This is a genomic window from Mycolicibacterium aromaticivorans JS19b1 = JCM 16368 (assembly GCF_000559085.1).
GTDB lineage: Bacteria > Actinomycetota > Actinomycetes > Mycobacteriales > Mycobacteriaceae > Mycobacterium > Mycobacterium aromaticivorans.
Window position 1 is genome coordinate 1891950 of record NZ_JALN02000001.1, and the last position, 111941, is coordinate 2003890.

The 111941-nt window shown below is 66.6% G+C and carries 119 protein-coding genes, 4 tRNA genes and 2 pseudogenes (2 of these 125 cut by a window edge); 66 read left to right on the forward strand and 59 right to left on the reverse strand.

The window, feature by feature from the left end; genetic code table 11:
• A protein-coding gene (locus tag Y900_RS09125) for an SDR family NAD(P)-dependent oxidoreductase (protein ID WP_036341473.1) crosses the window boundary here: on the reverse strand, positions 1–505 show its 5' portion. It extends 293 nt beyond the left edge of the window; the window shows 505 of its 798 coding nt (coding positions 1–505); the start codon lies at positions 503–505; its stop codon lies beyond the left edge, outside the window.
• 12 nt (positions 506–517) lie between these two features.
• Positions 518–1279, reverse strand: a complete 762-nt coding sequence (locus Y900_RS09130) for a crotonase/enoyl-CoA hydratase family protein (protein WP_036346272.1) — start codon at positions 1277–1279, stop codon at positions 518–520.
• 162 nt (positions 1280–1441) lie between these two features.
• Between Y900_RS09130 and Y900_RS09135 the strand changes: the two genes are divergently transcribed.
• Positions 1442–2179, forward strand: a complete 738-nt coding sequence (locus tag Y900_RS09135) for a TetR/AcrR family transcriptional regulator (RefSeq protein WP_036341476.1) — start codon at positions 1442–1444, stop codon at positions 2177–2179.
• Positions 2180–2247: 68 nt separating this feature from the next.
• On the opposite strand, the gene Y900_RS09140 is transcribed toward Y900_RS09135, so the two are convergent.
• The 3 genes from Y900_RS09140 to Y900_RS09150 form a co-directional block, all read right to left on the reverse strand.
• Entirely contained in the window at positions 2248–3423 is a 1176-nt protein-coding gene (locus tag Y900_RS09140) for a thiolase family protein (protein WP_036341480.1), read from the reverse strand.
• A 72-nt stretch (positions 3424–3495) separates the two neighbouring features.
• A complete protein-coding gene (locus tag Y900_RS09145; RefSeq protein WP_036341483.1) occupies positions 3496–4365 on the reverse strand; it encodes an enoyl-CoA hydratase/isomerase family protein in 870 nt (289 codons plus the stop codon).
• Positions 4366–4375: 10 nt separating this feature from the next.
• A complete protein-coding gene (locus tag Y900_RS09150) occupies positions 4376–5149 on the reverse strand; it encodes a FadR/GntR family transcriptional regulator (RefSeq protein WP_036341485.1) in 774 nt (257 codons plus the stop codon).
• 90 nt (positions 5150–5239) lie between these two features.
• Here Y900_RS09150 and Y900_RS09155 point away from each other — a divergent pair, with 90 nt between their 5' ends.
• From Y900_RS09155 to Y900_RS09180, 6 genes are read left to right on the forward strand one after another with little or no spacing between them, the layout of a single operon-like run.
• Entirely contained in the window at positions 5240–6052 is an 813-nt protein-coding gene (locus Y900_RS09155; RefSeq protein ID WP_036341487.1) for an enoyl-CoA hydratase/isomerase family protein, read from the forward strand.
• A gap of 32 nt (positions 6053–6084) precedes the next feature.
• Entirely contained in the window at positions 6085–6897 is an 813-nt protein-coding gene (locus Y900_RS09160; RefSeq protein ID WP_036341489.1) for an enoyl-CoA hydratase/isomerase family protein, read from the forward strand.
• A complete protein-coding gene (locus Y900_RS09165) occupies positions 6888–7685 on the forward strand; it encodes an enoyl-CoA hydratase/isomerase family protein (protein ID WP_036341491.1) in 798 nt (265 codons plus the stop codon). Before Y900_RS09160 ends, Y900_RS09165 begins: the two co-directional genes overlap by 10 nt.
• 7 nt (positions 7686–7692) lie before the next feature.
• The gene (locus Y900_RS09170) at positions 7693–9168 is read left to right on the forward strand and encodes a class I adenylate-forming enzyme family protein (protein ID WP_036341495.1); all 1476 of its coding nucleotides are present in this window, start codon (positions 7693–7695) and stop codon (positions 9166–9168) included.
• On the forward strand, positions 9158–10627 hold the full coding sequence (locus Y900_RS09175) for a class I adenylate-forming enzyme family protein (RefSeq protein WP_051659973.1): 1470 nt from the start codon (positions 9158–9160) through the stop codon (positions 10625–10627). Before Y900_RS09170 ends, Y900_RS09175 begins: the two co-directional genes overlap by 11 nt.
• Positions 10628–10638: 11 nt before the next feature.
• On the forward strand, positions 10639–11247 hold the full coding sequence (locus Y900_RS09180) for a maleylpyruvate isomerase family mycothiol-dependent enzyme (RefSeq protein WP_051659974.1): 609 nt from the start codon (positions 10639–10641) through the stop codon (positions 11245–11247).
• Here Y900_RS09180 and Y900_RS09185 read toward each other — a convergent pair.
• The 4 genes from Y900_RS09185 to fabG are packed head-to-tail and all read right to left on the reverse strand — an operon-like array spanning position 11232 to position 15067.
• Positions 11232–11915, reverse strand: coding sequence for a GntR family transcriptional regulator (locus Y900_RS09185; RefSeq protein WP_036341498.1), 684 nt, complete (start codon positions 11913–11915; stop codon positions 11232–11234). The two genes, Y900_RS09180 and Y900_RS09185, sit on opposite strands and share 16 nt — an antisense overlap.
• A gap of 1 nt (position 11916) precedes the next feature.
• Positions 11917–13110 (reverse strand): acyl-CoA dehydrogenase family protein, encoded by a 1194-nt coding sequence (locus tag Y900_RS09190; RefSeq protein ID WP_036341501.1) that lies wholly within the window; start codon positions 13108–13110, stop codon positions 11917–11919.
• Positions 13107–14327 carry an acetyl-CoA C-acetyltransferase gene (locus Y900_RS09195; protein ID WP_036341503.1) on the reverse strand — a complete coding sequence of 407 codons (1221 nt, stop codon included), beginning with the start codon at positions 14325–14327 and terminating at the stop codon, positions 13107–13109. Before Y900_RS09195 ends, Y900_RS09190 begins: the two co-directional genes overlap by 4 nt.
• The gene (fabG, locus tag Y900_RS09200; protein WP_036341506.1) at positions 14327–15067 is read right to left on the reverse strand and encodes a 3-oxoacyl-ACP reductase FabG; all 741 of its coding nucleotides are present in this window, start codon (positions 15065–15067) and stop codon (positions 14327–14329) included. The genes Y900_RS09195 and fabG overlap by 1 nt, the downstream gene beginning before the upstream one ends.
• Positions 15068–15162: 95 nt before the next feature.
• Between fabG and Y900_RS09205 the strand changes: the two genes are divergently transcribed.
• Both Y900_RS09205 and Y900_RS09210 read left to right on the forward strand, forming a co-directional pair.
• Complete coding sequence (locus tag Y900_RS09205; RefSeq protein ID WP_036341509.1) at positions 15163–16338, forward strand: acyl-CoA dehydrogenase family protein; 1176 nt, start codon at positions 15163–15165, stop codon at positions 16336–16338.
• Positions 16335–17156: a mycofactocin-coupled SDR family oxidoreductase gene (locus tag Y900_RS09210; RefSeq protein WP_036341510.1), complete on the forward strand. Its 822-nt coding sequence runs from the start codon at positions 16335–16337 to the stop codon at positions 17154–17156. Before Y900_RS09205 ends, Y900_RS09210 begins: the two co-directional genes overlap by 4 nt.
• On the opposite strand, the gene Y900_RS09215 is transcribed toward Y900_RS09210, so the two are convergent.
• From Y900_RS09215 to Y900_RS09240, 6 genes are all read right to left on the reverse strand, one after another.
• Positions 17110–18051: an alpha/beta hydrolase gene (locus Y900_RS09215; protein ID WP_036341513.1), complete on the reverse strand. Its 942-nt coding sequence runs from the start codon at positions 18049–18051 to the stop codon at positions 17110–17112. The two genes, Y900_RS09210 and Y900_RS09215, sit on opposite strands and share 47 nt — an antisense overlap.
• Positions 18048–19382, reverse strand: a complete 1335-nt coding sequence (locus Y900_RS09220) for a flavin-containing monooxygenase (protein ID WP_420329803.1) — start codon at positions 19380–19382, stop codon at positions 18048–18050. The genes Y900_RS09215 and Y900_RS09220 overlap by 4 nt, the downstream gene beginning before the upstream one ends.
• 21 nt (positions 19383–19403) lie before the next feature.
• Complete coding sequence (locus Y900_RS09225; protein ID WP_036341519.1) at positions 19404–20477, reverse strand: phosphotransferase family protein; 1074 nt, start codon at positions 20475–20477, stop codon at positions 19404–19406.
• The gene (locus Y900_RS09230; protein ID WP_036341522.1) at positions 20474–21298 is read right to left on the reverse strand and encodes an SDR family NAD(P)-dependent oxidoreductase; all 825 of its coding nucleotides are present in this window, start codon (positions 21296–21298) and stop codon (positions 20474–20476) included. The genes Y900_RS09225 and Y900_RS09230 overlap by 4 nt, the downstream gene beginning before the upstream one ends.
• On the reverse strand, positions 21295–22065 hold the full coding sequence (locus tag Y900_RS09235) for an SDR family NAD(P)-dependent oxidoreductase (protein WP_036341526.1): 771 nt from the start codon (positions 22063–22065) through the stop codon (positions 21295–21297). Before Y900_RS09235 ends, Y900_RS09230 begins: the two co-directional genes overlap by 4 nt.
• Before the next feature lie 232 nt (positions 22066–22297).
• A complete protein-coding gene (locus tag Y900_RS09240) occupies positions 22298–23314 on the reverse strand; it encodes a GlxA family transcriptional regulator (protein WP_051659975.1) in 1017 nt (338 codons plus the stop codon).
• Positions 23315–23542: 228 nt separating this feature from the next.
• On the opposite strand from Y900_RS09240, the gene Y900_RS09245 reads away from it, so the two are divergent.
• Genes Y900_RS09245 through Y900_RS09255 form a run of 3 tightly spaced genes read left to right on the forward strand, consistent with a single transcriptional unit; the run spans position 23543 to position 25356 of the window.
• Positions 23543–24277 (forward strand): SDR family NAD(P)-dependent oxidoreductase, encoded by a 735-nt coding sequence (locus Y900_RS09245; protein ID WP_036341529.1) that lies wholly within the window; start codon positions 23543–23545, stop codon positions 24275–24277.
• Between the two features lie 3 nt (positions 24278–24280).
• Positions 24281–24763 (forward strand): nitroreductase family deazaflavin-dependent oxidoreductase, encoded by a 483-nt coding sequence (locus Y900_RS09250; protein WP_051659976.1) that lies wholly within the window; start codon positions 24281–24283, stop codon positions 24761–24763.
• Positions 24763–25356, forward strand: coding sequence for a TetR/AcrR family transcriptional regulator (locus Y900_RS09255; protein WP_202807777.1), 594 nt, complete (start codon positions 24763–24765; stop codon positions 25354–25356). Before Y900_RS09250 ends, Y900_RS09255 begins: the two co-directional genes overlap by 1 nt.
• Positions 25357–25969: 613 nt before the next feature.
• Here Y900_RS09255 and Y900_RS09260 read toward each other — a convergent pair.
• From Y900_RS09260 to Y900_RS09270, 3 genes are all read right to left on the reverse strand, one after another.
• Positions 25970–26043 (reverse strand) — tRNA-Phe (locus Y900_RS09260).
• A 38-nt stretch (positions 26044–26081) separates the two neighbouring features.
• A tRNA-Asp gene (locus Y900_RS09265) sits at positions 26082–26158 on the reverse strand.
• 41 nt (positions 26159–26199) lie between these two features.
• A tRNA-Glu gene (locus Y900_RS09270) sits at positions 26200–26272 on the reverse strand.
• 122 nt (positions 26273–26394) lie between these two features.
• On the opposite strand from Y900_RS09270, the gene Y900_RS09275 reads away from it, so the two are divergent.
• The 4 genes from Y900_RS09275 to Y900_RS32705 all read left to right on the forward strand — a co-directional run bounded on the left by Y900_RS09275 (position 26395) and on the right by Y900_RS32705 (position 29074).
• Positions 26395–26467, forward strand: a tRNA-Lys gene (locus tag Y900_RS09275).
• An 84-nt stretch (positions 26468–26551) separates the two neighbouring features.
• Positions 26552–27217, forward strand: a complete 666-nt coding sequence (locus Y900_RS09280; protein ID WP_131536126.1) for a GAF domain-containing protein — start codon at positions 26552–26554, stop codon at positions 27215–27217.
• 98 nt (positions 27218–27315) lie between these two features.
• On the forward strand, positions 27316–28800 hold the full coding sequence (locus tag Y900_RS09285; RefSeq protein ID WP_036341531.1) for a sugar transferase: 1485 nt from the start codon (positions 27316–27318) through the stop codon (positions 28798–28800).
• 115 nt (positions 28801–28915) lie between these two features.
• On the forward strand, positions 28916–29074 hold the full coding sequence (locus Y900_RS32705) for a hypothetical protein (RefSeq protein ID WP_165760831.1): 159 nt from the start codon (positions 28916–28918) through the stop codon (positions 29072–29074).
• A 228-nt stretch (positions 29075–29302) separates the two neighbouring features.
• Here Y900_RS32705 and Y900_RS09290 read toward each other — a convergent pair whose 3' ends face one another.
• Positions 29303–30334 carry an oxygenase MpaB family protein gene (locus tag Y900_RS09290; protein WP_036341534.1) on the reverse strand — a complete coding sequence of 344 codons (1032 nt, stop codon included), beginning with the start codon at positions 30332–30334 and terminating at the stop codon, positions 29303–29305.
• Between the two features lie 68 nt (positions 30335–30402).
• On the opposite strand from Y900_RS09290, the gene Y900_RS09295 reads away from it, so the two are divergent.
• Entirely contained in the window at positions 30403–30999 is a 597-nt protein-coding gene (locus tag Y900_RS09295) for a TetR/AcrR family transcriptional regulator (protein WP_036341536.1), read from the forward strand.
• On the opposite strand, the gene Y900_RS09300 is transcribed toward Y900_RS09295, so the two are convergent.
• Positions 30981–31451, reverse strand: coding sequence for a hypothetical protein (locus Y900_RS09300; protein ID WP_036346290.1), 471 nt, complete (start codon positions 31449–31451; stop codon positions 30981–30983). The two genes, Y900_RS09295 and Y900_RS09300, sit on opposite strands and share 19 nt — an antisense overlap.
• A gap of 211 nt (positions 31452–31662) precedes the next feature.
• Between Y900_RS09300 and Y900_RS09305 the strand changes: the two genes are divergently transcribed.
• From Y900_RS09305 to phoU, 4 genes are all read left to right on the forward strand, one after another.
• A complete protein-coding gene (locus Y900_RS09305) occupies positions 31663–32658 on the forward strand; it encodes an acyl-ACP desaturase (protein WP_036341539.1) in 996 nt (331 codons plus the stop codon).
• A gap of 26 nt (positions 32659–32684) precedes the next feature.
• The gene (gene dusB / locus Y900_RS09310; protein ID WP_036346292.1) at positions 32685–33818 is read left to right on the forward strand and encodes a tRNA dihydrouridine synthase DusB; all 1134 of its coding nucleotides are present in this window, start codon (positions 32685–32687) and stop codon (positions 33816–33818) included.
• 234 nt (positions 33819–34052) lie between these two features.
• On the forward strand, positions 34053–36041 hold the full coding sequence (locus Y900_RS09315; RefSeq protein WP_036341544.1) for an LCP family protein: 1989 nt from the start codon (positions 34053–34055) through the stop codon (positions 36039–36041).
• A 90-nt stretch (positions 36042–36131) separates the two neighbouring features.
• Positions 36132–36797, forward strand: coding sequence for a phosphate signaling complex protein PhoU (phoU, locus tag Y900_RS09320; protein ID WP_036341547.1), 666 nt, complete (start codon positions 36132–36134; stop codon positions 36795–36797).
• 19 nt (positions 36798–36816) lie between these two features.
• Here the strand turns inward: phoU and Y900_RS09325 are convergent, their stop codons facing one another.
• The 7 genes from Y900_RS09325 to Y900_RS09355 form a co-directional block, all read right to left on the reverse strand.
• On the reverse strand, positions 36817–37536 hold the full coding sequence (locus Y900_RS09325; protein ID WP_036341549.1) for a winged helix-turn-helix transcriptional regulator: 720 nt from the start codon (positions 37534–37536) through the stop codon (positions 36817–36819).
• An 84-nt stretch (positions 37537–37620) separates the two neighbouring features.
• Positions 37621–38397 (reverse strand): phosphate ABC transporter ATP-binding protein PstB, encoded by a 777-nt coding sequence (gene pstB, locus Y900_RS09330; RefSeq protein ID WP_036341553.1) that lies wholly within the window; start codon positions 38395–38397, stop codon positions 37621–37623.
• A 24-nt stretch (positions 38398–38421) separates the two neighbouring features.
• Positions 38422–39321: a phosphate ABC transporter permease PstA gene (pstA, locus tag Y900_RS09335; protein WP_109751192.1), complete on the reverse strand. Its 900-nt coding sequence runs from the start codon at positions 39319–39321 to the stop codon at positions 38422–38424.
• Positions 39321–40292: a phosphate ABC transporter permease subunit PstC gene (gene pstC, locus Y900_RS09340; RefSeq protein WP_036341559.1), complete on the reverse strand. Its 972-nt coding sequence runs from the start codon at positions 40290–40292 to the stop codon at positions 39321–39323. The genes pstA and pstC overlap by 1 nt, the downstream gene beginning before the upstream one ends.
• A 108-nt stretch (positions 40293–40400) precedes the next feature.
• Positions 40401–41534 carry a phosphate ABC transporter substrate-binding protein PstS gene (gene pstS, locus Y900_RS09345; protein ID WP_036341561.1) on the reverse strand — a complete coding sequence of 378 codons (1134 nt, stop codon included), beginning with the start codon at positions 41532–41534 and terminating at the stop codon, positions 40401–40403.
• Positions 41535–41703: 169 nt separating this feature from the next.
• Complete coding sequence (gene mshD / locus Y900_RS09350; protein ID WP_036341563.1) at positions 41704–42627, reverse strand: mycothiol synthase; 924 nt, start codon at positions 42625–42627, stop codon at positions 41704–41706.
• Positions 42624–43424, reverse strand: coding sequence for a winged helix-turn-helix transcriptional regulator (locus tag Y900_RS09355; protein ID WP_036346294.1), 801 nt, complete (start codon positions 43422–43424; stop codon positions 42624–42626). The genes mshD and Y900_RS09355 overlap by 4 nt, the downstream gene beginning before the upstream one ends.
• A 207-nt stretch (positions 43425–43631) precedes the next feature.
• On the opposite strand from Y900_RS09355, the gene lmeA reads away from it, so the two are divergent.
• The 9 genes from lmeA to Y900_RS09400 all read left to right on the forward strand — a co-directional run bounded on the left by lmeA (position 43632) and on the right by Y900_RS09400 (position 48160).
• Positions 43632–44429: a mannan chain length control protein LmeA gene (gene lmeA / locus Y900_RS09360; RefSeq protein WP_036346296.1), complete on the forward strand. Its 798-nt coding sequence runs from the start codon at positions 43632–43634 to the stop codon at positions 44427–44429.
• Positions 44426–44845, forward strand: a complete 420-nt coding sequence (locus tag Y900_RS09365) for a TlpA family protein disulfide reductase (RefSeq protein WP_036341566.1) — start codon at positions 44426–44428, stop codon at positions 44843–44845. The genes lmeA and Y900_RS09365 overlap by 4 nt, the downstream gene beginning before the upstream one ends.
• Positions 44846–44865: 20 nt before the next feature.
• Entirely contained in the window at positions 44866–44967 is a 102-nt protein-coding gene (locus tag Y900_RS33700) for an Ms5788A family Cys-rich leader peptide (protein WP_353616982.1), read from the forward strand.
• 90 nt (positions 44968–45057) lie between these two features.
• On the forward strand, positions 45058–45528 hold the full coding sequence (locus Y900_RS09370; RefSeq protein ID WP_036341569.1) for a DUF4395 domain-containing protein: 471 nt from the start codon (positions 45058–45060) through the stop codon (positions 45526–45528).
• 35 nt (positions 45529–45563) lie between these two features.
• Positions 45564–46397, forward strand: a complete 834-nt coding sequence (locus Y900_RS09375) for a sulfurtransferase (protein WP_036341572.1) — start codon at positions 45564–45566, stop codon at positions 46395–46397.
• Positions 46398–46399: 2 nt separating this feature from the next.
• On the forward strand, positions 46400–46702 hold the full coding sequence (locus tag Y900_RS09380) for a DUF1416 domain-containing protein (RefSeq protein WP_036341575.1): 303 nt from the start codon (positions 46400–46402) through the stop codon (positions 46700–46702).
• A gap of 153 nt (positions 46703–46855) precedes the next feature.
• The gene (locus Y900_RS09390; protein ID WP_036341581.1) at positions 46856–47500 is read left to right on the forward strand and encodes a heme-binding beta-barrel domain-containing protein; all 645 of its coding nucleotides are present in this window, start codon (positions 46856–46858) and stop codon (positions 47498–47500) included.
• A complete protein-coding gene (locus Y900_RS09395) occupies positions 47500–47817 on the forward strand; it encodes a hypothetical protein (RefSeq protein ID WP_036341583.1) in 318 nt (105 codons plus the stop codon). Before Y900_RS09390 ends, Y900_RS09395 begins: the two co-directional genes overlap by 1 nt.
• 22 nt (positions 47818–47839) lie before the next feature.
• Positions 47840–48160 (forward strand): hypothetical protein, encoded by a 321-nt coding sequence (locus Y900_RS09400; RefSeq protein ID WP_051659980.1) that lies wholly within the window; start codon positions 47840–47842, stop codon positions 48158–48160.
• A gap of 280 nt (positions 48161–48440) precedes the next feature.
• On the opposite strand, the gene Y900_RS09405 is transcribed toward Y900_RS09400, so the two are convergent.
• Positions 48441–49301: an aminodeoxychorismate lyase gene (locus Y900_RS09405; RefSeq protein WP_109751195.1), complete on the reverse strand. Its 861-nt coding sequence runs from the start codon at positions 49299–49301 to the stop codon at positions 48441–48443.
• 65 nt (positions 49302–49366) lie between these two features.
• Between Y900_RS09405 and ygfZ the strand changes: the two genes are divergently transcribed.
• A complete protein-coding gene (ygfZ, locus tag Y900_RS09410; RefSeq protein WP_036341588.1) occupies positions 49367–50458 on the forward strand; it encodes a CAF17-like 4Fe-4S cluster assembly/insertion protein YgfZ in 1092 nt (363 codons plus the stop codon).
• A 137-nt stretch (positions 50459–50595) separates the two neighbouring features.
• Positions 50596–50787 (forward strand): DUF3073 domain-containing protein, encoded by a 192-nt coding sequence (locus Y900_RS09415; protein ID WP_036341591.1) that lies wholly within the window; start codon positions 50596–50598, stop codon positions 50785–50787.
• Between the two features lie 38 nt (positions 50788–50825).
• On the opposite strand, the gene purM is transcribed toward Y900_RS09415, so the two are convergent.
• Both purM and Y900_RS09425 read right to left on the reverse strand, forming a co-directional pair.
• A complete protein-coding gene (gene purM / locus Y900_RS09420) occupies positions 50826–51896 on the reverse strand; it encodes a phosphoribosylformylglycinamidine cyclo-ligase (RefSeq protein ID WP_036341594.1) in 1071 nt (356 codons plus the stop codon).
• Positions 51897–51944: 48 nt separating this feature from the next.
• Positions 51945–52562 carry a DUF2461 domain-containing protein gene (locus Y900_RS09425; protein WP_036341597.1) on the reverse strand — a complete coding sequence of 206 codons (618 nt, stop codon included), beginning with the start codon at positions 52560–52562 and terminating at the stop codon, positions 51945–51947.
• 29 nt (positions 52563–52591) lie between these two features.
• Here Y900_RS09425 and Y900_RS09430 point away from each other — a divergent pair, with 29 nt between their 5' ends.
• A complete protein-coding gene (locus tag Y900_RS09430) occupies positions 52592–53026 on the forward strand; it encodes a cupin domain-containing protein (protein ID WP_036341600.1) in 435 nt (144 codons plus the stop codon).
• A 56-nt stretch (positions 53027–53082) separates the two neighbouring features.
• Entirely contained in the window at positions 53083–54405 is a 1323-nt protein-coding gene (locus Y900_RS09435; protein ID WP_036346300.1) for a DUF2867 domain-containing protein, read from the forward strand.
• A 3-nt stretch (positions 54406–54408) separates the two neighbouring features.
• Here Y900_RS09435 and purF read toward each other — a convergent pair whose 3' ends face one another.
• Positions 54409–55941: an amidophosphoribosyltransferase gene (purF, locus tag Y900_RS09440; RefSeq protein WP_036346302.1), complete on the reverse strand. Its 1533-nt coding sequence runs from the start codon at positions 55939–55941 to the stop codon at positions 54409–54411.
• Positions 55942–56030: 89 nt separating this feature from the next.
• Positions 56031–56423, reverse strand: coding sequence for a sterol carrier family protein (locus Y900_RS09445; protein ID WP_036341602.1), 393 nt, complete (start codon positions 56421–56423; stop codon positions 56031–56033).
• Positions 56424–56477: 54 nt separating this feature from the next.
• Here Y900_RS09445 and Y900_RS09450 point away from each other — a divergent pair, with 54 nt between their 5' ends.
• Entirely contained in the window at positions 56478–56888 is a 411-nt protein-coding gene (locus Y900_RS09450) for a PPOX class F420-dependent oxidoreductase (protein ID WP_036341604.1), read from the forward strand.
• Here the strand turns inward: Y900_RS09450 and Y900_RS09455 are convergent.
• The 3 genes from Y900_RS09455 to purL are packed head-to-tail and all read right to left on the reverse strand — an operon-like array spanning position 56885 to position 61505.
• Positions 56885–57433 (reverse strand): Rv0804 family intramembrane glutamic endopeptidase, encoded by a 549-nt coding sequence (locus Y900_RS09455; RefSeq protein ID WP_051659981.1) that lies wholly within the window; start codon positions 57431–57433, stop codon positions 56885–56887. The two genes, Y900_RS09450 and Y900_RS09455, sit on opposite strands and share 4 nt — an antisense overlap.
• A complete protein-coding gene (locus Y900_RS09460) occupies positions 57430–59214 on the reverse strand; it encodes an alpha/beta hydrolase (RefSeq protein WP_036341607.1) in 1785 nt (594 codons plus the stop codon). The genes Y900_RS09455 and Y900_RS09460 overlap by 4 nt, the downstream gene beginning before the upstream one ends.
• Entirely contained in the window at positions 59211–61505 is a 2295-nt protein-coding gene (gene purL / locus Y900_RS09465) for a phosphoribosylformylglycinamidine synthase subunit PurL (RefSeq protein ID WP_036341610.1), read from the reverse strand. Before purL ends, Y900_RS09460 begins: the two co-directional genes overlap by 4 nt.
• Positions 61506–61746: 241 nt before the next feature.
• Here purL and Y900_RS09470 point away from each other — a divergent pair, with 241 nt between their 5' ends.
• Positions 61747–62592 carry a DUF4436 domain-containing protein gene (locus tag Y900_RS09470; RefSeq protein WP_036341613.1) on the forward strand — a complete coding sequence of 282 codons (846 nt, stop codon included), beginning with the start codon at positions 61747–61749 and terminating at the stop codon, positions 62590–62592.
• Positions 62593–62595: 3 nt separating this feature from the next.
• Here the strand turns inward: Y900_RS09470 and Y900_RS09475 are convergent, their stop codons facing one another.
• Entirely contained in the window at positions 62596–63891 is a 1296-nt protein-coding gene (locus tag Y900_RS09475) for a M18 family aminopeptidase (RefSeq protein WP_081845048.1), read from the reverse strand.
• An 18-nt stretch (positions 63892–63909) separates the two neighbouring features.
• On the opposite strand from Y900_RS09475, the gene Y900_RS09480 reads away from it, so the two are divergent.
• Entirely contained in the window at positions 63910–64932 is a 1023-nt protein-coding gene (locus Y900_RS09480) for a Dyp-type peroxidase (protein ID WP_036341616.1), read from the forward strand.
• A complete protein-coding gene (locus Y900_RS09485) occupies positions 64932–65729 on the forward strand; it encodes a family 1 encapsulin nanocompartment shell protein (RefSeq protein ID WP_036341619.1) in 798 nt (265 codons plus the stop codon). Before Y900_RS09480 ends, Y900_RS09485 begins: the two co-directional genes overlap by 1 nt.
• 137 nt (positions 65730–65866) lie before the next feature.
• Here Y900_RS09485 and purQ read toward each other — a convergent pair whose 3' ends face one another.
• The 3 genes from purQ to Y900_RS09500 are packed head-to-tail and all read right to left on the reverse strand — an operon-like array spanning position 65867 to position 67512.
• Complete coding sequence (gene purQ / locus Y900_RS09490; protein WP_036341621.1) at positions 65867–66544, reverse strand: phosphoribosylformylglycinamidine synthase subunit PurQ; 678 nt, start codon at positions 66542–66544, stop codon at positions 65867–65869.
• Positions 66541–66780: a phosphoribosylformylglycinamidine synthase subunit PurS gene (purS, locus tag Y900_RS09495; RefSeq protein WP_036341623.1), complete on the reverse strand. Its 240-nt coding sequence runs from the start codon at positions 66778–66780 to the stop codon at positions 66541–66543. The genes purQ and purS overlap by 4 nt, the downstream gene beginning before the upstream one ends.
• 54 nt (positions 66781–66834) lie before the next feature.
• A complete protein-coding gene (locus tag Y900_RS09500) occupies positions 66835–67512 on the reverse strand; it encodes an ATPase (protein WP_237752534.1) in 678 nt (225 codons plus the stop codon).
• 10 nt (positions 67513–67522) lie between these two features.
• Here Y900_RS09500 and Y900_RS09505 point away from each other — a divergent pair, with 10 nt between their 5' ends.
• Positions 67523–68161: an MBL fold metallo-hydrolase gene (locus tag Y900_RS09505; RefSeq protein ID WP_036341624.1), complete on the forward strand. Its 639-nt coding sequence runs from the start codon at positions 67523–67525 to the stop codon at positions 68159–68161.
• Between the two features lie 27 nt (positions 68162–68188).
• The gene (locus tag Y900_RS09510; protein WP_036341625.1) at positions 68189–68995 is read left to right on the forward strand and encodes an SDR family oxidoreductase; all 807 of its coding nucleotides are present in this window, start codon (positions 68189–68191) and stop codon (positions 68993–68995) included.
• Here Y900_RS09510 and Y900_RS09515 read toward each other — a convergent pair whose 3' ends face one another.
• The 4 genes from Y900_RS09515 to Y900_RS09530 all read right to left on the reverse strand — a co-directional run bounded on the left by Y900_RS09515 (position 68996) and on the right by Y900_RS09530 (position 73270).
• Positions 68996–69700, reverse strand: a complete 705-nt coding sequence (locus Y900_RS09515) for a DUF2334 domain-containing protein (RefSeq protein WP_036341626.1) — start codon at positions 69698–69700, stop codon at positions 68996–68998.
• A 68-nt stretch (positions 69701–69768) separates the two neighbouring features.
• On the reverse strand, positions 69769–70257 hold the full coding sequence (locus Y900_RS09520) for a glutathione peroxidase (protein ID WP_036341628.1): 489 nt from the start codon (positions 70255–70257) through the stop codon (positions 69769–69771).
• On the reverse strand, positions 70254–72365 hold the full coding sequence (locus tag Y900_RS09525; RefSeq protein ID WP_036341630.1) for a S9 family peptidase: 2112 nt from the start codon (positions 72363–72365) through the stop codon (positions 70254–70256). The genes Y900_RS09520 and Y900_RS09525 overlap by 4 nt, the downstream gene beginning before the upstream one ends.
• Positions 72362–73270 (reverse strand): phosphoribosylaminoimidazolesuccinocarboxamide synthase, encoded by a 909-nt coding sequence (locus Y900_RS09530; RefSeq protein WP_036341632.1) that lies wholly within the window; start codon positions 73268–73270, stop codon positions 72362–72364. Before Y900_RS09530 ends, Y900_RS09525 begins: the two co-directional genes overlap by 4 nt.
• Positions 73271–73321: 51 nt before the next feature.
• Here Y900_RS09530 and Y900_RS09535 point away from each other — a divergent pair, with 51 nt between their 5' ends.
• From Y900_RS09535 to Y900_RS32985, 8 genes and pseudogenes are all read left to right on the forward strand, one after another.
• Positions 73322–73960, forward strand: coding sequence for a hypothetical protein (locus Y900_RS09535; RefSeq protein WP_036341634.1), 639 nt, complete (start codon positions 73322–73324; stop codon positions 73958–73960).
• 96 nt (positions 73961–74056) lie between these two features.
• On the forward strand, positions 74057–75412 hold the full coding sequence (locus Y900_RS09540; RefSeq protein ID WP_036341636.1) for an aromatic ring-hydroxylating oxygenase subunit alpha: 1356 nt from the start codon (positions 74057–74059) through the stop codon (positions 75410–75412).
• Positions 75409–75936 carry a hypothetical protein gene (locus Y900_RS09545; protein WP_036341638.1) on the forward strand — a complete coding sequence of 176 codons (528 nt, stop codon included), beginning with the start codon at positions 75409–75411 and terminating at the stop codon, positions 75934–75936. The genes Y900_RS09540 and Y900_RS09545 overlap by 4 nt, the downstream gene beginning before the upstream one ends.
• Positions 75936–76361 (forward strand): hypothetical protein, encoded by a 426-nt coding sequence (locus tag Y900_RS09550; RefSeq protein WP_036341640.1) that lies wholly within the window; start codon positions 75936–75938, stop codon positions 76359–76361. Before Y900_RS09545 ends, Y900_RS09550 begins: the two co-directional genes overlap by 1 nt.
• Before the next feature lie 14 nt (positions 76362–76375).
• On the forward strand, positions 76376–76567 hold the full coding sequence (locus Y900_RS09555; protein ID WP_036341642.1) for a ferredoxin: 192 nt from the start codon (positions 76376–76378) through the stop codon (positions 76565–76567).
• Positions 76567–78129, forward strand: coding sequence for a GMC family oxidoreductase (locus tag Y900_RS09560; protein WP_036341643.1), 1563 nt, complete (start codon positions 76567–76569; stop codon positions 78127–78129). The genes Y900_RS09555 and Y900_RS09560 overlap by 1 nt, the downstream gene beginning before the upstream one ends.
• Positions 78126–78263, forward strand: a pseudogene (locus tag Y900_RS32980) (amidohydrolase family protein); the annotation flags it as partial. The gene Y900_RS09560 and the pseudogene Y900_RS32980, both read left to right, overlap by 4 nt.
• Positions 78264–78265: 2 nt before the next feature.
• A complete protein-coding gene (locus Y900_RS32985) occupies positions 78266–78430 on the forward strand; it encodes a hypothetical protein (RefSeq protein WP_237752535.1) in 165 nt (54 codons plus the stop codon).
• On the opposite strand, the gene Y900_RS09565 is transcribed toward Y900_RS32985, so the two are convergent.
• Positions 78418–79071 carry a TetR/AcrR family transcriptional regulator gene (locus tag Y900_RS09565; RefSeq protein ID WP_036341644.1) on the reverse strand — a complete coding sequence of 218 codons (654 nt, stop codon included), beginning with the start codon at positions 79069–79071 and terminating at the stop codon, positions 78418–78420. The two genes, Y900_RS32985 and Y900_RS09565, sit on opposite strands and share 13 nt — an antisense overlap.
• Before the next feature lie 51 nt (positions 79072–79122).
• Between Y900_RS09565 and Y900_RS09570 the strand changes: the two genes are divergently transcribed.
• Positions 79123–79944, forward strand: coding sequence for a mycofactocin-coupled SDR family oxidoreductase (locus Y900_RS09570; RefSeq protein ID WP_036341645.1), 822 nt, complete (start codon positions 79123–79125; stop codon positions 79942–79944).
• Here the strand turns inward: Y900_RS09570 and Y900_RS09575 are convergent.
• Genes Y900_RS09575 through purB form a run of 3 tightly spaced genes read right to left on the reverse strand, consistent with a single transcriptional unit; the run spans position 79912 to position 83504 of the window.
• Positions 79912–80853, reverse strand: coding sequence for a tellurite resistance/C4-dicarboxylate transporter family protein (locus Y900_RS09575; protein WP_036341646.1), 942 nt, complete (start codon positions 80851–80853; stop codon positions 79912–79914). The genes Y900_RS09570 and Y900_RS09575 overlap by 33 nt on opposite strands.
• A gap of 1 nt (position 80854) precedes the next feature.
• Positions 80855–82081: a cytochrome P450 gene (locus tag Y900_RS09580; RefSeq protein WP_036341647.1), complete on the reverse strand. Its 1227-nt coding sequence runs from the start codon at positions 82079–82081 to the stop codon at positions 80855–80857.
• 4 nt (positions 82082–82085) lie between these two features.
• On the reverse strand, positions 82086–83504 hold the full coding sequence (gene purB, locus Y900_RS09585) for an adenylosuccinate lyase (protein WP_036341648.1): 1419 nt from the start codon (positions 83502–83504) through the stop codon (positions 82086–82088).
• A 40-nt stretch (positions 83505–83544) separates the two neighbouring features.
• On the opposite strand from purB, the pseudogene Y900_RS33705 reads away from it, so the two are divergent.
• The 3 genes and pseudogenes from Y900_RS33705 to relZ all read left to right on the forward strand — a co-directional run.
• A pseudogene (locus tag Y900_RS33705) lies at positions 83545–83640 on the forward strand (DUF429 domain-containing protein); the annotation flags it as partial.
• Between the two features lie 42 nt (positions 83641–83682).
• On the forward strand, positions 83683–84744 hold the full coding sequence (locus Y900_RS09590) for an IS630 family transposase (RefSeq protein ID WP_036346308.1): 1062 nt from the start codon (positions 83683–83685) through the stop codon (positions 84742–84744).
• Entirely contained in the window at positions 84647–86368 is a 1722-nt protein-coding gene (relZ, locus tag Y900_RS09595; protein WP_081845049.1) for a bifunctional ribonuclease/(p)ppGpp synthase, read from the forward strand. The genes Y900_RS09590 and relZ overlap by 98 nt, the downstream gene beginning before the upstream one ends.
• Positions 86369–86388: 20 nt before the next feature.
• Here relZ and Y900_RS09600 read toward each other — a convergent pair whose 3' ends face one another.
• Both Y900_RS09600 and Y900_RS09605 read right to left on the reverse strand, forming a co-directional pair.
• Positions 86389–87387 (reverse strand): SDR family NAD(P)-dependent oxidoreductase, encoded by a 999-nt coding sequence (locus Y900_RS09600; protein WP_051659983.1) that lies wholly within the window; start codon positions 87385–87387, stop codon positions 86389–86391.
• An 18-nt stretch (positions 87388–87405) separates the two neighbouring features.
• Positions 87406–88035, reverse strand: coding sequence for a TetR/AcrR family transcriptional regulator (locus Y900_RS09605; RefSeq protein WP_036346315.1), 630 nt, complete (start codon positions 88033–88035; stop codon positions 87406–87408).
• 103 nt (positions 88036–88138) lie between these two features.
• On the opposite strand from Y900_RS09605, the gene Y900_RS09610 reads away from it, so the two are divergent.
• Both Y900_RS09610 and Y900_RS09615 read left to right on the forward strand, forming a co-directional pair.
• Positions 88139–89050 (forward strand): alpha/beta hydrolase, encoded by a 912-nt coding sequence (locus Y900_RS09610; protein ID WP_036341649.1) that lies wholly within the window; start codon positions 88139–88141, stop codon positions 89048–89050.
• A 153-nt stretch (positions 89051–89203) separates the two neighbouring features.
• On the forward strand, positions 89204–90475 hold the full coding sequence (locus tag Y900_RS09615; protein ID WP_036341650.1) for a cytochrome P450: 1272 nt from the start codon (positions 89204–89206) through the stop codon (positions 90473–90475).
• Here Y900_RS09615 and purD read toward each other — a convergent pair.
• Together purD and Y900_RS09625 are read right to left on the reverse strand one after the other, a co-directional pair.
• Positions 90462–91733 (reverse strand): phosphoribosylamine--glycine ligase, encoded by a 1272-nt coding sequence (purD, locus tag Y900_RS09620; protein WP_036341651.1) that lies wholly within the window; start codon positions 91731–91733, stop codon positions 90462–90464. The two genes, Y900_RS09615 and purD, sit on opposite strands and share 14 nt — an antisense overlap.
• A gap of 27 nt (positions 91734–91760) precedes the next feature.
• Complete coding sequence (locus Y900_RS09625; protein WP_036341652.1) at positions 91761–93299, reverse strand: acyl-CoA carboxylase subunit beta; 1539 nt, start codon at positions 93297–93299, stop codon at positions 91761–91763.
• Positions 93300–93386: 87 nt separating this feature from the next.
• Here Y900_RS09625 and Y900_RS09630 point away from each other — a divergent pair, with 87 nt between their 5' ends.
• The gene (locus tag Y900_RS09630) at positions 93387–94670 is read left to right on the forward strand and encodes a cytochrome P450 (protein ID WP_036341653.1); all 1284 of its coding nucleotides are present in this window, start codon (positions 93387–93389) and stop codon (positions 94668–94670) included.
• A gap of 61 nt (positions 94671–94731) precedes the next feature.
• The gene (locus tag Y900_RS09635) at positions 94732–95364 is read left to right on the forward strand and encodes a TetR/AcrR family transcriptional regulator (protein WP_036341654.1); all 633 of its coding nucleotides are present in this window, start codon (positions 94732–94734) and stop codon (positions 95362–95364) included.
• Here Y900_RS09635 and Y900_RS09640 read toward each other — a convergent pair.
• The 3 genes from Y900_RS09640 to Y900_RS09650 form a co-directional block, all read right to left on the reverse strand.
• The gene (locus Y900_RS09640) at positions 95327–95599 is read right to left on the reverse strand and encodes a hypothetical protein (protein ID WP_036341655.1); all 273 of its coding nucleotides are present in this window, start codon (positions 95597–95599) and stop codon (positions 95327–95329) included. The genes Y900_RS09635 and Y900_RS09640 overlap by 38 nt on opposite strands.
• 160 nt (positions 95600–95759) lie before the next feature.
• Positions 95760–96980 (reverse strand): RNA polymerase sigma factor, encoded by a 1221-nt coding sequence (locus tag Y900_RS09645; RefSeq protein ID WP_036341656.1) that lies wholly within the window; start codon positions 96978–96980, stop codon positions 95760–95762.
• On the reverse strand, positions 96981–97679 hold the full coding sequence (locus Y900_RS09650; RefSeq protein ID WP_036341657.1) for a YciI family protein: 699 nt from the start codon (positions 97677–97679) through the stop codon (positions 96981–96983).
• Positions 97680–97788: 109 nt separating this feature from the next.
• Here Y900_RS09650 and Y900_RS09655 point away from each other — a divergent pair, with 109 nt between their 5' ends.
• Together Y900_RS09655 and Y900_RS09660 are read left to right on the forward strand one after the other, a co-directional pair.
• Positions 97789–98667 carry a helix-turn-helix domain-containing protein gene (locus Y900_RS09655; protein WP_051659984.1) on the forward strand — a complete coding sequence of 293 codons (879 nt, stop codon included), beginning with the start codon at positions 97789–97791 and terminating at the stop codon, positions 98665–98667.
• Positions 98651–99472 carry an SAM-dependent methyltransferase gene (locus tag Y900_RS09660; protein ID WP_036341658.1) on the forward strand — a complete coding sequence of 274 codons (822 nt, stop codon included), beginning with the start codon at positions 98651–98653 and terminating at the stop codon, positions 99470–99472. Before Y900_RS09655 ends, Y900_RS09660 begins: the two co-directional genes overlap by 17 nt.
• A gap of 22 nt (positions 99473–99494) precedes the next feature.
• On the opposite strand, the gene Y900_RS09665 is transcribed toward Y900_RS09660, so the two are convergent.
• From Y900_RS09665 to Y900_RS09685, 5 genes are all read right to left on the reverse strand, one after another.
• On the reverse strand, positions 99495–100856 hold the full coding sequence (locus tag Y900_RS09665; RefSeq protein ID WP_036341659.1) for an HNH endonuclease signature motif containing protein: 1362 nt from the start codon (positions 100854–100856) through the stop codon (positions 99495–99497).
• Between the two features lie 335 nt (positions 100857–101191).
• Entirely contained in the window at positions 101192–101629 is a 438-nt protein-coding gene (locus Y900_RS09670) for a carboxymuconolactone decarboxylase family protein (RefSeq protein ID WP_036341660.1), read from the reverse strand.
• A 2-nt stretch (positions 101630–101631) separates the two neighbouring features.
• Positions 101632–102480, reverse strand: coding sequence for an NAD(P)-dependent oxidoreductase (locus tag Y900_RS09675; RefSeq protein WP_036341661.1), 849 nt, complete (start codon positions 102478–102480; stop codon positions 101632–101634).
• Complete coding sequence (locus Y900_RS09680) at positions 102477–103229, reverse strand: SDR family oxidoreductase (protein ID WP_036341662.1); 753 nt, start codon at positions 103227–103229, stop codon at positions 102477–102479. The genes Y900_RS09675 and Y900_RS09680 overlap by 4 nt, the downstream gene beginning before the upstream one ends.
• A gap of 28 nt (positions 103230–103257) precedes the next feature.
• Entirely contained in the window at positions 103258–104724 is a 1467-nt protein-coding gene (locus Y900_RS09685; protein WP_036341663.1) for an aldehyde dehydrogenase, read from the reverse strand.
• A gap of 174 nt (positions 104725–104898) precedes the next feature.
• Between Y900_RS09685 and Y900_RS09690 the strand changes: the two genes are divergently transcribed.
• The 8 genes from Y900_RS09690 to Y900_RS09725 form a co-directional block, all read left to right on the forward strand.
• On the forward strand, positions 104899–105492 hold the full coding sequence (locus Y900_RS09690; RefSeq protein ID WP_036341664.1) for a TetR family transcriptional regulator: 594 nt from the start codon (positions 104899–104901) through the stop codon (positions 105490–105492).
• Positions 105489–106703: a cytochrome P450 gene (locus Y900_RS09695; protein ID WP_036341665.1), complete on the forward strand. Its 1215-nt coding sequence runs from the start codon at positions 105489–105491 to the stop codon at positions 106701–106703. Before Y900_RS09690 ends, Y900_RS09695 begins: the two co-directional genes overlap by 4 nt.
• 23 nt (positions 106704–106726) lie before the next feature.
• Entirely contained in the window at positions 106727–107551 is an 825-nt protein-coding gene (locus Y900_RS09700; protein WP_036341666.1) for an SDR family oxidoreductase, read from the forward strand.
• Positions 107548–108906 (forward strand): lanosterol 14-alpha demethylase, encoded by a 1359-nt coding sequence (locus tag Y900_RS09705; RefSeq protein ID WP_036341667.1) that lies wholly within the window; start codon positions 107548–107550, stop codon positions 108904–108906. The genes Y900_RS09700 and Y900_RS09705 overlap by 4 nt, the downstream gene beginning before the upstream one ends.
• Positions 108907–108910: 4 nt before the next feature.
• Positions 108911–109114 carry a ferredoxin Fdx gene (locus Y900_RS09710; RefSeq protein WP_036341668.1) on the forward strand — a complete coding sequence of 68 codons (204 nt, stop codon included), beginning with the start codon at positions 108911–108913 and terminating at the stop codon, positions 109112–109114.
• Between the two features lie 11 nt (positions 109115–109125).
• A complete protein-coding gene (locus Y900_RS09715; protein WP_036341669.1) occupies positions 109126–109674 on the forward strand; it encodes a nuclear transport factor 2 family protein in 549 nt (182 codons plus the stop codon).
• 171 nt (positions 109675–109845) lie between these two features.
• Positions 109846–110979 (forward strand): NDMA-dependent alcohol dehydrogenase, encoded by a 1134-nt coding sequence (locus Y900_RS09720; protein ID WP_036341670.1) that lies wholly within the window; start codon positions 109846–109848, stop codon positions 110977–110979.
• A 94-nt stretch (positions 110980–111073) separates the two neighbouring features.
• Positions 111074–111941 carry the 5' end (the start) of an oxidoreductase gene (locus Y900_RS09725; protein ID WP_036341671.1) on the forward strand. The gene runs 1085 nt beyond the window's last position, so the window shows 868 of its 1953 coding nt (coding positions 1–868); its start codon is at positions 111074–111076; its stop codon lies beyond the right edge, outside the window.

A 111941-nucleotide genomic window follows, 5' to 3' on the forward strand; every position in this document is an offset into this window, starting at 1 on the left:
AGACGCTGGTGACCATCGCCTTGGCCGCGGTGTACGCCGCCAAACGAGGGCTCTGTCGTTGGGTGGACTGGGCGGCGAAGTTGACGATGCGCGCCCAGTCCGCGGCCCGCAGCAGCGGCAACGCGGCGCGCACGCAGCGCACCATGCCCAGTGCGCCCTCGTCGATCGCGGTACGCCACTGCTCGTCGGTCAGATCGTCGAAAGTGCCTTGCACACTTGGCCCTACAGCGTTGATGAGGATGTTGAGCCCGCCACCCCACCGCCGGCCGATCTGATCGAACGCTCGCTGAACCTGCGCGTCGTCGCCGGTATCGGCCACCAGACCGACGGCGTCCGGGCTGCCCCGCCCGCTCAGCTCGTCGGCCGCGGCGTCGAGCACCGCCGCGGTGCGGCCGATCAGCGCGATCCGCGCGCCGTCGTCGGCCAGACACCGTGCGGCGGCCAAGCCCATCCCACGGCCGCCACCGACCACGACGGCGGTGGCGTCAGCGAGCCCGAGATCCACGGCCCGCCGGCTTTACGTCCCGGTCCAATTCGGCACGCGCTTTTCGGCGAACGCGACCGCACCTTCTCGGGCGTCGTTGGAGGAGAACACCGGAATGATCAGCTCCATCTGCTTCTTCCACATTTCCGCCCGGCTCCAGTCGGCGGATTGCAGAAGCACGTCCTTGGTCGCGGCGACGGCCAGCGGCCCGTTGGCGCTGATCTTCCCGGCCAGCTCGATCGCCCCGGCCAGCGCCTCGCCGGGTTCGGTGAGGACGTTGACGAAGCCCCATGCCTCGCCCTGCTCGGCGGTGAACGTCTCGCCGGTCAGCGCGAGCTCGAACGCCTTCTGATACGGGATGCGATGCGGCAGCCGCAGCAGTCCGCCACCGGCGGCCACCAGGCCGCGCTTGACCTCGGGGATGCCAAACCTGGCTGTCGTGGACGCGACCACCAGGTCGGTGCCCAGAACCACCTCGGTCCCGCCGGCCACCGCGTAACCCTCGACGGCGGCGATCAGCGGCTTGCGCGGCGGACGCTCGGTGAAGCCGATCCCACGGCCGGGGATGGCCACGGCTTCACCGGCCGCGAACGCCTTGAGGTCCATCCCGGAGCAGAAGTTGCCGCCCGCGCCGGTGACCACCCCGACCGTCAGGTCGGGGTCGGCGTCGAGCTCATCGACCGCGTCGGCAAGTCCTTGGCTCACAGCGAGATTCACCGCATTGCGGGCCTCGGGGCGGTTGATCGTGATGACCAGTATGCGGCCTTGGCGTTCCCGCAGAACTGCGTTCGACACCCGCGGCTCCTCCATGTTGGTTCGCTGGTATCGGTAAAACCTACTATAGGCTTTACAGTAACGGGTGGGTACCGACGGATCCGCAGCGGGGACGAGGCTTCACACACCAATTTCGGGGTAAGGTTTCCACCCGCTGATTCTCGAACGGAAGGTGGACCTGCAGTGGCCAAGCCAGCGACCGCCGCCAAGCGGCCCCGGCGCGAGCGTGGGTCGATCAATCCCGATGACATCATCGCGGGCGCCTTCGAACTCGCCGAGCAGGTGTCGATCGACAACCTGAGCATGCCCTTGCTGGGCAAGCACCTCGGCGTCGGAGTCACCAGTATCTACTGGTACTTCCGCAAGAAGGACGACCTGCTCAACGCGATGACCGACCGCGCACTGGGCCAGTACGTGTTCGCCACGCCGTATGTCGAGGCCGCCGACTGGCGCGAGAGCCTGGCCACCCATGCCCGGGCGATGCGAAAGACGTTCATGGGCAACCCGATCCTCTGCGATCTGATCCTGATCCGCTCTGCGCTGAGCCCGCGTGCGGTCCGGGCCGGCGAGCAGGAGGTCGAGAAGGCGATCACCAGTCTGGTCGAGGCGGGCCTGTCCGCGGAGGACGCGTTCGACACATATTCCGCGGTCTCGGTGCACGTTCGCGGTTCGGTTGTGCTGCACCGGCTCTACGAGAAGAACCGTGCCGCCGGCGAGGGTGCCCACCAGCTCGAGGACGCGATCATCGGAACCGCGGAGAGCACCCCGCTGCTCGCCAAGGTGAGCGCCGAGGGGCACCGCATCGGCGGCGCCGACGAGCGTAACTTCGAGTTCGGCCTCGGGTGCATCCTCGACCACGCGGCCGCGCTCATCGAGGCGGGCACGAAGTCCGCCGCGCCGAAGTCTCGGCGAAAGGGCTAGCCGTGCGCCGAGCGTGACGCCAGAGTCACCGTCGACGCCGAGCGTGACTCTGGTGTGACGCTCGGGTATCAGACCTCGACGATGACGGCGCCGCCCTGGCCGCCGCCCGCGCACATCGCCGCGACGCCGATGCCGCCGCCGCGACGGCGCAGCTCATAGATCAGCGTGGTGATCATCCGGGCGCCGGACGCCGCGATCGGGTGGCCGAGGCTGCAGCCGCTGCCGGAGAAATTCACCAGCTCCTCGTCGATGCCGTACTCCTTGCAGGCCGCGATCGGCACCGAGGCGAAGGCCTCGTTGATCTCCCACAGGGCGATGTCCGACGGCGTAAGACCGGCCCGGTCGAGCACCTTGCCGATCGCCGCGACCGCGCCGAGGCCGGTGTCGCGCGCGGGCACCCCCGCAGCGCCCCACGCCTTCACGGTGGCCATGACGTCGAGCCCGTTGGCGCTCGCGTAGTCCCGATCGGTCAGGGTGACGGCGGCGGCCGCATCGTTGGTGCCGCTGCTGTTGCCCGCGGTGATCGAGAAGCCCTCGATCTCCGGGTGCAGCACCTTCAGGCCGGCCAGCTTCTCGACGGTGGTGTCACGGCGCGGGTGCTCGTCGACGGAGAACTCGGTGACCGAGCCGTCGAATTGCTCCACCTTCAGCGGGATGATCTCGTCGTCGAACTTGCCGGCGTCCTGGGCGGCGACGGCGCGCTGGTGGCTGCGCGCGGCCCATTCGTCGAGCTGCTCGCGGCTGATGCCATAGGACTGCGCGGTGTTCCAGCCGACCGTGATCGACATGTCGCGGGCCGGGGCATCCGGGGTCTCGACGTGGATCGGGGGCAGCCAGCGCTCCTCGAACTTCAGTTCCGGGCCGGGGATCCGCTGATTCATCAGGGGTGTCATCGACAGCGACTGCACGCCGCCGGCCACGAGCACCTTCTCCATGCCGGAGCCGATCTGTGCCGAGGCGTTGCCGATGGCGGTCAGGCTACCCGCACAGTGCCGGTTGACGGCCTGGCCCGGTGCATTCTCGAAGCCTGCGACCAGAGCACAGTAGCGGGCGAGATCGCCACCGCCGTAATGTGATTCGGCGATGATGATGTCATCGATGGCGTTCGGGTCGACGCCTGCGCGGCGGACCACCTCGGGGAGCACCGCTCCGAGCAAAACGTCCGGCGGGGTGTTGACCAGGGTCCCCTTGAACGAGCGACCGATCGCGGTCCGGACGGCACCGACAATGACTGGTTCGGGCATGACGACCTCACTTCGAGTCTGAGACGTTACAAAAGTAGCAGAATATGTAGCGCCGACGGTAAGTGGTCCGCATCACTGCGGCTCCGGCACGTGGAAGTGTTCGTCACGCAGCCGGAACGCCTCTTTGGTGCCGACCTGCGCGCGGGTCTTGACGAAGTTGAACTCTCCCGGCGCGAACTGCAGGTTCGTTCCGTATGCGTGGAACAGATAGCTGGCCACTTCCTCGCCCTGATAGGCCTGGCTCTGCTCGACCAGGCGGAAGGCTTCCTTGGCGATGACCACACCGTCGGCGGGCATCTTGGCCGCCTTCTCGGCCCAGTACCGGGCCCGCGCCGTCACGGCGCCGACGTCGCAGGTCTCGGTGAAGACCCCGAGATGCTCGACGTCGCCGGCGGTGATCGTGTCACCGGTCAGCAACAGCCGCCGGGCCAGCACCGGACCGAGTCGGTGAAAGAACATGTGCAGGCTGCCGAGCGCGGGTCCGAGGAACCGGGTGGCAGGCATCCCGATCTTGGTGTCACGAGCGATGACCGAGATGTCGGTCATCAACGCCATCTCGAAACCACCGCCGAGCGCGTAGCCGCTGATCTCGCCGACCGTCACCTTCGGAAAGCCCATGAGGTTGTGGTAGAAGCCGAATGACTTGCGGTCCACGGTGAGTCGGCGACGCTGACTGGGCCGGCGGTTGGCCTGCGCCTCGGACGCATCGCCATACCAGCCGTAGGCATTGTTCATGTTCGCACCCGTGGAGAACACCCCTTCGGCACCGCGCAACAGCACGACGGTGATGTCGTCGTCCTCGGCGACGACATCCAGGTAGCGCCCGACCGTCTCGCGCATCGCCGCGTCGTAGGAGTTGCGCTGGGCAGGGTTGTTCAGCGTGATGGTTGCGATGCGCGTGTCGCGGTCCGCGTCGAACAGCACACGGTCGTCGTCGGTCATGATCGGTTCCTCACCTGGGGTCCGGATTCGAAATGAGCTTGGCCTCAATGGTTCTGTCCCGGCCGAAGGCCAGAGTGTTGCGGCGGGCGGCGGCCAGATGATCCTGGGCCAGCCGGACCGCCCGGTCGGCGTTGCCGTCGTGGATGGCGGCCAGCATCTTGTGATGGTCGCTCAGCGCGGCCCGCATGGTCTTGTGCCGCATCGGGTCCGGTTCGTCACTCCACACCGACGACTCGTGGGCCGACCAGATCAGCTCGAGCGACCCGATCAGCAGAATCATCGGCTCGTTGCCGCATCGGGACACCAGTGCCTCGTGAAAACGGCGGGCGTTGGGAACGTATTGCGAGGTGTCGTCGAATTGCTCTTCCTGACGGTCGATCTCGGCCTGCAGATACGGCACGACCTCACTCATGCGGTCTTCCCGTGCCGCGCACATCCCCGCACAGATCGGCTCCAGATGCATCAGCGCCCCGCTGACATCGGCCGGGGTGGACGACCGTGACTGCAGCACCATGCTGATCATGTGCGCGGTGCGGCCGGCCGACGGCAGATGCACGACGGCACCGCCCACGTTGCCGCGCCGCACCGACACCAAACCGTCGACCTCGAGGATGTGGATCGCCTCGCGCAGAGCGGGTGGGCTGACGCCGAACTCGGTGAACAGGCTTTCCTGGGACGGCAGGACGTCACCTTCCCGCAGCCGGCCGGAGAGAATGTCGTCACGCAGCCGCGACGCGACGATCTCGGCGACGCGGGGCTGGCGGATACGCGGAACGGCTGCCATCGACTCCCCTCGCCACGCCATCCTTGCTATCTTGTACAAGATAGCACTACTGTTGGACTATCCGTAAAGTCGCGAAGGGCGGAGTTTTCGGTGGGTGACGAGGCCCGATCGGCCGACGGAGTAGTGACGACATCACGCGATGGCGCGGTGCTGCACATCCTGCTTGACCGACCTGGTCGCCGAAATTCCTTGAGCCCCAGCATGATCGACTCCATCAACAATGCGCTGGTCGCCGCTGCCAGCGACGACGAGCTGCGCGCGGTGCATCTGAGCGGGGCCGGGCCGGACTTCTGTGCCGGAGTGGACTGGGTCGGCTCCAACAGCGGCGGGCAGCGCCCCCGCACCGGCGATCTGGTCCGCCGCATCCCGCATACCGCGCACCGCGCCATCGAACTCATCCACACACTGCATCTGCCTGTCGTGTGCACTGTCCGCGGCTGGGCCGCAGGCATGGGCTGCAACCTGGCGCTGGCAGCCGACTTCGCAGTGGCGAGCGCCGGTGCCGTGTTCTGGGAACCGTTCGTTTCCCGCGGCTTCAGCCCGGACTCCGGCGCGACGTGGCTGTTACCGCGACTGGTGGGTGTCGCCCGCGCCAAGGAAATGCTGCTGCTCGGCGAGAGGGTCGAGGCCGAGACGGCCGCCGAGTGGGGCCTGATCCACGGCAGCGTCGACGAGTCCGACCTCGACGCGACCGTGGCCGCCCTGCTGGACCGGCTGGCATCCGGTCCGACGGTCGCGATCGGTCTGGCCAAGCAGGCCATCAACCACAGCCAGCACGCCACCCTTAACCAGGCCATGACCCAGGAATTGTTCAACCTCGAACTGTCCTGCCGGACTTCGGACTTCAAAGAGGGTCTGGCGGCATTTCGGGACAAGCGCGCCCCCGGCTTCACCGGGCGATGAGAGATCGGGCGATGAGAGATAAGGACGCACTGATGTCGGCACAGTCGTACGCCACCATCGGCTACGAGGTCACCGGCCACACGGCAACGATCACGTTGAACCGGCCCGAGGCGCTCAACGCGCTGAGCCCGCACATGATCACCGAACTGCGCAGTGCCTACGACCGGGCTGAGAACGACGACAACATCTGGTTGCTGATCGTCACCGGCACAGGGCGCGCGTTCTGTACCGGAGCCGACGTCAAGGAGATCCCCGAAGACGGCAAGGTGATCGACGAGCGACCCTATCTGTCCACCTACGACCAGTGGGAAGCACCACAGGAAGGCACCCCGCCGTTCCGGCGGATGGCCAAGCCGGTGATCGTGGCGATCAACGGAATCTGTTGTGGCGCAGGCCTGGACTGGGTGACGACCGGTGACATCGTGATTGCCTCGGACCGGGCGACGTTCTTCGACCCGCACGTGTCGATCGGTCTGGTGGCGGGACGCGAGATGGTTCGTCTGGCCAGGGTGTTGCCCCGCTCGGTGGCGTTACGGATGGCGATGATGGGTAAGCACGAGCGCGTGGACGCTGCTCGTGCCTATGAGCTCGGACTGATCACCGAGATCGTCGAACATGACCGGCTTGTCGAGCGGGCCCACGAGATCGCCGAGATCGTGACACGTAATGCGCCGCTGGCGGTTCGCGGGACCCGGCTGGCGATCATCAAGGGACGGGAGATCCCGATGCACGAGGCCGAGATGCTCGCCGAGGCCTTCCGGGAGCGCAATCTGCACACCGAAGACTCACTCGAAGGACCCAAGGCCTTCGTCGAGAAGCGCGCACCCGAATGGCAATGCCGATGACCGCCGCGTTCGAGACCATCCTGCTCGACTTCGACCGGACCGATCACGTCGCCACCATCACCCTGAACCGACCTGACCAGCTCAACGCGTTCAACCGCACCATGTGTGAAGAAGTGGCCGCCGCATGGCGAATCGTGAAGAACGACAACGCGATCAACGCGGTGGTCCTGCGCGCCGCCGGCGAGCGCGCCTTCAGCGCGGGATTGGACATCAAGACTCCGTACGGCCAGCCGCAGAATGTGTGGAATCACGAGGATCCGGGCGAGCTGCTCAGCCCGAAGTGGCAGAAGATGTGGAAGCCCGTCATCTGTGCGGTGCACGGCATGTGCACCGCGGGGGCGTTCTACTTCGTCAACGAGTCCGACGTGGTGATCTGCTCCTCCGACGCCACATTCTTCGACTCCCATGTCAGTGCCGGCCTGGTCTGTGCGCTCGAGCCGATCGGCCTGATGCGCAAGATCGGACTCGGTGAGTCGCTTCGAATCGCGCTGATGGGCAACGACGAACGGGTCAGCGCCGACACCGCACTGCGCATCGGTCTGGTGTCGGAGGTCGTCGAGCCGGACGATCTCTGGTCGCGGGCCCACGAGATCGCCGCCACTATCGCTGCCAAGCCACCGTCGGCGACCCAGGGGACGGTCAAGGCGATCTGGGAGTCCCTGGACAAGCCCTATCGGGTGGCCATGGAGCAGAACCTGATCTACACCCGGCTGGGCAATCCACTGGGTCAGGCCGAGCTGGCCGAGCAGGAGCGGGACGCGACCCGGGTCGCCCCGAAGGTTCGGTGATGAGCGCTTGCGCGAAGAACAGACCGCGGTAGTGCACCCCCTGAGCCGCCGGATCAGCGATGTCCTGGAGCTTGACCCCGAGGCTCACGCGATCGAATACGACGGTCACTGGTACACCTGGCGGCAGCTCGCGGACGCGAGTGGGCGAATCTCCTCGGCCGTGCAACCCGGCACCGACGTGGGAATCCTGCTGCGCAACAGCCCCGCTCACGTGGCCGCACTGCTGGGGGTACTGGCTGCCGGTGGTTGCGTCGTCGTCATCAACCCGTCGCGCGGCGACGAGCGGATCAGGGCCGACATCGCCGCGTTGACCCTGCCGGTCATCGTCGGCACCGACGACGACATCACCCTGCTGGCGCACCCGGCCGACGCCACCACCGTGGTGTCGATCGGCGGTCTCGATACCGCTCCGCGGATCCGGCCAGGGGTGCCCACCGATCCCGGCCCGGTGCGGGTGGCCGTCCGAATGCTGACCAGCGGCACCACCGGACCGCCCAAACGCGTGGACCTCGCCTACGACATGCTGGCGGTCTCGGTGATAGGCACCGACTTCACGACCGCACCCGCACCGACCGCGGTTTCCGGCAGCGTCGCAATCGTCAACGCGCCACTGGTGCACATCGGCGGGGTGTATCGGATTCTGCAATGTATCTGCCAGGCAAGGCCGTTCGTTCTCCTGCCCCGATTCGAACTGGCCTCCTGGGCTGCTGCGGTGCGCCGCTACTCCCCCAAAGCGGTGTCGCTGGTGCCCGCGGCGCTGCGGATGGTGCTGCAGTCCGACCTCGGTCCCGATGACCTCGCCGGGGTCCGTGCGGTCACGTCCGGGACGGCACCCTTGTCGGCCGAGGACGCCGACGCTTTCTTCGACAAGTTCGGGATCCCGGTGCTGACATCCTATGCGGCAACCGAATTCGGCGGCGGGGTCGCCGGCTGGACGCTGGCCGATCACCGGAGGTACTGGGACGCCAAGCGAGGCAGCGTGGGCCGCCCCAGCCTGGGTGCCGAGCTGCGGGTGGTGTCCGATGACGGGGTGCCGCTGGACTCGGACCAGGTCGGACTGTTGGAGGTCAAGCCCGGGCAATTCGGGCGCGACGCCCCGTGGGTGCGCACCACCGATCTGGCACGCATCGACGCCGACGGGTTCCTGTGGATCCTGGGCCGGGCCGATCAGGCCATCATCCGAGGCGGCTTCAAGGTGCTGCCCGACGATGTCCGCGCTGCATTGGAGACCCACCCCGGCGTGCTCGGCGCGTCGGTGGTGGGCAAGGCAGACGAACGCCTCGGCGAGACACCGGTCGCCGTGGTCGAACTGCGCCACGGCGAGTCGGTCACCGATGTGGAGCTGGTCGAGTACCTGCGGTCCCGGCTGGCGCCCTACGAAATCCCCTCGGAGATCGCGATAGTCGGGGCGATACCGCGCACACCGTCGGGTAAGGCGGATCTGACTGCAGTTCGGCAACACTTCACCGCCCGTGAACGCTGACACCGTCGGAGGGCTACTGCGCCACCAAGCCGCCGCCCGCGGCGACCAGCCGCTGCTGGTCTGCGATGCCGAGCGGCTCACCTACCGCGCGGCCGAGAAGCGCTCCGCCCGGCTGGCCAGCGGACTGATCGCACTGGGCGCAGGCAAGGGCACCCACGTCGGCGTGCTGCATCCCAACGGCGCGCAATTCGTTCTCGCGATGCTCGCCGCCGCGCGGATCGGTTGCGTCGTCGTGCCGTTCTCCACCTTCTCGACCGCTGCCGAACTGGAAACCCAACTGGTTCACAGCGACACCGAGATCCTGCTCACCGCAAGCTCTTTCCGCGGCCACGACTACGTCGCCCGGCTCCGGGACGTGACCGCGCCGCGGCTGCGACATATCGTGTTCGACAACGACATCGCCGCGGTGGCCGAGCCGACAGCCGTCGACGGAGACGTCGACGGCCGCGACCCGCTGGTGATCGTCTACACGTCGGGATCCACCGGAGCCGCGAAGGGCGTGGTGCACACCCACCAGGCGCTGCTGGGACATCAGCGCAACCTCAACGAGATTCGCGGCCTCACCGCGCAGGACACCCTGTTCTGCAACTCACCGTTCTTCTGGATCGGCGGTTTCGGCTTCGGCCTGCTGGCGACGATGGTCGCGGGTGCGACGCTGGTGTGTTCCAACGCCACCGATGCCGGCGACGTTCTCGATCTGCTCGAGGACGTACGGCCCACGATCACCAACGGATTCGCCGCCGGCATCGCGCATCTGGCGCGTCATGAGAGCTTTGCGCGACGCGATCTGTCGTCGATGCGGCGCGGCAACCTTTATCCGATCATGGCTCCCGATGTCCGGCCCCGCGATCCGGAACTGCGGCACAACATGCTGGGTCTGACCGAGGCCGGCGGTGTGCTGTTGCTCAGCGCAGACGAGACCGACCAGCCCGAACACCGCCGCGGGTCGTTCGGTAAACCCGCGCCCGGTTTCGACACCAGGATCGTCGACGGCGAGCTGTGGATCCGCGGCCGGTACGTGATGCAGGGCTACTACAAGCGCAGCCACGAGGAGTGCTTCGACGCCGATGGATGGTTTCACACCGGCGATCTGGTGCGCACCGACGCCGACGGCTTCTTCTACTTCCTCGGCAGGCGTGGGTCGATGATCAAAACAGCCGGCGCCAATGTCTTTCCGGCCGAGGTGGAGAAGGCGATCACTCGCGTGACCGGGGGGCTGGTCGCTCACGTGATCGGGGTCGCCGATCCGGAACGCGGTCAGATCGTCGTCGCGGCGGTCGTCACCGCGGATGCCGGGGGGTTCGATGCCGATGCGCTGCGAGACAGGCTCAAGGCCGAGCTGTCGGCGTACAAGATCCCGCGACGCGTGGTGGCAGTGACTCCCGACCAGCTGCCGCTGATGTCCAGCGGCAAGATCGATGTGCACCGCCTGCGTGAGCTGCTGAGCGGACAGGCGTAACTTCTAGGCCCATGACGCTGCAGGCGCATGCCGAGACGTTCCGCCGGGCCGGTGACCACGCCGTGTCGGTGGCCGAGCAGATAAGGCCCGATCAATGGGATTCGCCCGCGCTCGGGACGTGGTCGGTACGCACGCTCGTCGGCCACATCGGCCGATCGTTCACCACCGTCATCGACTATTCGTCGCGGCCTGCCGACCAGCTGGAGGTCACCGACTCCGCTCAGTACTACCTGGTGATCGCCCCGATGCTCACCGACTCCACCCAGATCGATGCGCGCGCCGTGCAGGCCGGGCTGGCGTTGGGTGAGCGTCCGCTGGACACCCTGCGCGAACTGCGGGATCGCGCAGTCGCTGTGCTGAACAGTGAGGATCGAGCCATCCAGACCATCGCCGGAGGTATGCGGCTATCGGACTATCTGCCGACGCGGATCTTCGAACTCGGTGTGCACAGCATCGACTTGGCTCGCGCCATCGGTGCGCCGCAAGCCCTCCCGCCCGACATCGCCGACAGCATCCTTGCCCTCTCGGTTGCCGTCGCGCAGCGCCGTGGCGATAGCCAGGAGCTGCTGTGCGCCCTCACCGGACGCGGCGCCCTGGCGCCGGACTACTCCATAGTCTGAAAGCGCTGCGCCACACCCTGTTTGACGAGGTGTTCGATCAGCGGTCCCGCTCCCGCCGCCAGGTGGTCCGACATCGCGGCGCGGGCCTGCTCCTCGTCGTGAGTCGTGAGTGCGGCGAGAATGCGCTCGTGGTCGGCAACCGACTTCGCAGGCCAGCCATCGATGGTGGGGAACACCGATTCCGGTGCGTACCGGGTGATCTGAGACATCAACTGGGCGAGCTTGGGCGACTGCGCCGCGACGTTGATGGCGCGATGGAATTCATGGTTGAGCCGAACGGCGCGGGAATCGTCGGCGGCGTAAGCGGCGACCAGCTCGTCGTGAATCGACGACAACACCGCTAGCTCGTCGTCGGTGATGTTCACCGCGGCCCGCGCGGCCAGTTCACCGCCGACGTAGGCCTGCAGGTTCGAGACATCGGAGATGTCCCGGTCGGTGAACGGCAGCACGACGAAGCCGCGTCGCGGCAGCTGATCCAGCAGACCTTCCCCGCGCAGCTCGAACAGGGCTTCCCGGACCGGCGTGACGCTGATCCCGAGCTCGGCGGCCAATTGGTCCAGCCGGATGTACTCACCGGCGGGATAGGTGCCGTTGAAGATCCGGGTCCGGACAAAGCGCGCGACATCCTCCGCCAGCTGCGGGCGCGGCACGAAATCCGCTGTGCTCATGTCAGATCCGGTAGTCGGCCAGCAGCCGCTTGCTGATGATGTTCTTCTGGATCTCGCTGGTGCCCTCGCCGATGAGCAGGAACGGCGCATCGCGCATCAACCGCTCGATCTCGTACTCCTTGGAGTACCCGTAACCGCCGTGGATGCGGAAGCTCTGCTGAGTGACCTCGGCGCAGAACTCGCTCGCGAGATACTTCGCCATGCCGGCCGCGACGTCGTTGCGCTCCCCGGAGTCCTTCAGCCGCGCGGCGTTCACCATCATCAGATGTGCGGCCTCGACTTTGGTGGCCATCTCGGCCAGTTGGAACGCGATGGCCTGATGCTCGGCGATCGGCTTACCGAACGTGGCGCGCTGCTGGGCATACCGGACGGCCAGCTCGAAAGCGCGGATGCCGACACCGCAGGCGCGGGCCGACACATTGACCCGGCCGACCTCGACACCGTCCATCATCTGGAAGAAACCCTGGCCGGGCTTGGCGCCCAAAACGTCGTCGGCGCTGGCAACGTAGCCGTCGAAGATCAGCTCGGTGGTGTCGATGCCCTTGTAGCCGAGCTTGTCGAGCTTGCCGGGGATCGTCAGGCCCGCCGCGACTTCGCCGAAACCGGAGGGCTTTTCGATCAGGAACGCGGTCAGGTTGCGGTGCGGCTTGTCGGCGCCCTCGTCGGTGCGCACCAGCGCCGCCACCAGAGTCGAGCTGCCACCGTTGGTCAGCCACATCTTCTGGCCGTCGATGGTGTAGGTGCCGTCGCCGTTATTCTTCGCCTTGGTACGGATCGCGGCGACATCGGAACCCAGCTCGGGCTCCGACATCGAGAACGCGCCGCGGATCTCGCCGGTGGCCATCCTGGGCAGAAAGCGCTGCTTCTGCTCGTCGGTGCCGTGCTGGCGGATCATGTAGGCGACGATGAAGTGGGTGTTGATCACCCCCGACACGCTCATCCAGCCGCGGGCCAGTTCCTCGACACACAGCGCGTAGGTGAGCAGCGACTCCCCCAGCCCGCCGTACTCCTCCGGGATCATCAGCCCGAACAGACCCATCTCCCGCATCTGGTCGACGATGGCCTGCGGGTAGGTGTCGGCGTGCTCCAGCTCCTGGGCGTGGGGAATGATCTCCTTGTCGACGAATTGCCGCACCGTGGAGATGATTTCGGTTTGCACCTCGGTCAGGCCGAGGGTCTGAGCAATACGGGTCATCGTGCGTCCACCCTTTCGAACACCGCGGCCAGGCCCTGGCCGCCGCCGATGCACATCGTTTCCAGGCCGTAGCGCGCGTCGCGCCGGTGTAGTTCCCGTGCCAATGTCGCGAGCATCCGGCCGCCAGTTGCGCCAACCGGATGCCCGAGCGAGATCCCCGAGCCGTGGACGTTGGTGCGCTCATGGTCGGCAGCGGTGAAGTTCCAGGCCTTCATGCAGGCCAACGCCTGGGCGGCGAAGGCCTCGTTGAGTTCGATGAGGTCGATGTCACCCAGCGTCACACCGGCTTTGGCCAACGCCGCCCCGGTGGCAGGCACCGGACCGATGCCCATCACCTCGGGCCCCACCCCCGCCGACGCCCACGACACCAGCCGCACCAGCGGAGTCAGACCTAGTTCGGCGGCTTTCTCCGGCGTGGTCACGATGCACATCGACGCGGCGTCGTTCTGCCCGCTGGAGTTGCCCGCGGTGACAGTGGCCTCCGGATCCTGCTTCAGCAGAACCGGTTTGAGCTTCCTCAGCGATTCGAGGGTCGTGTCGGCGCGGGGATGCTCATCGGTGTCGATCACGTCCTCACCGCGGCGACTGGTGACCGTGACGGGAATGATCTCCTCGGCCAGGATGCCGTCCTTTTGCGCGGCGACCGCGCGCTGATGGGACGCCACCGCCAGCTCGTCCTGCTCCTGGCGGGAAATGCAGTACTCGCGGCGCAGGTTCTCGGCGGTCTCGAGCATGCCACCCGGCACCGGATGGTGCTTGCCGCCGGCCGTCGTGCGCCCGCGGGCCAGACCGTCGTGCACCTGCACCCCGGTGCGGCCGCCACCCCACCGCATATCGGTCGAGTAGAAGGCGACATTGCTCATGCTCTCCGCGCCACCGGCGATGACGAGATCGTTGTCCCCCGAAGCGACTTGGAGACACGCCTGGATCACGGCCTGCAGACCCGAACCGCAGCGCCGGTCCACCTGCATACCGGGCACAGTCACCGGCAGGCCGGCGTCGAGTGCGACGACGCGGCCGATCGCCGGTGCCTCGCTGTTCGGATAACAGTGGCCGAGGATCACGTCCTCGACGGCGTCGGGTGCGATCCCGGTGCGGGCCAGCAGACCGGTGAGCGCGGCCACCCCGAGATCGACGGCCGTCAGCGAGGCGAACATGCCGCCGTAGCGGCCGATCGGCGTGCGGACCGGCTCACAGATGACGGCGGTTCTGGGCATCAGAGGTGCCGTCCGCCGGTGACCTCGAGGACCGTTCCGGTCATGTACGACGACAGGTCAGACGCCAGGAACAGCGCCACCTTGGCGACCTCGGACGGCTCACCCGCACGGCCCATCGGCACCTCGGCCACCTTGGAATCCCAGATGCGTTGCGGCATGGCCTCGGTCATCGCCGACCGGATCAATCCCGGCTGGATGGCGTTGACCCGCACGCCGAGATGGGCCAGTTCCTTGGAGGCCGCCTTGGTCATGCCGACGATGCCGGCCTTGGCCGCCGAGTAGTTGGTCTGCCCGATCATGCCGACCTTGCCGGAGATCGACGACATGTTCACGATCGCGCCGCTCTTCTGCTCACGCATCACCGTCGACGCCTTCTTCAGCCCGTTCCAGGTGCCCTTCAGATGCACCGAGATCACCTGGTCGAACTCGTCCTCGGTCATCTTGCGCAGCGTCGCGTCGCGAGTGATGCCGGCGTTGTTCACCATGATGTCGAAGCGGCCGAACTGTTCGACGGCGGCGTCGACAAGTGCGTCGATGTCGGCATAGGAGGTGACGTTGCATTTCACCGCACGGGCGACGTCGGCACCACCGAGTTTGGTGACCGCCTCCTCGGTGGCGTCGAGATTGAGGTCACCGAGTATGACGCGGGCGCCCTCGGCGATGAACTGCTCCGCGATCGCAAAGCCGAGGCCTTGCGCTCCACCGGTGATGACCGCGGTCTGGCCGGCCAGCAGCGACATGTGAACTCCTAAGTTCCTCGAACGGACCCCCGAATGGGCAACATCATATTTCATATATGATCGCGCCAGGCAGCGCCCCCGACCCAAGGAGCCTGATGACCGGCCCGACGACCGACGTCAGCGACGACGACTTCCGCGAGATCCTGGCTCAGACCCGTCAGTTCGTGCGTACCGCCGTGGTCCCCCGCGAGGCGGAGATCCTCGCTGAGGACAAGGTGCCAGACGACCTGCGCGACCAAGCCAAAGCGATGGGTCTGTTCGGCTACGCCATCCCGCAGGAATGGGGTGGCCTCGGCCTGAACATCGCCCAGGATGTCGAGCTCGCCATGGAACTGGGTTACACCAGCCTTGCCCTGCGGTCGATGTTCGGCACCAACAACGGTATAGCCGGTCAGGTCCTCGTCGGGTTCGGCACCGACGAGCAGAAGTCGCGCTGGCTGGAGCCGATCGCCTCCGGCGACGTGGTCGCGTCGTTCGCGCTCACCGAGCCGGGTGCCGGGTCCAACCCGTCCGGCCTGAAGACGAAAGCCGTTCGGGACGCGACGAGTTGGGTGATCAACGGCCGCAAGCAGTACATCACCAACGCCCCGGTGGCGGACCTGTTCATCGTGTTCGCCCGGACCCGGCCTGCCGATGAGAACGGCGCCGGGATCGCTGTCTTCCTGGTCCCCGCGGATACCCCAGGCGTCGAGATCGGGGTCAAGGACGCCAAGATGGGTCAGGAGGGTGCCTGGACCTCCGATGTGAACTTCACCGACGTGCGGGTCGGCGACGACACCCTGATCGGCGGTAGTGAGGACATCGGTTACCGCGCGGCGATGACCTCGCTGGCCCGCGGCCGCATCCACATCGCCGCGCTGGCGGTCGGTTCCGCCCAGCGCGCGCTCGACGAGTCCGTCAGCTACGCGGCAACGGCGACCCAGGGCGGCACGCCGATCGGCACTTTCCAACTGGTGCAGGCGATGCTGGCCGATCAGCAGACCGGAGTGATGGCCGGACGCGCACTCGTGCGCGACGCGGCCCGCAAATGGGTGGACGACGAAGACCGCAGGATCGCGCCGTCGGTGGCCAAGCTGTTCTGCACCGAGATGGCCGGCAACGTAGCCGATCTCGCGGTTCAGGTACACGGCGGCGCAGGGTACATGCGCGGTGTGCCTGTCGAGCGGATCTATCGCGAGGTCCGACTGTTACGGCTGTACGAGGGCACCAGCGAGATTCAGCGCCTCATCGTGGGCGGCGGACTAGTCAAGGAAGCGCAGCGCAAAGCATGACGGGAAAGCTCAGCGGCAAAGTCGCATTCGTCACCGGAGCCGCCCGCGGGCAGGGCCGCGCGCATGCGGTGAAGATGGCCGGGGAGGGTGCCGACATCATCGCCGTCGACATCGCAGGCAAGCTACCCGACTGTGTTCCGTACAACCCGGCCACGCCGGAAGACCTCGCCGAGACCGTGCGACTGGTCGAGGCCACCGGACAACGGATCGTGTCGGCGGCGGTGGACACTCGCGATCTCGACGGGCTCAAAGACACGGTGCGCGACGGCGTGGCCACGCTGGGCCGCCTCGACATCATCGTCGCGAACGCGGGCATCACCTCGCCGGCGGCGTGGGACCAGATCACCCCGGAAGCCTTCCGGGATGTCATGGACGTCAACGTGACCGGCACGTGGAACACCGTGATGGCTGGTGCGCCCTCGATCGTGGAGGGTGGCGCTGGCGGTTCCATCATCCTGATCAGCTCGGCGGCCGGGATCAAGCTGCAGCCGTTCATGGTGCACTACACCGCAAGCAAGCACGCCGTCACCGGGATGGCCAGGGCATTCGCCGCCGAGCTCGGCAAGCACAACATCAGGGTCAACAGCGTTCACCCGGGTCCGGTCAACACCGACATGGGCACCGGCGACATGGTGGCCGAACTGGGCAAGGCGATGGAGACCAACCCGGCGCTGCAGACCATGATGCTGCCGTTCCTGCCCATCTACATCGCCGAGCCGGAGGACATCGCCGACACGGTCTGCTTCCTGGCCAGCGACGACGCGAAACTTATTACCGCTGAGGCGATTTCAGTAGATCAGGGCTCGACGAAGTACTGAGGGTACGGGTCAGGAAGGCCACCTGGTCGCCGGCGGCCTTCTCGAACCAGTCGTGACCGGGCCACACGTCGAAATGGTCACAGGGATAGTGATGCACCTGACCCCGGCCCAGCACCGCGGTCTTGACCACCGATTCGGCAGGCACGTAGCGGTCGAAATCGGCGACCTGCACCAGCAGCGGGCACCGTAACCGCTTGGCGGCGTCCGACGTTCGGATGGATGCGATCTGCAGGCCCACCGCGGAGTCGACCTCGTTCCGCCAGGTCGGCCCGGCCATCGCGGTGTAGCTCTCGTAGGCGCCATCCAGGGCCAGCGCTCCCGGCTCACCGGGCCGACCGACCAGGGGCATTAGTGTCGGACGGCGGCCGCGTGACACGTCGATTCGGCTCTTGAGGCCCACCGCCGTCCATTTCAACGCCTGCCCGACATCGCGGTGTTCGACGGCCGCACGACTGACGGCTACTCCACTGGTCAAGGGCGTCATCGCGATCACACCCGCGACTTTCGCGTCGTCGGCGGCAACTCGGATCACGTGACCACCCGACATCGACGATCCCCACAGCACAATGCGATTCGGGTCGACGCCGGGAAGCCGCTTCGCCGCGGCGGTCGCGGCCTCGAAGTCGGCGATCTGCGCAGCGACTGAAACCGTCTGCCGCGGTTCACCTTCCGACGCCCCGAAGCCACGGTAGTCGAAAGCCAGCACGTCCACGCCTGCGGCACTGATCCGCTGGGCGAACGGCTCCAGTCCGGAGTCCTTGGTCCCGCCGAAGCCGTGGCCCATCACCACCACCGGACGCCCGGCCGGGCCAGCGAGAGAATCCCCCTGGCCGGCGAAATGCCATGCGCTGCAGCGCACGCCAGCCGAATCGAAGCCGACGTCGGTGCGGGTCATACGGCCACCTTTCGGCGACGCGCCAGTTCGGCACGTTTCATGCCGGCAGGCAGTTCCCTGGTGCGGATGTCGTGGTCGTAGTGGAAGTAGTCGACCTGCTGGGTGTGCCGCGGCCGGTCGGTGCAATGCCCCACGTAGAGCTCCTGATCGGCGTCGATCACCCGTTCCATCTCGGCGGCCGGTGGCAGCGCATAGCGTCCCACCGCGTAGGCGGCCAGCAGCTTCGCTTGGCATTCGATGAACGGAAACAGCGTCGGCACCGCCTGGGCGAAGCCGATGAACACCAGATTGTCCATACCCGGCTTGAACATTCGCTTGTACAGGCGGATGGCGTTGTCCGGCGCGTTGATGAACTCCGGATCGAAGAACGGGAACGTGATGTTGTAACCGGTGGCGTAGACGATGACGTCGAACACCCCGCTGGTGCCGTCATCGAAGTGGACGGTGTCCCCGTCGAGTCGGCTCACGTTGGGCTTCGGGATGACGTCACCGGACCCCAGCCGCAGCGGGAGCTCCACCGACTGCGTGGGATGCGCCTCGAACAGCTTGTGGTTCGGTGCGGGCAGCCCGTACAGCGTAGGGTTGATGCCCATCGCGGGCGCCAGCAGCTGAACGGCCTTGCGCTGCCACGACAACGGGATGTAGGGCGATGTCTGCCAGACGCTGTCACCGGGCCGCCCGGCGATATATTTGGGCACGATCCAGGCGCTTGACCGTGTCGACAGCGTCACCGTGTTCTGCAGGGTCCGCGATGACAACTCGACGGTGATGTCGGCGGCGCTGTTGCCGATACCGACCACCAAGATTCGTTTACCAGTCAGATTCAGCGGGGTCTGCGGATCGATGTAGTGATGGGAATGGATTGTCTCGCCGGTGAATTCACCGGGGAAGTTCGGGTAGCGGGCGTCCCAGTGGTGGCCGTTGCCGACGACCAGCAGGTCGAACTCCCACGTCTGGCCCTTCTGGTCGGTGATGTCCCAGCGACCGTCGGAGTTCAGGCCGGCGTGCGCGACGCCGTTGTTGAACTCGATGTTCTCTTCCAGCCCGAAGGTGTCGGCGTAGGAGTCGAGGTAGGTCTTGATGTCGCTGTGGTGCGGGAACGACGGGAAGTGTTCGGGAATCGGAAAGTCCCGGAAGGACAACCGCTGTTTGGAGGTGTCGATGTGCAGCGACCGGTAGGCACTGCTCAATCCGTTGGGGTTGGCGAAGGCCCAGTTGCCGCCGATGCGGTCGGACAGCTCGAAGGTGGTGTAGGGCACGCCATAGTCCTTGAGCATTTTGCCCGAGGTCAGCCCGCTGACGCCCGCGCCGATGACCGCGGTGCGCGGCATGGATTCGCCCAACGTGTACTCCTAGCTTGTGACGAGCTCTAGTGTGCCCAGGTCGCGGATGGCGGCGCAGCCCCGGCGCAGCATCGCGGCCATCATGTCGTCGCCGCGTTCGGTTTCCACCGCGAACGCACAACCCAGCGCGGAGATCAGCGGAACCTGAATCATCCCCAGAAGGTAGTCGTGCCAGCAGGTGGCCGCGTCGTAGTCGCTGACCCCGGTGTCGAGCAGGGCCCGGTGGTAGTCCGCGACGAGATCCCGCTCCGCCTCGGCCCGCAGCGCGGGCTCCAGGCTGGTTCCGGTGAAGTACGCCAGGTCGCGGCCTGCCAGCCCGACACCGAGGGTCTGCCAGTCGACCACGCTGACCCGGTCACCGTCGAAGAGCAGGTTGTCCAGTCGGTAGTCACCGTGCAGCAGCGCAAACCGGTCCGGGGCGTTCAGCAACCATGGTGTCACCAGATCCATTGCTGCTACCAATGTTTCGGCGTCCTGCGTGTTCAGCCTGGATCCGAGTTTGTCGATGGTGATGCCTGCGGCCATTTTCGAGATGTCGCCGAGACCCCGGATGGCGTCCTCCCCGACGACCGACATCGCCAGCCCGGGGAAGGTCTGCCAGCGTTCGTCGCACCAGGTCGGTCCGTGCAGACCCGCCAGCGCGCGCACCGCCAGGCGGGCCTCGGGCAGATCGCAGCCGGCGATCTGATCGCCCTGAACGGCTGGGGCCTGATCGGCCAGCAACAGGGCGTAACTGGCTCCATCATCGGCGATCTCGACGTGGTAGCACTGCGGGATCGGGATGGTCACCAGCTCGGCGACGGATTGATAGAACGCGCACTCGCTGCGGTAACCCAGTGTCACCCGGTCCCGGACGGCGTCGTCGTTGGCGGGCAGTTTCAGGATGAAGCTGCCCGGCAGGTTGTCCGGGTTGCCGGCATAAGTGGCCGTGAGGCGGAACGTCGCGCCCGTCTGACCGGTGCCCACCGGAGCCACCTCGACGGCGTCGACCTCGGCCGCCGAGCCGGAACTGCGCAGGACGCCGGCCAGCCAATCGCTGGTGACATCGGTGGGATAGCGAGGGATCGCGGTCGCGGCGCTCATGGTGTGGGCTGCCTTCCGTCGGAGCGTTGTCGGTCGACGAAGCGCACAGCCATCCGGTCGAGCAAGCCGGGTGCCAGCCGCGCGAAAAGCCATGCCGCGCGGGCCTGGCGAGGTGCGACCAGGAGGGCCTTGTTGCGTTCGATGGCCCGCAGCGTATCGGCGGCCAACCGGTCCGGGCTATAGAAAGTCTCATTGCGCTGGCCCATTCGGTAGAACTCGCGGCCGTTGAAGTCGCCGAGCCAGCCTTTGTCGAGAATCGGGGTGTCCACCGCGGTCGGGCAGATGGCCAGCACCCCGACCCCGCGGCCGAGGGCTTCGGTGCGCAGTGCCAGCGACAGACCGACGACCGCGTGCTTTGTCATCACGTAGCTGGTGATCCGGCCGGCGGCGGCCAGACCCGCCATCGATGCGGTGTTGATGATGTGGCCACTGCGCTGGCGGACCATCTGCGGGTAGGCCGCGTGCACCCCGTGCACGACACCGCGGATGTTCACGTCGATAATGCTGTTCCACTGGTCCAGGGTGAGCAGTTCGGTGTCGCCGCCCCAGGTGATGCCTGCGTTGTTGAACAGCAGGTCGATTCGGCCTGCGTGCTCGACGACACCATCGACCGCCTGCTGCATGGCGGCGGCGTCGGTGACGTCGAGTTGCAGCGCGGTCCCCCGCTTGCTCAGCGAGGCGGCGGTGCGTTCGGCGGCGTTGCCGTCGATGTCGGTGCACAGCACGTCGGCGCCGGCGTGGGCCAGCGCTCGGCACAGTGCCGCACCGATTCCCGAGCCGGCCCCGGTGACGACCGCCTGCTTGCCCGCGAACCGCGTCACGCCGAGGCCATCCGGTCGACGTGGGCGAGCACGTCGGGATAGCGCTTGAGGTGGGCGCCGCCGTTGAGGTCCAGGACCTCGCCGGTGAGCCAGGAGGCCTGGTCCGAGCAGAGGAACAGCACCGCTTCGGCAACGTCCTCGGGCACGCCGACCCGGCCGAGCGGGGTGTTCTCGAGGTAGTCCTCGAGGACGCCGTCGGCCATGGTCACCAGTTCGGTCAGCGGGGTGTGGACGAAGCCGGGCGAGACGGCGTTGACCCGGATGCCGCGCGGCCCCATCTCGAGCGCGGCCACCTGGGTCAGCATGGCCAGTCCGGCTTTGGCCGAGCAGTAGGCGCTCATACCCGGGGCGGCGAGCCGGGCGTTGAGCGAGGTGATCGAGACCAGCGAGCCGCCCTCGCGCAGTTGGCGTCCGGCGTGCTTCATCACGATGAACGCACCGGTGAGGCAGCAGTCGACGATCGAGCGGAAGTCCTCGACGGCCAGCTCGGTGATGCGGCCGAAGCCACCGAATCCGGCGGTGTTCACCACCATGTCGACGGCTCCGACGCCCTCGAACAGTGCTGCGACACTCGCTTCGTCGGTGACATCCACACCGGTGGCGTCATGCGGTGCGCCGAGTTCGGCGGCCCGCTGCGCGGCGCCCTCGGCGTTTCGGTCGGCTATCGTCACCTGTCGCCCGGTGGCGGCCAGTCCCCGCGCAACCGCCCAGCCGATGCCCGATGCACCGCCGACGACAACCGCACGTTGCGCTGCTTTCTCCGACATCCCGCCTCCTGTGAACGCTCGCGCGGGTTCGCTCAAGTCGTGTCTACTGTAAGTGATACGGCAAGAGTCGCGGTAGAGCGGCGTCCGGACGGCGCGACCGGTTGGCCGCCAGACTCCGATACCAGAGTCAAGGCCGTCCAGCCGCGGCGCCGAGTCGGCGACCAAGGCGCTTGCGCGGGTTTCTCCGGCCGGCGACGGTGACCCGGTAAAGCCGCCAGCAGGAATAGCGGACTCAGTGCTGGCGCGATGGGGATTGGAAGGTGTGGCGGTATTCGCTGGCGGTGATTCCCACGGCTTTGTCGAAGTTGCGCCGCAGGGTTTCTGAGGTGCCGAAGCCGACCATGGCGGCGACTTCTCCGATTCGGAAGTCCGTTGTTTCCAGGAGGACTTTGGCCCGGTTGATGCGCTCGCGGGTGATCCAGTCGAACACGCTCATTCCGGTGGTCGCACGGAAGTGACGTACCAGGCTGCGTTGGCTGATGTGTTGGCGTTTGGCCAGTTCGGCCAGAGTTATGGGTTGATCGAGGTGGTCGCGGATCCACTGCAGGAGAGCGGTGGTCGGCGAGTCATGGTCGATTCGGATGGAGTCCTTTACGAATTGCGACTGGCCCCCCGGCCGGTAGGGAGGGCTCACCAAGATGCGGCCGGTGTCGTTGGCGATGGCTTGCCCACGGTCGAGAGCGATCAGATGCAAAGAGAGGTCGGTGGCCGAGAAGATGCCGCCAGAGGTGTGCACGGGTCCGTCGTCGATGTACAGGTGATCGGTGTCCAGGCGCACGCGGGGAAACGCGTCCCGGAACTCCTTGGTCAGGATCCAGTGGGTCGTGGCGCGGCGAGAATCCAAGATTCCGGCTTGAGCCAGCAGAAATGCACCGCCGCAGAAAGACACCATGCGCGCACCAGCTCGATATGCGCAGTCCAGACTGGCGAGCACGGGTCCGCTGCGTCGAGTCAGCGGTTCTGCCACGCCGGGCACGATAACGGTGTCGGCAGTGTTCATCGCGTCAAGGCTCGCGAGGTGACCCACCTCCAACCCGGATGGCAACAGATAGCGAGGGTGCTCGCCGCACAGAACGACTTCGTAGGGGCTCTCCAGGTCGGAGATGACCTCCGCGAGCGCTGGCATGGGTGGGCCGAAGATCTGTTGTGCCACAGCAACTTCCAGCGCTACCGAATCCGCGACCACCAAGACCGCGATGACGTGCTTGTCGCGACCCCGTGAAGTGCTCGGACCCTGCGCGGTGGTCAATCAGTCTCCTCCGAGAGTCGTCGACCGGGCTCGCATCTCCCGTTAGACAGACAGGTCGGCCCGATCCGTGGCATCTCTGGCCCGATCCGTGTGACGACAGCGTATCGAGCCATCCATGATTACGTCAGGAGACGAAATAGAGCTCCTCGGGAATCGACAGAGACACAGCTGTGTTCCTCCCGTAGTCCGAATACTAGACAGACAGGTCTACTCAATAAAGGAGTCGTCATGGCGGAGCATTCAAACGGTCGGCCACCCGTGGCGTTGGTGACTGGCGCGACATCGGGCATCGGTCGGGCGGTTGCGCTCGACCTGGCACGCGATGGGTTCGAGGTGATCGTGCACGGCCGTGACCCCGGGCGCGGCGCGGCCACGGTCAAGGAGATCGAGGACAAGGGTGGGCATGCCCGCTTCGTAGCAGCGGACTTGGCTGACGCCGATGCCGTGACTGCGTTGGCTGCCGAAGCCGGTGAAGTGGAGGTACTGGTCAACAACGGCGGCATTTCCTGGTTTGGTCCGAGCGCCGACCTGGATACCGAGACCTTCGACCATCTCTTCGACAGCAATGTCCGTGCCGCCTACCAACTTGTAGCGGCACTGGCACCCGGGATGGCCAAGCGGGGGCACGGCAGCATTATCAGCGTGGACAGCATGGCCGGACATATCGGGCTGGCCGGCGGGGCGGCCTATGGCGCGACGAAGGCCGCCCTGACCGCGATGACTCGGGCCTGGGCGGCCGAGTTCAGCCCGTCGGGGGTGCGGGTCAACACGGTGGCCCCGGGCCCGGTGTTCACCGCTGAGTCCAAACGTGAGCTGATCGAAAGCCTGGCGACGACCACATTGCTCGATCGCGGTGCGCAACCGCAGGAGATCTCCGAGGTCATCGCATTCCTGGCCTCCGACAAGGCGAGTTACATCACCGGGGTCGTCATTCCCGTCGACGGTGGCCGGACGGCGGTGTAGATCATGACCGGTATCTACCAGCCGAGCCCCAGCGATCGGGTTCGCGAGCAAGTCGCACTCTACGAAGCCACCAATGGCCGAGAGGGCGCAACGTTGGAGGACCGACCAGTGGTCATTTTGACCACCATCGGGGCCAAGACGGGCAGCATCCGTAAGAACCCGGTGATGCGGATCAAAGAGGGTGACACCTACGTCGCAGTGGCATCGGCCGCGGGCGCCACCAGCCACCCGGCGTGGTACCGCAACATCATCGCTCACCCGCAGGTGACATTGCAGGACGGCGCGACCATCTATCAATTGCATGCCAGGGAAGTCCGGGGTGCGGAAAAGGCTCACTGGTGGGAAATCGCCGAACGCTTCTGGCCGCACTTCCCGGAGTACCGAGCCATGGCCGGCAGCCGCGAAATCCCGGTAATGCTGTTGGAGCCCGTCGAAACACCTGTTACTACAACCGAAGTCGGCGGCGAATGGAACGGCGAGAGCTGATGGCCCCCACCACTGGACCGATGCCGACGTCACCGCCTCGCCGTTCGGCGCGTCAACGCTTACTCGAGGCGGCCGACGAACTGTTCTACGACGAAGGCGTCCAGACCGTGGGCATCGACCGCGTCATCGAACGAGCCGGGGTGGCCAAGGCATCGCTGTACAACACCTTCGGAAGCAAAGAGGAGTTGGTGCGCGCCTATCTCGACGCGCGCCACGAGCGGACGACCGCTCGCCTCCACGCCGCCGTCGAACGCCACAGCGACCCTGTTGCACGGGTGTTCGCAGTCTTCGACGCCCAAGCTGACATGATCGCGCAGCCCACCTTTCGTGGCTGCGCGTTCATGTCGGCCGGCGCGGAGGCACCACCGGGGGGATTGGTCGAAGACGCAGTGGACTCCTACCGCGCCGACATCCGCGCACTGTTCACCCGCCTTGCCACAGAAACCGGAGCGCCCGACCCCACGACCTTGGGACGTCAACTCCACCTGCTCTACGACGGCGCCATCATCAGCGGGCAGTTGGACCGCGACCCCTCCATTACCGTCGCAGCGCGCGCCGCGGTCGCGGCGTTGCTCGATGCCGCCCTGCTCTGACCAGCCTCAGTCGAGACGATCACCGATGACTGCGTCATGACGACCAACACAAGCGAGGAACCGCGTCCATGGGCCAAGACCTCGATGCGCAGCTCGCGGCGCTCGCCGCTGAGGGCGTTGGATCCCGCACCGGAAGTATGCCCGCGAATACACAGTGGACCGCCAGAGCGCTGTGAGGCCCATCTCAGGGAAATCTGGACGATTAGCACATGCAGCCGATCAATCGATCATTCGTATTCAAATCCCTGGCTGCCACTCTGGCAGTGGGAGCTTTCGCGGTGATGGCAACAATCGCCGTAGAGTCGGGAATACCGGCAGGTCCAACCGCAGGCGTCGTGGCTAGTTGCAGTGGCAACTGCGCGACGGGCAATGCAACGGCTACGGCGCCTACCACCATGCAAGTTGGTGTGACCGTCGGGCCGGAGCCGATTACCACCACTTCTGCCGCGGCCGGTCATTAGGCGGGCCCGACGGGAGTACGCCCGAGCAAGTTCGTGTGTGAGGGCGCGGTGCTGACGGGCCACTCAGGGCTTGCCAGTCACACCCGTCCGTGGTCTGAAGCCAAAAGCGGCGCAATGGGGAGTGAAGTCGTCTGTACTGCACGAACTTTGAGTGGCCAGGGCCGGGATCGAACCGGCGACCTTCCGCTTTTCAGGCGGACGCTCGTACCAACTGAGCTACCTGGCCGGAAGGCACTGCGTCAATCCAATGCCTCACCACACACATGGCGACCCTGACGGGACTCGAACCCGCGACCTCCGCCGTGACAGGGCGGCGCGCTAACCAACTGCGCCACAGGGCCTTACTCGTACTGCTCGCATCCGACGTTACCGTCGTCGCGCGTACCCCCAACGGGATTCGAACCCGTGCTACCGCCGTGAAAGGGCGGCGTCCTAGGCCACTAGACGATGGGGGCCAGAACCGAATCACTTCGGGGTACTCACAACGAGTGCACGTTAGAGCGTCGTTAGCTTAGGGCACCACAGGCTCAATCCCAAAACCGAGGGCCACCACCGAAGGCAGTATTGTGTGCGACGCGCCCCTATAGCTCAGTCGGTAGAGCTACGGACTTTTAATCCGCAGGTCCCAGGTTCGAGCCCTGGTGGGGGCACAACAGGGGAATGAACGGGTTTTCGCAGAAGCGGACCTTTCTGACATCGCCCGTCACCGTCGGGGGTGACCTATCGTGAACGACATGAGTGACGGGGCCTCGCAGCCCGAGGGTGGCGCCGGGCACGGACCGCGCCACGGCGTCGACCGGCAGACCGGCAGGCATGTGATCGCGCGTCTCGTCGGCCCCGAACACGACCAGACCGTCCAAGCGGTCGTCGACCAGCTTTCCGGTGAGCAGAGCGCCGTCGACGCGATCGTCGACGACGCCGTGTCGGACCCCGAACGCCTGGAGGTTTTGAAGCGGCTGGGCAACCACGACGACTTCCGCAGCGCGACGCTGGATCGCGTGGCAGTCCTGACCGCCGAGGCGCTGGGCACCCCGATGGCAGCGGTGTCCATCGTGTACCCCGACCGCCAGGTGCTGGCGGGTAGCACCGCGAGCGACGAAGAGCTGCCCCGAGTGCGGCCGATCGAGATGTCGATCTGCAAGTTCACCGTCGCCAGCCGCGAGCCGCTGGTGGTCGACGACACCCGAGCGCATCCTCTCCTGGCCGACCATCCAGCCGTCAAGGAAGGGGTGCTGGCGTACGCCGGTATTCCGTTGATCGATGGCAACGGCCACGTCGCGGGGACACTCTGTACGTGGGACACTCGCCCGCGGCACTGGTCCAGCGGCCAGGTTCAGATACTCAACGATCTCGCCGCCGTCGCGCGCCAGCGGCTACTGGCCGAGCCGCGCGACACGTGATCTTTGCCAAAGTTCGCCACACGGGGGGATATGTGACTCGACGGGTAGTTCTATCGGGTAGCGTCCCACCTGTGGTTCGGTGGGTGAAGTGAGCGGTCATGGCTACACGAACTCTTCAGGTCGAGAATTCGCCGACCGCGCCGGCCGGTAACGGCAAACACGCGCCGCGGAAGAAAACATTTGCCGAGCGGGTTCGAACCGACCCGCTGAGCACCATCATCACCGTCTCGATCGACGTTCTTTCGGTGTCGATCGCGACCGCCCTCGGCGCGTGGTGGGCGACGTCCCGGAACGATTATCCGCCGGACCTGTGGTTGGCCATCTTGTTCGTACCGGTCGTCGTCGCCACGCTCGCCGCGCGAGGGGTCTACCGGCGTCGCCTGAACCGGGAATTCCTCGATGAAATCGGGCCCATCGAAGCGACAGTCGCGATTTCCACGATGTTCCTGCTCGCCGGCATGCTGCTCACCCAGGAGTCCGGTCGACCGGGGTCGACCGTGCTGAAGATCTGGCTCTGCGCCGCGGTGCTGATGCCATTCGGCCGGCTGGTCCGGGTGATCGTCCAGCGCAGCCTGCGGCGACACCATCACCTCGTGGCGCCGACTCTCATCGTCGGCAACGGTCGCGTCGCCGGCCACATCATCAACCGCCTCGAAGAGTTCCCGGAATACGGTCTCGGGCCGGTCGGAATCATCGACGCCGAACCGTGGTTCGGTCAGGCGGGCGACCCGCGGCCCGATATCCCCTACCTGGGCCCGCCGGAGAACATCGACAAGGCGATTCAAGAGACCGGCGCGCAGAACGTTGTCATCGCGTTCTCCCGGACCCAAGACCAAGTGCTCACCCATGTGGTTCGGGCTGCCCACCAGAACGGCCTACGGGTCTGGGTGGTCCCGCGCATGTTCGACACGATCGGCGAGCGGGCCCGAATCGAGCACGTCGGCGGCACCCCACTGCTGGCGCTGCCCCACACCAACCCGCGCGGCTGGCAGTTCACCGTCAAGCACGTCTTCGACCGGGTGATGTCCTTCCTTCTGCTGCTGTTTATCTCACCGGTCTTCCTCACCCTGGTGCTCCTGGTGAAGCTGAGCTCGCCCGGGCCGATCTTCTTCCGCCAGCCACGGGTGGGCCGCGACGGACGCGTCTTCGACTGTCTGAAATTCCGCACCATGCGGGCACCCGACGCCGCCGATGCGGCTTTCCAGCTCAAGACCGGCGCCGCGCCCGGTGGTGTGGAGGGTGTCGACCGTCGCACAAAGATCGGCAAAATTCTGCGCGCCACATCACTCGACGAGCTGCCGCAGTTCCTGAACGTGCTCAAGGGCGAGATGAGCTTGGTGGGTCCCCGGCCCGAACGGCCGGAGTTCGTCGAACTCTTCGAGGCGCAGATCCAGCGATACGGCGAGCGGCACCGGGTTCGCGCCGGTGTCACCGGCTGGGCTCAGGTGCACGGCTTACGTGGGCAGACGTCCATCGCCGATCGCGCCGAGTGGGACAACTACTACATCGAGAACTTCTCTATCGCGCTCGACCTCAAGATCTTGGCGCTGACGATTCCGGCGGTGCTGCGTCGCGCGGAGTAAAGCTTCGATAACGGCGCGGTTAGCTGGTGTGTGAAAAATACCCGGACCGGGTAACTCCCAGTTAACGCATCGGGGAGCGGGGCAGTCCTGTTTCACGCGCGCCTCAGGAGTTAACATGAGTCACCCACTCCTCACGTCTACCGATGTGATCCGCCACGCGATCGCCGACCAAGTCCGGCGCTTGGGCGGCAACGACGAGAACATCGACGACATCGCCTTCGCCGCATCTTATGCCGTGATGTGCTGGGGTTTGGCTGCGGCCGAAAGCAATTGACGCCGCCGTCCTGCCGGGCCCCTGCTTGCCGCGGAAGGGCCGTCGATCCGGCCGCCAGTTGATCTGACCCGGCCGCTAGATCCTCCGCGCTCGCAGTCCACGCTCTGCGCCAGCGACCGCGATGTTCGGCGCACAAATATTGCGCTGGCAACAATCCCCGGATGCCGAACCGGAACAGCTGACCGGTAGCTTACTTTCGCTCTCAGGGCCTGTTTCGTGGACGAACCGTCAGGACGCCACTGTTTTGGTCGGGCAGGTGTCGCCCAGGTAATGAATTCCCTTGTCGCGCTCCCCTATCGGCGGCAGATTGCGGGCCGGCGTGTGGATCAGCGGTGCGTCGACGGGAATGCGGCCGGTCGCACGATCCCAGCCCGCACGCGCACGCGGGTGCATCCGACGACGCTCGGGCAACGCCTTGAACGCCAGGTTGACCATGCGGCCGAACAATCTGTGCAGACGCTCATCTCGCTTCGACCACGTGTAGCCCATCAGGTCGCGGACCGGCTGGCCGTAGAGCCCGACGGTGATCCAGACCGCGAACGGGCCGAGCGCTTTGAGGTAGGCCGACCACAGAAAGTCCGGAATCCACTGCAGTGAAGGATGTTTGGGCATCGTAGACAGGTCGAGGACCTCGCGAGTGGCCCAATTGTTCTCGAGCACGTTGCGGCACATGTGATCCCAGTACAGCTGGAACTCTTCCCAACTTGCCGGCACCGGGCGCATGCTCATGCCGTACATCCGGTACCACGTTACGTGCTCATCGAACAGCTGGCGCTTCTGGTCCTCGGTCAGGCCGTCACCGAAGTACTCGGCAGTCAGCACCGTGCCCATGAAAAACGTTGCGTGGGCCCAATAGAAGACGTCGGGGTTGAGCGCGCTGTAGCGGCGTCCCTGAGCGTCCACCCCCTTGATCGGAATGTGGTAGTCACGCACTTCGGCACCTGTTGCCGGCGACCGATCGCCGTCGAACACCACACCGCCGATGGGGTAGAGCGATCGCAACAGCCGAGGCAGCCGCTCCATGAAGAAGATCGAGTGCTGCTCGACGGCAGCGCCGAGTTGAGGATGCATGTTCTGCATCGATCCGGCCCATGGCCCCTGCAGCAGCCCGCGCCAGTCACCGAAGTATTTCCACGTCAGCGACTCGGGCCCGAGTACCGCCGGCGGGCTGTCATACCCGGCGTCGGTCACCGGGCAGCCGGCCGCCACGTGCGCGCCCTCGCTGGTGACGGGGCACGTTTCGGAAGTATCTTGACTCAACTGGTGACCTTCCCAAGGAAGCCTGGCATTTTGACTACATACGTTGTCACCAAGAGCTTAGGAGCGATGTGACGCCGGGTCAACGACGGGGCCGCTGGTCCGGCGTCCCGCTGCCGGACCGGCAGGCGCTGCGCAGAGACGAACTGATCAGCGCCGGCGTCACGCTGCTCGGCAGCCCCGGCGGCCCAGCGCTGACGGTGCGGGCGGTCTGCCGCCACGCCGGCCTGACCGAGCGGTACTTCTACGAAAGCTTTTCCGACCGTGACGAGTTCGTCCGAGCCGTGTACGACGACGTCTGCAATCGCGCCATGACTGCGTTGATGTCGGCCGCGACACCGCGCGCGGCAGTCGAACAGTTCGTGAGTCTGATGGTGGACGATCCGGTTCGGGGCCGCGTGCTGCTGCTGGCGCCGCAGGTCGAAGCCGTGCTGATCCACTCCGGCGCCGAGTGGATGCCCAGCTTCATCGAGCTGTTGCAGAGCAAGCTGACCGCGATCAGCGATCCGGTGCTGCAGAAGATGATGGCCACCGGGTTGATCGGGGCGCTGACAGCCCTGTTCACCGCCTACCTCGACGGCCAGCTTCCCGCGTCGCGCGAGCAGTTCATCGATTACTGCGTAGACCTGCTGCTCACCCCGACGGCGAGTTATCCGCCGGCGACCTGACCCGCTACACCCGGAACGTTGCCGGTCTGATCCAGCTCGCTCGACGCGCTCTGATCCGCTTCGGCTTGGGCCTTGGCGAGCTGCTCCTCATAGTCGGCACGAGCCTGGCGACCCTCGGGGCTACCGATTGAGTTACCCGGTACGCCGGCCGTCGCGAAAGTGTTGTTGCAGTTCAGGTAGAGCAACACGCGGTTGCCGGCGTTGGTGCCGCTGGAGTCGAGGAAGTCGGCGCTGCGCGATCCGGTGACGATGCATTGGTCGGTCGGCAGGAAGCTGCCGACCCGGGTGGCAATGGTCGCCGACTGACCGGCGTCGCTGATCGCCTGCGCCGCATCAGCATAGGTCTGGCCAGCGTATTCGTTGGTTGCCGACGCGGTGCCGGAGCCGAACATCGCAACCGATGCCACCGCCGAACCGAGCGCACCGACGCCGAGGACCAAATAGTTCTTCATCGCGACCTCCGACATGTGCGTTGCCTGGGCATTTGCGTACCAAATGCTGGATGTTTCCGGTGCGCAAATAGTACGACGGGTCGTAAGAGTCTGCAGTCCGGCGGACGAGGGCCGCGAACCGTTACCAACATGCCGCAGGGGGAACTTGAATGTCACCGAGATACACAGATATATTGAGTGCAACCACTAGGAACAGATAACTGGAGGGTTCATGTCGAAAGACCTGACCGACCTCGATCTCCTGCACGAGCTGGAACCGGTGGCGGAGAAACTCATCAACCGCCACATGACGATGATGAAGGACTGGAACCCCCACGACTACATCCCGTGGTCGGACGGCAAAAACTACTACGCCCTCGGCGGCCAGGACTGGGATCCCGAGCAGTCGAAGCTCTCCGAAGTCGCCCGCACGGCGATGGTGCAGAACCTCCTGACCGAGGACAACCTGCCCGCCTACCACCGCGAGATCGCGATGAACTTCTCGATGGACGGCCCGTGGGGCTACTGGGTGAACCGGTGGACCGCCGAGGAGAACCGGCACGGCATCTCGATCCGCGACTACCTGGTGGTCACCCGCAACTGCGATCCCGTCGAGCTCGAAGAGCTGCGGATGGAACAGATGACCCGCGGCTTCTCGCCGGGCCAGAACCAGCAGGGCGATCTGTTCGCCGAGAGCCTGTTCGACTCGGTCATGTACGTCAGCTTCCAGGAACTGGCGACCCGGGTGTCGCACCGCAATACCGGCAAGGCCTGCAACGACCCCGTCGCCGAGCAGCTGCTGGCCCGGATCTCCAACGACGAGAACCTGCACATGATCTTCTACCGCGACGTCAGCGAGGCCGGTTTCGACGTGGCCCCCAACCAGGCGATGAAGTCCCTGCACCGGGTGCTGCGCAACTTCAAGATGCCCGGATACACCGTGCCGGACTTCCGGCGCAAGGCCGTCATCATCGCCATGGGCGGCGTATACGACCTGCGTATCCACCTCGACGACGTGGTGATGCCAGTGCTCAAGAAGTGGCGCATCTTCGAGCGCGACGACTTCACCGGCGAAGCTGCGGCAATGCGCGACGACCTGGCGAACCTGATCACGGAAATCGAAGAGGCCTGCGACAAGTTCGAAGAGTCCAAGGCTCGCAAGCTCGAGCGCGACGCGCGCCTCGCCGAGAAGCGCAGCGCCAAGGCATTGGCAGGGGCGGCAACATAGTCGACATCGCACCAGCGGCCACCGGGCTGCGGATCGGGCCTTTCGCCCTCCGCAGCCCGGTTGTCTTGGCGCCCATGGCCGGCGTCACCAACGTCGCGTTCCGCACCCTGTGCCGCGAGCTCGAGGAGGCACGAGCCGGAACGGTGTCGGGCCTCTATGTCTGCGAGATGGTCACCGCCCGCGCGCTCGTCGAACGTCACCCGGTCACCCTGCACATGACGACGTTCGCTCCACAGGAGTCGCCACGTTCGTTGCAGCTCTACACGGTTGATCCGGCAACGACCTATGAGGCCGCCCGGATGATCGTCACCGAGGACCTCGCCGACCACATCGACATGAACTTCGGCTGCCCGGTGCCCAAGGTGACCCGTCGCGGCGGCGGGGCCGCGCTGCCGTACAAGCGACGCCTCTTCGGCCAGATCGTGGCCGCCGCCGTCCGCGCCACCGCGGGCACCTCAGTGCCGGTGACCGTGAAATTCCGGATCGGCATCGACGACGACCACCGCACCCACCTCGACGCAGGCCGGATCGCCGAGCAGGAGGGCGCCGCGGCGGTCGCGCTGCATGCGCGCACCGCCGCCCAGCGATATTCCGGGACCGCCGACTGGGACGAGATCGCCCGCCTCAAGGACGCGGTGACGACGATCCCGGTCCTCGGCAACGGCGACATCTTCGAGGCCAACGACGCCCTGGCGATGATGGCCTCCACCGGGTGTGACGGAGTCGTCATCGGTCGCGGTTGCCTGGGCCGGCCCTGGCTGTTCGCGGAGCTCTCGGCGGCGTTCACCGGCTCGCCGACGCCGACCCCGCCGACGCTCGGCGAAGTCACCGACATCATCCGCCGCCACGGCGAGCTGCTGGCCGATCACTTCGGCGAAGACAAGGGCATGCGCGACATCCGCAAGCACGTCGCCTGGTATCTGCACGGCTTCCCCGCAGGCGCCGACATCCGGCGGGCGTTGGCACTGGTAAAGACCCTGGCGGAGCTCGACAGCCTGCTCGACCGCCTCGACCGCGACATCCCGTTTCCGGATGCCGCAACGGGGCCGCGGGGCCGGCAGGGGTCGGCGTCGTCGGTCACCCTGCCGGAAGGCTGGCTCGACGACCCCGACGACTGCACGGTGCCTGCGGGGGCCGATGTGATGAACTCCGGAGGCTGAACCGAGACGGTCCCGACACCTGTGCGAGCTAGCGGTTCGACGGCTTGTCTCAGTACGATGGTGATCTTGTCTTGTCGCGGGCCGCTGGAGTGGCGGACAGCCACCGACTGCTGCTACAAGACATAGGACAGTTGAGACGGCCGCGCATCGATGCCGGCCGAGGTGTCGGTACCGCCGGACCATCATTTGCATGCGCGTCGATGCGCACGACCCAGAGTCGGAGGCGACTGGAACATGAGTGACGGCGGCAACGCCACTCCTGGCCAGCACCGCGCCCCCGATGAGGGCGACCGGGTGACCAGGACTCCTCGAGCCGCGGCCGGCGCCGCGCCCTGGGAGCGGGTGACAGCGTCCGCTCCCCCGAGCGGCAACCACACCCAGGGCGTCACCGTCGCCGACCTGATCGCGAAGGTATCCGGCTCCCGAGCCGCGATCGAGCCCGCCCGGCACCGTGCCGAGGACGACGAGTACGAAGACGACGTCACAGATCTCCCCGACCTGACCGATCTCACCGAGCCCATCCCGGTCGTCACCGCCGCGTACGCCGACGAAGTGCCCGACCTCGAGGCGATTCGACGCGCGCGCGGTGCGTTGGCCGCTGACCCCGACCCGGCGCCGGCGAGCACGACGACGAAGAAGGCCAAGTCGCGCCGCAAGCCCGTGCTGCTGGCCGGGCGATCCGCTGCGGCGCTGTTCGCGGTGTCGGCCCTGGTGCTGACCGGCGGCGCCTGGCAGTGGCAGTCCACCAAGAACAATCTGCTGCGCAATGTCGCGGCGCTGGACACCAATTCGCGCGACATCATCGATCCGAACGCGCAGTTCGGTGACGAGAACTTCCTGATCGTCGGCGTCGACAGCCGCAGCGGCGCCAACGGCGAGATGGGTGCCGGCACCACCCAAGACGCGGGCGGCGCCCGGTCGGACACAGTGATGCTGGTCAACGTCCCCGCTGACCGCAAGCGCGTCGTCGTGGTGTCGTTCCCCCGCGACTTGGCCATCACTCCCGCGTATTGCCAGGCGTGGGACCCCGACACCGGTAAGTACGGCCCGGTCACCGACAAGGCCACCGGCCAGATCAGTGACGACTACCGCTACACCGAGACGAAGCTGAACTCCGCGTACGCCTATGGCGGGCCGAAATGCCTGGTCAAAGTCATTCAGAAGATGTCGGGGCTGTCGATCAACCGGTTCATGGCTGTCGACTTCGCCGGTTTCGCCAAGATGGTCGATGCGGTCGGCGGCGTCGAGGTGTGCAGCACCACTCCGCTGAAGGACTACGAGCTGGGCACGGTGCTGGAGAAGGCGGGCCGCCAGACGCTCGACGGCCACACCGCGCTCAACTACGTCCGCGCCCGCCAGGTCACCACCGAGCTCAACGGCGACTACGGCCGCATCAAGCGCCAGCAGCTGTTCCTGTCCTCACTACTGCGCTCGATCATCTCCAAAGACACCTTGTTCAGCCTCACCAAGCTGAACAACGTGGTCAACGAATTCATCGACGACACCTACGTGGACAACGTCCGGACCAAGGACCTGGTCGACCTCGGCCAGTCGCTGCAGGGCGTCAACGCGGGCCGAATCACGTTCGTCACCGTGCCCACCACCGGAATCACCGACGCCGACGGCAACGAACCGCCGCGCACCCATGACATCCGCGCGTTGTTCGACGCGATCATCAACGACGATCCGCTGCCCGGCGAGAACGACACCAATGCGACGACCAGCCCGATGACGGCGTCGCAGAACGCCATTCAGGCGGCCAAGCCCGGCCAGCTCGAGCAGCCCGCACAAACCACGCAGACCGAATTGGTCAACGCCGTGACCACCGATCCGCAGGACATCACAGTGCAGGTGTCGAACTCCACCGGCCAGGACGGGCTGGGCTCGACCGCCGCCACCGCGCTGAAGCAACATGGTTTCCACGTGCTGGCCCCGGACGACTACACCGGCGCCGTCACCGCGACCACGGTGATGTTCTCGGCCGGCAACGAGCAAGCCGCCGCCACCGTCGCCGCGGCGTTCCCGGCCGCGCAGATGGAGCGGATGGACGGCCTTGGCGAAACCGTTCAGGTGGTGCTCGGGCCCGATTTCAGCAGTGTCGCCGCCCCGCCGCCGAGCGGATCGGCCGTCAGCGTGCAGGTCAGCCACAACTCCAAGAGCACCCCCACCGCGCTCCCCGAGGACCTCACGGTCACCAACGCCGCGGACGTCACCTGCGAATAAGCCGAGATGTGTGGCAGTTCGCGTTCATTCACCGTTCGTTCATTCCCCCTCGGCATACTGGCAGCACTTGCAGAAAGTAGGGTGGATGGCATGCGGACCGCGTACCACGAGCAACTCGATGCTCTAACCAACCAGCTGGCTGAAATGTGCCGGATGGCCGGTGTCGCGATGGAAAGAGCGACACAGGCCCTTCTTCAGGCCGATCTGGCGCTGGCCGAGCAGGTCATCACCGACCACGACAAAATTTCCTCTGCCAGTGCCCGCGCAGAGGAAGCCGCCTTCGTGCTGCTAGCGCTGCAGGCGCCGGTCGCCGGCGACCTGCGTGCGGTTGTGAGTTCGATTCAGATCGTCGCCGACGTCGATCGAATGGGAGCCTTGGCCCTGCACGTCGCCAAGATCGCCCGCCGTCGCCACCCGCAGCACGCGCTTCCGGAAGAGGTGAATGGTTACTTTGCCGAAATGGGTCGTGTCGCAGTGGAACTCGGTGAGAGCGCCCGCGAAGTTCTGTTGTCGCGCGACCCCGAAAAGGCTCGGCGGATCCGGGAAGAAGACGACGCGATGGACGACCTGCACCGCCATCTCTTCACGGTGCTGATGGACCGCGAGTGGAAGCACGGCGTCGCCGCGGCAGTGGACGTCACGCTGCTAGGCCGGTTCTACGAACGCTTCGCCGACCATACCGTCGAGATCTCGCGGCGGGTGATCTTCCAGGTGACCGGTCGATTACCGCAAGACGAGGAAATCTCCACCTACTGACGTTGGGCCGGCCCTCCGCTCAGGTGTAAATCGAGGGAACGATTCTGTAGCCGGCGCCCCGGATCGTCCTAATGAATTCGCCGTGTTCGGGGTCGTGCCCAAGCTTCTCCCTCAGCCGCCTCACATGAACCGCCACCGTGTTGGTATCAGACGCACGCCCCCAGACGGCATGACTGATCTCGTCACTACTGGCGACGTCACCCTCTCGCTCGATGAGATACATCAGAAGTTCGAGTTCGCGTTGAGTGAGCTGCACATGACGCCCGCGTACACGCGTTTCGTGACCGCGCAGATCGACCCGAATCGGTCCGGCTGCGACGATTTTTCGCTCCTGCCGCGAACTACTGCCGAAAGCGAATGGTGCGATGGCGGTGATGTCGTACGGACGGGAGATAACGGCGGAGGCGCCAGCGGCCAAAGCGGCCCGCACGAGGTCGTTTTCCCCGACCGCGCTACCGACGAGGATCGGCACTGTCGACCGGTTCCTCACGGCTGAAGCCACGTCGACCGTGTCCACCGTGTCGGTTCTCGCCGCGATAACGAGTACATCGGGGGACTCGGCGCCGACAGCAAATAGTGCCTCAGCGCCATCGCGGCACCACGTCGTCTGAATACCGAACGCAGTGGCGTCCTCGATCAACTGCGTGGCGATCGCTTCGTCACCATCCGTGAGTACAAGAGACCCGCGAGCGGCCACCATATCCGGGCGATCGCGAGAATTCTCCTGGCCGACTACCATGTGGATCCGCCGAACTTGGACGCCATGTCCACCCAGCCTTCCGGTATCGCTACTACCTCCCCAGTCGCGAACAACCGTCGGTGGCTAGCCGAACCGCCCGGAGATGTAGTCTTCAGTCGCCTTCTGCCCCGGATTGGAGAACATCCTCTCGGTGTCTCCGATCTCGACCAGACGCCCCGGCTTCCCCGTTGCCTCGAGGTTGAAGAACGCCGTCTGATCACTCACCCGCGCGGCCTGCTGCATGTTGTGAGTGACGATCACTATCGTGAAGTCTTGTTTCAGTTCGGCGATCAGATCCTCGATCGCGAGCGTCGAAATCGGGTCGAGCGCCGAGCAAGGCTCGTCCATCAGAAGGACATCGGGTTGCACCGCGATGGCTCGGGCGATGCACAACCGCTGCTGCTGACCGCCCGACAATCCGCCGCCGGGCTTGTCCAACCGATCCTTGACCTCGTTCCAGAGGTTGGCGCCCCGCAGAGATCGCTCCGCAACTTCGTTGAGCGTTTTGGTGTTCCGCAGTCCTTGCAGCCGGAGACCGGCGACAACGTTGTCTTTGATCGACATCGTCGGAAACGGGTTGGGCCGCTGGAAAACCATACCGATGGTCTTCCGAACCGCGACGGGATCCACTCCGGCGGCGTAAATGTCCTCACCGTCCAGCAATACGGAACCCTCGACATGCGCGCCCGGGATCACTTCGTGCATCCGGTTCAGAGCACGCAGGACGGTGGACTTACCGCACCCTGACGGCCCGATGAACGCCGTCACGTTGCGCGGTGGCACCGACATGCTGACGTCGGCGACAGCATGAAACTGTCCGTAGTAAATGTTGACGTCTTTGAGGTCTATGCGTTTGGCCATTGAAAGCTCCTGTCGGGCTTCGGATTAACGTCGTGCGGTAAGCATGCGGGTGACCAAGGCCGCAGCCAGGTTCAAGATGCCTACCAGAATGATCAGCGTGAGGGCCGCACCCCAGATTCGAAGGAAGCCCGCGTGCTGTGGGTTGGTGAGTTCGGTGTAGATCAGCAGCGGCAACGAAGCCATATTGCCTTCAAAGATATCGAAGTTGATGGATCGGCTGTAGCCGACAAGGACCAGCACCGGCGCCGTCTCACCGATGACGCGCGCCACCGAAAGCAACACGCCAGAAATGATGCCGGGCAGTGCGGTCGGTACGACTACCCGCAAGATTGTGATCCACTTCGGAATTCCCAAGGCGTAACTGGCTTCTCGCAACTCGTCGGGAACAAGTTTGAGCATTTCTTCGGTGTTCCGCACGACTACGGGAAGCATGAGTAGCACCAGAGCCAACGACACCGCGAACGAACTCTGGGGAAATCCCATCGTGGCGATCCACAAGCTGAAAATGAACAGCGCAGCAACGATCGACGGTACGCCGGCCAAGACGTCCACCATGAACGTAGTGGCTTTCGCCAGTACGCCCGTGCCGTATTCCACCAAGTAGACCGCGGCCATCAATCCGAGCGGCACGGCAACGACGGCGGCAACGGCCGCCTGGACGAGTGACCCGTAGATCGCGTGGTAGACGCCGCCGGCGAATTGTTCGGGGAGAACCCCCTGGAGGGAGTGCGTCCACCACCCCGACCGAGTCACCGCGTACCAGCCACGTTCGATTACCATCCACAACACCCAAACCAATGGGACGACAGCGATTCCGAACGCGATCAGAAACAGCGAGCTGGCCACCCGGTTCTTGATCTTTCGTCCCGGGCTAATCGGGTGGAACGTCGGTCCTTTGACGGGTTGATCGAGAGTGGCACTCATCATCCGTTGACCCTTCCGCCTGCGACTGCGCGGGCTGCCGAATTGACGATGAACGTCAAGGCGAACAATACGAAGCCCGCCGCGATGTAAGCGCCCGTTGGCAGCGGTTCACTGAACTCTGCTGCGGCAGAGGCGATCTTGGATGCGAAGGTATATCCGCCGTCGAAGAGCGACCAGCTGCCGGCCTTGGCCGCCGAGCGCAGGATGATCAAGACGGCTACCGTCTCGCCGAGAGCGCGGCCCAGGCCGAGCATTGACGCGGCAACGATGCCGCTTCGCCCGAAAGGTAGGACGGTCATCCTGATCACTTCCCACTTCGTCGCGCCGAGCGCTTGCGCCGCTTCGATATGGGGCTTGGGGGTTTGTCGGAACACTTCACGCGATACCGACGTGACGATCGGGAGAATCATCACGGCCAAAACGATGCCTGCGGTGAATATGGTGCCTCCACCGGCCAGTGACACATTGCCCTGCTTGAACAGGAACAGCCACCCCAAGGTGCGATTGAGGAACGTCGCGATGGGCTCAAGGTTGGGCGCCAGCACGAAGATTCCCCACAAGCCGAAGATGATCGAGGGCACCGCAGCCAGCAGGTCGACCATAACGCTGAAGGGCCGAGCAAATCGCGCGGGCGCGTACTGGGTGAGGAAAATCGCGATACCGACCGAGACGGGGACAGCCAGCAGCAGCGCGAATACCGAGCTCAAAACCGTGACCATGAAAAGGTCACGGATACCGAAGGCAAGATTTTCGGCATCCGTGGTGCTGAACTCGGCGCTCGTAAAGAAGTTCACGTGATTGACCCGCAGCGACGGAACTGCGCGGATCAGCAAGAAGATCGCGATGAGAGCGATCGCGATCACGATTGTCGAACCGGCGGCGGTCGCGATCGCTTTGAACGCTCGGTCGCCGAATTGACGACTGCTGGCTCCGATTGCTTTGGGGGCCTTCACTCCGGCCGGTCCCGGCATACCCGGAATGGACATGTCTTGAATGCTAGTGCCATCCGCGAGGGGCGCCTCCTTGGAAGACGCCCCAGGCGGACGGACTTCAGGCTCTAGAGCCATCGAAACCTCTGATCAGGAAATCGCGTTGACGGCTGCCGAGAGCTTGGGCATGAATGCGCTCGGAATCGGGATGTAGCCGTTGTCAGCCAGACCGCTCTGGCCCGGGCCGATCGCTGCCTGCAGGAACGCCTTAACAGCGGTGCCGGTATCAGCGTCGGGGTACTTCGAGCACACGATCTCATAGGTCGCCAACACGATCGGGTACGAACCCGGCTGCGTCGGCTTGTAGAAGGACGAGGTGTCGATCACCAGATCGTTGCCCTGGCCCTTGATGTTCGCGCCCGCAATCGTTTTGCCAACGGTGTCGGGTGTGATGTCGACCGGATCCGGTCCCGCAGAGGTGACGATCTTAGCCATGTTGAGCTTCTGCGCTTGAGCGAACGACCACTCGTTGTAGGTGATGGAGCCGTCCGTGGCCTTGATCGCCGCCGACGTGCCGTCGTTACCCTTCGCGCCTTCGCCGACACCGCCGTTGAAAGACTTGCCCGCGCCCTTGCCCCACGCACCGTCGGACGCGCCATTGAGGTACTGCTGGAAGTTGTCGGTGGTGCCGGACTGATCGCTACGAAATACGACGTGAATTGGCTCCGAGGGCAATTGGGCGTTGGGGTTCAACGCCTTGATGGCCGGGTCATCCCAGGTGGTGACGGCGCCGTTGAAGATCTTGGCGGCGGTCGGACCGTCGAGCACCAGTGAGTCAACGCCCTTGACGTTGTATGTGATCGCGATCGGACCGAAGACTGTCGGCAGGTTCCAGGCGGGAGATCCGCAGCGCTGCGCAGCCTTGTCAGGCTCGCCCTTCGATGCATCCAGCGGCACATCAGACCCACCGAAATCTGTTTGCTTGCCGATAAATTCACTGATCCCAGCGCCAGAGCCGTTGGCGGTGTAGTTCAGCGTCTGCCCTGAACAGGCTTGCTCGAACGCGTTGACGAACCGAGTCATGGCGTTCGCTTGCGCGGTCGAGCCACTTGCCTTCAACGTCTTCTTGCCGCCGCAGCTAACCTTAGAACCGGAAGCGCCGGCGGTACCGGACGCGCCCGACGTCGTCGCCGACGTGTTGTTGTTGTTGCTGCCGCATCCTGATAACACCAGAGCGCTTGCCGCGAGCAGGCTTAGCGCTGCGCCGGATCGGTTGAGCTTCACGTAACTCCTCTAGAGCCGGGGTGGCGAGTTTGTCGTCCACCGGGTCACACCGAATCACGGAACAAGCGTTCCGCCGAGCAGTCGATCGCTGCCCGACAGGGAACCTATGGTTCGACTATGAATAGTCGATCGACCGACGATGAACGGAAGATGAACCAGTGGGTTTGCCCTACGTAGGCTCGGAAACCACTTGGAACGACCCGTCCTGATACGCGGTGTCCACGTTGGACACCGCAAAGCCAAGTCGCTCGTACGTTCGCACCGCGGCGGAATTGTCCGCTTCGACGTAGAGAATGACTGCGGGGTTTTCCAACGAATCCAGACGCCGGGCCAGATGCTCGATGCCCACCAGGGTGAGCAGACGGCCCAGTCCGCGGCCCTGCGCGGCGGGGTCCACACCGACCACGTAGACCTCGCCCAGCCCGGGATGGTCGGAGTGCACTTTGGTCCAGTGGAAACCGAGCAACTGGTCGGTGTCGTCGTCGATGGCAAGGAACAGACCCGCTGGATCGAACCACGATTCACGGCGCCGCTCGTCGAGGTCTGATGAACCCCAGCCGCCTTGTTCGGGATGCCAGGAGAAAGCGGCGTTGTTCACCCGCAGCAGCTCTGCGTCGTCGGCCGGGCCGGCGTACGTGCGAATCCGAATACCTTCGGGCACAACAACTTCAGGGATGTCTCGAAGTGTGCGGCGCATCTGCATGAGTTCGCGGACCACCGTCATCCCGAGCGCGTCGGCCACCGCCCGGGCCGCGGGCAGGGTGCCGTGCGCCCAGAACCGGACCGCACCGCCGGCGGCGTCCACGGCGGTCACGAGCAGCGCCGAGCCGATACCGCGCCGTCGGGCCTGGGGTGCCACGACGAGCTCACCCATCGCTTCGGCGTCGTCGCGTCCCGGCGTGAGGTTGAGGTAGCCGACCACGTCGTCTCCGTCGGTGGCGACCAGGTGCCGGGTGCGCGACTGCGGCAACTCCCGGAGGACCTGCTCACCCACCGGCGCGACCCCGTCGGTTCGGGTGGCGGCCTCGATCACGGCGCGCACCTGCTCCTGCTCGGCCGGGGTCAGGGCGGTGCGCCAGTGCGGGGCGCTCACTGACTGCGCAACGGCTGCGACACCGGGCCCGACCGCACGCTCATCGAATCCGAGATGTCCTCGCCGTCATCGAACGCGTCCTCGTCGTCGTCCTCGGTGAAGTCCGACTCGACGGGCGCCGGACGCCCCCTGGCCGGACGGACCGCTTTGTAGCCGACGTTGCGGACCGTTCCGATCAGCGATTCGTATTCGGGTCCGAGTTTGGCGCGCAGACGCCGCACGTGGACGTCCACGGTGCGGGTGCCGCCGAAGAAGTCGTAGCCCCACACCTCTTGGAGCAGCTGCGCGCGGGTGAACACCCGGCCGGCGTGCTGCGCCAGATACTTCAGGAGTTCAAATTCTTTGTAGGTGAGGTCCAACGGGCGGCCGCGCAATCGCGCGGTGTAGGTGCCTTCATCGATGACCAGTTCCCCGAGGCTGACCTTGCCCGCGCTCTCCTGGGTGGCCACTCCGCCGCGCCGGCCGACCAGCAGGCGCAGCCGGGCGTCGATCTCCGCGGGGCCGGTGCTGGGCAGCAGGATCTCGTCCAGACCCCAGTCCATGTTGACGGCGACCAGGCCGCCCTCGTTGACGACGGCCACCACTGGCACCGACGTGCCGGTCGTCCCGAGCAGGCGACACAGGCCGCGGGCGGCCGCCAGGTCGGTGCGCGCGTCGACGATCGCGATGTCCGCCGAGCCCGCCTCCAGCAGCGACGAGACTTCGGTGGGCGCCGACCGCACGTTGTGTGCGAGCAACGCCAGCGACGGCAGCACCGATTCTGGGTGCGGGTCGACGGTGAGAAGTAGCAGGTCCAACAAACTCTCCAATGCCCCGGATACTCATCGTCGACAGCGCCGTCGCGGTGACCCACCAGACTCATGGGCGACATATGGCCGTTACCCAGCCATGGGTCATCTAACTTTAACCCGCCACCTGCTATTTAGCTGATTTGAACGACTTCACCTGCCGTCGAGGGGGTGCGCGACGGCGGTTGCGCACCGGTTGTACGCCAGAATGTGCAGGTGCGAAAGCTCCTGATCACTCTCGGTGCGACGCTGCTCGCCGTGGCCGTCGGGGCGGTCGGCGTCGATTTCGGCGCGACGATCTACGCCGAGTACCGGCTTTCGCGCACCGTGCGCAGCGCCGCGGGACTGTCGTTCGACCCGTCGGTGGCGATCCTGGGGTTTCCGTTCATTCGCCAGGCCATGAAGCACCACTTCGACGAGATCGAGATCAAGGCCAATGGGGTGGGCCATCCCGTGGTCGGCAAGGCCTCGCTGGAGGCCACCCTGCACAACATCGACCTCACCCAGGCATCGTGGCTGATCAGACCGGACGCGAACCTGCCGGTCGGCAAGCTCGAGAGCCGCATCATCATCGACTCCCTCCACCTCGGCCGGTTCGTCGGGATCACCGACCTGATGGTGGAGGCTCCGTCGAAGGAGACCAACGACGCCACCGGCGGCACCACCGAGTCGGGTATCTCCGGTAGCAAGGGCCTGGTCTTCACCGGGACGCCGAAGAAAGCCGGCTTCGACAAGCCGATCAGCGTCGCCGTCGACCTTTCGGTGGCCGGCCCGGACCAGACCACGCTGGTTTTCACAGCGACGGATGTGCAGACCGGTCCCGGCACCGCTGACCAGCCGGTACCCGATGACAAGAAGGCAGCGGTGCTCGCGGCGTTCAGCGGCAGACTGCCCAGCCAGAAGTTGCCGTTCGGGGTGCGTCCGACCACCGAGGGTGCTCGCGGCTCGGACATCATCATCGAAGGCATCGCCGAGGGAGTAACCATCCGGCTCGACGGGTTCACACAGTCATGAGCCCCGCTTTGATCACCGCGATCGTCGCCATCGCCGCCGCGCTGGGGGTGGCGATCGTCGCAGGCATCCTGCACAACCGGCGGTCCGGAGTCGTGCGCGAGGCCGAATCGCACGACGTCGACTTCAGCGACCTGGGTTTATCCCGGACCGGGCCGACGATCGTCCATTTCAGCGCAGTGTGGTGTGGACCCTGCGCAGGAGTGCGACGCGTGGTCAACCAGGTCTGTGCCGACCTTCGTGACGTCGCCCACGTCGAGATCGACATGGACGCCGATCCGGCTGCCGCACGCAAGCTTTCAGTACTGTCGCTGCCGACCACGTTCATCTTCGACGCAGACGGCCGGCAGCGGTACCGGACGGCGGGGGTCCCCAAGGCCGCTGACCTGCGGGCGGCCCTCGAGCCTCTGTTGGCCTGAAAGCCCGGTCATTGGGTAGCATGACTCGCGTGTCGACCCGCCTCGAGCTAGCGCTCACCAAGCGTCGCGCAGTCGATCTGTGCCGCGTTGCGGGTTGTTGCTGTTGTTGCTGTAGCTGCTGAGTCGCCGCGCCCTTCTTTCGCGCCGCCACTCTGGAGCGGCCGTTTGCGGCTCGTCTCCGCCCAGCCCGATCAGCAACAGGAGAAGAAACCATGTCGACAAGCACCACCAGTACCCCCGCCGTCACCCAGGTGGATGTCCGCGGCCCCCGCTTTGCAGCCTGGGTCACCACGGCCGTCCTGGTCGCGGTTCTCGTCGTCTCGGGCTTGCGCCCGGTTGCTGCGAGTGTGCTGCTGGGGTTGCAGGCCGTCGTGTTCGCGGTCGGGGCGCTACGCGGGCCGCGTCAGCACCCCTACGGAATGATCTTCGCCAACCTCGTCGCGCCGCGGCTGAGTCCCGTCTCCGAGCGGGAGCCGGTGCCGCCGTTGAAGTTCGCGCAGTTGGTGGGGTTCGTGTTCGCCGTCGCCGGGGTCGCAGGCTTCGCCCTGGGCGCACCGCTTCTCGGCACCGTCGCCACCGCGTTCGCGTTGTTCGCCGCCTTCCTCAACGCAGCCTTCGGCATCTGCCTGGGCTGCCAGATCTACCCCCTCGTGGCCAGGCTGCGCACGCCGGCCACCACCTGAGCTTTTCTAGACACGCAACCGAAAGGAACCACTTCATGGCACGCTCCGACGTCCTGGTCTCCACCGACTGGGCCGAGAGCAATCTCGATGCGCCGAACGTCGTCTTCGTCGAGGTCGACGAGGACACCTCGGCTTACGAAGACGGCCACATCGCCGGCGCCGTCAGGCTGGACTGGAAGACTGAATTGCAGGACCAGGTCAAGCGTGACTTCGTCGATCAAGAACAGTTCTCGAAGTTGTTGTCCGACAAGGGAATCAGCAACGACGACACCGTGATCCTGTACGGCGGCAACAACAACTGGTTCGCCGCGTACGCATACTGGTACTTCAAGCTGTACGGCCACGAGAACGTCAAGCTGCTCGACGGCGGCCGCAAGAAGTGGGAACTCGACGGACGCCCCCTGGTGACCGAGGTGCCCGAGCGGCCCGCCACCTCGTACGCCGCGAAGGCCCCCGACAACACCATCCGCGCGTTCCGCGACGAGGTGATCGCCGCGATCAATGCAAAGAACCTGGTGGACGTGCGGTCCCCCGACGAGTTCTCCGGCAAGATCCTCGCGCCTGCCCACCTGCCGCAGGAGCAGAGCCAGCGCCCCGGGCATATCCCCGGCGCCATCAACGTTCCGTGGAGCAGGGCTGCGAACGAGGACGGAACCTTCAAGTCCGACGAGGAATTGGCCAAGCTCTACGCCGCGGCCGGCCTGGACGGCGAGAAGGAGACGATCGCCTACTGCCGAATCGGCGAGCGGTCGTCGCACACCTGGTTCGTGCTGCAGGAACTGTTGGGGCACAAGAACGTCAAGAACTACGACGGTAGTTGGACAGAATATGGCTCCCTGGTGGGGGCCCCGATCGAGTTGGGAAGTTGATCATGTGCTCTGCACCTAAACAAGGACAGACCCTGCCCGCCGGTGTCGACCTCGAGAAGGAGACCGTGATCACGGGCCGCGTGGTGGACGACTCGGGTCAGACGGTAGGCGGCGCCTTTGTGCGTCTGCTGGACTCGAGCGACGAGTTCACCGCCGAGGTGGTGGCCTCGGCGACCGGTGACTTCCGGTTCTTCGCGGCACCGGGCACCTGGACAGTGCGTGCGCTGTCCAAGGTCGGCAACGGCGACGTCACCGTCGCGCCGACCGGTGCCGGGATCCACGAAGTCGACATCAAGGTCGCGTAAGACGGTTGGGGACGGGCTCGGGCGGCACCTCCGCCCGGGCCCCAGATAGACTGTCACCGTGGTTCTTTTCTACGAGATCCTCCTGGTTGCGACGGTCGTGTTGATCACCTGGTTCGCGTTGTACGCGCTGTATCGACTGATCACCGACGAGTCGTGAGTTCCGAGGACATCTCCGGTAGCGGCGATCGCGCCGTAGCGGCTGCGGCCGAGCGGGCGAAGGAAACGGCCGGGCGCAACATCCCTGTTTTCGACGATCTGCCGGTGGCCGCCGACACCGCCAATCTGCGCCTTGGCGCCAACCTCAACGATGCACTGCTGGCCTTGCTGCCGCTGGTCGGGGTCTGGCGCGGCGAGGGCGAAGGTCGCGGCACCCACGGCGACTACCACTTCGGACAGCAGATCATCGTCTCGCACGACGGCGGTGAATATCTGAACTGGGATTCCCGGTCCTGGCGCCTCGACGAGTCGGGTGAGTACGCCGGCCCGGGACTTCGGGAATCCGGCTTCTGGCGGTTCGTCACCGACCCGGCCGATCCCGGTGAATCGCAGGCCATCGAGTTGATGCTGGCGCACTCGGCGGGCTACGTCGAATTGTTCTACGGCCACCCCCGCAATCAGTCGTCGTGGGAGCTGGTGACCGATGCGTTGGCGCGCAGCAAGTCCGGTGTGCTGGTGGGCGGTGCGAAACGGTTGTACGGGATCGTCGAGGGCGACCTGGCCTACGTCGAGGAGCGGGTCGACGCCGACGGCGGCCTTGTTCCGCACCTGTCCGCGCGGCTGACGCGATACGTCGGCTGATGCGCCGCGTTGCCCTGGTGGTCGCCACGGCGGCCACCGCACTCCTCGCCGGGTGCGTCCCCGCCCCGTCGCCCTCGCAGCCGACGGCGATCAGCCCGGCGCCGAGCACCACCAGTCCCCCACCTGGCACCACGTCCCCGAGCAGCACCACACCGGGTCCGGCTGAGCACGGTTCGCTGGCCCGTTGTCTGCACGAGCACGGAGTTCCCGACTCGGCCGGTACCGCGGTCCTGGGTCCGCCGCCGGGCGTCGATCCGGGCGTCTGGGATCAAGCGATGAAAGCCTGCTCGCCGCTCGAGCCCGGCCCGGCTTCATAGCTTCGACTCGTACCCTCGAGTGATGGGCGCGAAAGCACGCCATTCGATCGCACGGCTGGCGGTTGCGCCGGTAGCCGTAGTCGGGGCGGTCGTCGTCGCCGCGCCCGCCGCGGCAGACCCGCCGTGGCCGGCCGCAGGTACCGAATCAGCGGCCGACACCATTCGCGACCTCCAGAGTCAGGGCTACCGCGTCGGTATCAACTGGGTCTTCGGTTACACCAGCCAATCGCTCGACAGGTGCTCGGTCACCGGGATCCACAATCCAGGCGGACCGCCTGATGAATCTGCCGAGCCGACAACGGTTTTCATCGATGTGTCCTGCCCTGATCACGACAATTGGTGAAGCGCCGAGCCCGCGGGGTGTCAACCGTCGGGGGGCCGCGAGAAAAGGGGCGGCCCCCGAGCCGTTATTCCCTGGTCGGACTAACCAAGAGCTCGGGGGCCGGGTAGCTGCCTGGAATTCGCCAGCGCGCTCAAAGCGCGGGTAAATCCCGGCACCTGGTGCTGCTAGCGGGCAGCCACCTCACATGTCCTAGAAGCTATCAATTTTCCGGACCACCTCCCTTCTCGTGTACCGACGAAAGTACCCGCGTCAGAAAGGTTGTGCCAACACATTTTCGCGATCAGCGATCACAGACGATCGCGGCATCGACCAGCGCCGCCACTTCGGCGGCCAGCCGAGTGGGCGGCAAGGGCCGCCCGTCGAGAGTGTGCACCCGAGCCGCGAGCGTCATGCTGGACACCAGCCAAACCCCCTGTGCGGCAGACAAGTCAGATGGTCGCAGTGCACGGAAATCGCAGTCGTAGCCCTTCTCACGGGCAACCTCGAACAGCGCCTGCTGCGTGGTGCCACGCAGGATCGGGTACCACGGCGGCGGCGTGAGCAGGGTTGTCCCCGCGCCCTCGTCGGTGGCGATCACCACTGTCGAGCGCGGACCCTCCAGCAGGTACCCATCGGAGCTGACGAAGATCACGTCACCGGCTCCCCTGTCTGCGGCGTGCCTCAGCGCGGCCATGTTCACGGCGTACGACAGCGTCTTGGCGCCGGCCACCAGCCACGGCATCGTGTCCACTCCGGTGGACGGCAACCCCCGATCGAGCAGCACCGCGGCGATCCCGTCGCGGCGGGTGGCGACAACCCGGTCCGGCACGGGATTGACCGTGAGGTAGGCGGTCGGCTCCGAGCCGCTCTCCCGACCGCGGCTGTACACCAGCCGCAGCGCGCCCTCGGACGCCGTCGACGACGTCCACTGCCCGACCGCGATGCCGATGGCCCGCCGCCAGGCCGACAGGTCCGGTTCCGGAAGGTCCATCGTCTTGGCCGACTGGGTGAGTCGGCGCAGATGCGCGTCCACCAGGCACGCGCGGCCGTCGCGGACCAGCAGGGTTTCGAACACGCCGTCGCCCCGGACTGCCGCGAGGTCGTCGGCGAACAGCAGCGGTTGCGCCGGGTCGCGCACCTCGCCGTCGATAGTGACGAGCACCGAGAGGCGGCCGGGCATTCCAAGCATGGAGCAAGAGCGTAGTGGCAGCCCCGTAGAGTTGATGTGTGTCAGCAGTCCCCGCACCTGACAACTCCCCCGATGCCGGCGCGATCTGGCACTACGGCGACCCGTTCGGTGAGCAGCGCAGCGCCGAGCACGATGCCGTCGTCGTCGATCGGTCGCACCGTGCGGTCATCACACTCACCGGATCCGACCGGCGCAGCTGGCTGCACTCGCTGTGTTCCCAGCACGTCAGTGAGCTGCCCGACGGTGCCTCCACCGAAAACCTGAGCCTCGACGGGCAGGGCCGTGTCGAAGACCACTGGGTGCAGACCGAGCTGGGCGGCGTCACCTATCTGGACACCGAACGCGACCGCGGTGAACCGCTGCTGGCCTATCTGCGCAAGATGGTGTTCTGGGCCGATGTCACCCCCGAGGCTGCCGACCTGGCTGTGCTCTCCCTGCTCGGTCCGCGCCTCGCCGAATCGGCGGTCCTCGGCACGCTGGGCATCGAAGAGCTGCCTGCGGAGTCGACGGCCATTGCCCTCGCCGGCGGCGGCTTCCTGCGCCGGATGCCCGCAGCGGCCGGTCAGATCGAACTCGACCTGGTGGTGCCGCGCGCCGACCTGACGACCTGGTTGAGCAGGCTGGATGCGGCGGGCGTTCGCCGGGCCGGGGTATGGACGTACGAGGCGCTTCGGGTCGCGGCCCAGCGCCCCCGGCTGGGTGTGGACACCGACGAGCGCACGATCCCGCACGAGGCCGGGTGGATCGGTGGCCCCGGGCAAGGAGCGGTGCACCTCGACAAGGGTTGCTATCGCGGCCAGGAGACCGTCGCGCGGGTCCACAACTTGGGAAAGCCGCCCCGGATGCTGGTCCTGGTGCATCTCGACGGATCCGGGGAGCGTCCGGCCACGGGTGATCCGCTGCTGGCCGGTGGGCGTGTCGTGGGCCGGCTGGGCACCGTCGTCGACCACGTCGATCTGGGGCCGATCGCCTTGGCCCTGGTGAAGCGGGGCATTCCGGCCGATACCGCTCTGACCACGGGCGGCGAGCATGAGGTGGCCGCCGAGATGGACCCGGAATCGCTGCCGGCGACCGACGCCGTTGGCGCTGGGCGGCTCGCGGTCGAGCGTTTGCGTCGCGGCGCGAACTGACGTTCTCCCACGGCCGAACGGGCCTGCCAGCACATCGCAGTGCGGCACGGTAAGGTGTTGGCAGGACAATAACCAATACACAGATCGGAGCCGCCTGAATCCCGGGCCGCTCCGTTATTGCGCGAGGGGGTTCCCCCATGGGCCGCGGCCGGGCAAAGGCAAAGCAGACCAAGGTTGCTCGGGAGCTGAAATATAGCTCCCCCCAGATCGATGTCGATCGGCTCCGCAAGGAGTTGGCCGGTTCGGAGTCTGAGGCGAGCGAGCCTGACACCGTGGACAACGGGTTCGGCGAGGACCCGTGGGCCGACGAGGGTAGCTGGCGGCGCTGAGCCGCCGCCCCCTCCTCACACGCGCTGGTCCTGATCCTCTAGAAGCGGGGATGTAGTCCTACCAGCTTCGCTCTCGGGCCATCCTTGCCCTTGGTGACAGTGCCCAGTGTCCAGCAGTTCAGGTGGCGTGCAGTCAGGATCGCCAGCGCGCGGTCGGTGTCCTCCGGCGCGACGACGGCGACCATTCCGACGCCCATGTTGAACGTCTTCTCCATCTCCGGGCGGTCGATGCGGCCGCGCTGCGCGATCATCGCGAACACCGGTGCGGGAGTCCACGTTCCGCGGTCCAGTTCGGCGACCAGGCCGTGCGGGATGACGCGTTCGAGGTTGGCGGCAAGCCCACCACCGGTGACGTGGCAGAACGTGCGAACCTGCGTCTCGGCGGCCAGCGCCAGGCAGTCCTTGGCGTAGATCCGGGTGGGCTCGAGCAATTCCTCCCCGAGCGTGCGGCCGAACTCCTCGACGTGGCCGGCGAGGTTCATCCGGTCGATCTCGAGCAGGACCTTGCGGGCCAGCGAGTAGCCGTTGGAGTGCAGGCCGGACGATCCCATCGCGATGATCACGTCACCGGGGCGCACCCGGTCGGGCCCCAGCACGTCGTCCGCCTCGACGACGCCAACGCCGGTTGCGGAGATGTCGTAATGGTCGGGCTCCATCAGCCCGGGATGTTCTGCCGTCTCCCCACCCAGTAACGCACATCCGGCGATCACACAGCCCTCGGCGACGCCCGAGACGATCGCGGCGACGCGCTCCGGCACAGTACGTCCGACGGCGATGTAGTCCTGCAGGAACAGCGGTTCGGCGCCACACACCACGAGATCGTCGACCACCATCGCAACCAGGTCCAGGCCGACGGTGTCGTGCTTGTCCATCGCCTGCGCCACGGCGAGTTTGGTGCCGACACCGTCGGTCGACGCGGCCAGCAGCGGCTCCCGGTAGTCCCCGCGCAGCGCGAACAGCCCGGCGAAGCCGCCCAGTCCGCCCCGCACCTCGGGCCTGGTGGCCCGCTTCGCAAGCGGCTTGAACAGCTCGACCGCACGGTCACCGGCCTCGATATCCACCCCGGCCGATGCGTAGGAGATCAGGTTGTCTTCCTCGCGATCCGTCATCGGGCATAAGGCTACCGGTCGACGTCCGCCGCCGAAACGGGCCAGTCGTCAGCCGACGTGCCGGGCCAGCCAGTCACGCAGCGGCGCCCCGGCCCGCAGGGTGGTGACCACCCGGTCCTTGGCCTTCGCCGTGCCCAGCCAGGCGCCGACCGGCCAGGTCTTCATCATCGCGATGCCCTTGTGGCGCAGCAGCTCGATGCGCGGATGATCCTTCGGGTAGCCCCTCGGCGCGGTCTTGAGGACATCGTGGGCCATCGTGTCGTAGCCGTCCTGGTGCAGCGCGTCGACGATCCCGGCCAGCGCGGCGCCGGACTTCTCGGCGTCGACCGCCGCCCGATACCGGGCCAATGCTGCGGCATCGGGCATGTACAGACCGCTGCCCACCGACAGCCCCTCGGCCGAGAACGACACGTAGCCGGAGCCGAGCCTTGCCGCGCAGTTGGTCTTGTACGGGGACTTGTCGGCGCTGAACCGAACGTCGCGGTGCGGCCGGAACAGCGTGCCCTCGCCGAACTCCGCGGCCAACTCGGCGAGCAGCTCCTCCATCGGCGCCTTCACGTGACTGTCGTAGACCGCGCGATGCCGGGTCCAATAGACCTTGGAGTTGTCGGCCTCCAGGCCTTCGTAGAACTCCACAGCCTCGATCGGCCAGCCTCGAAACGCCATTCCGACATTGTGTGACAGTCTGGTGCCCGATGAAACCAGTGCGGTGTTTCCCAGCGGCGTTGACCATCGCGATGACCAGTGCGGTGTTGTTCCCCGCCTCGGCTGCGGCGACGCCCAGCTCGGGCATCGAAGCCGAGACCATGGTGCAGTCCACTCTCAACGGCAGGGACTTCGTCACCCGTGAGCTGACCATCGCCCCCGGCGGAACCACCGGCTGGCACTACCACCCCGGCCAGGTGTTCGGGGTGATCAAGCAGGGCACGTTGACCCACTACAAGGGCGACTGCTCGGTTGACGGTGTGTACAGCGCGGGCGACTCGATCAGCGAGGGCAGCGGCACCGGCTATATCCACGAGGGCCGCAATGAGGGCCCGGTCCCCGTCGTGATGTGGGTGCTCTACATCAAGCCTGCGGGCAGCCAGCTGGCAGTCGATGCGCCGAATCCGGGTTGCCCGTTCGAATAAGTGGCAATCCAACCGGTCCTCGGCTCCGAATTATGGAGGCGACGAACGGAGGATCCATGTCGGCGAAGCAGACCCGATGCTTGGTGACCGGTGCCACCGGTTACGTCGGCGGCCGTCTGGTGCCGCGACTGCTGGAGGACGGCTTCGCGGTGCGCGCGCTGGCGCGAAATCCGGACAAGCTCGCGAAGGTGCCGTGGCGCGACCAGATCGAGATCGCCCGCGGTGACCTCACCGACGCCGACTCACTCGCCGAGGCGTTCACCGACGTCGACGTCGTCTACTACCTGGTGCACTCCATGGGCACGTCGGCGGACTTCACCGCCGACGAACGGCGGGCGGCCCAGAACGTCGTCACCGCGGCCCGCAGTGCCGGCGTGCGGCGAATCGTCTACCTCAGCGGCCTGCACCCCGAAGGCGCGGACCTGTCAACGCATCTGGCGTCGCGCACCACGGTCGGTGAGATCCTCATCGCGTCGGGCATCGAGACAGTGGTGCTGCAGGCCGGGGTGGTGGTGGGCTCAGGATCGGCGTCCTTCGAGATGATCCGCCACCTCACCGACCGGCTGCCGGTGATGACGACCCCCAAATGGGTGCACAACAAAATTCAGCCGATCGCCATCCGCGACGTGCTGCACTACCTCGCTGCCGCGGCCACCGCCGAGGTGCCGAAGTCGCGGGCCTGGGACATCGGCGGCCCCGACGTCCTGGAGTACGGCGACATGATGCAGATCTATGCCGAGGTGGCCGGGCTGAGCCGCCGCTACATGGTGGTGCTGCCGGTGCTGACCCCGCGGATCGCCGCATTATGGGTGGGCTTTGTGACGCCCATCCCGTCCGGTTTGGCTCGTCCGCTGGTCGAATCCCTGCACTGCGATGCTGTCATGGCCAACCACGACATCGACACCATCATCGACCGGCCGGCCGCCGGCCTCACCCCCTACCGGCGAGCGGTCTCACTCGCCCTGGCCCGCATCGCCCGCGGCGAGGTTGAGACGACCTGGGACACCGGCACCGCCGCGCCACTGCCCAGCGATCCGGACTGGGCCGGCGCCATCGTCTACACCGACACCCGATCGTGGCGCACCAAGGCCAGCCCGGCGCAGCTCTGGGAAGCGGTCGAGCACAGTGTCCCGGAGCACTGGCACGTCGAGAGCCGTGACGAGGGTGTGCTCTTGCGGCTGCGGGCCGATCGCCGCAGCCCGGGCGTGCGGTGGCTGGAGATGCGAGTCGCACCCGACCGAGGTGGCAGCCGATATGAACAGCGGGCGATCTTCTACCCGCGCGGGCTGCTGGGCCGGCTTTACTGGCTCGCCGGGCGTCCGCTGCATGCGGCGGCGCTGGGCGCGCAGCTGCGCAAGGTCAGCGAAGCCGCCGGGTGAGCCTCAGGGCCTGCTGAGCGCCGAGACGTTGTCGTTGTCGACGGACACCGGCTGAATCGGCAGGCCGGTGCGGGCGGCCGTGGCCAGCATGTGCTCGACGACGTTCTTGCCGAGCTGGGTCTCGCCGGGCAACTCGATCGGGTAGTTGCCGTCGAAGCAGGCGCAGCACAGCCGGGACGCGGGCTGTTCGGTCGCGGCGATCATGCCTTGCTGCGAGATGTAACCCAGCGAGTCGGCGCCGATCGCGTGCCGCACCGCCTCGAGCATCTCGTCCTCGTTGTCCACCGCGTTGGCGATCAGTTCGGCCGGGGTGGCGAAATCGATGCCGTAGAAGCACGGCCACTTCACCGGCGGGGAGGCGATGCGGACATGCACCTCGACGGCGCCGGCCTCCCGCAGCATCCGCAGCAGGGCGCGCTGGGTGTTGCCGCGGACGATCGAGTCGTCGACGACGATGAGCCGCTTGCCGCGGATCACCTCTTTGAGCGGGTTCAGCTTGAGCCGGATACCGAGCTGGCGGATGGTCTGCGACGGCTGGATGAACGTGCGCCCGACGTAGGCATTCTTCATCAGGCCCTGGCCGAACGGGATCCCGGACTCCTGGGCGTAGCCGACGGCGGCCGGGGTGCCCGACTCGGGAACACCGATCACCAGGTCGGCCTCGACCGGCTTCTCGCGGGCCAGCCGGCGGCCGATGTCGACTCGCGCGCCGTGTACCGACCGCCCGGCCAGCGTGCTGTCGGGGCGGGCGAGGTAGACGTACTCGAACACGCAGCCCTTGGGTGTCGGGTTGGCGAAGCGGCTGGAGCGCACGCCGTCGGCGTCGATGGCCAGCAGCTCACCGGGTTCGATGTCCCGGACGAAGGAGGCGCCGACGATGTCGAGGGCGGCGGTTTCGGACGCCACCACCCAGCCGCGGTCGAGCCGGCCCAGCGACAGCGGGCGCACGCCGTGCGGGTCCCGCGCGGCGTAGAGCGTGTTCTCGTCCATGAAGGTCAGGCAGAACGCACCGCGCACGCTGGGCAGCAATGCCAGGGCGGCCTGCTCGATGGTGGAGTCGGCCGCGCCGTGGGCCAGCAGGGCGCCGAGAATGTCGGAGTCGGTGGTCGCCGCGCCCGGCATGTTCGGGTTGATTAGGCCGGCGTCGCGGGCCCGAGTGGCCAGATCAGCGGTGTTGACCAAGTTTCCGTTGTGGCCCAACGCGATTCCGGTGCCCGCCGCGGTGTTGCGGAACACCGGCTGGGCGTTCTCCCAAGTCGTGGACCCGGTGGTCGAATACCGGCAGTGGCCGATGGCGACGTGGCCAGGCATGGCGGCCAGCGTCTGCTCGTCGAACACCTGGCTGACCAGACCCAGATCCTTGAAGACCAAGACCTGCGATCCGTCGGCGACGGCGATGCCTGCGGCTTCCTGACCCCTGTGCTGCAGGGCATAGAGACCGTAATAAGTGAGTTTGGCTACATCCTCGCCTGGAGCCCATACGCCGAAGACGCCGCACTCTTCCCGAGGGTCGTTCTCCACTTGTTCGGTCACGATATGGGCTGCTCCCTGGCGCAGGTTGGTGACGTAAGCCAGTTTACGGGCATCGGCGGGAAACACGGAACTGAACGCCGAGTGTCGGGGCCTCAGTCGGTGAGTGTCACGACGGGGAGCCAGCCCGCCACCTCGCCGGCCCGGGATCCCGACAGCCGCAGCGCACCGAGTCGGGATGCCTCGTCGACGTCGAGCAGACCCGTCGCCAGCCGCAGCCACGTCCGCGGATCGGCCTCCACCACATTGGGGGGTGTACCGCGGGTGTGGCGGGGTCCGGAGATGCATTGCACCGCAACAAAAGGTGGCACACGCACCTCGACACTCGCGCCGGGCGCGAGAGCGGCCAGGGTGCGAGCGGTCAACCGGACGGCCGTGGCGATGGCCGGGCGGTCCGGGGTGGCCGCGGCGTCGTCGCGCAGCCAGTCCGACACGGCGCTCACCGCGGCGACGGTGGCTGCGGGGTCGGCGCTACTGCGGGCGGGCACCAGTCGAGTATGCGGTATTGACGTCAACCGAAGTTGAGGTCCTACCGTGATGTGATGACGTTCAAACCGCACGAAATCGAGTACCTGAAGTCGGCGGATCTCGGCCGGCTGGCCACCATCGCACCGGACGGCACGCTGCAGAACAGTCCGGTCGGCTTCTCCTACAACGACGCGCTCGGCACCCTCGACGTCGTCGGCTACAACATGGCCAAGAGCCGCAAGTTCCGCAACCTGGCCACCAACAACACCGTTGCGTTCGTGGTCGACGACATCGCCTCGCGCAGCCCGTGGCGGGTGCGGTGTCTGGAGATTCGCGGCACCGCCGAGCAGGCCGAGGCGCCCGACGGGGACGCGATCATCCGGATCACGCCCAAACGGATCATCAGCTTCGGCATCGACGACACCGAGACCGAGCCGCACGACCTGGTGCCGGACAGCCGGGATGTGCCGACGACGGGCGACTAGCGCCGCTGCACCACCATGGCGGCCACCGCGGCGGACTCGTTGAACGCCGTGTGCGCGAGAACCGGCGCCAGCACGCTTCCCGACCGTCTGGCGAGCCAGCCGAACACCCATCCGGCCACGCCCGTCACCACCACGGTGCCCAGCACCGGGTCGCCGACCCGCCGGGCGTCGGGGATGTGCCAGAGCCCGAAGGCGACCGCCTGCGCCAGCGGGCCGAACGTCGGCCCGAGCGCCCGCACGGCGACGGTCTGAAGCAGGCCCCGAAACAGCATCTCCTCCGTCCACGCCGTGGCGACCGGAATCTCCAGCGCCAGCCAGCGGACGGGATCCGGCGGGATCTTGCGGTCGTTCATCCCTTGACGCACCCGCGGCACCGCCGTCAATCCCGCGACACCCGTGGCCACCAGTCCGAAGGCCACCGCACCGAACCTCAGCCCCGACCACAGCCGGGGCGGCCGCAACCCCAATGGCGCACCGACGGCCGCCGCCAACCCGGTGCTGACGATCGCGCGCACGGCCGGCGCGCCGGAATCCTTGGTGATCATTGGAATTCGGGCCCGCCTGCCGCGATGAGCTTGTCGAGGGAGCGCCGGATGCGGTCGGTGTCGGCATGCGTCCAGCCGTCGGGTGCGGCGACTGCGACCCAGCCGTCGAGCGGGCTGTCGCCATAGTTGTGGCCGTGCCCGTTCGGCGCCGCCTGCGAGCTGGTCACGTTGCCCGCCATGTCGGCACTCACCTGCCAGAACGTGATGATCGGGTACCACTGCATGGCCGGGCTGCGGTCGAACCCCGGCGGCTCGCGCAGCCAGTCCGGCCTGGTGAACAGCAGCCGCGGTGACCACCACACCACCGGGTCCGACGGGTGCTGCAGATAGAGCACCCGGGTGCCCTTCCAGGTCGGGGAGGCCGCGATCCCGGCGATCTGCTCGGGCCCGGCCGCCTGCGCGAACCGCACGGTGCGCCCGCCGTCGTAGCGCGGTTGGTACTCCGGGCTGCCGGGATCGCGCCGCACGGTCAGCGCTTTCCACAAGACGCTGGCGTTGGGCGGCCCTACCCACAGCACCGACGAGAACCCCTTGTCGACGACGTCGGGCAGGTATCCGAACGCGCCCTGACCGGCCAGCGACCCCAGGCTTTCGCCGTAGAGCATCAGCTTGGGCCGCGCGGCCTCCGGCCACTGCAGCCATCGGCGCTGGATGCCGTTGATCATCGCCCGGCCCGCCTCGACCGACTTGTCGCGGTCGGCCAGGAACGAGATCCAGCTCGGCAGGTACGAGTACTGCATGGCGACCAGCGCGGTGTCGCCGTTGTACATCGACTCGATGGCCCTGGCCGCCACCGGGTCGACCCAGCCGGTGCCGGTGGTGGGGATGATGACCAGGATCTTTCGCTCAAAAGCCTTGGTGCGCTGCAACTCCGAGAGCAGTACAGCCACCCGGCCCTCGGTGGTGTCCGCCGTTTCCAGGCCGGCGTAGATCCGGATCGGCTCCTTCGCGGGCCGCCCGTTGAGCTCGGTGAGCTCGGCGGCATCCGGCCCGGTGCCGACGAAGTTGCGGCCCTGGAATCCCAGGGTGTCCCACGCGGCGAATGATGCTGGGCTGCCTGATCTTTCGGGCTGGACAGGTTGTTCGACGCCGGGACGGGTGGTGTCATTCTGTGGTTGGAACACCGCGCTGGCACCGGCGATGAAGCCGCGGTAGAGCACACCGTTGACGAGGGTGATGACCAGCACCACGACGATCGCGGTGCCGATGAACATCGCGACCTCGTCGTTGATGTGCCAGCGCCGGATCATCAGCCGCGCGAGAAACTTGATGGCGTCCTTGATCACGCGCGCGGCGCTGACGAACAGACCACCGGCAACCAGCGCGACGGCCAGCGTGCGCAGGTAGATCAGCGTGGACGGACCTTCGATACCCATGACCGCCGCGATCTCGCGCTGCCAGGCGGCGGCAGGCACCAGCATCAGCACGCTGGCACCGGTCGAGAGCACCACGGTCGCGGCCTTGAGGCGGACGGTGACCCGCGCACTCGGCGGCCACCACGGCTGGTGACCGAGGAAAAGCCGGCGAACCGCCTTGCCTGCGAGCACCCCGATGCCGTACCCGATGGCGGCGTTGATCCCGCCGATCACACCGGCCAGCACCCAGTCGCGCGGCACCAACGACGGAGTCAGCGACAGGCAGAAGAACAGCGCGCCGACCGCCACCCCGACGAAGTCCAGCCGGACCAGGCTCCATGCCCACTCGATCAGCGACTCGCGGTGACGCCGTGTCCCGGGCGGGGCCTGAGCCTCACCGGTGACGTCGTCGACCGCACTGGTCATCCGAACAGCCCGGGCAGCACTTTCTCGGAGGTGGCGCGCAGCTCCGCCAGCGTCACGGTGAACAAGCCTTGCACGTCAACGGAATCCGAGCCGGGGTCCGACACACCGATCCGGGTTACCGGCAGCCCGCGAGCCTCGCACATCGACACGAAGCGGCTCTCCTCGGTGCGCGGCACGGCGACAAGGGCACGGCCCGCGGACTCTGAGAAGAGGAACGTGAACGGATCGGTGCCTTCGGGAAGCACGATGCGGCAACCGGTTTCACCGGCCAGCGCCGCTTCGATGACCGCCTGGATGAGCCCGCCTTCACTCAGGTCGTGGGCTGCCGAGGCCAGGCCGTCGCGGGACGCGGCCGCCAGCACCTCGGCGAGGAGCTTCTCCCGCTCCAGGTCCACCTGTGGCGGCACACCGCCGAGATGGTCGCCGGTGACCTGCGCCCATATCGAGCCGTCGAACTCATCGCGGGTGTCGCCGAGCAGCAGCAGGGTCTCCCCCGGCTCGTTGCCGAGCCCGGTGGGCAGCCGGCGCGTCACGTCGTCGAGGACGCCCAGCACACCTACCACCGGGGTCGGCAGGATGGGGGTCGCCCCGGTCTGATTGTAAAAGCTGACATTCCCGCCGGTGACCGGAATGCCAAGGGCTGCACAGCCATCCGCCAATCCGCGGACGGCCTGCGAGAACTGCCACATCACCCCGGGGTCTTCGGGCGAACCGAAGTTGAGGCAGTTGGTCACCGCGACCGGCGTCGCGCCGGTGACGGCGACGTTGCGGTAGGCCTCGGCCAGTGCCAGCTGTGCGCCGGTGTACGGGTCGAGTTGGGTGTAACGCCCGGACGCATCGGTGGACAGCGCGATACCGCGGCCGGTGGTTTCGTCGATGCGCAGCACGCCGCCGTCGGCGTGCTCGGCCAGCACGGTATTACCGCGCACGTAGCGGTCGTACTGCTCGGTGATGAACGCGCGGCTGCACAGATGCGGACTGCCAACCAGCGCAAGCACAGTCGCGCGCAGCTCGTCACCCGTTTGCGGCCTGGGCAACCTGGCCGACGTGTCGGCGATCAGCGCGTCCTGGCTGTCGGGCCGCTGCACCGGCCGCTCGTACACCGGGCCTTCGTGAGCCACGGTGCGCGGCGGAACGTCGACGACCGTCTCGCCGTTCCAGGTGATCTGCAGGCGGTCGCCGTCGGTGACCTCACCGATGACGGTGGCCAGCACATCCCATTTGCGGCACACCGCCAGGAACGCGTCGACGTTCTCCGGGGTGACCACCGCGCACATGCGTTCCTGCGACTCGCTGGACAGCACCTCGGCCGGGGTCATGTCCTTGGCCCGCAGCGGCACCCGGTCCAGCTCGATGCGCATGCCGCCATCGCCGGCAGAAGCGAGTTCGGATGTCGCACAGGACAATCCGGCGCCGCCGAGGTCCTGGATCCCGACCACCAGACCGGCGGCGTACAGCTCCAGGCAGCATTCGATGAGCACCTTCTCGGTGAAGGGGTCACCCACCTGGACGCTCGGCAGCTTCTTGCGGCCCGCGCCGGACTCGTCGCCGGAGAAGGTGTCCGACGCCAGCACCGACACCCCGCCGATTCCGTCGAGACCGGTGCGCGCGCCGAACAGGATGATCTTGTTGCCGGTGCCGGAGGCGAACGCCAGGTGTAGATCTTCCTTGCGCAACACCCCCACGCACAGCGCGTTCACCAGAGGGTTGCCGGCGTAGGAGGCGTCGAACACCGTCTCGCCGCCGATGTTCGGCAGGCCGAGCGAGTTGCCGTAGCCGCCGACGCCGCGGACCACGCCGTCGAGCACCCGCCGGGTGTCGGGGGCATCGGCCGCACCGAACCGCAGTTGGTCCATGACCGCCACCGGTCGCGCACCCATGGCCATGATGTCGCGCACGATGCCGCCGACACCGGTGGCCGCGCCCTGATAGGGCTCGACATAGGACGGATGGTTGTGCGACTCGACCTTGAACGTCACCGCCCAGCCGTCGCCGATGTCCACCACGCCGGCGTTCTCGCCGATACCGGCCAGCATCGAGGACCGCATCGCCTCCGTGGTGGTCTCACCGAAGTAGCGCAGGTGCACCTTGGAGGACTTGTACGAGCAGTGTTCGCTCCACATCACCGAGTACATGGCGAGCTCGGCGTCGGTGGGCCTGCGACCGAGGATGTCCCGGATCCGCTGATACTCGTCGTCTTTGAGGCCGAGTTCGCGATACGGCTGCGGGTGCTCGGGGGTGGTTGACGCGTGGTCGACGGTGTCGACTGCTCCAGAGAGCCCAGATGTCACGCCAAACAGTCTAGTGGCGCAACTGCGCGCCGCCGCGCCCTTGCACCCGTGGGCGTAAGCGTCGACGCTCCTCGACCCCATCAGCACCACGGTCACCACCCGTGGCCGTTGTGGGCCGGTGGCCGCCGCGGCGCACGTCCGGCGTCATCGCGGGCGCCCCGGGTGGTGGGCCCTGCATCGAGGCCGTCCGCCTGTGCCACGCTATGTGCACTACGCGCAGCAACTTTGGGGAAGGCTGAGTATGAAGGTTCGCCTCATCGCAATTGTGATCGTCCTCATCGGCGCATACATCGCGACGATCTCGCTGTACGCGGGCACCGGTCTGGGCGAACCGTCACGGCTCGTTCAGGGGACCGCCACCTCGGACGGGACCACCGTGCACGCCGACCTGGACGAGGTTCACTCCGCGAGGGGCGAATTGGTCATCAACGTGACGGTGGTCCCAGGCGCGAAACTGGTGGATCCGATGACCCACGGGCTCATCGACGACCTGAGTATGACCGTGGATTCGGGGATCACACCGACCATCAGGACGTGGACCAAGGGCTCGACCCCGGGCGTAATCCCGGTGACGCTGGCCATGACCGGCGACCCCGGCACCTATCCCTTCGACCACTATCGGGCGGGCCCGCTGACCATCGAGGTCACAGCGGGTAACAGCCACGCGGTGACGCGTGTGTCGCCGTCGATCTTCGACCGGACCCCCGGCTGGCAGTTCCGGGCTCAGCCGATCGGGCAGGGCACCGCATCCGGGGCCTACCAGCTGGACATCCAGCGCTCGCCGAGTACTGCCGCGGTGGTGGCGATCCTGCTGGCGGCGCTGGTAACGATCGCGGTGCTGGGCATCACGGTCTCGGTGCAGACCATTCGCGATCGGCGCAAGTTCCAGCCGCCGATGACAACCTGGTTCGCCGCAATGCTGTTCGCCGTGGTGCCGCTGCGCAACGCGCTTCCCGACGCACCGACGATCGGGACCTGGATCGACGTGACCGTGATCCTGTGGGTCATCGTCGCGTTGGTGGCGTCGATGGCGCTCTACATCGCGTGCTGGTGGCGCCACCTCAACCCGGCGTTCGACAAGCTGTGAGGCTTACTCCGGCGCCAGAAATGCTTGCAGCGCAGCGGCATACGCGATGATGTCGGCCGCACCCATCAGTTCGCGGGCCGAGTGCATGGCCAGCTGGGCCGCCCCGACGTCCACGGTGGGGATACCGGTGCGCGCAGACGTCATGGGCCCGATCGTCGAGCCGCACGGCAGGTCGGCACGGTGCTCGTAGCGCTGTAGCGGCACGCCTGCCTGCCGGCAGGCCAGTTCGAACGCGGCCGCGGTCCGGCCGTCGGTGGCGTAGCGCAGGTTCGGTTGCACCTTGAGCACCGGGCCGCCGTCGACGGCGATCAGGTGCCCGGGTTCGTGGCGGTCGGGGTAGTTGGGATGGGTCGCGTGCGCCATGTCGCCGGAGGCCACCATGGACGCGGTGAGCCGACGCAGGAAATCCTCGCGGTCACCACCGGCGGCCAGCACGATGCGCTCCAGCGTGGTCAGCAGCAAATCGGACTGGGCGCCGTGATCCGACGTCGAGCCGACCTCTTCGTGGTCGAACAGTGCCAGCACCGGCAGATAGCCGCGTGGCTCGGCGGCCAGGAGCGCTTCCAGCCCGGCGTAGCAGGTGCCCTGGTTGTCCAGCCTGGGTGCGCTGACGAATTCGCCGTCCACACCGATCAGCGCCGACGGGGTCAGGTCGTGGGTCATCAGGTCGGCCGACAACAGGTCGGCCGGGTTCACCCCGGCCTTCTCGGCGACGTAGGACAAGAACGACCGTGGCGTGTCCCCCAGCCCCCAGACCGCGTTCACATGGCGTTGCGGATCGAGCTTGACCGCTGCGCGGTCTTCGGCCAGGTGGATGGCCAGCTGCGGCACCCGCAGGATCGGGGCGTCGATGCGCACCAGCCGGTGCGACACCCCGCCGTCAGCGCTGCGGTCACGCACCGAGAGCCGGCCGCTGATCCCGAGGTCGCGGTCCAGCCACGAGTTGAGCCACGCTCCGCCGTACGGCTCGAGGGCCACCACCTGCCAGCCGGCCACCACCCGGTCCGGATGCTGTTTGACGCGCAGGTTCGGGCTGTCGGTGTGGCCGCCGACGATCCGGAACGGCAGGCCGGGGTCCGTGCTCTGCCAGGCGACCAGCGAGCCGGCTCGCACGGTGAAGAACCGACCGCCCCGGTCGGGCCATCGATCGGTCTCGGCCAGTTCGGTGTAGCCCGCGTCGCGCAGCCGCTGCGCCGCCGACTGGCAGACGTGGAACGGCGACGGCGACGCGTCGATGAATTCGCACAATCCCCGCGCGGTGGCAGCTGTGGACATGATCACCATCATCGCCGACGTCATTTTCGTTAGGGTCAGACGGTGCCCACCCCGCTCCCGCAACCGGTACTGGCTCCCCTGACACCTGCCGCCATCTTCCTGGTGGCCACGATCGACGACGACGGCGAGGCGGCGGTGCACGACGCGCTGCCCGACCTTGCCGGGCTGGTCCGGGCGATCGGCTTTCGCGACCCGTCCAAGCACCTCTCGATGGTGACGTCGATCGGATCGCAGGCGTGGGATCGGCTGTTCTCCGGACCGCGCCCAAAAGATCTGCACCCGTTCGTCGAGCTGCACGGCGCCCGCCACCACGCCCCGTCCACTGCGGGTGATCTGTTGTTCCACATCCGCGCCGAGGTGCTCGACGTGTGCTTCGAGCTGGCCAGCCGGGTCGCCAAGGCGATGGCGGGGGCGATCACGATCGTCGACGAGGTGCACGGCTTCAAGTTCTTCGACAACCGCGACCTGCTCGGCTTCGTCGACGGAACCGAGAACCCGGATGGTCCAATCGCGGTGAGCGCCAGCCAAATCGGGGACGAGGATCCGGATTTCGCCGGCGGCTGTTACGTGCATGTGCAGAAGTACCTGCACGACATGACGTCGTGGGAGTCGCTGTCGGTGACCGAACAGGAACGCGTCATCGGCCGTTCCAAACTCGAGGACATCGAGATGGCCGACGACGTGAAGCCGGCCAACTCGCACATCGCGCTCAACGTGATCGAGGATGCCGACGGCAACGAACTCAAGATCCTGCGGCACAACATGCCGTTCGGGGAGATCGGCAAAGACGCGTTCGGCACGTATTACATCGGCTACTCGCGCTCCCCGGCCGTCACCGAGAAGATGCTGGAGAACATGTTCATCGGCGACCCGCCCGGGAACACCGACCGGATCCTGGATTTCTCCACCGCCGTCACCGGCACCCTGTTTTTCACCCCCATCACCGATTTCCTCAACGATCCGCCGCCGATGCCGGGCGCCGGCGACGTCGACGCAGCCTCCCCGGCACCCGCCCCCACCTCCGACGGCTCATTGGCGATCGGCAGCCTGAAAGGACAGTCCTGATGAACAACCTCTACCGCGAGCTCGCTCCGATCACCGAATCGGCTTGGAGTGAAATCGAATTGGAGGCCAGCCGGACGTTCAAGCGGCATATTGCAGGCCGTCGCGTCGTCGACGTCAGCGAGCCTGGAGGTCCGGTGACGGCCGGGGTGAGCACCGGTCATCTGCGCGACGTGGCGGCGCCGGCCGACGGCGTGCTGGCGCACCTTCGGGAATCCAAGCCGCTGGTTCGGCTGCGGGTGCCGTTCACGGTGTCGCGCACCGCGATCGACGACGTGGAGCGCGGTGCGCAGGACTCGGACTGGGATCCGGTCAAGGCCGCGGCCAAGAAGCTGGCGTTCATCGAGGACCGCGCGATCTTCGAGGGCTACCAGGAGGCCTCGATCGACGGTATTCGGATGTGCAGCTCGAACCCGGCGTTGACCCTGCCGGAGGATGCCCGCGAGTACCCCGACGTCTTCGCCCAGGCGCTCTCGGAACTTCGGCTGGCCGGCGTGGACGGTCCCTACTCGGTGTTGCTGTCCGCCGACGCCTACACCAAGGTCAGTGAAACCACCGAGCACGGCTATCCGCTCCTGGAGCACCTCAACCGGCTGGTCGACGGTGAGATCATCTGGGCGCCCGCGATCGACGGCGCGTTCCTGCTGAGCACCCGCGGCGGCGACTTCGACCTGCAGCTGGGCACCGACGTCGCGATCGGCTACCTGAGCCATGACGCGGAGACGGTGCAGCTGTACCTGGAGGAAACGCTGACGTTCCTGTGCTACACCGCTGAGGCGTCGGTCGCCCTGACCGCCTGAGTTTCAGCAGTCGCACCGAGATCGACCACCTGAGGTCGGCAACATGTCGTCGAGACTGACATCTCGCAGGTCCCTACTCGCATTTTTCCTGCGTGAGCTCAATTTCGGCGACGGCGTGCTCGGTCGACTCGACTCGACTAGCTGGCGGCGAGGACGGCGTCCAGCGCGGAGTAGAAGATGCCGAGCCCGTCGTCGGACGGACCGGTCAGCGCTTCGGTGGCGTGTTCGGGGTGCGGCATCAGCCCGACCACCCGGCCATTTGCGGAGCTGATCCCGGCGATGTCGCGCATCGAGCCGTTGAGGTTCTCGGCGTAGCGGAACACCACCCGGCCTTCGCCTTCGAGCTCGTCGAGCACGGCCTCGCTGGCCACGTAGCGGCCCTCGCCGGACTTCAGCGGCACCAGAAGTTCGGCGCCGGATTCGTACCGCGACGTCCAAGCGCTGGTGATCGAATCCACCCGCAACCAGACATCGCGGCAGATGAAGTGCAGCCCGGCGTTGCGGGTCAGCGCACCCGGCAGCAGTCCGGCCTCGCAGAGCACCTGGAAGCCGTTGCAGATGCCGAGCACCGGCAGGCCGGCCCTGGCGGCGGTGATCACCTCGCCCATCACCGGCGCGAACTTCGCGATCGCACCGCAGCGCAGGTAGTCGCCATAGGAGAAACCGCCCGGCACCACCACGGCGTCGACGCCCTTGAGGTCGGCGTCGCCGTGCCAGAGGTTGACCGCCTCGGCGCCGGCGAGCCGTACCGCACGGGCGGCGTCGACGTCGTCGAGCGTGCCGGGGAAGGTGATGACCCCGATCCGGGCGCTCACTCTGGCTCCCGGGTGACCGACCAGTCCTCGATCACGGTGTTCGCCAGAAGCGATTCGGCGATCTCCGCGAGCGCCGAATCGCTGATCGAATCGTCGACCTCGAGCTCGAATCGCTTGCCCTGCCGCACATCCGAGATGCCGGTGTGTCCCAGACGGCCCAGTGCACCGACGATCGCCTGACCTTGCGGGTCGAGGATCTCGGCTTTGGGCATCACGTTGACCACTACTCGGGCCACAGGCGCTCCTGCTGACGTCGGGGAATGTTGCGGTGTAACTCTACCGGCGGCCCATCAGCAGGACCCGATGTAGGCGGTGCACAGCGGCGCGCCGAGGGCGTCGAGCAGGTTGTCGTCGCTGGGCATCGGCCATGCGGTCTGCGGCGGTGCTGTTGACCACATCGCCAGCTCGGTCACCGTGCTGTTGTCCGGATCGGCCACCACGTACTCGCGCAGGATCACCGGACCGCTGATCACCGCGGCCATCCGGTCGGGCTCGTTGACGGTCAGCGACGGCGACGCCGTCGGGTTGGTGCGCTGGCAGGACCGCAGCGCGGCCACCGCGGCGTGGAAGACGTCCTGCGCCAGTTGGCCGCCGCGCCAGGTCTCTCCTCGCCAGTGCATCACCTGCGCCTGCAGCTGCCACTGGCCGTCGGGGTTGACGACGGTGGCGCGTTCGGCAACGGCGTATGCGCGTGGATCCTGGGCCACCGGCGGGGTCCCGCACAACTCCTCGAACCGGAACCGGGGAGCGACGGCGGTGACCGCCACCCCGGCCAGCCGGGGCCAGGCGTAGCGGGCGTTGAGCGGTATCGCCCACGGGGCAACCCACGCCGCCTCCGGGATGCGGTCGCAGTTGGGCGGGCAGGTGTCCGGATCGGCGGCAGCGTCCGGCGGTACGGCGAGCCCGCAGGCCACCAGCATCACCGCGATGACCAACCGCATGTATTCGACGCCTTCCAGTGCGCGCACAATCGTAAGCATGGAGCTGACGCATTTCGGGCATTCATGTCTTCTCGCCGAGTTCGACGGCGCCACCTTGCTGTTCGATCCGGGCAATTTCTCGCACGGCTTCGAGGGCGTGACCGGCCTGTCGGCGATCCTGATCACCCACCAGCATCCCGACCATGCCGACCGCGAACGGCTGCCCGCGCTGGTGGAGGCCAACCCGAACGCGGTGCTCTACGCCGATCCGGCGACCGCGGCCGAGCTCGGCGAACCCTGGCGCGCCGTCCAGGTCGGCGACGAGCTGAACGTGGCCGGTCTGACCATCCGCGGGGTGGGCGGGCGCCACGCCGTCATCCATCCGGAGATTCCGGTCATCGACAACATCTCGTACCTGGTCGGCGACGCCGAGCATCCGGCCAGGCTCATGCACCCCGGTGACGCGCTGTTCGTCCCCGGCGAGCCGGTGGACGTACTGGCCACCCCCGCGGCCGCCCCGTGGATGAAGATCTCCGAGGCGGTGGATTATCTGCGGACGGTCGCGCCGGAGCACGCGGTCCCGATCCATCAGGGGGTGGTGGCCCCTGAGGCGCGCGGCATCTACTACGGTCGCCTCACCGAGATGACCGACACGGATTTCCGGGTGCTGCCGGAAGAGAGTTCGTTCCGGTTCTGAAATCTCCTGCTGCGAGAGGCATTTGAGTTGAGCACAGCTGACCTGACCAAACTGTTCGGACTGTCCGGCAAGACCGCGCTGGTCACCGGCGGCAGCAGCGGTATCGGGGTGATGATCTCCCGTGGCCTGCTGCAGGCCGGCGCCGAGGTGATCATCAGTTCGCGCAAGGCCGACAAGTGCGAGCAGGTGGTCGCCGAGCTGTCGCAGTTCGGTTCGATCCGCGCCATCCCCGCCGACCTGTCCCGTCAGGACGAATGCAAGCGGCTGGCCGCCGAGGTCCTGGCCGGCGCCGACAAGCTCGACATCCTGGTCAACAATGCCGGGGCGACGTGGGGCGAGCCGCTGGAATCGTTTCCGACCTCGGCCTGGGACAAGGCGCTCGACCTCAATGTGAAGTCGCCGTTCTGGCTGGTGCAGGAACTGGTCGGCGCGTTGCGCAATGCCGCGACTGCCGACGATCCCGCACGGGTGATCAACATCGGCAGCATCGACGGGATCCAGGTTCCGGTGATGAACACCTACTCGTACTCGGCCAGCAAGGCTGCCGTGCACCAGTTGACTCGTGTGCTGGCCAAAGAACTTGGACCCCAACACATCACGGTGAACGCGGTGGCGCCGGGGCCGTTCCAGTCGAAGATGATGGCCGCCACACTGGACGCGTTCGGGGATGCGATCGCAGCCTCGTCGCCGCTGGGGCGGATCGGCCGAGACGACGACATGGCCGGTATCGCGGTGTTCCTGGCCAGCCGGGCCGGGTCCTATGTGAACGGGGCGATCATCCCGGTCGACGGCGGTATGGCGACGACGGCGAGCGGGTCCAGCTCGCGCAGCTAGTCAGGCGGCGGAAGCTGCGGGCGCGTCGGTTTCCCAGCGGTACACCGTCGGCGTGCAGCCGTGCAGCAGGGCCAGATCGATCGCGTCGAGCATCGCCTGACGTGGCCCGACCTTGCGCAGTTGCTTTGCGGTGACGGCCAATCGGACCATCCCGCCACGACGCGCGGTGCGTTCAGCCGAGAGCACCAGTGTGCGGCACCACCACGGTTCGGTGACGAACCCTTCGCCGATTCCGACCACCCGGGAGCGCGTCGTCGTGCCGGTGACCAGGTCGGTGATGCCGTGCAGATCGACGAGTAGCCGGAATCCGTTGCGCGGCAACGCCAGTGCCGTTCCGGCGGAGACAGTCCAGCCCGGGGCGGCGAACAGCCGACTCCGCAGGCCGACGTGTTCGAGCACCCGATCGGCGCCCATGAGCCGCAGATTCGCCTCGTGCGCGGGTAGCGCACCGAACTCGCCGCGGCGCTTCTTGGTGGCCGCGGCGTCGAATCCGTGCAGCACCACCGCATCACCGCCGGATCGCCGGCCCGTCAGCCAGCCGATGGTGCGGGAGTCGGATTCCAGCCGGTAGCCGTCTTTGAGCCGGGGAGCGACGAGCAGCGAGAGCGGAACCTCGCGACTGTCGAGCGCGGCGCAGAACTCTTCGACGTCGCCACACGTCCGATCACTGATCCCGGACACCGACACGATGAGTTGTCCAGCCACACTCGCAGTCTGGCAATTCCAGGTGTCCAGACGGTGTCTGCCACCTTGAGGTCAGGCGACCATTGGGGTCAACCCGGCAGGACCGCCTCGATCGCGGCGATCACTTCGGGGGCATCGGGCTCGGTCTGCGGCCGGAACCGGTTGACCACCGTTCCGCCCGGCGCGATCACGAATTTCTCGAAGTTCCACGCGATGTCGCCGGCCTTGCCGTCGCCGTCGGCGACGCCTGCGAGCTCGGCGTACAGCGGGTGCCGGTCGTCGCCGTTGACGTCGGTCTTGGCCAGCAGCGGGAACGTCACCCCGTAGGTGGTGGAGCAGAACGTCTGGATCTCCTCCGCGGTCCCCGGCTCCTGACCCATGAACTGGTTGCAGGGCACCCCGATCACGGTCAGGCCGCGGTCACCGTAATCGCGGGCCAACTGCTCCAGCGCCCCGTACTGCGGAGTGAGGCCGCACTTGGATGCGACGTTGACCAGCAGGATCGCCCGGTCGGCGTAGTCGGCCAGCGAGGTGGCTTTGCCGTCGAGGGTGGTGAGCGGGATGTCGGTCAGACTCATGCCGGTGAGGTTACCTCGTGCTGCTCGGTGCCTGCGGTGGCCAGCAGCCAGGCGTACTGGAACGCCGCTTCCTTCCACCGCTCGTAGCGGCCGCTGATGCCACCGTGGCCGGCGGCCATCTGTGTTTTCAGCAGCACCGGATGCGCGTCGGTCTTGGTGTGCCGAAGCGCGGCAACCCACTTCGCGGGTTCGACGTAGAGAACGCGGGTGTCGTTGAGCGATGTCATCGCCAGGATCGCCGGGTACTCCTTGGCTTCGACGTTCTCATACGGCGAATAGGACTTCATGTAGAAGTAGACGTCCTTGTTCTCCAACGGGTTTCCCCACTCGTCCCATTCGGTCACCGTCAGCGGCAGCGACGGGTCGAGGATCGAGGTGAGCGGGTCCACGAACGGCACCTGAGCGAGGATGCCGGCGAACAGGTGCGGCGCCAGGTTCGCCACCGCACCCATCAGCAGACCGCCCGCACTGCCGCCGAGCGCCACCAGATTCTGCGGCCGGGTCAACCCGCTGTCGACCAGATGCTGTCCGACCGCGATGAAGTCGGTGAACGTGTTGCGCTTCTGGAGCAGCTTGCCCTCCTCGTACCAGAGCCGTCCCATCTCGCCGCCACCACGAATGTGGGCGACTGCGAAGACCATTCCCCGGTCGAGCAGCGAGAGCCGCGCCACCGAGAATCGCGGATCCTCCGAAGACTCGTACGCGCCATACCCGTACAACACCGTGGGAGCCGGGAATTCGATGCCCGCCTTGTGGACTATCGAGATCGGCACCCGGGTGCCGTCCTCGGCGACCGCCCAGTCGCGCCGCTCTACGTACTCCTCGCTGCGGTAGCCCCCCAGCACCGGCTGCTCGCGCAGCAGAGTGCGCTCGCCGGTGGCGAGATCGAGATCGTAGATGCGCAGCGGAGTGACGAACGAGGTGGTGCCCACCCGCAATTTGGCTGTCGACCAGTTGGGGTTGCCGGCCAGACCCGCCGAGGCCAGTTCGGAGTCGAATGCGATCTCCTCCGGCGCTCCGTAGCCGTCGGCGCCGATGGGCCACAACTGAATCCGCGGCAACGCCTCCCGCCGGTAGCTGACCACCAGATGGTCCGCGAAGGCGTCGACCCCGTCCAGTCGGACGTCGTCGCGCGCGGCGATCAGCGTGCGCTGGTCGGTGGGATCGCTGACCGGTGCCTCCACCAGCGTGAAGTTGACCGCGCCGTCGTTGTGCAGGATCAGGAAGCGGTCCTGGCCGCCGATCACCGCGTGTTCAACCGAGTACTCGATGCCGTCGCGGCGCGGAAGCACCGAGGTGAACTCCGCGTTCGGGTCGGCGGCGTCACCCACCCACACCTGCGAGGTGATCGCCGATCCGGCCGCGATGATCACGTACTTGTTGCTGCGGGTGCGGCCCATGCCGACCCAGAACCGTTCGTCCGGTTCATGGAACACCTGCTCGTCGGGCTCGGCCGAGCCGAGCCGGTGCCGCCACACGGTGTCGGGCCGCCATGCCTCGTCGACGGTGGTGTAGTACACGCATCCGTTGTCGGCCGCCCAGGTCACCCCGGACGAGATCCCGGCGATCTCGTCGGCATACAGCTCACCGGTACGTAAGTCCTTGAACCGCAGCGTGTATCGCTCGTCGCCGACGGTGTCGACCGAATAGGCCAGCAGGTGACCGTCGAGGCTCACGCTGCTGGCGCCGAGCGAGAAGAACTCGTGCCCGTCGGCTTCGGCGTTCTCGTCGAGCAGCACCTGCTCGCCGGGTACGGCGGTGTCCTCGTCGAACACCGGCGGGTCCCAGTCGTCGGGACCGGCGACCGGGCAGCGGCAGTGCGCTCCGTACTGCTTGCCTTCGAAGCTGCGGCCGTAGTACCACCAGTCGCCGCGGCGCGTCGGAATCGACATGTCGGTTTCCTTGGTCCGCGCCTTGATCTCGTCGAAGATCTTCTGCCGCAGCGGTTCCAGATGCGCGGTGGCCTCGTCGGCGTAGGCGTTCTCCGCTTCGAGGTGGGCGATGACCTCCGGATCGGCCTTCTCACGCAACCACTCGTAGGGGTCGACGAAGACGTCGTCGTGGAACACCCGCTGGGTGTCGACCCGCTTCGCGATGGGTGGGTTCATGCGCCTGCTCCGATCCAGTCTCCGAACGACAGCCCCGAAATGCGTTCGTAGGCCTCGATGTAACGGGCGCGGGTGGCCTCGACGATCTCGTCCGGCAGAGCCGGTGGCGGCGCCGAACCGTAGCGGTCCCAACCTGATTCGGGCCCGGTGAGCCAGTTGCGGACGAACTGCTTGTCGAAGCTGGGTTGCACCTCCCCCTCTTTGTAGGTGTCGGCGGGCCAGTACCGCGAGGAATCCGGGGTGAAGACCTCGTCGGCGAGCACCACCCGGCCGTCGGCGTCAACACCGAACTCGAACTTGGTGTCGGCGATGATGATGCCCCTCGTCAGCGCATGGTCGGCAGCCTGCAGGTAGATCTGCAACGTGCGCTCGCGAAGCTGGTTGGCGCGCACCGGGCCAACCAGCTCGACAGCCCGGTCGAATGAGATGTTCTCGTCATGTTCGCCGAGTTCGGCCTTGGTCGCCGGGGTGAACAGCGGCTCGTCGAATCTGCTCGCCTCGACCAGACCCGGCGGCAACGCGATGCCGCAGACCTTTCCGTCGCGCTGGTAGTCCAGCAGGCCTGAACCGGTCAGGTAGCCGCGGGCAACGCATTCGATCGGCACCATCGCCAGCTTGCGTACCACCAGCGCGCGGCCCAGGACCTCCTCGGGGATCCGCGGGTCGTCGGGCGGCCCGGCCAGGTGGTTGGGCGCGTCAATCTGGTCCGAGAGGAAGTCGAAGAAGAACACGCTCATCGCGGTGAGGATGCGGCCCTTGTCGGGAATCAGGCTGTCCAGGATGTGGTCGTAGGCCGAGATCCGGTCGCTGGCGACGAACAACAGGTGTTCGTTGTCGATGGAAAAAATCTCGCGGACCTTGCCGCTGGTTAGGTGTTGATAGTCGCTCAGAGCGGGGCGGGACATCGCGTCAGCCTAACGGCCGCTGACTTGGCGCGACTGTGCTGGGATCGAGCCATGAGATCGCGGTTCCTGCCCTACGCCACCACACCGGGCCGGCTGCTGACGCAGTTGGTCAGCGACCTGCTGGTCGCCTCGTGGATCACCGTGTGGGTCGTGGTCGGGCTCGCGGTGCACACCGCGGTCACGACGATCGCCGACGTCGGCCGCCAGGTCAAAGACGGTGCCACCGGGATTTCGGACAATCTGCATTCCGCCGGTGACAGTGCGCACAAGATCCCGCTGGTCGGCGACACGGTCGCCAAGCCGCTGCGGGCCGCCAGCGAGGCCGCGCTCGATGTCGCGGGCGCCGGCCACGACCTGGACACCACGGCCAGTTGGCTGGCGGTGGTGCTGGCGTTCGCGGTGGCGGCACCGCCGATCCTGGCCGTCGGTATGCCGTGGTTGTTCCTTCGGATCCGGTTCTTCCGCCGCAAGTGGACGGTCATCGCGCTGGCCCGCACGCCGGCCGGGGAGCAGCTGCTGGCGTTGCGCGCACTGGCCAACCGGCCGCTGCGCAAGCTCACCGAAGTGAGCTTCGACCCGGTCGGCGCCTGGCGGCGCGAGGACCCGTATGCGATTCGCGGACTGGCGACCCTCGAACTGCGCTCGGCAGGTGTGGCCGCCCCGCGGTATTGGCGAAATCCGGCGCGCTGACGAGCGCTGGCCGCACGTCACCGCGCCAAAACCTTCACTAGTAATCAATCAAACGATTGATTACTATCACCAGCAGGCCACGAGGGAGGTTCATCAATGACGTCTACAGCCCTGCCCGGCGAATGGGTCGACCACGCACCGGGACTCGACGATCTGGCGGGCAGCTTCACGTCTCAGGTCTCCACGGACCGCTACAGATCGCGGGAGTACGCCGAACGCGAGCGTGCGGCGATCTGGATGAAGACGTGGCAGATCGCCGGCCGGGTGGACGACCTTCCCGCAGTCGGCGACTGGATGGAATACAAGATCTACGACCAGTCCTTCCTCATCGTGCGGGGCAAAGACGAGCGCCTGCGCGGTTTCGTCAACGCCTGCCGGCACCGTGGCAATGCCATCTGCCAGGGTCGTACCGGCAACGCCAAGCGCGGCTTTCTGTGCCAGTACCACCTGTGGTCCTACGACCTCGACGGCCGGCTCAAGGGACTGCTGCGGGAACAGAACGCCGGCGGCATCGACAAGAGCGACAACTCGCTGATCACAGTTCCGGTGGACACCTTCGGCGGCTTCATCTTCATCAACCCGGACCCCGGGGCCCAGCCGCTTGCGGAGTGGATCGGTGCGGAGGCGATGGCGACGCTGCAGCCGTATCACCTCGAGCTGATGTCGACGGTGATGAACGTCCGAGAGGCGCTGGACTGCAACTGGAAGGTCGTCATGGACGCCTTCAACGAGGGCTATCACGTCAATGGAGTCCACCCACAACTGTTGGCGGTGCTCAACATTGCGCCCGAGACCACGCGCTACAAGTTCTTCGAGAACCACACCATCGCGATGGCGCCATTCGACGTCGTGGGGGCTACCCCCGAAAAACAGGTCGAAGGCACTCTGTCGCTGCCCGAGACCTTCCCGGGGACGGTTGCGGTGATCCCTCGATTCCAAGAACTCGTCAAGGAATACACCGCGGACGACGGCTCCATCGACTTCCCCGACGGGGTCACGGCGCGCACTCTGCTGCAGAAGGCAACCCGAGCGCACCTCACCGAGATGGGCTTGGACGTCAGCGGCCTGACCGACGCCCAGATGAGCGACAACCACGGCTGGTTCCTCTTCCCCAACTTCATGATGACCATCAGGGCCGGCGAGTGCCACGTGATCTTGGCCAGGCCGCACCCCGACGGGGACCCCAACCGGTGCATCTGGCATGTCGCGAGCTACATGTACCTGCCCAAGGAGATAGCCGACCAGTTCACCGTGGACCTGACCGAGGTCGACGAACCAGGCAGTTACAAGTATTTCGAAGCGCTGCAACAGGATTACCAGCAGATGCAGCGTCAGCAGGCAGGGCTGCGCAACGAGAGCCTCGATCACCTGATGCTGGTGAACGAGGAGATCGTCGTCGCAAAGTTTCACGACACCTTGGATCGATGGATGGCAGGAAAGGCCGCACAGTGAATCTTGAAGACCGCATCTCGCTGCACAATCGGATGGCCCGGGCCTACGGTGACGCTTACCTGCGCCAGGGTGTGCAGGACGGCGAGAAGTTCGTCGATGTCTGGAAATTCCATCCGGACTGCATGTATGCCTCGCCGTACTTCACCGGTGACGAAGCGTTCAAACTCAGCGAGTTCCCGGAGGAATCCGCCCGCGCCTCGACCATGGAGGCCAAGGTCTACTCACTGCGGTTCCCGGACTGGAAGCCTGTCGACTTCAAGCACTGGCCGGCCGACAACGGCTTCGTGATGAAAACCCGCTGGCAGGGCACGAATAACGATACCGGTGCCGTAATGGGTTTCTACTCTTACAGTTTCATCGACACCGACGACAACGGTGACGTCGTGCGCTGGGAGACCCACGTCAACAGCGAGTACAGCGACTTCCTCGACGTCGCGATCGGTGTACACGGGCCGTTCCACGGAACCCACGAATACACCGACGCCTTGGATCGGCGGCTGGCCGAGGAGGGATTGACCGTCTGATGACGCTGTCGCAGACGGTGCTGGACTACAGCGCCGTGATGAAGCGTTTGGTCGACGAGGCCAAGCAGCCGGGCTTCAGCACCGAGAACTGGGCGCCGCTGGCCGAACTCATCGACACGCAGAACTTCGTGCGGGTGGGCAACTTCAAAGAGGTGATGAACTGGGGCGAGTACGTCGCGTTCCTGACCAACTGGGCGACATCGTCGGAGTGGGAGTCGGACTTCAAGCGGGTCACCCAGGCCGGCAACGTGGTGTTCCTCGAGCTCGAAGAGCGCAGCAGAATCGGCGAATTCAGCAACTCGGTCAACTCGGTGTCGGTCTACGAATTCGACCCGAGCGGAAAGATCACCCGCATCGACGTATATCTCCAAATGGCACTGCCCGATCCAGATATGCTCGCCAGCTACGAAGGTGTCGAAATCTGACGGATAGGGAACCGATGAAGGCTTCGGTGGATCCCGACCGCTGCGCCGGCCACGGCGACTGCGTGTCGACGTGCCCGGACGTGTTCGCCTGGACGGCCGACGGCTACGCCGAGGCGGTGCTCGACGAGATACCGGACCAATACCAGGATCTCGTCGCCAAAGCCGTGCAGGACTGCCCCGAACACGCCATCAGCGCACAGGGCTAGTGGCCGCATTCGACTACGTCGTCATCGGCGCCGGGTCGGCGGGCTGTGCGGTGGCCGCGCGCCTCGCCGAAGGAAGCGCACGCGTCCTGCTGCTGGAGGCGGGCGGTTCGGACCGGCGCCTGACGGTGCGGGCGCCGCTGGCCTTCGCCGCGCAAATGGGCGGGCCGACCGACTGGGACTACCGCACTGCACCGGAACCCGCGTGCGACGGCCGGGTCATCCCTCAGCCCCGGGGTCGCGTGCTCGGCGGAACCAGCTCGATGAACGCGATGGTGTGGATCCGCGGCACCCGCCTCGACTACGACGGCTGGGACCTGCCCGGCTGGGCGTGGTCCGATGTCGAACCGGTGTTCCGCCGTATCGAGTCGCACTATCTGGGCGGCCCGTCGCACGGGACCGCCGGCCCGGTCCGGATCACCCGGCTGGCGGAGCCCGACGTGACCTCCATTCGATGGCTGGATGCCGCCCGCGCCGCCGGTGTCAGCGACAACGAGGACATTGGCGGACCTGATCTGGACGGGTCGTCGATTGCGCCGGTGACGGTCTGGAAAGGGCAGCGCTGGAACACCGCTCGCGCGTATCTGCCTGCGGCGCGCCGGCGCTCGAATGTCAGCGTGGTGACAGGGGCGCTGGTGCACCGGCTGGTGCTCCGCGACGGACGCGCGGTGGCCGTGGAGTACGAACGCAAGGGGCGGCGGCATATCGTCTCCGCCGGCCGCGAGATCGTCCTGTCGGCCGGGGCGTACGGTACGCCACAGCTGTTGCAGCTCTCCGGCATCGGCGCGGCCGACCACCTCAGCGCGGCGGGCATCACGCCATTGGTCGAGAGCCCCAGGGTGGGCACCAACCTCACCGATCATCCGGCCGCCGCGATGAGCTGGGACGTACAGCCCGGCTTCGTCGGCCTGTCGGACGCTCAGAAGCCACAGTGGTTGCTGCGCTGGTTGTTTCGGCGTACCGGGAAACTCACCAGCAATGCGATGGAGGCGATCGCGCAGGTTCGGTCCCAGCCCGACCTGCCTGCCCCCGATTTCCAGCTGATCCACTCGCCCAGCTACGTCAATCTGATCGCGATGGAGCAAGAGCTTCGCCGTGCCTCGTCGGTGCTGCAGTCCTACTGGACTCCGAGAAGCCGGGGCACCGTGCTGGTGCAGTCCGCCGATCCGCATGTGCCGCCGAAGATTCGGCTCAACACATTGGCCCACCCCGACGACGTCCAGGCGTTCACCCGCATCGTGCGGCGCACCCGGGAGATCGTCGCCACCGAGCCGTTCGCCTCGGTGATCACCACCGAACTACACCCCGGCCCGGACGTCGTCACCGACGCCCAGATCGAGGCGTGGCTGCGTAGTTCGGTCGCCACCACCGGGCACCCGGCCTGCTCGGCGGCGATGGGCATCGACGCGGGCAGCGTATTGGACGAGAATCTGAAAGTGCGCGGCGTCACCGGCCTGCGGGTGGCCGACGCGTCGGTGTTCCCGTGTATACCCCGGGCCAACACCAACGCCCCGTCGATCCTGGTCGGTGAGCGGTGCGCCGACTTCATCAAGGCGGACCTGTGACCGTCTTTGATGCGCATTTCCACATCATCGATCCCCGGTTTCCGCTGGTGCCCAACAACGGCTACCTGCCCGCGAAGTTCACCGTCGACGACTACCGCGAGCGTGTCGACCCGCTCGACGCCACCGGTGGCGCCTGGTGAAGGCCACCGGCTTCGGCCGGATCGGCGTCAGCGGCCTGCCATCCACCCGAGCGGCAATTCCATTCCAGGACAGCGATATCGAGCGGATCGCCGATGCCGTCGGCGCCGACCACGTCGATACGGTGCTGGCGACGAATGCGCGAGACCTCTACCGGCTGTGACCGAACAGCTGGCCCCGTAGCAGTTTTTTGAGCGCGGCCACCGTCGCGTGGTACTCCTCGGGCGGCGGTGCGCTGGCGGCATATTCGTTGAGACCCCGGAAGATCATGTACACCGCGTTCGCCGCGCTTTCCACGTCGACGCCGCGGCCCAGCATCTTCTCCCGAGCGCCCTGGGAGAGAATGTCTCGGATCAGGTTGCGCAGCGCGACGAATCGGGTGTCGCTGTTCTCAGCGAGGTGCAGGTGTTGCGGGCTCTCGGCGCGGATGGCCCGGTCGAAGGCGACGGCAAGCGGGTAGTCCTGCATCACCCGCACGCTCTCGTCCAGCACCGCCATCAATTTGTCGATCGCCGCGGTATAGTCTTGGGCGGCCTGCTCCAGGCGGGGTACGGCGATGGTCGCGACCTCGTCGAAGGTGGCCTTGACGAGTTCAGCCTTGTTCGGGAAGTAGTGGTAGAGACTGCCGCTGGTCATGTTCGCCTCGCGGGCGATCTCGCGGATCGTCGTACGCGAGTAGCCGACGGCCGCGACGCAGCGCATGGTCGCCTCGAGGATGCGCTGCCTCGTCTCCTCGCTGTTGGCGCCCACCGGCCGGCCGAGGAGCGAGGAATTGGCCGACGCTGCACCTTTGGGTTTCGCCATCGCTTCCAGAAGCTTCTCACAGTCGTGAGGCGATCCGTTAGAGTCCGCGTCGTGGCAGACCTCATCGACACCGTCGCAGTAGTCACCGGTGCAGCCCGCGGCCAGGGCCGCAGTCATGCCGTCGCGCTGGCCGCCGAGGGCGCCGACATCATCGCGATCGACCGCTGCGCAGATATCGACTCGATCCCCTATCCGCTGGCCACCAAGGACGATCTCGACGAGACCGTCCGCCTCGTCGAGGCCCAGGGCCGACGCATCGTCCCGGTCGTCGCCGACGTGCGCGACCTCGACGCCGTGGCGGCCGGGGTACGCAGTGGTGTGGACGCGCTCGGGGAGATCGACATTGTGGTGGCCAACGCCGGGGTGGTCGCGATCGGCCGCAAGGATCCGCTGGACACCGAGGTGTACCGCGACATCGTCGAAACCAACCTCAACGGGGTGTGGCACACCATCGTTGCAACCGTGCCCTCGATCATCCGTAAGGGCCGCGGCGGCTCGATCATCCTGACGAGCTCGGCGCAGGGCCTGGTCGGTAAGGGCGGCGACGGCAGCGCGGCGATGTTCGCCTATGCCGCGGCCAAGCATGGCGTCGTCGGACTGATGCGCTCCGCAGCCAACGCCTACGCCCAGAACAACATCCGGGTCAACACCGTCCACCCGAGCGGCGTCGGCACCCCGATGATCCTCAACGACCACACGCTCAAGACGTTCCAGGAGAACCCCAACGGCGCCGCGCTGTCGGCCAACCTGTTGCCGGTCCCGTTCGTTGATGCCCAGGACGTCACCAATGCGGTCGTCTTCCTGGCCGGACCCAAAGCCCGCTACATCACCGGCGTCGCGCTACCGGTCGATGCCGGTCACGCGGTGATGTGACCGGAGGAAGAGCAGCCCGGCCGCGGTCAGAACGACCCACGCGGCCAACGCGACCCAGAAGAACACCAGCGAGATGGTGTGCAGTCCGCGCCACCCCATCTCGGCGGCCATCGCGAACGTCGCCGCCGAGTACATGCCCAGCGGGAACACCATCGCCCACCACACACCCCGGAACCCCGACGCGCCGGGAAGATTGAAGCGGCGGATCGCGAAGTAGACCAACACCGGAATCCACAATGTCGCAAGCACCCAGGTGACCACGGTGATCGTCACGACCGCGTCGGAGGTCCAGATGCGGTGAATCCGATCGCCGGCGAGGGTAGCGATCGCCAGGCCGCCCATCAGGATCCAGCCGTCGGGTTCGAAGCCGCCCGGGTCCAGCCGTTCGTGAAAGGCCCGCCAGAGGATCAGCGCCGTCATCGCGGCGTACGCCACCAGCGCCAGCACCCAGAACACCAGCGCACCGACAAGCCACTGCAGATCCGCGGACAGGATGGCCAGCCCCGAGGTGGCCACACTGGCCAGCTCCCACGCGCCATGCGAACGGTCGCGCAACCCGATCCAGCGGATCCGCCACATCCGCCGGATGACCAGCGGCGTCAGCGTGAGCCAGAACTGCACTGCCAGGCCGGCCAGGATCCACAGCACAGCGCGGTATTCGGCCAGGCGCGTGCCCAGCACCGCGCACGCCGCGACGTAGGTGAACAACCGCAGCAGCACGTCGGGGTCGCCGAAATCCGGCGCCGACCGCCGCCAACTGAGCCCGCACACGACGACGAGCACCGGCAACACAACCGCGGCGATCACGACCAGCACCGTGCTGATCCCGCGATATCCGTGGTCGGCGGCAGCTATCGACACGATGCCGGTGGCCATCACCGCCGCGAACACGTCGGGCGGTGGGCGCATGTCAGCCAAGCTCGACGAAGAGGTGCCGAATGCCGGTGTGCCGGTTGCTTCGGGCCCATTCGACCGGCTTGACCACCTCGATGTCCTGGAAGCGGTTCAGCAGTTCCTCGTAGAGCACGCGCAGCTCCAGTCGGGCCAGGTTGGCGCCGAGGCAATAGTGCACGCCCTGACCGAACCCCAAGTGCGGGTTGCGCTTACGGCCCACATCGAAGGAGTCGGGGTCGTCGAACACGGAGCGGTCGCGGTTGGCCGAACCCTCCCACACCAGCACCTTGTCGCCGGCCCGGATCGGGCATCCGCCGAGCTCGGTGTCCCGGGTCGCGGTGCGTCGCTTGGACGGTGACGGCGAGGTCCACCGAACGATCTCCTCCACCGCGGTCGGCAACAGCGTGGGGTCCGCCCGCAGCCGCATGCGCTGATCGGGGTGCTGAGCCAACGCCAGCAGGCCGCCTGCGACCGCGTTACGGGTGGTCTCCGCACCCGCGCTGAACAACAGGTTGAAGAACAGGTAGAGCTCAATGTCACTGAGCGACGGCGCATCCGGATCGTCGACGGTGGCGTTGGCCACCACCGAAAGCATGTCGTCACCGGGTTCGGCGCGCTTCTTCGCGATCAACTCGGAGCCGTAGGCATAGATCCGCGATCCTGCCTCCTCGATCGACATGGTGCCGATCTCACCCTTGCGAGAATCCCCGAAGTCGAAGCTCGGTTCGATGGCCCGGAACAACCAATGTCGTTCGCTCTCCGGCACTCCCAGCAGAATGCAGATCATCTGCATGGGCAACTCGGCGGCCACCTCGACCAGGAAATCGAAGGGCACCCCGGGCTGAACAGCATCCAGCAGCACGCGGGTGCGCTGCCGCAGGTCGTCTTCGACCCGGCCGATCATCCGCGGGGTCAGGCCCGAGCTCACCAGGCGTCTGATCCGGGTGTGGCGCGGGTCGTCCATCATGTTGAGCACTTGACCGGCGATCGACAGATCCTGCAGGAGCGTGCCACCGAACGGACGGTCACCGCCGGTCACCGACGAGTAGGCGTCCTGATCTCGCAGCACGGCAAGGGTTTCCGGATGGGTGGCCACCGACCAGAACCCTTCGCCGTCCGGCGTGTTGTCGGTCGGCGAATGCCAGTACACCGGCGCGTCGCGGCGATGGATCGCGAACAGGTGGTGCGGGAAGCCCCCGGCGAAGTTGTCGAGGTCGGTGAAGTCGATGTCGCGCAGCAACATTGGACTACAGGATCGCGCCGGGCGTGTACTTGGCCGCGTCGGGATAGTCACTGACAACGCGGTCCACCGCGACGATAACCTGGTCGACCTGACTTCCCGCGGCCCCGGTGAACGCCGCCTTGTCGGCCAGCGCGGCGTCCAGCGCCGCCCGGTCCAGCGGCAGCCGCTCGTCGGCAGCCAACCGATCCAGCAGGTCGGGTTCGGCGCCCTTCTCCCGCATCGCGAGCGCGACGGCCACCGCGTGTTCCTTGATGACCTCGTGCGCGGTCTCGCGGCCCACACCGGCCCGCACCGCCGCGATCAGCACCTTGGTGGTGGCCAGGAACGGCAGGTAGCGATCCAGTTCCCGCTGGATCACCGCGGGATAGGCGCCGAACTCGTCGAGCACCGTCAGGAACGTCTCGATCTGCCCGTCGACGGCGAAGAACGCGTCCGGCAGCGCCACCCGGCGCACCACCGAGCAGAAGACGTCGCCCTCATTCCATTGCGCGCCAGCCAATTCCGCGGCCATCGACGCGTAGCCGCGCAGCACCACCTGCAGTCCGTTGACCCGCTCACAGCTGCGGGTGTTCATCTTGTGCGGCATCGCCGACGAGCCGACCTGTCCCGGCGCGAAGCCCTCGGTGACAAGCTCGTGGCCCGCCATCAGCCGGACGGTGTGCGCGAACGACGACGGGCCGGCACCAAGCTGAACCAGCGCCGAGACCACGTCGTGGTCCAGCGACCGCGGGTAGACCTGGCCGACGCTGGTGAAGACAGCGTTGAAGCCCAGGAATTCGGCGACCCGGCGTTCCAGTTCGGCCAGCCGGACGGCGTCACCGTCGAACAGGTCGAGCATGTCCTGAGCGGTGCCCATCGGGCCCTTGATGCCGCGCAGCGGATAGCGGTCGATCAGCCCACGGATCCGCTCCAGAGCGATCAGGGTCTCCTCCGCGGCCGACGCGAACCGCTTGCCCAGTGTGGTGGCCTGGGCGGCGACGTTGTGGCTGCGCCCGGCCATCACGACGTCGCGGTAGAGCACCGCGCGCTCGGCCAGGCGTGCCACCACGGCCACCCCGTGGGCATGCACGAGTTCCAGCGAGCGGCGGATCTGCAGCTGCTCGACGTTCTCGGTGAGGTCGCGGCTGGTCATGCCTTTGTGCACGTGCTCGTGTCCGGCCAAGGCATTGAATTCCTCGATGCGGGCCTTGACGTCGTGGCGGGTGACCCGTTCGCGCGCGGCGATCGACGCGAGGTCGACCTGATCGAGCACCCGCTCGTAGTCCTCGACCACACGAGAGGGCACATCGACGCCGAGTTCGGACTGCGCGCGCAGCACCGCCAGCCACAGCCGGCGCTCGGCGACGATCTTGGCTTCAGGCGACCAGATCGCGACCATGTCCGCGCTGGCGTAGCGGCCGGCCAGCACATTGGGGATTGTCACAATCCGACAGCTTACGGCCCTGGTACGGCAAGGTAGACGGATGCACTTTGTCGGCCTGGATCTGGCCTGGGGTGAACGCAAGCCGACCGGCATCGCCGCACTCGACGACGACGGACGGCTCGTTCATATCGCTAGTGTCGTGCGTCATTAATTAGTTTACAGTGTGGGATGATGGTGTATGCCGTCATCCGGGTTGGTGATCAGTCCTGAGGATCGTGTGACGTTGGAGTCGTGGACGCGGTCCTCGACGGTGTCTGCCGGCCATGTCGAGCGGGCACGGATCGTGTTGGCGGTGGCCGATGGCGCGGGTACCTCGGGTGCGGCGCGGCAGGTGGGGGTGTCGCGGCCGACGGTGATCAAGTGGCGGGATCGGTTCGCCGCGTTCGGGATTGACGGGCTTGCCGATGAGCCGCGTAGTGGGCGGCCCAAGACTGTCGATGATGCAGCGATCTTGGCGGCCACGTTGGAGCCGCCGCCGGAGTCGTTGGCGGTGACGCACTGGTCGAGTCGGCTGCTCGGTAAACACCTCGGGGTCGGGGATGCGACGGTGGCCCGAGCGTGGCGCCGCTATGGGGTCAAGCCGTGGCGGCGGGAGACGTTCAAGTTCTCCACCGACCCGGAGTTGGAGGCCAAGGTCCGCGATGTCATCGGGCTGTATCTGAAACCGCCGGCCAAGGCGATCGTGTTGTGCGTGGACGAAAAGTCCCAGATTCAGGCGCTCAACCGCACCCAGCCGATCCTGCCGCTGCGCCCGGGGCTGCCGGAGAGGGCGACCCACGACTACCAGCGCAACGGCACGACCACCTTGTTCGCCGCGCTGGAGATCGCGACCGGCAAGGTGACCGACCGCTGTTATGAACGCCACGGCAAGGCTGAGTTCCTGGACTTCCTCAAGGCCGTCGCGCGGGCCTACCCGCGGCGCAGGCTGCATGTGGTCTGCGACAACTACCACACCCACAAACACGCTGACGTCAATGTGTGGCTGGTCAAGAACCCGCGGGTGACACTGCATTTCACCCCGACATCAGGGTCCTGGTTGAACATGGTCGAGGTGTTTTTCTCGATCATCACCCGCCAGGCGATCCGGCGCGGATCCTTCGACAGCGTCAAAGAACTCGTCGCGGCCATCAGCGCCTTCATCGATGGCTGGAACCAACGCTGCCACCCATTCGTATGGACCAAAACCGCAGACGAAATCTTGCCCCACACCCGTAAACCAAATTCAGACGCGACACACTAGCGCGCAAGACGATTCGAGCATCCTCGACGCGGTCGGCCCGTTCGTCGACGGACCCTGCCTGGTCGCCATCGACGCCCCGCTCATCGTCACCAACGAGACGGGCCAGCGCGGCTGCGAGACGGACCTGAACCGCGACTTCGCCGAATTCCAGGCCGGTGCGCACCCCGCGAACAAGAAGAAGCCCGAATTCGCCGGAACCCCGCGCGGCGCGCGGATCGCCGAAGCACTCGGCCTGGACATGGAGCCGCACTCCCGGGCGGCACGGCGGGCCATCGAGGTCTATCCGCATCCGGCCACGGTGGTGCTGTTCCGGCTGGGCCGCACGCTGAAGTACAAACAGAAGCAGGGCCGAAGCCTGCCCCAACTGCGCACCGAACTGCTGCGGCTGATGGACGAGATCGAGCGACTAGCCCACGCCGCGGTGCCGCTGCGGGTCGGCGACCACCCGGACTGGATCGCCATGCGTGCGACCGTCGAGAACGCCCAGCGCAAAAGCGAATTGCGCCGTGCCGAGGATCCGGTCGATGCGGTCGTGTGCGCCTACGTCGGGTTGTACGCCACGCAGCGGCCGGGTTCGGTGACCATCTACGGCGACTTCGCCACCGGCTACATCGTCACGCCGACACTGCCGTCGGATCTGACGCCCACGCCCCCGGAACCCATGCCCGGTGTGGTCGGTGACGCCGTCGCCCGGTACGCCGAGCGTCGGCCTGCTCTGGTCGCCACCACCGAGAACTACCTGGCGCTGGTCACGCGTCTGCTCGACGACGCGGGCATCAACTACCTCAGCGTGACGGCCCGCACCAAGAGCGTCGCGTCGTTCGCAGCCAAGGCCGATCGCAGCAGCGACGGCCAGCGGCTCTACACGGACCCGTCCGCGCAGATCACCGACCAGGTCGGCCTGCGGGTCATCACCTACCTGCGCGAGGACGTCACCGCCGTCGGCACCCTGTTGTCCGAGGAATTCGACGTGTTGACCGACCTCGACATGGGGCAGGTGACGGCTCGCGAGGGCCGCTGGGGATATGCCAGCAGGCACATGCTGATCGCCAATGACGCTGAGACGCAACCGGCCTCGGTCCAGATACGCACCGTCCTGCAACACGCCTGGGCGGAGTTCGAACACGACATCCGGTACAAGGGAACGGTCCCCGAGCAGGACGCCGCGGAACTCGACCGCCGGTTCACCCTGGCCGCGGGTCTGCTCGAATTGGCCGACCGCGAGTTCACCGAGATCCGTGACCGATTGCGCACGTCCATGGCCGAGGTGCGCAGCCCGGACACGGTGGATGCTGGTATCGCGACGCCGGTGCTGGCCACCTACCTGGGGCACCGCTTTCCCGAAGCGGGGTGGTCGCGGACGGAGCATTACGGCTGGATGGCGGCGCTGCTCGTCGACCTGGGCATCCTCACCCTCGACGCCCTCGAGGAGCTGTTGACCAATGTCGACACCGATGCCGTCAACCAGAAGATGGACTACCGCTTCCCGGCGGGTGCGGTGCGACGCTTGGACGACGCACTACTGGCCACGTTCGCCGACCGCTACGTCGGCCTGCCGGGCAACGCACACCGGGTGGCGCTGCTGCAGAACCGGCTCGTGCGGTTACAGGGCCCGCCGATTTGACGCTGAGATCGACGTAATGCTCACGCCCGCAGGCCGGTCCACTCGTCCGACGTCCCGGTCAGCCGGCTGACCTGTTCCAGCAGGCGCCGCACCTTGGCCGGATTCTCGTGGCGTTGCCAGCCGAGTGTGGTCGGCCGCTGACGGCGGTCATGCCAGAAATGCCCGGGCGTGGACTCCGGCCGGGTGGCAACCAGCCACACCGCGGTGTCGGCGCCGTCGGCCACGTCCCGCAGCAGCGGTCGGGTGAGGACCCGAAACCGCGGCAGGTACTGGGCCACGCCGGGGGTGTCCACCCAGCCGGGATGCATGCTCTCCACCCGGATGTCGGTGCCGGCCAGCCGGCGTGCCCACGAGTCGGCCAGCACCACCTGCATCTTCTTGGTCCGCGCGTAGGCCCGCACCCCGTTGTAGCCGCGCCGGTACTCCAGATCGTCGACCACCAGCGGCGAGCCGTACATGCCACCCGAGGACACCCACACCACCGACGCCCCGCCTGCCGCCCGCAGCAGCGGGAGCAGTCGCTCGGTCATCAGATGGGGACCCAGCACGTGCGTGGCCAGCTGCACCTCATGACCTTGCAGGGTGAGGACGCGGTCCTTGGGCATCAGGCCCGCGTTGTGGACCAGGCCGTTGAGCGCAGGGACCCGATTGGCGAAATCGGTTGTCCAGTCCCGCACGGCGTCGAGGTCCGAGACATCGCACACCTCACCCACCACGTGGGCGCCGGCCACCGATTCCCGGATCGCGGCGCACGACGTCTCCACTTTCTCGGGGTTGCGGCCCAGCAGGTGGACGGTCGCACCCAGCGCGGCGAACGAGCGCGCCATCTCCAGGCCGATCCCGGCCGTCGCGCCCGCGATCACCACCCGTTTACCCAGCAGAGCCTGCGGGTCGGCATCGGCGGCCCACCAATGCCTGCGCAGCCCCGAGCCGATTTTGGTGTAGCCCACGACCAGCGCCCGGTCCATCACGCCGTCTAGCAGTTCCGTAGCCGGCCGGGCGAGCCCGGAAAGATCCATGCTTTCGAACGTAATCGCTCAGACCCGGACAGTGCGCTCGTCGATCGGGACCAACACGTCGATCACGTCCATCACGGTGGCCCTGGCCACCTCTCGCGGGCCGTCGCCATCGCTGACCAGAGCCGAGACCACCGAGCCGTCGACGGCGTTGACCAGAGCCGTCACCAGATCGGTCCGCGCATTGCGGCCCGAGCGCGCCATGGCCGACACCACGGCGTCGACCCGCTGCCGGGCCAGCCGGTGCTGGATTTCACGCAGTTCGGCCTGGCGGGCGCAGGCGATGTAGCGCTCATACCGCGAGATCAATTCTTCGCTGCTCGCTTCCCCGTCGGGATCGCCGACCAGCAGGTCGACCAACACGTCGGCAATCGCCTCCGCGCCGCGCCGCCGACGCGGAAGCGCGTCCACCCGGGCCCGCAATTGGGCGGTTTCCACCGCGCAGATGTACTCGACCGCCTTGAGTACGAGGTCGTCCAGCGAGGAGAAATAGTAGGTGGTGGACGCCAGCGGCAAACCTGCGCGACGCGCCACCGAACGATGGCGCACAGCTTCGAATCCGCCTTCGCGAAGCAGCTCGGCGGCAGCGCTGATCAGCGCATATCGTCGCCGCTCGCCCTTGGGCGTCATCGCTGCCGTCACGTTCAGCAATGCTGCCAGCAGCGTCAACGGGACATCGCTCTTTCACCGAATCATTAACCTGGCACCGACGTGGCGCTAGGCTCGATCGCCCACTGCGCGGCGCGATGGCAAGATGGCCCGCATGGCGAACCTGAGCCGTCGCGCAGTTCTGCGACTCGGCGCCGGAGCCGTTGCAGGTGCCGCGGGTGCCTTCGCTGCCGGCCGTGCCCTGGATTCCGCGACTCAGCTCGCGCCGACGGATGTCGCGATGACCGGCGTCGGCGCTCCCTTGGCGCCGCCCGCCCCGCTGGAGCCGCCCGCGGCGGGCGCCCCCGCCCCCACGATGGTCACCGGCTCGTTCGTCTCGGCCGCGCGCGGCGGGGTCGACACCAACTGGGCCATCGCCCGCCCGCCCGGCCAAACCGCGCCGTTGCGGCCCGTCATCGCGTTGCACGGCAAGGGTCAGGACGCGGCGGGTGTGATGGCGGGCGGCGTCGAACAGGGCCTGGCGCAAGCGGTTGCGGCCGGACTGCCGCCGTTCGCGGTGGTTGCGGTCGACGGTGGGGGCAGCTACTGGCATCAGCGGGCCTCGGGTGAGGACTCCGGGAAGATGGTGCTCGACGAGCTGATCCCGATGCTCGGCAGCCAGGGCCTGGACACCTCGCGGGTGGCGTTCCTGGGCTGGTCGATGGGCGGTTACGGGGCCCTGCTGCTGGGCGCGCGCCTCGGACCGGCCCGCACGGCGGCAATCACCGCGGTCAGCCCGGCGCTGTGGCTGTCGTCGGGCGCGGCCGCACCCGGTGCATTCGACGGCCCCAACGACTTTGCCGCCAACACCGTGTTCGGCCTACCTGCGCTGGCGTCGATCCCGATCCGGATCGACTGCGGCAACAGCGACCCGTTCTATTCAGCAACCAAGCAATTCATCGCCCAGCTGCCCACCCCGCCGGCCGGCGGATTCTCGCCCGGCGGCCACGACGGCGGTTACTGGAGTTCGCAGCTGCCCGGCGAGATCGCCTGGATGGCTCCGCTACTCGTGGCCTAAGCCATGTTGAGGTCGCACTGAGAGCGACTTCTGCGCCATTTAGTGGATCTGTGTGCCATCTCGACGGCGATTGTCTCCCATTGTGGAATTGTCTACAGTCGTAGTTACTGTCACCCGTTCGATAAGCCTCTCGACAGCCCCGGCGAGGAGATCATGACCGTCGAAAGCCCCCCGCTCTCCCCGCGGCCGTACCACCCGCTCGATATCTCGGCGCCGGACTTCTGGACGGCCGACTTCGCCACCCGGGATCGGACGTTCGGACAGCTGCGGGCCGCCGACGGGTTGTCCTGGCATCCGCCGGTTTCGTCGGTCTTTCCCCATTCGGAGGCCGGATATTGGGCGGTCACCCGCCACGCCGACGTCAAGTACGTCAGCCAGCACACCGACGTCTTCAGCTCGGCGCTGGGTATGAGCGTCGACCCCCTGCCGGCCGAGATCCAGCAAGCCACGAGCTTCTTTCTGGCCATGGATCCGCCGGAGCACACCCTGTACCGGCGGCTGATCAGCGCGACGTTCACCCCCAAGCAGGTTCGCCGCATCGAGGCCCAGATCCAGGCCAACGCCGCCGATATCGTCGACCGGCTGATCGAGCGGCTGCGCGACGGGGACGAGATCGACTTCGTCACGGAGTGCTCGGCGAAGCTCCCGATGCGCACGGTGTCGGACATGATCGGCATCGCCCCGCAAGACCAGCAGGCGGTGGCCTACGCGGCTGAAAGCCTGTTCAGCGCCACCGATGACGACTACGCCTCGTTCGAAGAACGCGCGACGCATGCGCTGACCCAGATCGGGATACTCACCAGTTCGGGAATCGAGCTGGCTCAGCTGCGCCGCCGCGAGCCGCACGACGACCTGATGACCAACATCGTCAACGCCGAGGTCGACGGCCACCAGCTCACCGACGTCCAGATCGGGTCGTTCATGGTGCTGCTGGCCTCCGCCGGTAACGACACCACCAAGCAGACCACCTCGCATGCGTTCAAGGCGCTGGCCGACAACCCGGACCAAAAGGCTTGGCTGACGGCGGATTTCGACGTCCGGATCGCCCAGGCGGTCGAGGAGTTCATCCGCTGGGCCACCCCCGTGCTGAACTTCGCCCGCCATGCCACCGTCGACACCGAACTGGCCGGCACGCAGATCAAGGCCGGGGAGAAGGTCGCGTTGTTCTACTGCTCGGCCAACCGCGACGACGCGGTGTTCGACCGGCCGGGTGAGTTCGACATCACCCGATCACCGAACCCACACTTCGGTTTCGGTGGCGGCGGGCCGCACTTCTGCCTCGGCGCGAACCTCGCCAGGACCGAGCTGCGGCAGCTGTTCCACCAGCTCCTCACCCGGCTACCCGAGGTGCAGGTCGGCGAGCCGGAGTACTTGCACAGCAATGTGATTCACGGGGTGAAGCGGTTGCCTGTCAAGCTAGTGTGATACGCCCCTCGGCGGCGGCAAGCGCGATGTCGCTGCGGAAGTGGCTGCCCGGCAAGCGGATCGAGGACACGATCCGGTAGGCCTCCTCGCGGGCGGCAACCAGATCGGCCCCGGTGCCGACGATCGAGAGCACCCGACCGCCGGACGACACGACCGCGCCGTCGTCGCGCCGGGCGGTGCCGGCATGCAGGACGCCGGGCGCCTCCGACCCGGTGATCACGTCTCCGACCCGAGGGCGGCCGGGGTAGTTCTCGGCGGCCACCACGACGGTGACGGCGTATCCGTCGCGCCACTCGAGCGGGCCGGCGTCGGCCAGCGTCCCGGTCGCGGTGGAATACAACAGCTGCCCCAGCGGGGATTCCAGCAGCGCCAGCACCGCTTGGGTCTCGGGATCGCCGAAGCGACAATTGAATTCAATGACGGCGGGCCCGTTCGAGGTGATTGCCAGCCCCGCATACAGCAGCCCCGAGAACGGGCAGCCGCGGCGAACCAGTTCGGCGGCAACGGGTTCGACGACACCGCTGACGATCGCCGACAGCACGTCGGCCGGCAGCCACGGCAGCGGCGAATACGCGCCCATCCCACCGGTATTGGGCCCGGCGTCGAAGTCGGCGACCCGCTTGAAGTCCTGGGCGGGCAGCAGCGGAACCACCGTCGCGCCGTCGACCAGACAGAACAGCGACACCTCGGGTCCGTCGAGGAAGGACTCCAGCAGCACCGGGTGCCCCGAGTCGAGCAGCGATGCGGCGTGTGCACGGGCCATGTCGCGATCGTCGGTGACCACCACGCCCTTGCCCGCGGCCAGCCCGTCGTCCTTGACCACCCAGGCGGGCTGGCCTGCGGCTGGACCGAAGCGATCCAACGCGGCATCGAGGTGGGCCGGGTTGTCGACGGTCTCGCTGCCTGCGGTACGGACACCGGCGGCCGCCATCACGTCTTTGGCGAACGCCTTGGAACCCTCGATCCGGGCGGCGTCCTTCGACGGGCCGAAGCAGGCGATCCCCGCGGCTCGCACCGCGTCGGCGACACCGAGAACCAGCGGCACCTCGGGGCCGATGATCACCAGGTCCACCTCGAGCTTGCGGGCCAGCGCGGTGACGGCTTCGGCGGAGGTGACGTCCACCTCGTGCTGTTCGGCCACCGCCGACGTGCCGGCGTTGCCGGGCGCGACGGCAAGGAAGTCAATGTGCGGATCTCTGCGCAGGCCCAACAACAGGGCGTGTTCGCGGGCACCGGATCCGATCACGAGGACGCGCACAGGTTCACACCCTATCGCTCTACTCCGCTACCAGGTGTCGACGAATCGCCTCGGTGGCGGGAGTTCACCGCGCGCCGCGGCGGCGGCCAGGGTCGCCACGATCAGGCCGCGGGTCTCCGCCGGGTCGATGACGTCGTCGATCTCGAAGATCTGGGCCGAGTTGAGCGCTCTGGCGTTCTCCTCCATCGCCGCGGTGGCTTCGGCGACCCGCTGTTCGCGCTCGGCGTCGTCGGAGATGGCCTCCAGCTCCTTGCGCATCCCCAGGCGTACCGCACCCTCCAGACCCATCGGCCCGAGGTGCGCACCGGACCAGGCCACGGTCAGCAGCGGCTCGTGCAGGCTGCCGCCGGTCATCGCCTGCGCGCCCAGCCCGTAGCCGCGGCGCAGCACGACCGCCACCAACGGCACCCGTAGTGCCGCGCCGGCGACCAGCATCCGCGACGCCCGCCGCACCAGCGCCTCGGCCTCGGCGGCCGGGCCGACCATGTACCCCGGACAGTCGATCAGCGAGACGACCGGCAGGCCGAAGGTGTCGCACAGTTGCAGGAAGCGCGCCGCCTTGTCGGCCGCCGCGGCGGTGATCGCCCCGGCCATCACCATCGTGTTGTTGGCGATGACACCGACGGGGCGCCCGTCGATGCGGGCCAGCGCGGTGACCATCTCGGCGGCGAACTTCTCCCGCAGGAACGTCACGCAGCCTTGGTCGGCGATGGTCTCGATGACCGGCTTGATCGGATAGGCACGCCGGGCGAGCTCGGGAATGACTGTGCGCAACGCATTTTGGTCGGCGACGGCGCCGGGCTCGGTGACGCCCTGGAAGTAACCGAGGAGCCGCTTGGCGACGGCGACCGCTTCGGCCTCGTCGGCGACGACGACGTCGACGACACCGTTGGGCGCCTGCACCGAGATCGGGCCGACGGCGTCGGGTTCGACGTCGCCCAGCCTGCCGCCGGCGATCATCGCCGGTCCGCCCATGCCGATCGAGGTGTCGGCGGTGGCCACGATGAGGTCCGAGCAGCCGGCGATCACCGCGTTGCCCGCGAAGCAGCGGCCCTTGACGATCGCGATGCGCGGTACCACCCCTGACAGCGCCGCCCACAGTTTGAAGGCCCGGGTCTCCAGCGAGGAAACCGTGGGAACGTCGGTGTCGCCGGGCCGGCCGCCACCGCCCTCGGCGAAGAAGATCGTGGGCAGCCGCATCCGCTCGATGAGCTCGAAGAGCCGGTCCTTCTTGCGATGCCCGACGTAGCCCTGGGTACCGGCCAGGACCGTGTAGTCGTAGGACAACACGGCGCACGGCTTGCCGTTGACCTGCGCGGTGCCGGCGATCAGCCCGTCGGCGGGGGTGCGGGCGATCAGGTCGTCGAGGTCGCGGCGACGGCGCTGCGCGGCGATTGCGAAGCGCCCGTACTCGACGAACGAATCGGCGTCCACCAGTTCGGCGATGTTCTCGCGGGCGGTCCGGCCGCCGGCGGCGTGCCTGCGTTCGACCGCGTCGGGGCGGGCCGCGTCTTCGGTCAGCGCGCGCCGGCGCAACAACTCGGTGAGGTCGGGACGATCCGTCATCGATCGAACCTAGCGGGCATACACCAAGCGTTGAGGTGTATGGTCGTTGCACAGGTGCGCTAGATCACAACTACAGCGAGGTAGACCATGACCACCGCCAACGTGTGTCCGTTCGGAGCTGAACCCCATTCCCGGGTCGCTTCGCTCCTGCCCTCCGGCTTCGACTTCACCGACCCCGACCTCATCCAGGAGGGCATGCCCGTCGCCGAGTTCGCGCAGTTGCGCCAGACCGCGCCGGTCTGGTGGAACGAGCAGCCGCTCGGCAGCACGGTCTTCGACGACGGCGGGTACTGGGTGATCACCAAGCACCGCGACATCCGGGATATCTCCCGCGACGGCGACCTGTGGTCGACGAACCGGAAGGGCGTCGTCATGCGCTTCGCCGACGACATGACCGCAGACCAGGTGGAGATCACCAAAGCCCTGCTGATCAATCACGACGCACCCGAGCACACCCGGCTGCGCAAGCTGGTCTCGCGGCTGTTCACCCCGCGCGCGGTGGCCAAGCTGGAGGAGAAGCTGGCCGACGCCGCACGCGACATCGTGGCCGCGGCCGCGGCGAAAGACACCGGAGACTTCGTCGACGACATCGCGATGCAGCTTCCGCTGCTGGCGATCGCCGATCTGCTCGGCGTTCCGGAAGACGATCGCCAGAAGCTCTTCCACTGGACCAACAGCATCATGAACACCGACGACCCGGACTTCAACGACGTCGATCCGATCGAGGCCAACGCCGAGCTGATGGGCTACGCGTACTCGATGGCCGAGCAGCGCAGGCAGTGCCCGGCCGACGACATCGTCACCCGCCTGGTGCAGGCTGATTTGGAAGACGGAGGCGGGGAGCCCTTGAGCGAGGTGGAGTTCGCGTTCTTCGTGATCCTGCTTGCGGTGGCCGGCAACGAGACCACCCGCAACGCGATGACCCACGGCATGAACGCGTTCTTCGAAAACCCGGACCAGTGGGAGCTTTTCAAGCGCGAACGCCCGGAGACGACGGCCGACGAGATCGTTCGGTGGGCCACTCCGGTGCACTGTTTCCAGCGCACCGCCACTGCCGACGTTGAACTCGGCGGCGTCACGATCCGCAAGGGCCAGCGGGCCGGCCTGTTCTACAGCTCGGCCAACTACGACGAGGAAGTCTTCGACAACCCGTTCGGATTCAACATCTTGCGCGACCCGAACCCCCACCTCGGTTTCGGTGGCAACGGCGCGCACTTCTGCATCGGCGCCAACCTCGCGCGCATGGAGATCAAGCTGATCTTCAACGAGATCGCCAACCAGATCCCGGACATCAGCAAGCTGGGCGAACCGAAGCGGCTGCGGTCGGGCTGGCTCAACGGCGTCAAGGAATTGCCGGTCACCTACCGGTAGCGCGATAGCATCCGGGTCATGGGCTACCCGGGCTATCCGAACTCCGCGGTGGGCGGCTGACATGCGGACACACGGATGGTCAGGGTCAGCGCCGGCCACCGACGAGGAAGCCGTCGCCAGAATCCTGGCGGCGGCCAACAAGGCCATCGACTCACACGGTGCCGACCTCAGCATCGCCGACGTCGCGCGCACCCTAGGTGTCACCCGCCAGACCGTCTATCGCTATTTCCCCAGCACCGACGCGCTGTTGCAGGCCTCGGCGATGGCGGCCGCGACCGGGTTCCTCGACCGGCTGGCCGGTCACCTGGCCGGCATCACCGACCCGGCCGACGCGGTGACCGAGGGCATCGCCGCAGCGGTGGAATGGTTGCCCCACGACAAGCACATGGGTCTGCTTCTCGGACCCGAACGCTCGAGCACGTTCAGCGCCGAGGTCACTTCCGATGTCGCGCTGGCGTTCGCGGGTTCGATGCTGCGCCGCTTTGACGTCGATTGGGGCGCAGCGGGTTTCAGCGACAGTGATCTCGACGAACTCGGCGAACACCTGCTGCGGATCATCCAGTCGTTCGTGCTCGATCCGGGCCGGCCGCCGCGACACGGTGACCACCTTCGCCAGTACCTGCGCCGCTGGGTCGGCGCGGCATTGCTCGCGCCGGCTAGGGAGCCGGTGCGCTCTCCTGCACCAGGGAGTTGACCGGCGCGGAGGTCGCGGCGTGGCCTACCATCTCGCTCGGATCATGTGCAGGCCACACCACAGCGGCGAAGATCGCACACACCGACACCACCGGCGGGCAGAGCACCGTCACGGTCGTGTCGATGACACCGGCCCACTTGGATGCCTGACGAACGACCCTGCCGCGCTTGGTCGGCGGCTCCGTCCACAGGCTCAACATGGTCGGGGCCGTCCATGACTGGTCGTACATCGTCATAGAAGTCATAGAAGTCACGGCCACTCCCATCCCTCATCGAGGCCCGCGGCGCTCGATTTCACTTCGGTAACACTGGTGCACAGATGTCACATTTGTGACACGGCGCGATAACCGTTTGCGATCTGCGCGTTTCCTTACCGTTGTCTTACCGACCTCTTTGTTATGCGATTGCCCCGCCGCATTCGGCGATGCGACGGCGCAGAAACGCCTTGCCCGGTTCAGATCCGTTCACATCGATCGCGTCCCGATACCAGCGCACCGCCTCCGCAGGCCGGCCCGCTCGGCGCAACAAGTCGGCCCGCACCGTGGGCACCAGGGCGGATCGTGCGAGTCGCGGATCGTGCGCCACCTGCTCCAAAGCCGCCAAGCCGGCATCCGGGCCGTCGCGCAGACCGATCGCGAGCGCCCGGTTCGCCCGCACCACCGGCGAGTCCGTCTGACGCAGCAGCTGGTCGTACGCTCGGCAGATGGTCCGCCAGTCGGTCTGCTCCCAACTCGGTGCGGTCGCGTGCGCGGCGGCAATGACCGCCTGTGGAAGGTACGGTCCGCTTGCTCCCTGCGCACGGCGTAGCCCGTCGATGCCCCGGGAGATCCGGCCGCGGTCCCACCGGGACCGGTCCTGCTCGTCGAGCGGCACCAACGCACCGTTAGCGTCGACCCGCGTCGACCGTCGCGAATCGTGCAGCAGGACAAGGGCATACAACGCGCATGCATCTGGTTCGGCGGGCATCAGCAGGCAGAGTTCGCCGGCCAGCCGGACACCTTCGTCGCACAGCTCGTCCCGGATCGCAGACGCTCCGGCCGTCGACCAGTACCCCTCGGTGAACACCGAATAGATGCACGACAGCACGTGCGGGGTGCGTTCGGCCAACAGCTCGGACGGGGGCACTCGTAGCGGGATGTTGGCGTGCCGAATCTTGCTCTTGGCGCGGGTGATGCGTTGTCCGACAGCAGTTTCGGTGAGCAGAAGCGCGCGAGCGATCTCCGGCACGGTCAGACCCGATATCAGCCGCAGCGTCAGCGCGAGTTGTGACAACCTTTCGAGGGCGGGATGCGCGCAGGTGAAGATCATCCGAAGCTCGTCGTCGCGCACACCGTGCACCACGCGGTCATCGGCGCGCCCATCACCCTGCACGGCCAGCAATTCCTTTCCCGGGCGCACGGATTCGCGACGCAGGCGATCCCTGGCCCGATTACGGCCGACGGTGACCAGCCACGCGCCGGGATTGTCCGGCAACCCGTCGCGTGGCCAGCTCCGCAGTGCCTGTGCGCAGGCTTCCTGGACGGCGTCCTCGGCGATGTCCAGATCACCCGACCATCGCGCAAGCGCGGCCACCGCGGGACCCCACTCCCGCCGGAAGACACCGTCCAGCGGACCCATCTACAGCCCAGACACTCCCGCAAGCCGACGCAGCTCGACGACCGACGCCGGGATCATCGACGCCACCTTGGTCGCCTCGTCACGGTCGGCGGCCGACAGCACATAGAACCCGTTGGCGACTTCGGCGCCCTCCGCGTACGGACCGTCGGTCAACACCACCCCGCCGTCCCGCACACGCACCGTCGTCGCCGTCGCCGGCGGATGCAGCGGCGCCCCGCCGAGGATGTGCGATCCCGCCGCAGCCCCGAACTCGGCGTGCTCGGCCAGCCCTTGATCCCATTCGGGCGTGCCCGGCACATTGACCGCATCGGCGGGCTCGAGAAGCAGTGCCAGCCAATCGGAATCGGTCGTCGGCCGTCCCACCGCGTTCCAGTGCACCACCGGCCACACCTCGATCGCGCCATACTGAGCCGCCGGTATCTGCCGGGCCAGCTGCAGTGCGTCGTCGAGGTTGTCGGCCTCGAACACGTAGTAGCCGCCGGCCACCTCGGCGCCTTCGGCGTACGGACCGTCAGTGATGACCGGCGCATCCGGACCGCCGGTGATCCGGACCGCCTCGGCGGCCGGGCCCAGCGCGTCACCCTCACGGATGGCGGCCTGTTCGCGGGCGTGGAACTCGGCGTAGGCCTGCATCTCCCGGCCTGCTTCCTCGGCGGTCAGATCGCGTTCCGGGACCTGAAGCAGTGCGAAGTAGTACATGGCGATGTCCTTCCAAAGTAGGGCGTGAAACCCTGCTGGTTTCACTCTCCATCCCTACGACGAATGGCGCGCGGGGAATCCGACATCCGAATCGAACTATTCTGGACCGATGGAATCGGGGGGCCCACGCCTGTACCGTCCGGGACCCCCGCTGTCGCAGCACATCAACTACCTCGGCTACTGGTGCCACGACGGCGCCGTAGGACATCGCAGCACCGCCCTGCCCCGGGGCGCGCTCACGCTCGTCATCGAACTCGGCAACCGCGACCAGGTGGATTTCGCCGCCGTAGGCGCGCCTGCCGGGCGGGTCCCGGCGGCGTTCATCGCCGGCGCGGGCACCACGTCCTACGTCACCCAGATCGACCCGGGGCACACCGTGATGACGGTGCACTTCCGTCCGGCCGGGGCGCAACCGTTCCTCGGGATCCCGCTGGGTGAGTTACAGGACCGGTGCGTCGGCATCGAGTATCTCTGGGGCGCACCGGCACGGACATTGCGCGCGCGGCTCACGGAAACACTTTCGGCCGCCGCGCGATTCATGATCCTGGAACAATTCCTCGTGGACAAGATGGATGTGCGAGACGCACGGCTCGGCACCCTACTCCGCTATCTCGAGACCGATCCGTCGATCGGTGTTGCCGAGCTCTGCGCGATGACATCGCTGTCGGCGAAGCGGCTATCCGCACTATTTCGCCACGAGGTAGGACTCGGCCCGAAGACCTATCTGCGGGTGCGCCGGTTGCAGGCAGCATTGCGTCGCCTGGATGCCGGGACGCAACGGGGTGCGGAGATCGCCGCCGACCTCGGTTACTGCGACCAAGCCCACTTCGTCCGCGACTTCCGCGGCTTCACCGCGATCACCCCGAGCCAGTACCCGAGTCGCCGGTCGAGCCTGCCCAGCCATCTGGACCTGGCCACGCAGGGCGCAAAAGTACAAGACCCGCCGACATCACGGCTGACACCATCGAAAGATGGAAACCAGACCTGATGCGGTAGCCGGCACCGGACTGCTGGTGGCCGCGATCCGCGCTCGCGAATCGGTGCGCGACGATCGGCTTTTCTGCGATCCGTTCGCCGACAAGCTGGCCGGTGAGGCCGGCCACCGGATCCTTGATGCTGCGGTCGCCAACTCCGGCGAACGGACCACCCTGCAGATCGTGGTGCGCACCCGATTCTGGGACGACGCCCTGCTCGAGGCAGCCTCGTCGTGCCGGCAGATCGTTGTGGTGGCAGCGGGCATGGACGCCAGGGCTTACCGGCTGAGGTGGCCGGCGGGAACCACAGTCTTCGAACTGGACCAGCCGTCGGTGATGACCGCGAAGGATGCGCTACTCGCGGACGACGTCCCGCAGTGCGCGCGCGTGCCGATTGGGGTCGACCTCGCCGACGACTGGCCGACGGCACTGTGCTCGACGGGTTTCGACGCCACCACCCCGACGGCGTGGCTGATCGAAGGCCTGCTGCAGTACCTCGATGAACACGCCGTACATCGGCTCTTCGCGCGCATCGACGCTGTGTCGGCTCCCGGATCAGTGCTCTGCTACGACGTCGTGGGCAAGTCGCTGCTTAACGCTCCGTCCATGGCTGGGCTGCTGAAGTCCATGGCGGACAACGGAGCTCCGTGGTTGTTCGGCACCGACGACCCCGCGCAGTTGGTACCCGGGTGGTCGGCGACGGTGACCGATGTCGCCGAACCCGGCAATCGCTGGGGCCGCTGGTACGCACCGGTCACGCCGGCCGGCGAGCCAGACGTGCCACGTGGATATTTTGTCGTCGCATCCAAGCCGGGCTGATTGCCGAGGCGTCCACGAATTCTCAGGCCGCGCCTGCTTCACCGGACGGCGGGTCACTGTCATTGCCCAGTAGTCGTTCCGGGTGGTGGTAGTCGTTGACACCGCCCCGCAGCATGGGGAGGTCGGGTGGCGGGATCCATTCGGTGCTGCCGTCGCAAAGTTGCCGGGTGGTCCAGCCGCCGGTTTCGACGAGTTGGTTATCCGGTGGGCAGGCCAAGGTGAGGTCGTCGACGTCGGTGGTGCCGCCGTTCTTCCAGTCTTGCGCGGCGTGGTGCACTCCGCTGTGATAGCCGGACGCGTCACAGCCAGGCCGGGTGCAGCCGAGGTACTTGGAGTGCAACATGATTCGCTGATCGGCCGACGCAATTCGTTTGGTGCGGCCCAGCCACAGCGCGCGGCCAGCCACGCCGTCGAAGAGGGCCAGGTAGTGGTAGGCGTGCGCGCTCATTCGGATCAGGTCGGGGATCGGCAGCAGCGTTCCACCCGCGGTAACCGCGTGGCCCACCTGCGCGTGGAGGTCCTGCACGGTGGCCGTCACGATCACCGTGACGGGTAAGCCGTTGTGCTGACCGAATTTCGGATCACCAAGCTGTCCGCGCACCAACGCCTTGAGCGCGTCATGCTGACGCTGGGCATAACTGCGGGCATCCCGTTCGGCGACCTCATCGCTGGGGGTCGTCGTCGGACTTTCCTCGGCCGGGTTGCACATCCCGGGCGCGGCGAACTTCGCCATCCAGGCATCGAACTCGGATCGTAGCTCCGGGTCGGCGACCAGCCGCCCCACACTCATCCCATCGACACCTTGCCCACCGCACCACACGAATCCCCGCTTGCGAGCCCGGTCCTCATCTGAAAACGTCCCGTCGGGATTGAGGTGCAGCGCCAACCGGTGGGCGACCTTCTCCAACTGATCGGGTCGCAGCACCCGCGCCTTGTGCGCCAGCGAGCGTTCAGCTTTCTCCCGCTCGATGGGCGGCACATGCTCGGGTAGCTCGCGGAAGAACTTCTGGATCACCCGCAGGTGCTCGCTATCCAACTCACCGGCATGCCAGGCCTTCGACGTTTCCGGCAAGACCGCAGCCAACGGTTCCCCGGTCAACGCCCGCCGCGGCGCCACCTGCTCGGCATCCCGGATCCGCCGTCTCGCCTCGCGCGGGCTGATCCGCAACACATCGGCCAATGTGATCGGCACCGGCGGGCAGCCCTCGAACTGCTCCAGCCGGGTGACCACCGCGTGCGCCAGCGCCACCTGACGACGGCGCGCAGTTTCCAAACGCTCCAACACCACAAACCGCTGCGGCGGATCCAACACATCGAGATCGACTGCGGCCAGAGCCTCGACAGCGTCGTCGAGAGCCTCCAACACCCCATCGATCAAAACCATGCTTCGAACAATAGTTCGACCCACCGACAAAAATCGGAGACGAGCAGCTCGGGATCGACGTGATCCAGGCTTACGGCAACTGCCCGAAGTACATCCACCCGTCCGCCCAGAACGCGGCAGAGCCGCTCCGGTCCGACCGCACGGGGGTCGTCCCGGGCACCACGCTGCGTCTCGAGGATCGCGAACTCATCGAATGGTCGGCGGCGTTCTTCCTGGGTACTACCCATCCCACCGCGGGCAACGATGCATCACACCGCGGCGGACTCGCCGGCTTCGTGCGCGCGGACCGGACGCCGGGTGATCTTCACCGCCCAACGCGTCATCAGCACGCTCCGCTAGTCCTCGAGCGTCGTGCCGCTGTGCATCTTGAGCGCATCGTTGACGTTCGCCTTCTTATCCTCGCCCCGACCGGCCTCGGCGGCCTTCTTGCGCTTGGACACGACTTTGGTGACGACCCCGTCCAGCTTCGACCCCAGCGGGAACCCCAGGTAGTGCGTCAAGAAGATCGCCATCTCCTTGAGTTCCTCGGGAGTGAGCTCTTCGTTGTGCAGGGCTGCGTTGGCCTGGATCTCGGCCAGGTCGGAAATGCCGAGCGCGGTGACGACGGTCAGCGTCATGATCCGCTTGTCGCGCATGGATAGTCCCGGCCGCGACCAGATGGTGCCGAAGAGGTGGTCGGCGGTGAGCGCGAAGTAGTCGCCCGGCGAGTCCGGCATCTCCCAGCCGTAGACCTCGTTCATCTTGTCCAGGCCCTTGCGGCGCAGTTCGTCCATCGTCACTCCTTCGTGTTGGGTACGCCGAGGCCGGCGGCCAGGTCCCGTAGCGCGATCTCGGCCAACGGCAGTTCGACGCCGTTGGCCTCACCGAGACCCAGCGCCAACTTCAGATCCTTCTCGGCCAGGCCGCGGGTGTGGATGAACATGTTGTAGACGAAGTGGTCCGGCTGCAGCGGCTTGGTGTCGTCGCGGACCATGATCGCTCCGGGTCCGCCGCTCTGGGCGTCGCTGTGCCGTACCACCCGGCCCAGTTTCTGCAAGTCGATTCCCGCCGCCTCGGCCAGCCGCGACGCCTCGCAGGCGGCGGCAAAACCGATGAAGGTCAACATGTTACGAGCCAGCTTCATCCGGGTTCCGGCTCCCGGCTCACCGGCGCGAACCACCATCGACGCCCACTGCTTGAACACCGGCTTGACCAGTTCGTACGCCTCGTCGTCGGCGCCCACCATCACGGCCAGTTCACCCTTGTCGGCGGCACCCGCTCCCCCGCTGACCGGAGCGTCGACGACGTGAATGCCTTTGGGGCGCAGCTGCTCGGCGAGCTCGGCGGCGGTGTCCGGCTCGATCGTGGAGTGGATCGCGATCACGGTGCCCGGCTTGGCGTGCGCGGCGAGTTCGCCGACGACCTCGCGGACCTGCTCGTCGTTGAGCACGGTCACTTCGATTACGTCGGCTTTCGCGACATCGGCGACAGAATCCGCCAGCGTGGCACCCAGTTCGGCCAGCGGTGTCATGGCCTCGGTCCGCACATCGAAGACGATCAGTCCACCGGGCCACCCGGCCAGCCGCTTGGCCATCGGCAAGCCTTGATTGCCCAACCCGATGTAGCCGACCTTGAAGTCACTCATGAGCGGAAAATCTGTCCACCGTCGACGTTGAATATTTGGCCGGTGATCCACTTCGCCTGATCGGACAGCAGGAATAGGCACATCCCCACCAGGTCGTCGACTTCACCCATGCGCGACAACGGAATTCCCTTGACGATGTCGGCGACCATCTCCTGCGGCGTGGTGGTGCGGTTGGCCTCGGTGTTGATCGGGCCCGGCGCGATCGCGTTGATCCGGATGTTCTGGCCGCCGAGTTCGGTGGCCAACTGCTGGGTGAGGCTGTTGACCCCGGCCTTGGCCAGTCCGTAGAAGTTCGAGTACAGCCATGCCGCGGTGGACGACTGGTTGATGATCGCACCCCCGCCGCGCTTGGCCATCTTCTTGTACACCGCCCGGGTGCAGACCAGCGCGCCGTCGAGGTTCACGCTCATGAACTTCTTGTAGTAGTCCCAGTCGACGGTGATCAGGAAGTCCAGCTTCATCCCGCCGAAGATCGCGGCGTTGTTGACCAGATAGTCGATGCCGCCGAATTCGGCGAGAGTCTGATCGGCCATCGCCTTGGCCGACACCGGATCACTGACGTCAACCGGCAGCGCCAGTGCTGTGCCGCCCTCACCCAAGATCGCGTCGGCGACCTTTTGCGCGCCTTCGGTGTTGATGTCGGCGACCACCACGGCGGCGCCTTCCCTGGCGAGCGCCTCGGCATACGCCTGGCCGATACCGCCGCCTGCGCCGGTGACGATGGCCACCTTGTCGTCGAACTGTCCCATCTGAGTTCCTCTCTAGTCTGTGGTGCGGTCAGACCGCTGTGGCAATGACTTTGAGCTCGAGGTATTCCTCGAACCCCGCCAGACCCATTTCCCTGCCGACCCCGGATTGCTTGTAGCCGCCGAAGGGTACGTCCGCGGAGTACCACACGCCGCCGTTGACGTTCACGGTGCCGACCCGCAGCCGATCCGCGACGCCTTGGGCGCGCTCCGGATCACTGCTGAACACGCTGCCCGACAGGCCGTACGGCGAATCGTTGGCGATGTCGACCGCGTCGTCGTCACCGTCGTGGGCGATCACCGTCAGCACCGGTCCGAAGATCTCTTCCCGCGCCACCCGGGCGGAATTGTCCAGGCCCGCAATGACAGTCGGTGAGATGAAGTAGCCGGTGTCGCGGTCGGCCGGGCGGCCCCCGCCGCACGCGAACCGCCCGCCTTCGGTGATTGCGAGGTCGAGGTAGGACTGCACCCGGTCGCGTTGACGCTCGGAGATGACCGGCCCGCAGATGGTTCCGGGGTTGGTCGGGTCCCCCGCCTTGATGCCACCCATCGTCGCCGCGGCCGCCTCGACCGCTTCGTCGTAGCGGGCTCGTGGTACCACCAGACGAGTGGTGATCGCGCAGCCCTGTCCGGCGTGCATCGACGCGGTGAACGCCGCCATCGAGCACGCGCCGGCCAGGTCGGCGTCGTCGAGCACCAGGAATGCGGACTTCCCGCCGAGCTCCAGGAAGACCTTCTTGATGGTCGCGGCGCCGGCGGCCATCACCGCCCGGCCGGTGTTCGTCGACCCGGTGAACGACACCATGTCGACGCGCGGGTCGCTGGACAGCATGGCCCCGACCGCGTGGTCGTTGGAGGTCACGATGTTGACCACACCCGGCGGGATATCGGTGTGCTCGGCGATCAGCTCACCGAGAACCGCTGCACACCACGGGGTATCAGGGGCGGGCTTGAGCACGATGGTGTTGCCCGCCGCCAGCGCCGGGCCGAGCTTGGCGAGGTTGATCTGGTGCGGGAAGTTCCACGGCGTGATCGCACCGACCACGCCGACCGCTTCGCGGACGATGGTCCGCTGGGTCTTGATTCCCATCGGCGCCGCGATACCCAGATCGTGGCGCCACGAGTAGCTCTCGGCGGTGTCGGCAGAGAACGACAGGTCTTCGACCGGCCCCTCGAGTTGGGCGGCAGCGGTCAGCATGCGCGGGGCACCCACCTCCGCCATCGTCATCTCACGCAGTTCCTCGACGTGCTCCTTCATCGCGTCGCGAAGCTGGCGGATGCCGCGTACCCGGAGTTCGGTATTGGTGGACCAGTCGGTGGTGTCGAACGCACGGCGCGCGGCGTCGATGGCCCGGCTCATGTCCTCGGCATTGCCATCGGCCGCGGTACCCAGGATCTCTTCGGTTGCCGGGTTGATCGTCGGGTATCGGCCATTGCCGCCCGCCACCAGCTCCCCGTCGATGAAGAGATCGCTGTTCCTATCCGCCGCAATCGCCATCCCGATTCCCGTCTGCTTCGTTGGACACGTGTCCGAGATTTCGTCTTTCGCACCATAGCGGCACACGCGGGCGCGGTGCAAGGGTATGTCCGGCGCCCATGCTAGGAAGGCGATGAACAGGCAATTCACTGCATCCTCTTGCCTTGTCAGACCCGGTTCCGATAACTTGGACATGTGTCCAGCGATGCCGCCATGGCTGTCAGCCCCAACGGGGATGATGCGCCGCGTAATCGCCGCCAGGAAGAGACTTTCCGCAAGGTGTTGCGGGCCGGGCTGGAGATGCTGCGGGAGTCGTCCTACGCCGACCTCACCGTCCGTGCCGTCGCCGCACGCGCGAAGGTCGCGCCGGCGACCGCTTACACGTACTTCTCGTCGAAGAACCATCTGATCGCCGAGGTGTACCTCGACCGGGTTCTCGAGGTGCCCTACTTCACCGACGTCAACGACCCGCGCCTGCACCGCGTTCAGCAGTCGCTGCGCAGCCTTGCCCTGGTGATCGCCGACGAGCCGGAATTCGCCGCCGCCTGCACCACAGCCGTGCTGAGCAACGATGCCGGGGTGGTCCGGGTCCGCGACCGGATCGGCGCCGAGATCCACAAGCGCATCAAGTCGGCGTTGGGGCCGGACGCCGATCCGAAGATCGTGTCCGCACTGGAAATGACGTACTTCGGCGCGCTCGTGCACGCCGGCAGCGGATCCATGAGCTACCGCGAGGTCGCCGACCGGATGGAATACGTCGTGAGTCTTATCTTGGGAGAGAACAAATGAGCGTGCAGAGTCCGGATATCGTGCTGGACCCGTACAACTACGACTTCCACGAAGATCCCTACCCGTATTACAAGCGGCTGCGCGATGAGGCTCCGCTGTACTACAACGAGGAACTCAAGTTCTGGGCGCTGTCCCGGCATTCCGACGTCATCCAGGGATTCCGCAACAGCACCACGCTGTCCAACAAGTACGGTGTCTCGCTGGACCCGGCCTCGCGCGGACCGCATGCCTCCAAGACCATGTCTTTCCTGGCGATGGACGACCCGGCTCACCTGCGGCTGCGGACCCTGGTCTCGAAAGGGTTCACGCCCAGGCGGATTCGCGAGCTCGAGCCGCGGGTCACCGAGATCGCCACCAAGCATCTCGACGCCATGATGGAGAAGGCCGCCGCCGGGGGGACGGTGGACTACGTCGACGAGTTCGCGGGCAAGCTGCCGATGGATGTCATCTCCGAACTGATGGGGGTGCCGCAGGCCGACCGCGTTCAGGTGCGGGCGTGGGCCGACGGTGTGATGCACCGCGAGGAAGGTGTCACCGACGTGCCGCCGGAGGCGGTCGAGGCGTCGCTGAACCTGATCGTCTACTACCAGGCGATGGTCGAAGAGCGCAGGAAGAACCCGAGCGATGACCTGACGTCAGCCCTGCTGGACGCCGAGATCGACGGTGATCGCCTCACTGACGACGAAGTGCTGGGCTTCATGTTCCTGATGGTGATCGCGGGCAACGAGACCACCACCAAACTGCTTGCCAATGCGGCATTTTGGGGTCACAAGAACCCCGACCAGCTGGCAGAGGTCTACACCGACCTGTCTCGCGTGCCGCTCTGGGTCGAGGAGACGCTGCGCTATGACACGTCCAGCCAGATCCTGGCCCGCACCGTGGCTGGTGAGCTGACGCTCTACGACACGGTCATCCCCGACGGTGACGTGGTCCTGCTGCTCCCGGGATCGGCCCACCGCGACGAGCGCGCCTTCGAGAATCCCGACGACTACCTCATCGGCCGCGACATCGGCGCCAAGCTGCAGAGTTTCGGCAGCGGTGCGCACTTCTGCCTCGGTGCGCATCTGGCCCGGATGGAAGCACGGGTTGCGTTGGAAGAGTTGTTCAAACGCATCCGCGGCTATGAGGTCGACGAAGCGAATTCGGTGCGGGTCCACTCCAGCAACGTCCGCGGTTTCGCCCATCTGCCCATCACAGTGCAGGCTCGCTAGAAGCACGCCCGAAAGGTTCCCCAATGCCCCGTTTCGACCCCCTTCCCGACCGCAGGCCCGCGCTGGTCGCCGGCGCGTCGTCCGGTATCGGTGAAGCTACCGCGATCAAGCTCGCCGCCAACGGCTTTCCCGTCGCTCTGGGTGCCCGTCGGGTGGACAAGTTGCAGGAGATCGTGGACAAGATCCGTGCCGACGGTGGCGAGGCCATCGCAGTGCACTTAGACGTCACCGACCCCGACTCGGTAAAGGCCGCCGTGGAGCAGACCACCGCCGAACTCGGCGAGATCGAGGTATTGGTGGCCGGTGCGGGTGACACATACTTCGGCAAGCTCGACTCGATCAGCATCGACGAGTTCGAGTCCCAGGTCCAGATCCATCTGGTCGGCGCCTACCGAGTCGCCTCCGCAGTCCTGCCGGGCATGCTCGAACGGCAGCGTGGTGACCTGATCTTCGTGGGATCTGATGTGTCGCTGCGGCCACGGCCCCACATGGGCGCCTACGGTGCGGCCAAGGCCGCCCTGGTTTCGATGGTGACCAACTACCAGATGGAACTGGAAGGCACCGGGGTGCGCGCCTCGATCGTCCATCCCGGCCCGACCAAGACCTCGATGGGCTGGAGCCTGCCGGCCGAACTCATCGGACCTGCACTGGAGGACTGGGCCAAGTGGGGACAGGCTCGACACGACTACTTCATGCGCGCCGCCGACCTCGCCCGCGCCATCACGTTCGTCGCGGAGACCCCCCGCGGCAGCTTCATCGCCAATATGGAGCTCCAGCCCGAAGCGCCGTTGGCCGACAACAAAGACCGCCAGAAGCTCGCCCTCGGTGAAGAAGGGATGCCATCGTGACCATAACCAAAGAGGTACAACGTGTTTCGGGTGGCGAAGAAGAGCACGGCCACCTCGAGGAGTTCCGTACCGACCCGATCGGGCTGATGCAGCGCATCCGCGAGGAGTGTGGTGACCTCGGCTGGTTCCAGCTCGCCGACAAGCAGGTCATCCTGCTGACCGGCTCCGAGGCCAACGAGTTCTTCTTCCGCTCCCCCGACGCCGACCTCAACCAAGCCGAGGCCTACCCGTTCATGACGCCGATCTTTGGCGAGGGCGTGGTGTTCGACGCGGACCCGGAGCGTCGGGCCGAGATGCTGCACAACACCGCGCTGCGCGGTGAGCAGATGAAGGGCCACGCGGCGACCATCGAGAACGAAGTGCGCCGGATGATCGAAAACTGGGGCGACGAAGGCGAAATCGATCTGCTGGAGTTCTTCGCCGAGCTCACCATCTACACGTCGACCGCATGCCTGATCGGACTGAAGTTCCGCAACCAGCTCGACTCGCGATTCGCGAACTACTACCACCTGCTCGAGCGCGGCACCGACCCGCTCTGCTACGTCGACCCCTACCTTCCGATCGAGAGCTTCCGGATCCGCGACGAAGCCAGGGCCAGCCTGGTGGAGCTGGTGCAGGAGGTCATGACCGGCCGAATCGCCAACCCGCCCACCGACAAGAGCGATCGCGACCTGCTCGATGTCCTGGTGTCCATCAAGGACGAAGAGGGCAATCCGCGCTTCTCGGCCAACGAGGTCACCGGCATGTTCATCTCACTGATGTTCGCCGGTCACCACACCAGCTCGGGCACCTCGTCGTGGACGCTGATCGAGCTGCTGCGCAACCCCGACTATTACGCCAAGGTGCAGCAGGAGCTCGACGACCTCTACGCCGACGGCCAGGAGGTGAGTTTCCATGCGCTGCGCCAGATCCCGAACATCGACAACGCGCTGAAGGAGACGCTGCGACTGCACCCGCCGCTGATCATCCTGATGCGGGTGGCCCAGGACGAGTTCGAGGTGCAGGGATATCCGATCCACAAGGGACAGATGGTGGCCGCCTCACCAGCGATCTCCAACCGCATTCCCGAGGACTTCCCCAACCCGGATGCCTTCGACCCGGATCGCTACGAGAAGCCCCGGCAGGAAGACATCGTCAACCGCTGGACCTGGATTCCCTTCGGCGCCGGGCGACACCGGTGCGTCGGTGCGGCGTTCGCACAGATGCAGATCAAGGCGATCTTCTCGGTTCTGTTGCGGGAGTACGAGTTCGAGATGGCACAGCCGCCGGAGAGCTATCAGAACGACCACTCCAAGATGGTGGTGCAGCTGGCCCGGCCGGCGAAGGTCCGCTACCGCAAGCGCGTGAAGGCGTAGTCCGATGGGCTGCTACCGCATCGAACTCGACGAGGACCTATGCCAGGGGCACGCCATGTGCGAACTGGAGGCGCCCGACGTCTTTCGGGTTCCCAAACGCGGTGCCGTCGAGATTCTCGACAGCGAACCCCCCGACGAGATGCGCGACGACGTTGAGCGCGCCGTAGAGATGTGTCCCACCCGAGCTCTATCCATCGTAGAAAAATAGAAGGCGGATCAATGACTTCATCATCCAAACGAGAAGCACTCGACGACTGGGTCCAGCGCTGGCTGCAGGCCAACAAGGACTCCGAAGCGGCCGGTGACTGGAAGAATCTGGCGGAGTTCTACACCGACGACGCGACCTACGGCTGGAACATCGGGCCCAAGGAAGACGTGATGTGTGTCGGCAAGGACGAAATCCGCGACGTCGCCCTGGGCATGGAGATGGAAGGCCTGGAGAACTGGGTCTACGAGTACCAGAAGGTCCTCGTCGACGAGAAGCAGAACGAGATCGTCGGGTTCTGGAAGCAGATCGCCAACAAGTCCGACGGCACCCGCGACGAGATCTACGGCATCGGCGGCAGCTGGTTCCGGCTGAACGACGACCTGTTGATCGAATGGCAGCGCGACTTCTTCGACTTCGGCCACGTGCAGAAGGCCTTCGTCAAGCTGATCTCGTCGGGCGACCTGACCCCCACCATGCAGAAGCGCATCGAGCGCAGCGTCGCCGGTGAGAAGCTGCCCGGTTACTACCCCCTAGGTGAGGCGCCGGTGCCGATCTGGTGAATACTCGACAGGCGTCAAGTAATCGGCCCCCGGCAGTGACGTGGAAAGTGACGGAGGTCATAATGGTCAGTAGGACAGGAACACGTTCTAATTCTTGCCTAGATTGACCATCCGGCACGGCCGGCCGCCCTGGAAAACCCCGGGGTCGGGTTTTGCGAGTGGAGGTTCGCTGTGAAGACAAAAGGTGCTCTCATCTGGGAGTTCAACCAACCGTGGTCGATCGAGGAAATCGAGATCGGCGATCCGGTCAAAGACGAAGTCAAAATCCAGATGGAAGCTTCTGGCATGTGCCACAGCGACCACCATCTGGTCACCGGCGACATCCCGATGGCCGGTTTCCCGGTTCTGGGCGGTCATGAGGGCGCCGGCATCGTCACCGAGGTAGGCCCGGGCGTCGAGCACCTGGCCCCCGGCGATCACGTGGTGCTCTCGTTCATCCCGTCGTGTGGTGAGTGTCCGGCCTGCCAGGAAGGGCTGCGCAACCTGTGCGATCTGGGCGCCGGCCTGCTGGCCGGCACCGCGGTGTCCGACGGCACCCACCGCATCCACGCCGTGAAGAACGGCCAGCCCGTCATCCCGATGACGCTGCTGGGCACGTTCAGCCCATACATGGTGGTGCACAAGAGCTCGGTGGTGAAGATCGACCCGACCATCCCGTTCGAGGTGGCCTGCCTGGTCGGCTGCGGCGTGACCACCGGTTACGGCTCGGCCGTCCGCAGCGGTGACGTCCGTCCCGGCGACGACGTCGTGATCGTCGGCGTCGGCGGCGTCGGCACCGGCGCACTGCAGGGCGCGCTGAACGCCGGTGCGCGCAACATCTTCGCTGTCGACCCGGTCGAGTTCAAGCGTGACAACGCACTCAAGTTCGGTGCCACCCACGCCTACCCCGACATCTTCAGCGCGATGGCCGGCGTTGCCGAGGTCACCCAGGGACGGATGGCGCACAAGACCATCGTCACCGTGGGCGAGCTCAAGGGCGAGGACATCGACCACTACATGAACATCACCGCCAAGGGCGGCACCGTGGTGGCGACGGCCGTGGCGAACATGGCCGACAGCAATGTGACGCTGAACCTGGCGATGCTGACCCTGATGCAGAAGCGCTTGCAGGGCACCATCTTCGGCGGCGGCAACCCGCACTACGACATCCCGCAGCTGCTGTCGATGTACAAAGCGGGCCGGCTGAACCTCGACGACATGGTGACCAGGCAGTACCGCCTCGAGCAGGTCAACGAGGGCTACGCGGACATGCTCGAAGGCCGCAACATCCGCGGCGTCATCCGCTACACCGACGAGGACCGCTGACCTACTTGGCCCTTTCGGACCTCACGGACCTTCCGGGCCGTGCCCGCCTTGCCCAAAGGCGCGGGCACGGCCCGGAATTCATGGTGCAGCGGCCATGAGTAGCTTCCCGAACCTGTTGCGTGCAGGCCGCATCGGCTCGATGGCGGTGCGCAACAGGCTCGTGATGTCTCCGATGGAGACCATGTACGGCACGCCCGACGGTCTGCCGTCGCAGCGCACCCGCGACTACTTCGCCGCCCGCGCCAAAGGCGGCGTCGGGCTGATCACCGTGGGCGCCACCGGCATCGACCACCTACAGCCAGAAACTCCGGGCGGGCTGCACCTCGGGACCGACGAGGCGGTGAGCGCCCACCGCGCACTGGTCGAGGCCGTGCATGAGCACGGCGCGAAGATCCAGCCGCAGATCGTGCACGCCGGCCCCGACGGGCTCGGGCCCGAGATGCACGGCGTCACGTCGCTGGGCCCGTCGGTGATCCCGTCCTACCTGACCGGGCGCCCCTCGGCCGAGGTGACCGAGGCCCAGCTGACCGGGATCATCGACCTGTTCAAAGCCGCCGTGCGCCGCGCGGCCGAGGCCGGCTACGACGGCATCGAACTGCACGCCGCCCACGGATACATGTTCCTGGGTTCTTTCCTTGCGCCCCAACGTAACCGGCGCACCGACGACTACCGCGGCGACTCCGCCGGCGGCCGCATTCGGGTGGTATTGCAGACCCTGGCCGCGATCCGATCCGAGATCGGCGACGCACTCCCGATCACGCTGCGGATCTCGGGCTACGAGCGGGTGGCCGGCGGCCGCCCGAGCTACGAGACGGCCCAGATGGCACCGCAACTGGTGGCGGCCGGCGTCGACGCCTTCCACATCAGCGGTGGGGTGATCGACCGCCTGGTCACCGGGATGGTCAATGCCGCTGCCGATGGCGACGCGCTCAACGTGGGCGCCGCGGCCGCGGTCAAGCAGG

What these genes read in the sequence shown, in the direction of transcription:
- Y900_RS09140 (WP_036341480.1), bottom strand. Translation starts at nt 3,423, where the DNA reads ATGCCCGAACCAGTCATTGTCGGTGCCGTCCGGACCGCGATCGGTCGC.
- Y900_RS09145 (WP_036341483.1), bottom strand. Translation starts at nt 4,365, where the DNA reads ATGACCGACGACGACCGTGTGCTGTTCGACGCGGACCGCGACACGCGC.
- Y900_RS09150 (WP_036341485.1), bottom strand. Translation starts at nt 5,149, where the DNA reads ATGGCAGCCGTTCCGCGTATCCGCCAGCCCCGCGTCGCCGAGATCGTC.
- Y900_RS09160 (WP_036341489.1), top strand. Translation starts at nt 6,085, where the DNA reads ATGTCGGCACAGTCGTACGCCACCATCGGCTACGAGGTCACCGGCCAC.
- Y900_RS09165 (WP_036341491.1), top strand. Translation starts at nt 6,888, where the DNA reads ATGCCGATGACCGCCGCGTTCGAGACCATCCTGCTCGACTTCGACCGG.
- Y900_RS09180 (WP_051659974.1), top strand. Translation starts at nt 10,639, where the DNA reads ATGACGCTGCAGGCGCATGCCGAGACGTTCCGCCGGGCCGGTGACCAC.
- Y900_RS09185 (WP_036341498.1), bottom strand. Translation starts at nt 11,915, where the DNA reads ATGAGCACAGCGGATTTCGTGCCGCGCCCGCAGCTGGCGGAGGATGTC.
- Y900_RS09190 (WP_036341501.1), bottom strand. Translation starts at nt 13,110, where the DNA reads ATGACCCGTATTGCTCAGACCCTCGGCCTGACCGAGGTGCAAACCGAA.
- Y900_RS09195 (WP_036341503.1), bottom strand. Translation starts at nt 14,327, where the DNA reads ATGCCCAGAACCGCCGTCATCTGTGAGCCGGTCCGCACGCCGATCGGC.
- fabG (WP_036341506.1), bottom strand. Translation starts at nt 15,067, where the DNA reads ATGTCGCTGCTGGCCGGCCAGACCGCGGTCATCACCGGTGGAGCGCAA.
- Y900_RS09205 (WP_036341509.1), top strand. Translation starts at nt 15,163, where the DNA reads ATGACCGGCCCGACGACCGACGTCAGCGACGACGACTTCCGCGAGATC.
- Y900_RS09210 (WP_036341510.1), top strand. Translation starts at nt 16,335, where the DNA reads ATGACGGGAAAGCTCAGCGGCAAAGTCGCATTCGTCACCGGAGCCGCC.
- Y900_RS09215 (WP_036341513.1), bottom strand. Translation starts at nt 18,051, where the DNA reads ATGACCCGCACCGACGTCGGCTTCGATTCGGCTGGCGTGCGCTGCAGC.
- Y900_RS09220 (WP_420329803.1), bottom strand. Translation starts at nt 19,382, where the DNA reads ATGCCGCGCACCGCGGTCATCGGCGCGGGCGTCAGCGGGCTGACCTCG.
- Y900_RS09225 (WP_036341519.1), bottom strand. Translation starts at nt 20,477, where the DNA reads ATGAGCGCCGCGACCGCGATCCCTCGCTATCCCACCGATGTCACCAGC.
- Y900_RS09235 (WP_036341526.1), bottom strand. Translation starts at nt 22,065, where the DNA reads ATGTCGGAGAAAGCAGCGCAACGTGCGGTTGTCGTCGGCGGTGCATCG.
- Y900_RS09245 (WP_036341529.1), top strand. Translation starts at nt 23,543, where the DNA reads ATGGCGGAGCATTCAAACGGTCGGCCACCCGTGGCGTTGGTGACTGGC.
- Y900_RS09250 (WP_051659976.1), top strand. Translation starts at nt 24,281, where the DNA reads ATGACCGGTATCTACCAGCCGAGCCCCAGCGATCGGGTTCGCGAGCAA.
- Y900_RS09255 (WP_202807777.1), top strand. Translation starts at nt 24,763, where the DNA reads ATGGCCCCCACCACTGGACCGATGCCGACGTCACCGCCTCGCCGTTCG.
- Y900_RS09280 (WP_131536126.1), top strand. Translation starts at nt 26,552, where the DNA reads ATGAGTGACGGGGCCTCGCAGCCCGAGGGTGGCGCCGGGCACGGACCG.
- Y900_RS09285 (WP_036341531.1), top strand. Translation starts at nt 27,316, where the DNA reads ATGGCTACACGAACTCTTCAGGTCGAGAATTCGCCGACCGCGCCGGCC.
- Y900_RS32705 (WP_165760831.1), top strand. Translation starts at nt 28,916, where the DNA reads ATGAGTCACCCACTCCTCACGTCTACCGATGTGATCCGCCACGCGATC.
- Y900_RS09300 (WP_036346290.1), bottom strand. Translation starts at nt 31,451, where the DNA reads ATGAAGAACTATTTGGTCCTCGGCGTCGGTGCGCTCGGTTCGGCGGTG.
- Y900_RS09305 (WP_036341539.1), top strand. Translation starts at nt 31,663, where the DNA reads ATGTCGAAAGACCTGACCGACCTCGATCTCCTGCACGAGCTGGAACCG.
- Y900_RS09315 (WP_036341544.1), top strand. Translation starts at nt 34,053, where the DNA reads ATGAGTGACGGCGGCAACGCCACTCCTGGCCAGCACCGCGCCCCCGAT.
- phoU (WP_036341547.1), top strand. Translation starts at nt 36,132, where the DNA reads ATGCGGACCGCGTACCACGAGCAACTCGATGCTCTAACCAACCAGCTG.
- Y900_RS09325 (WP_036341549.1), bottom strand. Translation starts at nt 37,536, where the DNA reads ATGGTAGTCGGCCAGGAGAATTCTCGCGATCGCCCGGATATGGTGGCC.
- pstB (WP_036341553.1), bottom strand. Translation starts at nt 38,397, where the DNA reads ATGGCCAAACGCATAGACCTCAAAGACGTCAACATTTACTACGGACAG.
- pstA (WP_109751192.1), bottom strand. Translation starts at nt 39,321, where the DNA reads ATGAGTGCCACTCTCGATCAACCCGTCAAAGGACCGACGTTCCACCCG.
- pstC (WP_036341559.1), bottom strand. Translation starts at nt 40,292, where the DNA reads ATGCCGGGACCGGCCGGAGTGAAGGCCCCCAAAGCAATCGGAGCCAGC.
- Y900_RS09365 (WP_036341566.1), top strand. Translation starts at nt 44,426, where the DNA reads ATGAGCCCCGCTTTGATCACCGCGATCGTCGCCATCGCCGCCGCGCTG.
- Y900_RS33700 (WP_353616982.1), top strand. Translation starts at nt 44,866, where the DNA reads ATGACTCGCGTGTCGACCCGCCTCGAGCTAGCGCTCACCAAGCGTCGC.
- Y900_RS09370 (WP_036341569.1), top strand. Translation starts at nt 45,058, where the DNA reads ATGTCGACAAGCACCACCAGTACCCCCGCCGTCACCCAGGTGGATGTC.
- Y900_RS09375 (WP_036341572.1), top strand. Translation starts at nt 45,564, where the DNA reads ATGGCACGCTCCGACGTCCTGGTCTCCACCGACTGGGCCGAGAGCAAT.
- Y900_RS09380 (WP_036341575.1), top strand. Translation starts at nt 46,400, where the DNA reads ATGTGCTCTGCACCTAAACAAGGACAGACCCTGCCCGCCGGTGTCGAC.
- Y900_RS09395 (WP_036341583.1), top strand. Translation starts at nt 47,500, where the DNA reads ATGCGCCGCGTTGCCCTGGTGGTCGCCACGGCGGCCACCGCACTCCTC.
- Y900_RS09400 (WP_051659980.1), top strand. Translation starts at nt 47,840, where the DNA reads ATGGGCGCGAAAGCACGCCATTCGATCGCACGGCTGGCGGTTGCGCCG.
- Y900_RS09415 (WP_036341591.1), top strand. Translation starts at nt 50,596, where the DNA reads ATGGGCCGCGGCCGGGCAAAGGCAAAGCAGACCAAGGTTGCTCGGGAG.
- purM (WP_036341594.1), bottom strand. Translation starts at nt 51,896, where the DNA reads ATGACGGATCGCGAGGAAGACAACCTGATCTCCTACGCATCGGCCGGG.
- Y900_RS09425 (WP_036341597.1), bottom strand. Translation starts at nt 52,562, where the DNA reads ATGGCGTTTCGAGGCTGGCCGATCGAGGCTGTGGAGTTCTACGAAGGC.
- Y900_RS09430 (WP_036341600.1), top strand. Translation starts at nt 52,592, where the DNA reads ATGAAACCAGTGCGGTGTTTCCCAGCGGCGTTGACCATCGCGATGACC.
- Y900_RS09435 (WP_036346300.1), top strand. Translation starts at nt 53,083, where the DNA reads ATGTCGGCGAAGCAGACCCGATGCTTGGTGACCGGTGCCACCGGTTAC.
- Y900_RS09450 (WP_036341604.1), top strand. Translation starts at nt 56,478, where the DNA reads ATGACGTTCAAACCGCACGAAATCGAGTACCTGAAGTCGGCGGATCTC.
- Y900_RS09455 (WP_051659981.1), bottom strand. Translation starts at nt 57,433, where the DNA reads ATGATCACCAAGGATTCCGGCGCGCCGGCCGTGCGCGCGATCGTCAGC.
- Y900_RS09460 (WP_036341607.1), bottom strand. Translation starts at nt 59,214, where the DNA reads ATGACCAGTGCGGTCGACGACGTCACCGGTGAGGCTCAGGCCCCGCCC.
- Y900_RS09470 (WP_036341613.1), top strand. Translation starts at nt 61,747, where the DNA reads ATGAAGGTTCGCCTCATCGCAATTGTGATCGTCCTCATCGGCGCATAC.
- Y900_RS09475 (WP_081845048.1), bottom strand. Translation starts at nt 63,891, where the DNA reads ATGACGTCGGCGATGATGGTGATCATGTCCACAGCTGCCACCGCGCGG.
- Y900_RS09485 (WP_036341619.1), top strand. Translation starts at nt 64,932, where the DNA reads ATGAACAACCTCTACCGCGAGCTCGCTCCGATCACCGAATCGGCTTGG.
- Y900_RS09505 (WP_036341624.1), top strand. Translation starts at nt 67,523, where the DNA reads ATGGAGCTGACGCATTTCGGGCATTCATGTCTTCTCGCCGAGTTCGAC.
- Y900_RS09520 (WP_036341628.1), bottom strand. Translation starts at nt 70,257, where the DNA reads ATGAGTCTGACCGACATCCCGCTCACCACCCTCGACGGCAAAGCCACC.
- Y900_RS09525 (WP_036341630.1), bottom strand. Translation starts at nt 72,365, where the DNA reads ATGAACCCACCCATCGCGAAGCGGGTCGACACCCAGCGGGTGTTCCAC.
- Y900_RS09530 (WP_036341632.1), bottom strand. Translation starts at nt 73,270, where the DNA reads ATGTCCCGCCCCGCTCTGAGCGACTATCAACACCTAACCAGCGGCAAG.
- Y900_RS09535 (WP_036341634.1), top strand. Translation starts at nt 73,322, where the DNA reads ATGAGATCGCGGTTCCTGCCCTACGCCACCACACCGGGCCGGCTGCTG.
- Y900_RS09540 (WP_036341636.1), top strand. Translation starts at nt 74,057, where the DNA reads ATGACGTCTACAGCCCTGCCCGGCGAATGGGTCGACCACGCACCGGGA.
- Y900_RS09550 (WP_036341640.1), top strand. Translation starts at nt 75,936, where the DNA reads ATGACGCTGTCGCAGACGGTGCTGGACTACAGCGCCGTGATGAAGCGT.
- Y900_RS09555 (WP_036341642.1), top strand. Translation starts at nt 76,376, where the DNA reads ATGAAGGCTTCGGTGGATCCCGACCGCTGCGCCGGCCACGGCGACTGC.
- Y900_RS09565 (WP_036341644.1), bottom strand. Translation starts at nt 79,071, where the DNA reads ATGGCGAAACCCAAAGGTGCAGCGTCGGCCAATTCCTCGCTCCTCGGC.
- Y900_RS09575 (WP_036341646.1), bottom strand. Translation starts at nt 80,853, where the DNA reads ATGCGCCCACCGCCCGACGTGTTCGCGGCGGTGATGGCCACCGGCATC.
- Y900_RS09580 (WP_036341647.1), bottom strand. Translation starts at nt 82,081, where the DNA reads ATGTTGCTGCGCGACATCGACTTCACCGACCTCGACAACTTCGCCGGG.
- Y900_RS09590 (WP_036346308.1), top strand. Translation starts at nt 83,683, where the DNA reads ATGCCGTCATCCGGGTTGGTGATCAGTCCTGAGGATCGTGTGACGTTG.
- relZ (WP_081845049.1), top strand. Translation starts at nt 84,647, where the DNA reads ATGGCTGGAACCAACGCTGCCACCCATTCGTATGGACCAAAACCGCAG.
- Y900_RS09600 (WP_051659983.1), bottom strand. Translation starts at nt 87,387, where the DNA reads ATGGATCTTTCCGGGCTCGCCCGGCCGGCTACGGAACTGCTAGACGGC.
- Y900_RS09610 (WP_036341649.1), top strand. Translation starts at nt 88,139, where the DNA reads ATGGCCCGCATGGCGAACCTGAGCCGTCGCGCAGTTCTGCGACTCGGC.
- Y900_RS09615 (WP_036341650.1), top strand. Translation starts at nt 89,204, where the DNA reads ATGACCGTCGAAAGCCCCCCGCTCTCCCCGCGGCCGTACCACCCGCTC.
- Y900_RS09625 (WP_036341652.1), bottom strand. Translation starts at nt 93,299, where the DNA reads ATGACGGATCGTCCCGACCTCACCGAGTTGTTGCGCCGGCGCGCGCTG.
- Y900_RS09630 (WP_036341653.1), top strand. Translation starts at nt 93,387, where the DNA reads ATGACCACCGCCAACGTGTGTCCGTTCGGAGCTGAACCCCATTCCCGG.
- Y900_RS09635 (WP_036341654.1), top strand. Translation starts at nt 94,732, where the DNA reads ATGCGGACACACGGATGGTCAGGGTCAGCGCCGGCCACCGACGAGGAA.
- Y900_RS09640 (WP_036341655.1), bottom strand. Translation starts at nt 95,599, where the DNA reads ATGACGATGTACGACCAGTCATGGACGGCCCCGACCATGTTGAGCCTG.
- Y900_RS09645 (WP_036341656.1), bottom strand. Translation starts at nt 96,980, where the DNA reads ATGGGTCCGCTGGACGGTGTCTTCCGGCGGGAGTGGGGTCCCGCGGTG.
- Y900_RS09650 (WP_036341657.1), bottom strand. Translation starts at nt 97,679, where the DNA reads ATGTACTACTTCGCACTGCTTCAGGTCCCGGAACGCGATCTGACCGCC.
- Y900_RS09655 (WP_051659984.1), top strand. Translation starts at nt 97,789, where the DNA reads ATGGAATCGGGGGGCCCACGCCTGTACCGTCCGGGACCCCCGCTGTCG.
- Y900_RS09660 (WP_036341658.1), top strand. Translation starts at nt 98,651, where the DNA reads ATGGAAACCAGACCTGATGCGGTAGCCGGCACCGGACTGCTGGTGGCC.
- Y900_RS09665 (WP_036341659.1), bottom strand. Translation starts at nt 100,856, where the DNA reads ATGGTTTTGATCGATGGGGTGTTGGAGGCTCTCGACGACGCTGTCGAG.
- Y900_RS09670 (WP_036341660.1), bottom strand. Translation starts at nt 101,629, where the DNA reads ATGGACGAACTGCGCCGCAAGGGCCTGGACAAGATGAACGAGGTCTAC.
- Y900_RS09675 (WP_036341661.1), bottom strand. Translation starts at nt 102,480, where the DNA reads ATGAGTGACTTCAAGGTCGGCTACATCGGGTTGGGCAATCAAGGCTTG.
- Y900_RS09680 (WP_036341662.1), bottom strand. Translation starts at nt 103,229, where the DNA reads ATGGGACAGTTCGACGACAAGGTGGCCATCGTCACCGGCGCAGGCGGC.
- Y900_RS09685 (WP_036341663.1), bottom strand. Translation starts at nt 104,724, where the DNA reads ATGGCGATTGCGGCGGATAGGAACAGCGATCTCTTCATCGACGGGGAG.
- Y900_RS09695 (WP_036341665.1), top strand. Translation starts at nt 105,489, where the DNA reads ATGAGCGTGCAGAGTCCGGATATCGTGCTGGACCCGTACAACTACGAC.
- Y900_RS09700 (WP_036341666.1), top strand. Translation starts at nt 106,727, where the DNA reads ATGCCCCGTTTCGACCCCCTTCCCGACCGCAGGCCCGCGCTGGTCGCC.
- Y900_RS09710 (WP_036341668.1), top strand. Translation starts at nt 108,911, where the DNA reads ATGGGCTGCTACCGCATCGAACTCGACGAGGACCTATGCCAGGGGCAC.
- Y900_RS09715 (WP_036341669.1), top strand. Translation starts at nt 109,126, where the DNA reads ATGACTTCATCATCCAAACGAGAAGCACTCGACGACTGGGTCCAGCGC.